Here is an 88155-nt window from a genome sequence, read left to right as displayed (position 1 = left end):
ATAATGAAACTCCTTTTTTAGGAGTTTTCTTATAAAATTTTTGCAACTCTGAAATTTAAAAAATTTTTCAAAAAAATGTTTTTTAAATTAAAATGTTTATGCTATAATAATTTAGCAACATTTGCGAATTAAAAAGTTCTTTGAAAACTAGATATATACAATGTACATGACAGTCAATTTTTTCGAGAGTTTGATCCTGGCTCAGGATGAACGCTGGCTGTGTGCCTAATACATGCATGTCGAGCGGAGTTCTTCGGAACTTAGCGGCGAATGGGTGAGTAACACGTACTTAACGTGCCCCCTTGATTGGGATAACGCTGAGAAATTAGCGCTAATACCGGATACTTAAATATCTCGCATGAGGTATTTATAAAAGGAGCCTTTAAAGCTTCACAAGGGGATCGGGGTGCGTAACATTAGCTAGTTGGTGAGGTAATGGCTCACCAAGGCGATGATGTTTAGCGGGGTTGAGAGACTGATCCGCCACACTGGGACTGAGATACGGCCCAGACTCCTACGGGAGGCAGCAGTAGGGAATTTTCCACAATGGGCGAAAGCCTGATGGAGCGACACAGCGTGCAGGATGAAGGCCTTCGGGTTGTAAACTGCTGTTATAAGGGAAGAAAAAGTCGAGGAGGAAATGCCTTGACCTTGACGGTACCTTATCAGAAAGCAACGGCTAACTATGTGCCAGCAGCCGCGGTAATACATAGGTTGCAAGCGTTATCCGGAATTATTGGGCGTAAAGCGTCTGTAGGTTGTTTGTTAAGTCTGGTGTGAAAACTTGGGGCTCAACCCCAAATTGCATTGGATACTGGCAAACTAGAATTGTGTAGAGGTTAGCGGAATTCCTTGTGAAGCGGTGGAATGCGTAGATATAAGGAAGAACATCAACATGGCGAAGGCAGCTAACTGGACACATATTGACACTGAGAGACGAAAGCGTGGGGAGCAAACAGGATTAGATACCCTGGTAGTCCACGCCGTAAACGATGATGATTAGCTGATGGGGAACTCATCGGCGCAGCTAACGCATTAAATCATCCGCCTGAGTAGTATGCTCGCAAGAGTGAAACTTAAAGGAATTGACGGGGATCCGCACAAGCGGTGGAGCATGTGGTTTAATTTGAAGATACGCGTAGAACCTTACCCACTCTTGACATCTTCTGCAAAGCTATAGAGATATAGTGGAGGTTAACAGAATGACAGATGGTGCATGGTTGTCGTCAGCTCGTGTCGTGAGATGTTCGGTTAAGTCCTGCAACGAGCGCAACCCTTGTCCTTAGTTAAACGTTCTAGGGAGACTGCCCGGGTAACCGGGAGGAAGGTGGGGACGACGTCAAATCATCATGCCTCTTACGAGTGGGGCAACACACGTGCTACAATGGATGGTACAAAGAGACGCAATACGGCGACGTGGAGCAAATCTCAAAAAACCATTCTCAGTTCGGATTGTAGTCTGCAACTCGACTACATGAAGTCGGAATCGCTAGTAATCGTAGATCAGCTACGCTATGGTGAATACGTTCTCGGGTCTTGTACACACCGCCCGTCACACCATGGGAGCTGGTAATGCCCGAAGTCGGTTTTGTTAACTACGGAGACAACTGCCTAAGGCAGGACTGGTGACTGGGGTGAAGTCGTAACAAGGTATCCCTACGAGAACGTGGGGATGGATTACCTCCTTTCTACGGAGTACACCTTTCAGTTTAGTGCTGAAAAATACAACAAAAATTATTAAATATTAACGACAAATAATAGGTCATGTCATATATCTAGTTTTGAGAGAACTTTCTCTCTTTGTTCTTTGAAAACTGAATAGTAAAGTAAAGATATTAAATTAATATAACAACGACATCAAAAAATAAATTAGTCAATTTGTTTTGTGATACCGAGTTAATTATTATTCTAAAAATAATAATTTATTGAAATGTCTTTGAATACATCAAACAAATAGGTAAATATTGTTACAACTTTTAAATAAGTAAGAGTTTGTGGTGGATGCCTTGGGTCTGGAAGTCGATGAAGGACGTGATTACCTGCGATAAACCTCGTGGAGCTGGATATGAGCTACGATACGGGGATTTCCGAATGGGGAAACCTAGCTAGAGTAATTTCTAGTTGCTGTATAATGAATAAAATAGTTATACAGACGAGACACGTTGTGAACTGAAACATCTTAGTAGCAACAGGAAGAGAAAATAAATAATGATTCCATTAGTAGCGGCGAGCGAACGTGGAAGAGCCCAAACCGACATTAGTCGGGGTTGTAGGACTATCTATATGAAGTTACAAATCTTTATCATAGCAGAATAGCGTGGGAAAGCTAAGCAAAGAGGGTGATACTCCCGTAAGCGAAATGGTAAAGACTTCTGATAGTATCCTGAGTAGGGCGGGGCACGTGAAACCCTGTCTGAATCTGCCGGGACCATCCGGTAAGGCTAAATACTAACCAGACACCGATAGTGAACTAGTACCGTGAGGGAAAGGTGAAAAGAACCCCGGGAGGGGAGTGAAATAGATTCTGAAACCACTTACTTACAATTAGTCAGAGCCCATTAAAGGGTGATGGCGTACATCTTGCAGTATGGACCGGCGAGTTATGATAACATGCGAGGTTAAGTGGATAAAAGCGGAGCCGCAGAGAAATCGAGTCTTAATAGGGCGTTTAGTATGTTGTCATATACCCGAAACCATGTGATCTATTCATGAGCAGGCTGAAGCTTGGCTAACCCCAAGTGGAGGGCCGAACCGTAGTACGCTGAAAAGTGCCCGGATGACTTGTGAATAGTGGAGAAATTCCAATCGAACTTGGAGATAGCTGGTTCTCCTCGAAATAGCTTTAGGGCTAGCGTGTGATGTTAAACTTTGGTGGTAGAGCACTGAATATGGAATGGCCGCGCCTAGCGGTACTGACTATAATCAAACTCCGAATACCATTGTGTATTGTCATGCAGTCGGAACCGGGGTGCTAACGTCCCGGCTCGCGAGGGCAACAACCCAGATCGTCGGCTAAGGTCCCAAAATTGTGTTAAGTCAGAAAGGTTGTGAGATTTCATAAACAACTAGGAGGTTGGCTTAGAAGCAGCCATCCTTTAAAGAGTGCGTAATAGCTCACTAGTCAAGAGATCTTGCGCCAATAATGTAACGGGAGTAAAACACAATACCGAAGCCACGGGTACGAAAGTACGTTAGAGGAGCGTTCTTAGGGCGGTGAAGTCAGACCGTAAGGACTGGTGGAGCGCTAAGAAGTGAGAATGCCGGTATGAGTAACGATTTGAGGTGAGAATCCTCAACGCCTATTGGGAAAGGTTTCCTGGGGAAGGTTCGTCCACCCAGGGTTAGTCAGGACCTAAGGAGAGGCCGAAAGGCGTATTCGATGGATAACAGGTTAATATTCCTGTACTGGCTGTTATTAGTGATGGAGTGACGGAGAAGGATAACATTACCCATTATTGGATTTGGGGGTAAATGCAAACTGGTGAGTGTAGTTAAATGCGCACTCTATAACCGGGATGTATGATGCATAGCTCATTTGAGCGAATTATGTGATTTCATGCTTCCAAGAAAAGCTTCTAAACGTTTAAAATAACGGTCACCTGTACCGAGAACGGACACACGTTCCCAAGATGAGTATTCTAAGGCGAGCGAGAAAACTAGTGTTAAGGAACTCTGCAAAATGACCCCGTAAGTTCGCGAGAAGGGGTGCCAACTTTGAGTTGGCCACAGTAAATTGTGAGGGGCAACTGTTTATCAAAAACACAGCTCTCTGCTAAACCGTAAGGTGATGTATAGGGGGCGAAGCCTGCCCAGTGCCCGAAGGTTAAGTGGATGCGTTAGCTTATGCGAAGCGTTGAAATGAAGCCCGGGTGAACGGCGGCCGTAACTATAACGGTCCTAAGGTAGCGAAATTCCTTGTCGGCTAAATACTGACCTGCACGAAAGGCGCAATGATCTCTCAACTGTCTCAACACTAGACTCGGTGAAATTATGGTCCCAGTGAAAACGCTGGGTACCCGCATCAAGACGAAAAGACCCCATGGAGCTTTACTACAACTTCGTATTGGAACTTGGCCTAACATGTGTAGGATAGGTGGGAGACGTTGATCTTAAGGCGCTAGCCTTAAGGGAGTCGCCGTTGAAATACCACCCTTGGTATGTTGAGTTTCTAACCTGCCGCCGTTATCCGGTGGGGGGACAGTGCGTGGTGGGTAGTTTGACTGGGGCGGTCGCCTCCTAAAAGGTAACGGAGGCGTTCAAAGGTACACTCAATATGGTCAGAAACCATATGTAGAGCGCAAAGGTAGAAGTGTGCTTGACTGCGAGACCTACAAGTCGAGCAGGTGCGAAAGCAGGACTTAGTGATCCGGCTGTACGTCATGGAACGGCAGTCGCTCAACGGATAAAAGTTACCCTGGGGATAACAGGCTTATCTTGCCCAAGAGATCACATCGACGGCAAGGTTTGGCACCTCGATGTCGGCTCATCGCATCCTGGAGCTGGAGTCGGTTCCAAGGGTTTGGCTGTTCGCCAATTAAAGCGGTACGCGAGCTGGGTTCAGAACGTCGTGAGACAGTTCGGTCCCTATCTGATGTGGGCGTTGGAATATTGATGAGAGCTGCTCTTAGTACGAGAGGACCGGAGTGGACGTACCGCTGGTGTTCCAGTTGTTCCGCCAGGAGCATAGCTGGGTAGCTAAGTACGGAAGGGATAACCGCTGAAAGCATCTAAGTGGGAAGCCTCTTCAGAGATGAGTATTCCCTTGAAATTCCTTGTAGACTACGAGGTTGATAGGATGGAAGTGTAAGTGTAGTAATACATTCAGCTGACCATTACTAATAAATTGATAGGTTTGAAAGTTAAGATGTTATTCAAGACATTTTAATGAATTATTATAAAGAATTTACTATTCAGTTTTCAGAGGACAAATCACTCCCTAGTGGAGTTTTTTTATTACCTTTCCCACTTAGTAACACAATTTTATACTAGTAAGCAGATAAGGTATTATAAGCAAACTAGTTTTTAATACTACTAACTGGGAAAGCACAAATTAAAGAACCTAGTGCAATAGGCTTTCCTAATTAGCAACATAAATTATGTATATTTACTAATTGATTTTCATGCTAACAAGTGGGAAACTTGTTTTTTATGAAATAAACCCATTGTGCGGTATTTTTATTCCATTTATTAAGTAAAATGCTTTAAATTTACCTGAAATTGTTAGAATTATTTATATGGATCTTAAAAAAGAAGCAAATTTTACTTCAGAATTTGTAAAAATAGAGAAAAACAAGGAAATTATTAAAGAATTTAATGTATTTAGGCATCATGATTTAATAAATCATGCTTATAGAGAGCAAAAAGAACTTTGACAAATGTTTTATAAACGTAAATATTTCAAATTAAGAGAGCTATCCCTAACTGATAATTTATCACAAGGCAAATATTTATTTGATGTTAAAGTTGATTCAAAGCTTATTAACAGAAAAGAGATAGTAATTGAATTAGTTTATTTAAATATCAATAATAAAATAAAAAAGCTACTAGATCAATTCATTTTAGATTTACAAAATCTCAAATATAAACCTAAATATAATAAATGTGATTGTAGCAAAACATTTCTTTTGGTAAGCAAATACTTTCTTAGACATGGAGTTTGAATTTGATCTCATAATTATTTAAGAGAAGTTTATCCTTCGCATGAAGATAACTTACTGGAAATTGATCTTTGAGATCTTTATAAAAATTACAATAAGTGCGTTAACTTCAGAAGAATGGGAACCAAGAAAGTGACTTTGATGTATTATCTTAGAGAAGAAATTCGAATTACAAATAGCGATTATTCTTTTTATAGTATTTGAATTTTAGTTGAAGAATTTGTGAGAAAACTTAATCTTGAAATCGATCAAAAAATTATTCAAAAGCAAGTATTTGATTATTTTGAAATAATTGCTTATAAGCACTTTCGTAGAATCATACTCAAAAGTATTGATGATTTAGAAAATCAAGAATTAATTGATGAATTAAATTACAAATATAAAGAAACTAATCTTAAAAAAGAAATGAAAAATGCAACAATAGAACTATTTTTAGAATTTATAGTTGATTATATCTTTTATTACTTTAATCTTAGCTTTGATAGCGTAGATAAGCTGTTTAAAAATCATATTGATGCAGATAGCAACTTCTTTTATTTTGTCAAACATTTATCTGGAGAGAGACAAATAAAAATTTTAAGAAAATTGAAAAAAATTCTTCTCGATTTTAAAAATGTGCTATAATAAATAAGCATCTTAAAAATGCACATAAAAAATAAAAAAAAGCAAAAAATATTAGTTATTAAAAATTTTTTGTGTATAATATAAAAGCAACATTTTTAGAAGATGGAGAAGTAGCTCAGCTTGGCAGAGCGCTACGTTTGGGACGTAGTGGTCGCAGGTTCAAATCCTGTCTTCTTCACCATTTAATGGGGGGTTAGCTCATTTGGCTAGAGCGCCTGCCTTGCACGCAGGAGGTGGTGGGTTCGAATCCCATACTCTCCACCATTATGGCACTGTAGCTCAGTTGGTTAGAGCATCCGGTTCATACCCGGAAGGTCGTGAGTTCGAATCTCACCGGTGCTACCAAATCTTATTGTTCTATAAAGCATAAGACCAAAATAGTGCTGGACCTATAGCTCAACGGTTAGAGCAACCGGCTCATAACCGGTCGGCTACAGGTTCGAATCCTGTTAGGTCCACCATTGTATGGGTGATTACCCAAGTCCGGCTGAAGGGACTAGTCTTGAAAACTAGCAGGGGCTTCACGGCCCGCGGGGGTTCGAATCCCTCATCACCCGCCATCTCTTTATAGAATTATATAGCGGAGTAGAGCAGTTGGCAGCTCGTCGGGCTCATAACCCGGAGGTCGTAGGTTCAAGTCCTGCCTCCGCAACCAAAATGGTCCAGTGGTAAAGTGGTTTAATACGCCTCCCTGTCACGGAGGAGAACGCGGGTTCGATCCCCGTCTGGACCGCCATTATGGCCCTGTAGCTCAGTTGGTAGAGCAACAGATTGAAGCTCTGTGTGTCGCTGGTTCGATTCCTGCCGGGGCCACCAAAAAATTACTCTTATTTGTTGGCTAAAAGTTAATAAATAAGAGTAATTTTTTTATATAATTTATTTAAAATTACTAGTAGAATAGGAATAGTTTATGAATAAAAAAGCCTTAGGAATTCTCGCTTCAACTAGTGTAATTACTGCATGTCCAATTCTTCTTGTTGCATGTGATAATTCGGTAACTAGAAGAGATTTAAAAAATGCAATTATTGAATGAGAAAATCAGTTAAAAAGCCAAGTGACAACCGGCAAACCAGATATTTTTATCAACGTTGGAATTATCAATATTGAATTCCCAAAAGATAAATCTCAAGAAATAAGTGATTATAACGCTGAAGCTTTGGATTGTTTCCACGCTATTAAAGGTCATGATCCATTTCAGTTAGATGTATTTATTTCTAGTCAAAATTCAACAAAATCATTTGATATTGAAACTGAAATATTGGCTGTGTCACAGTTGCCCGGTGATGTTCCTGTTGAAATAAGAGTTAAATATGCAATAAAAAATACTAATATTTATACTGAAAGAACTTATAAAGTAAATGGTTTTAAAGCTGTTCCGCAAAAACACAATCATTACATAAGAGAAGTAGCTCCTTTAGATTGTGAGAAATGTTTACAAATGTACAATGATTACAGCAATGAAAATTAAAATTTGAAAGGTAAATTATGTCTTTAGATTACAAAAAAACTTTAAATATGCCAAGTACTAAATTTGATATGAGAGCTAATTTAGTAATTAAAGAACCTCAATTCCAAAAGTTTTGATTAGATAATCAAATTTACAAAAAGGTTTTAGAGCAAAACTCACGTAATGATAAATTTATTCTTCATGATGGTCCTCCATACGCAAATGGTGATTTACACGTAGGACACGCACTTAATAAAATTTTAAAAGACATCATTGTTCGTTATAAGACAATGCAAGGTTTTTATTCACCATATGTGCCAGGTTGAGATACACATGGGCTTCCAATTGAACATAAAATGCTTGTTGAAATGAACATTAGTAAAGATGAAATTGATAAAGTTATCTTAAGAAAAAAAGCAGCTAAATATGCTATGAAACAAGTTGAAAAACAAAAAAGTCAATTTTTAAGTTTATCAATGTTTTCAGATTTTGAAAAATACTATGTAACTTTAGATAAAGAATATGAAGCAAAACAACTTGAAGTATTTAAGAAAATGGTATTTGATAAACTTGTTTATAAAGGATTAAAACCAGTTTATTGATCACCATCATCTCAAAGTGCTCTTGCTGAATCTGAAGTAGAATACCAAGATGTAGTTAGTCCTTCAATTTTTGTTTCTTTCAGTATTGTCTCTTCAGATATGGAAGCAATTAATCCTGGGGACAAATTAATCATTTGAACCACTACACCTTGAACACTTTTAGCTAATGCTGGAGTTGCTCTTGGAGAAAAAATTGAATATTCAGTAGTTAAAGTAAATAATCAAAAATTCATTGTAGCTTCAACTTTACTTGATAAATTAGCAGTTACTTTTAAATGAGAAAACTTCCAGGTAGTTAGAACTTTCTTAGGTAAAGAGCTTGGCAAAATTACTTACCAAACACCTATTTTAAAATTCGAAGCTCCAGTTGTGCTTGGGCACCACGTTACTGATGAAAATGGATCTGGATTAGTTCATATTGCTCCACTTTTTGGTGAAGATGACTTCCAAATTGGTATTGCTAACAAATTAGAAATGATTATGCACATCTCAGATAAAGGGTTTATTGAAAAAACAAACACCCAATTTGATGGTATTTTCTATGAAGATGCTAACAAATTAATTAGCGAGTACCTTGGTGAAAATATGATGCATTTTGAGCGTTTAAAACACTCATACCCACATGATTGAAGAACACATAAACCTATTATTTATAGAGGAACTACACAATGATTTGTTTCAATTGACAAAATTAGAGATCAAATCCTTGAGCAAATTGATTCTTCAGTACAAACACATCCAGAATGAGCTAAAAAAAGACTTTTCCAAATGATTGAAAACCGTCATGATTGAACAATTTCACGCCAAAGAGCTTGAGGTGTTCCAATTATCATTTTCTATGATCAAGATAAAAATCCTGTTTTCAAAGAAGAGCTTTTCGATTATGTAATTGATCTTGTAAGAAAACATGGTTCAGATATTTGATATGAAAAAACAACCGATGAACTTCTTCCTGAAAGTTACCGTAATTTAGGTTATACACGTGAAATGGACATTATGGACGTTTGATTTGATTCAGGGGTTTCGTCTATTGCTGTTGATATTGAAAAAGGAATTGAATCTCCATTTGATTTATATCTTGAAGGAGTTGATCAATACCGTGGATGATTCAACTCATCAATTATTAACTCAGTAGCTTACAAAGGCGTAACACCTTATAAACAACTTATTTCACATGGATTTACTCTTGATGGTAAGGGTGAAAAAATGTCAAAATCAAAAGGAAATACAATCTCTCCAATTGATGTTGTAAAACAAAGAGGTGCTGACATTTTAAGAACTTGAGTAGCTAATTCAGAATACTCAAATGATGTTAATATTTCAAATGAAATCTTAGATCAAAACACTGAACTTTATCGTAAGATAAGAAACACAATTAAGTTCTTACTTGGAAACATTAGCGACTTTAAATACGAACCAAACATCAAACGTGAAGGAATTCACGAATATGTTCAAAACAAATTAGCAGAGCTAAAAGTAAATATTATTAATGCTTATAACGAATATCGTTTTATCAATGTAATTAAACACTTAAATAATTACATTGTTGATCTTTCTGCTTTCTATCTTTCGATTACTAAAGACATTCTTTATGTAAGAACAGCTGATGATACTGAAAGAAGAATGGTTCAAGCTAACTTATATGAAATCTTAGATTTTGTAATTAAAGTTATTGCACCAATTATGCCTACTACAGCTGAAGAAGCATATTCACACTTTAATAAAGAAAATAAATTTGAATCAATAATGTTTGAACGTTTTGACAATTTAGATTCATTAAAAGTGGATCAAGATCTTGTTGCTAAATTTGATAAGTTCTTTGAACTTAGAGAAAAAGTTAATGTTTTAATTGAAAATGAAATCAAAAACGGAAATGTAAAACGTTCAAATGAATTAGAGCTTGTTCTTGATAATTCAGTAGATCAATTTACTAAAGATTTAAACCTTGCTACTCTTTTAATGGTAGGGAAAGTAAGTCCTGGAGATAAATTAGAAGTAGTGAAATTTACTTCTGAAAAATGTCTTCGTTGCTGAAACCACTTTGAAGCTAAAGATATGGCAGGTGAAATTTGTGTAAATTGTGATCAAGTTTTAAGAAAGTTGAACTTAAATCAAAATGAATAATGTAACAATAATCAAAAACTATTTAAAAAACTTAGTTAATAGATTCGTAAACCACCTAAAAAACAATAAGAAAAAAATCTTAATTAATTATTTAATTTTCTTAGGTGTATTTGCAGTTTTCCTTTTAATCGATCAATTAACTAAAACACTTATTTTCCATCATGGTGATATTAATACTTTAGATCTAAATGATACAGTTGTAATGCCTGATGGAACTAGAAAACCTGCTGAAAGTATTTATCCATATGTTTCATCAGAATGAACAAATTTTGGATTAATTACCATCAGAAGCATTTGACACCGTGGAGTAACACTTTGAGAGAATGTAAATATTGTTTTAATCCAAGTCTTAAGTGCAATTATCTTTCTAGTTACTCTAACTTCAATAATGTTTTTAACCGAAAAGAAAAAAAGAGTGTATTTTTACATTGTAGCACTAGCAATTCTTTCAGCTGGAGATATGGGAAACTTTTTAGATCGTTGCCTTTTCAAAGGCCACGTAAAAGATTGATTCTTTTTCAACTTTATTAAAGATAGAGGAACATTAAATTTAGCTGATTCATTTATCTTTATTGGAATTTGTTTATTCATCATAACATCTGCTATTTCGATAATTATGGAAATTGCTTCGAAAGAAAAACGTCAAAAAGAAAATCCAACCAAATAAGGTTGGATTTTTGTTCTATTTTTTCATTAAAAATTAGAAAATGATAAAATAGATTTTATGAAAAATAACATTGATAAAAATGAAGAAACAAAAGAACTTATAAACCTTCAAGATGATATATCTCACAAAATGAAAATCAACATTTTCCAAAAGCATAAATTTTGAAAATGTGTAAAAAATGGGAATAAAAAACAAATTATTCAAGATTTTTCATTGCAAAATAATTTTCAAGAATGAGATAGCAACCACATCAATATAGCAACTGAAGATGTTAATTTTTTAAAATACAAAATGGGACGGTACCTTTTTAATAACCGTAATCATAAATTAACAATTCCACAGCTTTGGCAAAGATATTGAAGAAGAATTTTAATGATTATTGTTAGTGCAATTATCTTTAACTTCGGAATTCAATTCTTTCTTTTAAGAGCTGATACCATCCCTTCAGGCTTAACTGGTATTCCAACACTTTTAACAATTCTTTTACCTATTTTAAAACCTTATTTTTCCCTAATTTACTTTGGGGTAAATTTACCATTATTTATTCTTTATTGAAGAAAAATTAAGAAGAGCTTTTTATATTTAACTCTTTTCTTTATGATTTCACAGATTTTAGTCAATCTTGTTTTCACCATTCCTGAAGTTCATGATTTTTTCATGTCAAAAATTAATTTTGTACCAGATGGATTTAAAGATTCATTCACAGTTGGTGATAGGGTGATTTCACAAAAAGAAGCTTGATATCAAGAAGGACAAACTTGACCAATTTTACTATATGGAACAATTGGTTCATTCTTCATTGGAATTGGAATTGCTATTTCATGAAAAGCTGGTGGTTCAACAGGTGGAACTGACATTGTAGCTTACTACTTTTCAACTAAATCTAAAAAAAGCATTGGTGGTGTTTTAACTATTATTTCCTTTGTAACTGCAAGTATTTTCTTGATTATTTATGGAGCTTTAAGTCCTAATTTAAAACATTATGTAGTTAATCCAGAAGAAATTACACTTAATCCTAATGGGACAATTGATTTAGTAAGATTCAATGAACTTCTTAAACAAGATACCAAAGTTCAAACGCAACAAATTTACTTTGGAATGAGAGAACTTTCAACTTTTACCTACATTATCACAACTAATTTAACTGTTAACCTTTTATATCCAAAATACAAAAAAACATCATTAGTAATTATTTCTAGCGATCCAAAACAAATTATGGCTTACTTTAAATTAATCAACTATTGACACTCATACAGAATTACTCGTTTCAAATCAGGATATACTGGAAAATACAGTTATAAAATTGAAACAGTTATTCTTTATTTAGAAGCTAAATCACTAATCCATGATTTAAAATTAATTGATCCAAATATTTGAATTTCAGTCAATGTTATTGATGGTATAGTTGGAAAATTCAATACTCAATATGTAGAACAATAATTCTTATTGTTCTTTTTTTCTCCTTTTTCCTCCTTTTTTTATATAAGAAATAGGAGGAAATATGAAATTAAATGAACTAGAAAAAATTGAATCTCAAAAAGAACTAAAAACAGAAGCTGGTTTTGCATTATCAACACTTATAACAAGTTTACCACTTATCATTAGTTCAATTGCTCCGCTTGTAGGTTTAATCAAAAGTGCAATTGCACCAGAAGGTGAAATTAAAGATAAATTAGTTCAATTTAAATGAAATAACAATGTCAAAAAAGCTTCAAACGCATTAGATTATTATTCAGTTTTTTAATAAAATTTAAGTGCATAATTTGCACTTTTTTCATTATGCTTTTTCATAATTTCTTTTATAATACTAATGTTACTTTTTTGTAACCGTTCTAAAAAGGTTTTAAAGATTGCTAAGCAACACCTTAAAGACGAGCCACAAAATGGAGGTAATGCATGTTCGCAATTATCGAAACAGGTGGAAAACAAATTTTAGTTAAAAAAGATCAAACAATCTTCGTTGAAAAATTAGAAGGCGAAGAAGGATCAGTTGTTACTTTTGATAAAGTATTAGTAGTAAATGATCAAGTTGGTAGACCTTATTTAACAAATGCAAAAGTATCAGGTGTAATCGAAAAACAAGGTAAAGCTAAAAAAATCGTTGTTTACCGTCACAATGCAAAATCTACTCACAAAAGAAAACTTGGACACCGTCAACCATATACAAGAATTAAAATTACAGAAATTTTAGGATAGTAGGTACTTAGAAAATGGCAAAAACAAAAGCCGGTGGTTCTACCCGTAATGGTCGTGATAGTCACAGTAAGAGATTAGGTGCTAAGTTAGGTGATGGACAATTTGCAACAGCTGGATCAATTATTTACCGTCAAAGAGGTACAAAAATTTTTCCAGGTAACAATGTAAAAAGAGGTGGAGACGATACACTTTACACAGTAATTGATGGTTACGTAAAATACGAATGCAGAAGAAATAGAAAATTTGTTTCTGTTTACCCTGAAAAACAAAACTAATATATTAAATAAATAGCCCTTAGGGGTTATTTTTTATTGCTTCTTCAATTTTAGTAATTAAATTAGCTCCTGATTTAATTAATTCGTTATTTCCATCTTCTAAGTTTTGAGCAGGAAAGCAATAAATTTCCTTACCTAAATTCAGGAAGCAATTGATCAAATTATTAGCTTTACTTTCTTTTTCAGAAGAGATAAAAATTAGTGAGTTAGCAAAAGCTGCAGCAACAAAATTATTGATGTAAAAATATTCCTTTTTAGGGTGAGTTTTGATTGGAAATGCTGAAATAAAGAAATAATTTGGATTATCTTTTTCCAAGTGATTTATCTGATCTAAACCACTAGCACAAAAATAAATTATTTTACAATTATTTGCTTTTAATTTTTCTTCAAGCTTTCTTTCTTGCTTATATCCACAGAAAACAAATGCACAATTTTTCTTTTTTTTCAAAATAACGTCATTTAAAATTTCTTCAGTTTGGACATTTTGAATTTCATTAACCAGATAAACTTTTGAGTATTTTTCTAAAATTGACAGATCCCCTTTGTAAAAAAAGACCATTGGAACATTCTTGCAAAGAAGGAGTGACTTTGGATAAAAAACATCAAAAATTGTAAAAAACTCAATTTTTTGTATGAAATATTCACTTTCTACTTTTTTCAAACTTTCAATTTCAATTTGATTTGGCCTGAGTAAATTTTTGTAAATTTGTAAATAATTTGTTTTTAAATAATGCGTTAAATAAAGTAAAACTGTATTCATTTTTTCTCCCTACATTATTAATATAAAAAAATTATTTTATAGTGGAAAAATTCCACATTTTTTTTCTACAAGTTTACATATTTTGTATATTTAATAATAATTAAATATAATTAGCATAAAACAATTAATAACGCAATTAACTATTTTTAGGAGGGACGATAATATGAAAATAGCTTTTTTCGATGCTAAAGAATATGATAAAAAATATTTTGATAAATACAATAATGGTCGTCACGAAATTACATATTTTAAAGAAAATCTTAATTTAAATACTGTAAAAAAAGCTGAAGGTTTTGATGCAGTTTGTGGTTTTGTTAACACTTATGGTGACAAAGTTATCTTAGAAGTTTTGGCAAAAATGGGGATTAAAGTTTGACTTCAAAGATCAATGGGATACAACAAAGTTGACATTAGAAAAGCAAACGAACTAGGAATTGAAGTATTTAGAATTTTCAACTACTCAGCTGAATCAGTTGCTGAATTTGCAGCTTCATTAATGATGACACTTAACAGAAATATCATCATTGCAAATGATAGAGTTAGAGATTACAATTTCTCACTTGATGGTCTTGATGGTCTTTGCATTAACAACTCAACAATTGGTGTTGTTGGTGCTGGAAAAATTGGACAATGTTTTATTAAAATTGCTAAAGGGTTTGGAGCTAAAGTGTTAGTATTTGACTCATATGCAGCTGAAAAATTCCCTAACTTAGCAAATGAACTTGGTTTTGAATTTACATCAATTACAGAATTGCTTAAACAAAGTGATTTTGTGTCAATTCATGCTCCACTTCTTTCTTCAACAAGATACTTAATTGATGAAGAAGCAGTTAAAGTTATGAAAAAAGGAGCTGTGATTGTTAATACAGCTCGTGGAGAACTTTTAGACATTAAAGCTGTCTTAAAAGGGCTTAAAGATGGTAAACTTCGTGGACTTGCGACAGATGTTCTTGAAAGAGAAGAAGGAAGATTCTACGAAGATGTTTCAGATAGAAAAAATGATCTTATGAAACTTGACCCTGAATGAAAAGAACTTATCGAATTACCAAATGTAATCATTACATCTCATCAAGCATTCTTAACTGATCTTGCTTTAACACAAATTGCTAAAGCAACTCTTGATAATGCTGACAATGCGCAAAAAGGTAACTTTGAACACGCATTAAGAATTATGGATAACGGAAGAATAAAGAACGGATAATTATATGACAACAGTTGACAATAGCGAAAAGTTTGGTATTTTTGATTTTTTCAAATTAGCTAAAGAAAAAAGAGCTAATGCTCAAAAACCAAAAGATCTAAAAACTTGAATTATTCACGGTTTTTCAGAATATTTTGGAACTATTACAATTTCACTTTTACTTGCTGGATTAAGCATTTTTGTAACTGATGAAAAAGTTATTGAACACTTTTTTCTTCACCCAATTATTGTAGGATTTTATGCAGGTTTTATAGCTGTAGGAATTGTACTTTTCATCTTCCTTAGATGAAGTTGTGACTTAAACCCTTCAGTTACACTTACTCGTTTCCTTAACGGAACTAATACAGGTTGATACACACTTTATAAATTATTTATCCAAGTTTTAGGAGCAATTACAGCTGGATTAATTATTTATGGAGTTGGTCTTTTAACAACTAAGCATGCAAAGGGTCTTCCAAATGCACCAATTGATGCATACAATGCTTTTGAAAAGTCTTGATCTTTAATTAAAGATGCTAAAAATTTACCTTATGAAACTAAAGTTTCTATTGGTAGCGTATGAATTTTCTTTATCGAAATGGTAATGACAGCAATTTTACTTTTCCCAATCTTCTCACCAAATATTAATGATAAATACAGAGATTTAATGATTATGTTCATTATTTCATTAAGTGTTTGAATGGGAATTTTAGGTGGTACAGCAGCAATTAACCCAGCTAGAGGATTTGCTCAACAATTACCTATTTTAATTCACCAAAGCGGAAAAGAAGGTGCTTATATCTCACAATCAATAACAAATGTATTAGGTGAAGGTCAAACTGAAACAACTACAAAGACTCTTGTTTCATGAGCTCAATTTAGCACTTCAATTAAGAGTGCAACTATTGCCATGATTTTTGGTGATTTAATGGCACCAGTATTCTATTTATTTGTCCAAGGAATTACTCAAAAATATGTAAACCCATTTGTAGTTAAAGTTATTGCTTACAAAAACTTTAAAGCACAAAATATGGTTAGAAATAGCGAAGTAAACAAAAAAGATAAATAATAATTTAACAATAACGATTTAACACACTATAATTTGGATTAATTACTGAATTTATAGTGTGTTTTTCTTTATTTTTTTTATTAAATAATTAAAAACATCTCAAAAATAAAAAAATTCTTAAAAATACCTGCAAAAAGGATAAAAAGTATATGGTTTAATCAGCATATATGCACTTTTTAGTATAATATACGTAAGGACAGGGGTGCTTGTAATTTTACAAGCTGAGAAATACTCTTAGAAGCTGAACTAGGTAATGCTAGCGGAGCGAGTCGGTATTTTATTTTCCTCGCCTGTCCAGGAGAGGATTTTTTATGAAATTTTTTAAAAAACTTAGTTTAGGAGCTGTTGTTTTAGCTCCATTACCACTATTTGTGGCTTGTCAAAAAGAAGAGGTTAAAAACTCTCAAATTCTTTACGTTGCTTTAGAAAGTAGCGAAGTACCACAAGAAATATATGCAGAATTTAAAAAATACTTAAGTGAAGAATTAGACAAATCTTGATACAAAGTAGAGTTCAAAGCTAATTCAACATTAGATAAAACAAGCACAATTGCCGCTCTTAAAAAAGGTGGAGAAAATGCTGATGGAATAGATTTTGCATTCGTGGCAGCAGGTGCTTTAAAAAACAACCTTGACAATCTTGATGTTAAAGTGCAAACATTAACTAATACTTTCTTAGGCGATACTGAAGAAGGATACTATTCAGATGGTACATTAGAGAATGATTATTTAAGAAAAATAGCAAAAATTGAATCAGATAAATTTAATGAAAAACCATTTGCACAGTGAACAAACTTTGACGGCGTAATTCACACAGATCAATATCAAAACCCAACAGAAAGAGTTCGTTTCCAAAGAGGGATGATTTGAATTTCTGGAGATGATGCAACAAGAGCTGCGATTAAAAAAGCTTGAGACGATAAAGATTGAGCAAAATTTAGATCATTTGGTATTGTGCATGGAGACCCAGATTCAGGAAGTAAATATTTATTACCACAAAACTTACTAAAACTTCATTTTAATAAAGAAGGAAATGCATTTACAACTCTTGCAAAAGAACTTGCTGATCATTCAAGTGATTTTACAAATGGATCAATTAAAGATTGACAAACAAAACACAGTGATAAGAAAATTCTTTTTGATAACCAAGGAAGTTTTGGTTGAACATCTGTAAAAAAAGCAGATAGATACACTCCAAAAATTCAAGGTGAAAAATTAGAAATTTTAACATTAACTAACCCATTACCTTATAATCTAGGTGTATTTAACAAAAGAGTTCCAAAAGCACTTCAAGATGCTGTAGCAAGGGCTTTTGTTAAAATGATGGAAGAAAACAAAAACAATTGAGGAAATTACCAAGGATTTAACGGTTACTCAATTGTTGAAGATAATGCTAAGTCAGTGCTTGAAATGTACGAAAGATCTTCAAAATAAGATAAACTTTATATATGAAAAAACCTATAGTCGAATTTAAAAATGTTTCTTATGTAAAAGAGGGAATTACTCTTTTAGATGAGTTAAATTTAGAAGTATTTGAAGGTGAAATCATTGGATTTATTGGCCCTTCAGGTGCTGGAAAAACAACAACAATTAATGCAATTTTAGATCCTAGTTTAATTACAACAGGTGATGTTTTTGTATTTGGAAAAAACAACAAAAACATCACAAGAGAAGATAAAAAAGAAATTAGTTACATTACGCAAGATCCAAATTTAGTCGAAAGTGATGATGTTTTCTCTAATGTTCTTAGGTTATATCGAAAATACAAAAATCCTTTTGCAAATTTCTTTAATTACATTAATAAAGAAGATCGCGAAAGACTTTACGCCATTTTAAAATCTCTAAATATTCAAGAAAAAACTTTTGTCCCAGTTAAAAAATTAAGCGGTGGACAAAAACAAAGAATTAGTATTGCTGTTGCTCTTTTTGAAAATTCCAAAATCATTCTTGCTGATGAACCGGTTTCTAATTTAGATATTCACAATGCTGAAATTGTATTAGAAGACTTTAGGCTTTTTACTAATGAAAATAAAGCGGTAATTTTAGCACTGCACGATCTTGAGCTTGCTAAAAGATACTGCGATAAATTAATTGTGTTTGTAGATGGTCATATCGCTAAAGTAATTGAACAAAAAGACTTTAATAAAGAAAATTTCTATGAGTTTTTTAAATAGAATTTTTCACAAAGCTCACCACTTTACTACTTTAAGAGAAAAATACATTCTTTGAAAGTGGAAAAAGTATATTTTCTATTTTGTTTTACTTACTTCAATTGCTTTATTTATTTTTGGTATGGTTTATTTTGACACTTTCCAGTTTGCAAAAGGTGGAAATATCTATTTTAAGGGAAAGCTACATAAACTTTTTTCCTTTTTAAGTCATGATGAATTTAATTTCCCTGGAGAGAATTTATGAGTTAGGAACCTAAAATACCTATGAGTAACACTTAAATATGTTGCTTTAGGTAATTTTATAGGATTTTCAATGGCGTTTGTTAGTGCTTATCTTTCAACAAGCGAGCTGCACAGACGCAAATTATTTTCACTTCTAAATAAGTTCTTTTGCGGCTTTTTAAGATCCTTTCCAGTGCTTATTTTATTCTCATTTTTCCAAAGTGGTTTTAAAGGATCGCTAGCAGCTACTTTAATTATTGCTTGATTTACATGGTTATGATTAACTAGATATCTTAGTGAATTATTTTCTAATTTAGATTATTTTAAATATTGACAATCTATTCGTGGCGGAATGTCGAAGTTTCAATCATTTCGAATTAATGTCTTAGGACAATTAAAAAACAAAGTTCTTTTATTTTTTATTTATTCATTTGAATCTAACTTAAGATGAACCAGTATTTTAGGGAAATTAGGTATTATTGGGGTTGGGTGATTTTATAAAAATTACCTTCCAGATAAAATGCAATTTTTAGGTATTTCCCTTGCGATAATGCTACTTTCAATCCTTATTTTAGAGCTTATTATGCTATTTTTTAATAAGGTTTTATTTGAATCTTCATCAATTAATTTTGATACCAAAGTTCCTACTTCTTTTAAATATAACTGAAGAAGAATTATTAAGTATTTATTCCTTTTTTTGATGCTTATTTTATGTATATCTTGTCTATTTGATTTTCAAGCTAGTTCTTTTGATTATGATGCTTTTAAAATTTATTTAGCAGACTTTTTCAGTTTTGACTTTTCAAAATATCATGAGGATAAAACACCGTTTTATTACACTTTAATCGTTATTTTTCAGGGTTATACAGCAACTTTCTTAGGAACTATTTTTGCTATTTTATATGGTTATTTAATTAGTGAAAAAAACCAGAAGAGTTACGTTCATTTACCTTTAAAAGTTTTATTAATTGCCTTTAGAATTATCCCTATTGTTGTTTTGTATTATTTATTTATTGATTTAACCAATGCTTCTGGTCTTATGACATTCTTAATTGCTTTTAGTGTCTTTAGATCGCTTTCAAGAAAAATTGCTGAAAGTTTTAATGCAATTAACCAAAAAGAAATAACCACAATGAAACGAGTAGGACATTCAAATTTTTTCGTTTTTATGAAATTCAAGTTCCGTGCAATTAAACATGATTTAATTGCTTTGATGTTTTTTGAATTTGAAAGTGCTTGTCGCGATGCTGTTACTTTTGGAATTTTTATGCCAATAGGAATGGGTTCAATTTACGCTCATTACCAAAGCAAAGAACTTTATAGTCAAATTATTCCCTTATTTTTACCGCTAATTTGCTTTTTCATTTTCTTAGAAGTAGTTAGTTACAAAATTAGAAAAATTCATTAATCAAAAAGCACGTTTTATACGTGTTTTTTGATTGCTTTTAAAGGTGAAAAGTCTCAGGAATTTTTGAAAAAAATTTCCAAAAAAATCTAAAAAAGAAATCTTACAAAGAAATGAAAAACGAACTGCACAAATTTTTGTAAGAAATTTAAAAGTTATATTGTACCTTAAAATTACTATAATTTATGGCTTAAAAAGAATTAAGAAATCCGCCATAAATAAACTTAAAATTTTATAATCTATATTTATCTTTTTATGGTAAAATTTATTTACTTTATGGATGCGTAGCATCCTTTTAATCATTTTATAGAAAGGAATGTTTATGAAGGCAACTAATTATAAAGTTCGTAAATTCGGTCCTAAAACAGAAAGACGTGATTATTCAGTAACAAAACAATCACTTCCTGTTTTTGATATTCTTAAAACAAGTAAAGATAGTTTTGAACTTTTCATGACCAAAAGAATTCAAGAACTTTTAATGGAAGTGTATCCAATTGAAGCTGCAAACAAATCAGTAAAACTCGATTATGTTAAAAACTCACTTAAAATTGAATACCCTTTCAAAAAAATTACAAGTGAAGGTGAAGAGATTAAAAAATGTAAAGCTAAAGGAATTAACTTTAGTGCCAAAATTTTTGCAACTCTTAAAAAAGAGGTTTCAGCAACCGGAGAAACTAAAATTGATGATGTTTTAATTGGAGAAATTCCATATATGACTTCAGGTGGAAGTTTTATCATCAATGGTAGTGAAAAAGTTATTGTAAGTCAGCTTATTCGTTCACCAGGTGCTTACTTTGGACTTAGTGTACGTAACAAACAATCAGATGACCTTTTCAACAAGGTAGAAATTTTACCTAGAATTGGATCTTGAATTGAAGTGTCTCACAAAGTTACAACAGCTACACTTGATGCAGTTAAAGTAAAAATTGACAAAAACAAAAATGTTAACTTAGGTACATTCTTAGGAGCATTTGGGTTTGACGAAAAAGATATTTACTCAATTTTTGGTAAATACCCACTTTTAGAAGAGACTCTTAAGAAAGATAAAATTATCAACTCAAGTTCAAGTTTTACAAAAGAAGAACTTACAGATTTATGTCAAGAAGAATTATTCAGAGGACTTAGAAAAGGTGATCGTATTTCAGAAGAAGCTAAAAAATCACTTCTTCCAGGAATGCTTTTTGACAAAAAACGTTACAACTTATCTACAACCGGTAGATATATGCTTAACAAAAAACTTTCTCTTGTAGATCGTATTGCTAATACATACTTAGCTGAGAACATCAAAAACAAAAAAGGTGAACTTCTTTTTGAGAAAAACACTTTTATTACATATGAACTTGCTAAGAAAATTCAAGAAAGTTTTGAGTTAGGTTTAGTAGCCTCAGAAAAAATCGAAGGAGCTAATGCTGAACTTATTTACCACAAAGTTAGTTCACTTTACCCTGAATTATTAAGAAGAATCAGAATTATTAAAGTTAAAGTTTATCCAAACAAAAAATGAATGGCAAATCGTGAAAAAGAACCAGTTATTGTTATTGGTAATGATCCTAAGTCAGTTGAATCACACTTACTTATTTCAGATATTATTGCAGCAATTGGTTACTACTTTAACTTAACAGTTGGAATTGGACAAGATGATGATCCAGATTCACTTACAAATAAACGTATCGTTTCAGTTGGAGAACTTCTTGAAGGTCAATTAAGTGTTGCACTTGCAAAACTTGAAAAAACAACTCGTGAACGTATGGGAGCCAAAGAAACTGCTAAAGTAACAGCTAAAAATGTTACAAACAACAAGCTTGTTACAAACCAAATGAAAACTTTCTTCAACTCTTCAAAACTTTCACAATTCATGGACCAAATTAACCCACTTGCAGAGGTTTCAAACAAACGTAGAGTTACATCACTTGGACCTGGAGGTCTTAATCGTGATACAGCTCAATTCGAAGTTCGTGACGTTCACTCGACTCACTACGGAAGAATTTGTCCTATCGAAACACCTGAGGGGTTAAACATCGGACTTATCCTTAACTTTGCTACTTTTGCTAGCGTGGATGAACTTGGATTCTTACAAACTCCATACTTTAAAGTAAATGATGGGGTTGTAGATTACAATGAAATTAGATACTTAACAGCTGCTGATGAAATTGGATACTCATTTGCTCAATCATCAGTTAAAGTTGATGAAAACAACCGTATTGTTGATCCTACATTAACAATTAGACGTGATTACAACTATATCGTTGGAACACCTGCTGATGTTGATTTTATTGAGGTTTCATCAAAACAAATTGTTTCTGTAGCTGCTGCTGCTATTCCTTTCTTAGAAAATGACGATGCCAACCGTGCTCTTATGGGTTCAAACATGCAACGTCAAGCAGTTCCACTTTTAGAAGCTGAAGCACCTTTTGTTGCGACAGGAATTGAAGCGGATATTGCTAAATATTCTTCATATAATATTACAGCTAAAAATGCTGGAGAAGTTGTGCACGTAGATGGTGGAAGAATCCACATTAAAACTGATCGTGATACAACAGATAGATATACACTTAGAAACTTTGAAAGAAGTAACCAAGGTACAATTATCAACCAAAAACCAATTGTTAAAGTTGGTGATAAAGTTGAAAAAGGTGACTTACTTGTTGATGGTTCTTCATTTAAAGATGGAGAGCTTGCTCTTGGGAAAAACATTCTTGTTGGATTTACAACATGAAATGGATATAACTTTGAGGATGCCGTTATTATTAATGAACGTTTAGTTAAAGATGATGTATTTACCTCAATTCACATTGAAGAGCAAACAATTCAATTTAGAAGTAGCCGTGCTGGTGAAGATCAACTTACAAACGAAATTCCTAACGTATCTAAATTCTCACTTAGACATTTAGACCAATCAGGAATTGTTAAAGTTGGTTCAGAAGTGCTTCCTGGAGATGTGCTTGTTGGTCGTGTTTCACCTAAAGGAGAAGATAACCCAACTCAAGAAGAAAAACTTCTTATGTCTATTCTTCAACAACGTCCATCTAACGTTAAAGATACTTCACTTAAAGTTAAAAACGGTCACAATGGTACTGTAATTCACGTTGAAGTGCTTTCACGTGAAAAAGGTGATGTACTTGAAGATGGAATTGACAAAATTGTTAAAGTTTCAATTGCCCAAAAACGTAAAATCAAAGTTGGGGATAAAATGGCTGGTCGTCACGGAAACAAAGGGGTTATCTCAATTGTTTTACCAGAAGAAGATATGCCATATTTAGAAGATGGAACACCACTTGACATTATGCTTAACCCACAAGGGGTTCCTTCACGTATGAACATTGGTCAAGTTTTAGAGCTTCACTTAGGAATGGCTGCTAGAAAATTAAATGTTAAATTCGTAACTCCAAGTTTCGACGGGGTTAAAAAACCAGATATTGAAGCTGCCTTAGAAGAAGCTGGTCTTGATAAAAGTGGAAAACAAGTGATTATTGACCCAATTACAGGTAGAAAATTTGACAAACCTATTTCTGTTGGGGTTATGTACATGCTTAAACTTAACCACATGGTTGATGATAAGATGCATGCTCGTAGTGTTGGGCCATACTCACTTATTACACAACAACCTCTTGGAGGAAAAAGCCAAAACGGGGGACAAAGATTCGGGGAAATGGAAACATGAGCGATCGAATCTTATGGAGCTACAAACGTGCTTCAAGAAATTCTTACATATAAATCTGATGATATTTCAGGAAGAAATGCACTTTATAGTGCGCTTGTTTCAGGAAGAGAACTTCCTACACCAGGAACTCCAGAATCATTTAACGTTCTTAGCTACGAACTTAAAGGTCTTGGAATGAAACTTGAAACAATTGAAACAGAAGTAGATGAAGCAGAAGAAGAAATCTACCAATACTTAGATGTAGATGGAGGAGGAGAAGTTAATGAGTAATTTTAATCAAGATAACGAAGCAAAAAAAGTAATTAACAAAATTACCCTTTCACTTGCTACAAACGATGATATTACACAATGATCTAATGGTGAAGTAACTAAAGCTGAAACCATTAACTATAAATCATATAAACCTGAAAAAGATGGTTTATTTGACGAATTAATTTTCGGACCTACAACTGACTATAAATGTCCTGTTTGTGGTCAAAAATACAAAAAATCAGATGAAAACTCAACTTGTTCAAAAACTCCTGCTTGTGAAAAACACAAACCAAAAATTCTTCCAAAAATCACACGTAGAAGTAGAATGGGACACATTAAACTTCACAACCCTGTTGTTCACTTTTGATTCTTCAAAATTGACCACTCAATCATTTCAAAATTACTTGGTTTAAGAGTTGGTGATTCAGATAATGTTTCTAAATCAGATTTAGAAAAATTAATCTACTACAAATCCCACATCGTTTTAGAAAGCGGTGAGCTTAAATCACTTCAAAAAAATAAAATTATTGATATTAATGACGCTGCTAATATTTACCGTAGCGCACTTGAAGAAATGCGTGGAAATTACGAAGTAGATTCAGATGAATATGAAGATATTAATGAAGCTCTTCAAAACCTTATTGAATACGCAGATTCAAAAACAGGTAAAGATTACGGGATTGATTTCCATGAATACAACGACATTATTCATGAATATTCAGATGCTAAAATTGGAACTGGATCTCAAGCTATTGAATACCTTCTTAAAAATGTAAACCTTGAAGAAGAAGCTAAAAAAGTTGAAGAAAAAATTAATTTAATTAATTCAGCAAATGAAACTTTATCAACTTCACAATTACAAGAAAGAGGGAAACTTTACAAACGTTTAACCATCATTAATTCATTTATTAAGTCAGGGCAAAAACCAACAAGTATGCTTATTTACAACTTACCTGTTATCCCTGCTGACCTTCGTCCACTTGTGCAACTTGATGGAGGAAGACACTCAACAAGTGATGTTAACGAACTTTACCGTCGTATCATTATCAGAAACAACCGTTTAGCAAAATGAAATGAATCAGATGCTCCGATGCTTATTAAGCAAAATGAGTACCGTATGATTCAAGAAGCAGTTGATGCTTTAATTGACAACATCAGAAAAAAACCAAGCCCAGTTTCATCTAAAGATGGACACCCACTTAAATCTATTTCTGATGCACTTACAGGGAAAAAAGGACGTTTCCGTCAAAACTTACTTGGAAAACGTGTTGACTACTCAGGACGTAGTGTTATTGTTGTTGGGCCTACATTAAAAATTCACGAAGTGGGTATTCCTCGTGATATGGCTGCTAAATTATTTGAGCCATGAATCATTCGTGAAATTCTTAAATCAGATGAAGGAATCAACTCAGTTAAAGCTGCTAAAAAATTAGTAGAAAACCTTAACCCAATGATTTGACCATATGTAGAAAGAGCTATCGAAGGAAGACCAGTTCTTCTTAACCGTGCTCCTACACTTCACCGTCTTTCAATTCAAGCGTTCCAACCTGTATTAATCCGTGGAAAAGCTATTAAACTTCACCCACTTGTAACTACAGCGTTCAACGCCGACTTTGACGGGGACCAAATGGCCGTGCACGTACCAGTTTCTGATGCTGCTGTTAGAGAAGCAAAAGAACTTATGCTTGCATCTAAAAACGTTCTTGGACCTAAAGATGGAGAACCTATCATCAACCCTTCACAGGATATGATTTTAGGACTTTACTACCTTACAATTGAAAAAGCAGGTGCTAAAGGAGAAGGAAACTTCTATCCAAATTATGATGAATTAATGCTTGCTTATGAAAATAACTACATCACATTACATACACGTGTAGTGATGCCAGTTGCTGCTCTTGGTAAATCATCTGTAGCTTCAAAAACAGATAAACCTTACTTATTTACAACAGTTGGTAAATTAATTCTTAATAGAGCTTTCCCAAGCGATTTTGAATTTATTTTCGGAAAACACGTTGATCAAAAAGCAGTAACAAATGCTGATGGAAGTGTTAAATTTGTTGAAAGTGAATCAATTCATACTTCAAAAGATAATTTAGATAATTATGTTTTAGACTATGGAACAAACTTTAAAGAATACTTAAAAAATGTTCCTGTAAATTACGGTCTTTCTAAAAAAGACATTGCTAAAATTGTTCGTAAAGTTTACGAAAAATACGTTGCAGTTGTAAATATCGAAGATGTTGCAAAAGTTATTAACGATACAGATGAATACAACTACGAAAACCGTCTTGAAGATTGTCTTTACCTTAAAGACTTCAATGGTGATACAATTCCTCGTTCACACGCTGAATTAATCGCTAAATTCATCAAAGAAAGCTTTGAAATTATTAGCTATGAAACTTCAAGACCACCATTATCACTTGAAAAATTAATGAACAAATGAGACATTAATCAATACACAAGAGCTCTTGAAGAAGTTTGATTTAAATATACAAACTATGTGGCTTCAATCCTTGACGAAATTAAACAACTTGGATTTAGATACTCTACAATTTCGGGTACAACAATTTCAATGAACGATATTACTACTTTAGAAACAACTAAAGAGAAAATCGCTGAAGGGGACGCTTACATTAATGAGCTTAGAAAGTACTTCGAAAAAGGTTACCTTACAGACGATGAGCGTTATACTTTAACAATTCAAAAATGATCAAAAGTTAAAGACTCAATCGAAAAAGAACTTAAAGAAGTTACAAAATCAGATATTGATAACCCATTATTTATGATGTTCACCTCAGGAGCTCGTGGAAACTCATCAAACTTTACACAGCTTGCTGGTATGCGTGGACTTATGAACAACAACACCAAAATTCTTAAAGCCGATGCTGAAAACGACCGTGTGGTTCGTAGTACAGTTGAAATTCCTGTTAAATCATCATTCCTTGATGGACTTAGTGCATATGAATTTTATTCATCAACCCACGGGGCCAGAAAAGGACTTACAGATACTGCGCTTAACACCGCTAAATCTGGATACTTAACACGTAGATTAGTTGACGTTGCTCAAGGAATCGTTGTACGTGAAGAAGATTGTGGAAGTGACTTTGGATTTGTTGTTAAAGACATTAAAGATACCAAAACTGACACAGTTATTGAATCTCTTGCAGAAAGAATCGAAGGAAGATTCACAAACAAAGATATTTACGATGAAAACGGAAATGTTGTTGTTAAATCAAATACATTCATTACACCTGAAATTGCAACTTTAATTACCAAAAAATACGGAAAAGAAGAAGTTGAAATTCGTTCAGTACTTTCATGTCATACACGTAATGGGGTATGTAAAAAATGTTACGGAAAAGACCTTGCGTCAAACAGAATCGTTAACATCGGTGAAGCAGTTGGTATTGTAGCTGCTCAAAGTATCGGAGAACCTGGAACACAGCTTACCATGCGTACATTCCATACCGGAGGGGTTGCCGGGGTTGAAGATATTACTGGTGGATTCGGTAGACTTATTGAGCTTATCGATGCCTTCGATGCTCCTTGAGGTAGACCAGCTGTTATTTCTAAAGTAACTGGTGAAGTTACAGCAATTTACAATAGCAAAAACAAAGAAGGAAAAGATACAGATACAATCCTTATCGAAGTTACATACAAAAACAAAGATGGAAACTTAGAAAAAGAAGTTCACAACGGAAAAGTTTCACAAAAACTTAGAGTTAAAGTTGGAGATCACGTATTTAGTGGACAAAAACTTCTTGAAGGACCAATTATTCTTAACCAACTTCTTCAATATGCAGATACACGTGCTGTACAAAACTACCTTTTAAAAGAAATTCAAAGACTTTACCGTCTTCAAGGGATTACAATTTCAGATAAATACATCGAAATTATCATTCGTCAAATGCTTTCAAAAATTATGATTACCGATTCAGGAGATTCATCATTCTTTACAGGAAGCTTAGTAGATATGTTCGTATATCAAAGAGAAAATGGTCGTTTACTTGCTCAAGGAAAACGTCCAGCCTTTGGTGAAGTTAAAATTCGTGGAGCTAAACAAACTCCTTTACTTAGTGACTCATTCCTTTCAGCTGCTTCATACCAAGAAACAGCTAAAGTGCTTGTTAACTCAGCTATTAGCAACAGAGTTGACCACCTTCACGGACTTAAAGAAAACATTATTTTAGGACGTAAAATTCCTGCTGGAACAAACTCAAATTATGAACTTAAAGGAAAATACGACATTCGTGATCCACGTTCATACTTCCAAGATAAATTTGATCCACAAAACATCGTTCCTCAATTATCACTTGAAAATGTTGACTTTGATCTTTCAGATTTAGAAATCGAAGATTTCCAAGGTCAAGAAACATTTGGTAGCGACGATTTCGAATTTGATAATTTTGAAGAATAATTCCAATCCTGATAATTCTTAAACAAGTAGCAAGTGCTGCTTGTTTTTTAATTTTTAATGCCCCCTTAATAGCGGCTCCTAGTTTCCGGGTTGGATATAGCACGCGACCTTATAGGTGCAAATTTAAGGGGTATTAGGGTTTTAGAGCGCTTTAATTACACACATAAACTTTAAGTTTCTTAAACTTAAAAATATCCTAATAATCAAGTTTATTTTGCGAATTTTAGCTTGAGGGTGTTATAATTTTTACTATGAATTTAAGTAAAATTTTTGAAATGCAAAAAGATTTAGATAAAGAATTTAGCATTAAAACAAAACAAATGCATCCTAATTTAACCGAGCAAGATATTCATATTCAAAGAACTCTAGCTTTAATTGTAGAAGCTGGTGAATTTATTAATGAAGTGCAGTCTTTTAAGTATTGAAAAGTCAACAAAAACGTTAATCGTGAATTAGTGCTTGAAGAATTTGCTGATTTAGTGCATTTCTTTGTCAATTTTGCTAACACATACAACATTGAACCTATTATCGAACCGCTTGTTTTAAGCGATGATATCAATGTGCAGTTCCAGAAACTTTTTCTATCCATATCTAAAATAATGTATAATAAAAACACCCTATTAGTGAAAAGAAGAATCAAAAGATCATTCAGAATTGCTTTGGGTGCATTTGTAAAACTTGGATTTACTTATGATGATCTTTTTGAATTTTATAAATTCAAAAACGAGAAAAATTATCAAAGAATCAAAAATAATTATTAATTATTTTTGCCTTAGTGGTGGAATGGTAGACGCTGCGGACTCAAAATCCGCTGGATTTATCCGTGCAGGTTCAAGTCCTGTCTAAGGCACCAATAAACCTTACTCATCGAGTAAGTTTTTTTATACAAAAACACCATTACCTATTTTGGTAACGGTGTTTTTATTTGCCTAAAATTAGCAAGTTTTATCATATTTTGAAAATGAATTTAAGAGCTAAGAAGATCGCTCCAATTGGGGCTATAAGGGCTGAAATAGTGATTAAAAACACTTTTCATCTAGCCATTGAATAACCTTTATTATCAAGCTCATTTTTGTCTTGTAAAACAACATCAATCACTTGGTCATTTTCAACATTTTCAATAACTGTGATGTTTTTTGGAGCTACAAGGTTTCCAGTTTCTTTAAAAGTAGGAACTTGGTAGCTTTCATGATAAAGAACCTGAACATCATTTTCTTGGATAATTTTATTATTGAAAATAAAGCGATATTTTAGGGTAAATTGTTTTTTAGAAACTTCTAATACATATTCTTCGCTAGGAGCAAAAGTAGTAGGAGTTTCTTGATTAAGAACATATCCATTAGGAATGTTAATGTCTTGAATTGAGATTTCTCCGTTAAAAGGAATAAGAACTACTTGAGTAGCAACATCTTGATTTTTATCTCTAAAAACAAAGGTTGTTTTAATTTTTTGAGGAACTAAAACTAAATTATTTTCAGTTCCTGTTTGAAGCATTACATTTTCATTTTCAAGCTCAAAATAAATTGGAATTAATAAGTCATTTTTATTAATTGGATATCCTGAATATGAAATAAAGTTTTGGCTACTAATTTTTTGACCTTCATAGAAGTAATTAATTTTTGTAGTTACTTGATCTTTAACTAAATTAATTACAACTTCTTGATCATCTTCTACGCTGTTAACACTTGGTCAGCTACCTTGAAGTTTATATTTAAAAGAGTTAGTTCCTGAATCAGGAATTTCAACACTTGGAACTGACTCTAAGTAAGGAACAGAAACAATTTCTTTAGCAACAACATTGTTTTCAAAAACGAATTTATACACTACTTCGAAAGTCTTTTTCTCAACTTCAACTTTGTAAGTGCTTCCTGGAGTAAATTCGCGTTTAGAAGCGCTGCTAGATACTCTATAACCTTTTGGTAAAGTAATTTCACCTAATTCAATTACTGAATTATCAGATTGCGAAATTGTAATTGAATCAATTTCTTGATTGTTATTTATAAAAATGAACTTGGTTTGAATAACATTATCGGTTAATTGTAAATCATTGACATCACCTTTTTGAATAACAGCTTTTTTATTTACAAGAGCGTATCCACTAGGAACAGTTAAATCAGAGATAGTAATTTCATGTGAAGGAGCTTTTGTGAATGTTTGAGTGCTAATTAAGGTGTTATTAAAGTAATAATTTACAGTTGTGTTAATTACCGCTCTTACTAATTGAACATCAAAGTGTAGATTTTCAGTGACATGTTTAACAGCTTTATAATCACTATGAAGTACATAGTCATAATCTGGGTTTTTTGAAGTCGGAATTGGTGGTAAAGCATAGCTTTCATCATAAAGTACATTAATAGTTTCGATTCCAACTTTTTCTTCTTGATCGTAGAATGAATAAGTAACTGTAAATGATTGTCTTTCAAGTTCAATTGTATGTTCAACCCCATTTTTAAGGGATAAATGGTTTTTGTTTGCTAAAACATAACCAGTTGGCAAGATTAAATCAGATTCATGAATAAAGGCATCAAAATCTTTAACAACTAATTGGTTAGCAAGCTCAAAACCTTTATAGAAGTACTTAATTAAACTTCTAAGTTTTTCTTTATTTAAGGTAATTTCATTTACTTGACCAGTTGTGATATTAACCTGAGAATTCAAAATGTAATTTTTAGGTAGAACTAAATCATTTTGAGTTACTACATAAAGTGGAGATTTTGTAATAGTTTGAGTTTTGATTAAAAGATGGTTTGTATCATAGTATTTAATTACTGTATTTGTTTGTTTTTTAACAAGATCAACATTGATTGTTTCATCTCTTTCAACAAGTGCAATTTTTTCTAAATTGCTTGAATTTTGGGCTTCAAAGACAAAATCATCACTATTTGAATTAGGAATAGTAGGCACAACATAATCTTTATGATAAGGCACAGTTATTGTTTCTGTTTTAATAACTTGATTTTGATAAATGAAATTGTATGTTAAAGTATATTTATTTCTAATTAAGCTTAGATCGTAATTTTCACCAGGGGTAAAATCTTGGTTTGTATTTTCTAAGACAAATCCATTTGGAATATCAATTTCACTAGCAGAAATTTTTCGATCAAAACGCTTTGTTACCTTAGTAGTAGAAATAACTTCATCACCTTCTTTTAATGTGAATGTGCTTGTTCTATTGATTAAGTTAACTTCAATATTATTTTCACTTCCAGTTGTAATATTTGTTTGACCTGGATTTTCAAGCATATACCCTTGTGGTAAATGTACATCGCTCATTGTAACTGTGTAGCTAGGAGCTTTTACAATTTGTGCTGTTTCGATTGTTTCATTTTTGTAAACAAAATTAATTACGGTAGTTACTGTATCTTTTTGTAATTGTACAGTTATTGTTTGGCTTCGATCCACATTTCGCACTTTTTCTAACGCGTTTACAAGGCTATATTCAAAGTCATTAGAATTAGAAGTAGGAACTGAAGGAAGAGTGTATTCTTCGTTATAAGGGACTACAATATCTACACTTTTAACTAAAGAATCACCAAACATAAATTTATATGTTAATGTGTATTGTTCTTTTGAAAGTTCAATAGTGTAGGTGTTATTTGCTTCATAATTAGCTTCTAAAGAGTTAGCAAGGTAGTGAGTTGGAATAACTAATCTATCTTTTGTAATTAAAACATCACTTCAATCATTAATAACTTGGGTTGAAATAATTTCAGAATTGTATGTAAAGTTAAATGTTGTATTAACTTTTGGAAGTTCAAATTCTTCAAGAACAACATCTCAACTTTGTGCTTCTTCTGTTTGGTTTGTAATTGTGTTTGAAGTAATTCGATATCCTTTATGTAAATTAGGATTTTTTGGTAATTCTGGAGTAGTTAATGCTTGCGATTTTAAAGAAGCATGTGTTTTTCTATCAACAACTTTTCCATTTAAAAAGTAGTTAAAGTTTTGAATGAAATTTATAGGAGTTACTTCAATATTATTTACTTGTCCTACAGTAATTGTAGTGTTTGGATTTGTTAATTTATAATCACCATTTAATCACTGAGAATCAAAAGTAATGTTTTCATCTAAATAAGTATTTTTTGTGATGGTAGTTTCAAGTTTTTGCCCCGTTGCACTATCAATAAAGTTTATTGTTGTATCTGCTTTGTTATCTACTTCTTCTAAGTCAATGTTAAAAGTTGCTGATTTTGTAAAATCAGTTACTACTGGAATTGATTCAAGGTTTTTAAGAACATATTTTTTCCGAATATTGCTATTTGTAGGGATTGTAGGTACAGGAGCTTCTACATTTTCAACATTTATTCCAAATTGTTGGGTGTTAATAATCTTTCCATTTAACTTGAAATTGTAAATAAGATTGTGATAATCTAAATTAATTTCAACATCATGAGAATCTAAGCTAAGATTGTTTATTCGATCTGGATAAACAAAGCTATATCCAGCTGGTAAACCTTTTTTTATTTTATCTGCAAACCTTTTTTGGTTAGTAAATACATTCGCAAATTCAGCAACAACATTGCCACTAAATCTTTTGATGTATCTAACATTTAGAATTTTGTTAGTAGAAGCAAGGTTTAAAAGTTGTGGTTGCGGATTTTCTACAACTTCAGCAGCTTTTCTAATTCCATTTGTAAATTTCTTAGCAACTATGTCTTTTTTGAAAAACTCAGCATTGCTGTGTCCACCAGGTCCTACAACTTCCACATTTTTGAATCATCCAACTCAAGTACCCATTGAGTCACCTTCAGTTCGATAATTGTGGGACATTTTTGCATCAATTCACTCATTTATCGCTTTTTCAAATTCTGAATCTTTGTTTTTTGGAGCATTAAAAGTTCATGATCCTAAAAAGTTTGTACTTTTAGCACCATCTTTTTTGTTTATTTTTAAATATCCAGCTAAACCGTTAGCTAAATATCCCCCAAGAGAGTGCCCGGTTACAGCGAATTTCACAACATTTTGTGTATTTAATCAATCAAGTTGTTTTGTATTAAAGTTTTCAGGTTTAAAATTCTTAACATTTTTAGGGTTTCTTAAATTTCATGATTGTCAATATCAAGAAGCTTGATTTACATTTTCATATAATTGTGCAGGGCGCGTACCGAAGAAAATTTTTCCATCAGCACCTAAATCACCTCCACCTTTTGTACCTCTAATAGCAAGAACATTTAAGGTTTGGTTTTTTAATCAAGGGAAATCACTTTGGTTTGTAAATCAAATTGCATTATACCCGTTTGGCCCATCATAAATATAAACAGGTTTTCAAAAACGAGCAAGCTCATATTGCATATTTACATATGAATTTAGCATATATTTTTCATTAGAATACTTGCCAGGCTCTGCTAAATTTAAAGTAGCTTGAACATCATTTTTAAAATCAAGAAAATTATCATCATTAAACATACTAAAGATGGTTTTTGTTTCACGGTAAGCTAATTCTTGGAAAAAGAGCATATCACGAGGAGAAAGATCTCATTCAAGTTTATTTTGGTCTTGAGAATCGATAATTCCATCTCCGTCTGTATCTTGCATACGGGGGTGCGAATTTAAGCCGTAATACTCAGTTCCATCTCTAAAATATGTAAAGATTTCATCTTTGTTTTTAATACCGTCTCCATCATCATCTGCTTCTGGATCTAAAATTGGTTGATTTAAAAGAAGTGAATCATAAAATCCACCTTCCAATTTAATAGTTCCGTTTGCAATTTTCTGAGCTGTCTCTGAAGTTAACTTTTGTGTATTTGTGCTAGGAAAATTAATTGTTTTAGCTGCTGAAATTAATGCAAAAAGTGGCAAGGCTAATGCTAAAGCAAAAAATCCTTTTTTAATTTTTTTGACCATAAATCCCCTTTAAAATTTGATTATTTTTTATTCCCTTATTTTAATTTAAATTATACCAAATATTGAAGGTTATTTTGTACCTAATAAGTATGGGAAAAGCACAATTTATTAGCTTTAAAAACCAAAATAATTTAAAATTTTAATAACAATGAATTTAATTTAAGGAGCAAGAAAAATGAGTAAATTTCCAAAGAATTTCCTTTGAGGTGGAGCTACTGCTGCTAATCAACTTGAAGGTTTTTATAACCAAGGAGGAAAAGGTTTATCAGTAACAGATGCTCTTACTGGTGGTGATGTGGATAGACCAAGAAGAGTAACTTATATCCGCGATGAAAATGCTTTTTATCCAAATGCAGATGCAGTTAAGCATTATCAGTTTTATAAAGAAGATATTGCGCTTTTTGCAAAAATGGGTTTTAAATGTTATCGTTTCTCAATTGCATGAAGTAGAATCTTCCCAAATGGTGATGATAAAGTGCCAAACGAAGAAGGTTTAAAGTTCTACGATTCTTTACTTGATGAGTTAATTAAGTACAATATTGAACCTATTGTAACTATTTCACACTATGAACTTCCACTTAATTTAGCGCTTAAATATGATGGATTCAAAAGCAGAGAAACAATTAAGTTTTTTGAAAACTATGTGAGAGTAATCTTTGAAAGATACAAAGATAAAGTTAAATATTGAATTACATTTAACGAAATTAATATGCCACTTCTTCACCCACTTGGAGCATTTTTATCACTAGGAATCATTGATAAAAATGCTAACGGAATTTCAATGAATGAGTGAAATGTGGATCTGGAAACTAAATTACAAGCACTTCACCATCAATTTGTTGCTAGTGCCATTGCTACAAAAATTGCTCATGAGGAATATCCAAATTTTAAAATTGGTTGCATGCTTTTAATGTCTACTAAATACCCTTATAATTGCAACCCAGCAAATGTGCTTGCTGCTCAAGAAAAAATGAATCATCGAATTTATTATGCAGCTGATGTGCTTGTAAGAGGTGAATATCCATATTTTGCTAAAAAATACTGAAAAGATAATGGAATTAGCCTTGATATTACTGAGCAAGACCTTGAGCTTTTAAAACACGGAACAGTTGATTATTTCACTTTTAGTTACTATTCAACTAGTGTGGAAGATGTAGCTGGAAGTGCTGAAAAATCTAAAGGTGGAAACTTTGAATTTGGACTTAAAAACCCTTATTTAAAATCAAGTGATTGAGGTTGACAAATTGATCCAGATGGACTTAGATACACATTAAATGAGCTTTATACTAGATACCAAATTCCGCTTTTTGTCTCAGAAAATGGACTTGGAGCTATTGATGTTAAAAACGAAGATAACACAATTGAAGACGATTACCGGATTGCTTACCTTGCAGAGCATGTTAAAGCGATGGAAGCAGCAATTAATGATGGAGTTGATCTTTTTGGGTACACAATGTGAGGGTGCATTGACTTAGTTTCAGCTACAACTGGTCAATTTGCAAAAAGATATGGGTTTATCTATGTCGATCGTCATGATGATGGAACTGGTGATTTTGCGCGTTACCCTAAAAAGTCATTCTATTGATACAAAGATTTAATTGAAAATAGTTAATTTTCTAAATATTTCTATAAAATTGAATTAATTAAAAACAATATTTATTAAAGAGGTTTATTTATGGATAAAAAATACTCAAAATTAGCAGAAAGACTTAATGTTTACATGAACATTGAAGCTATTTCTCGTTTTGAAGAACCAATTGTGAATGAGCTTAAAAAATCAATCAAAAGTGGTTTTGAAATTTCAAGAGATGCTCTTGGCTCAGTTATTTTCTTCAAAAAATCAAAAAGAGAAAATGCTCCAAAAGTTATGTTAGCAGCTCACATGGATGAAGTTGGATACATGGTTAGAAGCATCCAAAAAAATGGGAACATTATGGTAACTACAGTTGGTGGAGTATGACCAAATGTTGTAATTGGTACTAAAGCAACTGTGGTAACTCAATCTGAAGGAAAAAGATTTGTTGGAGTTTTTGGACACACTTCAATTCACATTTTAGAAAGAGAAAAATTCACTAAAGCAATTGAAGCTAAAGAACTTTTTGTTGACTTAGGATTTACAAGTGATGAAGAAGTTACAAAAGCTGGAATTGCAATTGGAGATCCAATTTACATTGCTGGTGAAACAATTGAATTTGCAAATAACATCATTGGTGGTAAATCGATGGATAACCGTGCTGGAGTTACAGCGCTTGAAGCTATTGCAAATAACATTGCTGATTTAGAACTTGATTGTGATGTTTATTTAGTTGGAACAGTTCAAGAAGAAGTTGGGACTAGAGGTGCTAAAACATCTGTAAGCATCATTAATCCTGATGTTGCTTTTGCAGTTGATACAGGAGCTGCTCATGATACAACAGGATGTATTCCTGGAACACCAGTGCTTGGAAAAGGTGTAAGCATCCTTGTTAAAGATGGTGGAACATTACCTGATCCGAAATTAATTAATTATGTAATGAATGTAGCTAAAGCTAAAGACATTCCTGCTTACAAATATGTAGCTGAAGGTGGTGGTACAGATGCTGCTGAACTTCAATACGGATGCGGTGGAGCAGCCGTTATGACTATCTCAATTCCACAAAGATATCTTCACAGTCCAATCGGACTTGCATCACTTGTAGATATTCAAGCTACAGTTGATTTAATGACAGAATTTATTAAATCATATAGTCCAGAAGAGCACGATAAATTAAGTTATAAATAATAAATATAGGGATAAAAGAATAAAATTCTTTTTATAAATTAGAAAAGTCACACGCAAATTTAATGCGTGTGACTTTTTTGTGTCCATTGTGTAAAATAATAATGCTAAATAGAAAGGACACATTTTTATTATATGAAAAAATTAATAGATTTATCTAAACAAAATATTATTTGTGTAAAAAATAATGCTGAAAACTTCCGTCACTTCATCATCAAAGAATCTGATGATGAGATAAAACGTCTTCACTCAAATGTTTCGTCTAAAAGGTTGCTTAGAGATAAACAAATATCTATACTCTTAATGTGGGAAATTATTTTGAAAGTTCTATTGTTGAATTCAGTATCAAAAGCGGCGAAATATTTTGGTTATCAATCTAGAACGGTTAAGCAAAAAATGGAAATAATGATTGAAAAAAATGACTATCATAAAAGCCTAAAAAATAAAGTTATTTGCAAAATTTGCGGATCTAAAATTTTTATAACTAAATTTCTCTCGTTCAGAAAACTATCAAATCATTTGCTTAGTTATAAAACCAAAAGGTTAATGATAGTGTCAGAATCACAAAAAAATAAGTGAAGTCACTTTAAGAAATATTGAAACGATGTAACTAAAGAATTAAGAAAAAAAGCAAGCAAAAACTCTAAAAACATTAAATGTAAAATGTCTGTTAAGTTTATGATTAACTCGTTTAAACAAACAAATCAAAATGCTTTTTGTCCTACATTTAGCACAGTTTACAAAGCTCTAAAGCAACAAAGAATAAAACTTTCTTTTGACCCGCTTTTATATTTATCAAGAGGTGGTTATACAAAAACTACATTAAAGCAAGGTAAAAGGTCATTGATACACGCTAGAGACGTAAAATATAGACCTAAAGAAGCAAATTTAAGATTAGAAAAAGGTCATTTTGAAGCTGATACAGTAGTTGGTAAAAGAGAAGATAAGTTTGTTCTTTTCACACTTTTAGATCGTAAAACTAGAGAGTTATACATTGCTTTAACAAAAAGAGATGCAAAATCAATTAACAAAGCATTAAGGATGTTAATAAGAAAATACAATCTCGAAATAAAAACCTTAACAGTAGATAACGGTAGTGAAAACACACTTCTTCATAAAGTGGTAGGTAAGAAAAAGTTATTTAAATGTAAACCTTATGCTTCGTATCAAAAAGGTTCAATTGAAAATGCTCATAGATACATTAGAAGATTTATTCCGAAGGGTAAAAGTTTCAATTCACTCACACAAGAATACGTGTTTTGAATCAAAGAACAAATCGATGAATACAAAAGAATATTAGCAATAGAAAATTAAAATTAATATCAATAAATGCTAAGTTCAAGAATGATGACCTAAACCAAATTTATGTGAAGAAAAACTATTTTTTGTGTAAATATCAGTTTAAATAAGAATAGTCTTGTAATGACAGTCTTTTGTTACAAATACATTAATTGCGTTGGCACGCGGCCTTCTCTTCTTTTCTTTCGGAGAAAAGAAGCAAAAGAACTTCAAAATTCAAATTAATAGCAATAAAAGAAAGCTTGGTATTTAAGCGCTAAACTAGATTTTTGTGGTTGAAGCCCATTTGATGTGTAATGTCAGTTTATCGCTGTATTGTTCTATGTCTATCTTTTGTTACAGATTCAAAGATTGCGCTGCCGCACAGGCCTTCTTTTCTTTCGGAGAAAAGAAGCAAAAGAACTTCAAAATTTATAAGAAAACAAGCCACAAGGGCTTGCAATTTTGATTTTACCTTTGTCAGTATTTATTCATTTTTAGCTCTAATTTTTTTATAATTTAAACATTAAAAAAGCATTGTTATTTTTTTGACACTTAACTTGCGCGTCACTTTTCCAATTTTTAAATAAAATTCTTTTATCTTTTTTTATTTTGCTAAAGCGCAAGATTTGATAAAATAAATAAGCATAAATAACAGCAGTTTATTATGGTTGGTAAGTAAATTTAATATGTTAAATTTTGTAAGTAAATTTGCTGCTAAATTGAAAGCATTAAATTAAATTTATCTAGCTAGAAATAAACCCTCTCTTTATGCAGAAAAGAGGAAAAACATGTCAAGATATACAGGTCCTGTATTTAAAAAATCACGTCGTTTAGGTTTTTCAATTCTTGAAACAGGAAAAGAATTTGCAAAAGGTAGAAAAAGAACTTATGCACCTGGACAACACGGAAACAAAAGAGTAAAACTTTCAGATTACGGATTACACTTATACGAAAAACAAAAAGTTAAACACCTTTACGGAGTTAGTGAAAAACAACTTGTTAAAACTTTCCAAAAAGCTATTAAAATCAAAGGTGTTACAGGTACAAACTTACTTCAATTATTAGAAGTTCGTTTAGACAACTTAGTATACCGTGCTGGATTTGCTTCTACAAGAAGACAAGCTCGTCAATTAGTAAACCACGGTCACTTTACATTAAACGGTAAAAAAGCTAACATTCCTTCAATGGTTGTTAGTGTAAATGATGTAGTAGAATTAAAAGAAAAATCACAAAAAAATCAACAAATTCTTGATTCAATGGAAGCTAAAGCTGCTTCAGCATGACTTACAAGAAAAGACTTCAAAGTAACATTAGATCGTTTACCAGAAAGAAACGAATTGCATCCAGAAATTAAAGATGCATTAGTTGTTGAGTTCTACTCAAAATAGTTAAAAAGGAGATATATTTATGAAAAAAGATATCCACCCAAAATACGTTGAAGTTAGTGTAAAATGCTCTACATGTGATAAAGCTTTTAACTTTAAATCTACAAAATCATCATTCGCAGTTGACGTATGTTCAGGTTGCCACCCAGTTTACACAGGAAACAGAACACAAGTTAAAGCAACAGGAAGAATTGATGCATTTAACAAACGTCTTGCTAAAAAAGCTCAATAATTTAAAATTTATTTAAATTTTTAACCTTAGAGGCTTCTCTCTAAGGTTTTTTTGTTTAAAATTATTGGTATATGCTTATCAGTGAGAAAGGAAGGGAAAATGGTTTTAATACTTGCAGTATGCATAATGGTTGTCATTTGCTTGATTTTAGCATTAATGATACTCTTTTCTCGCATTAAGAAATAAATAAAGGTAAAAATCCAAGCTTAGATTCTAAGCTTGGTTTTTGTTTGTCACCTTGCAAATTTAATGTTACTAAGTGGGAAAGGTTATATAACTGCTTTTTAGGCCTTGCACACAGGGTAAAGCGCCTTAGCGGCCTAAAAAGCAAAACAAAAACCATTCCTTATGATACAAGGAATGGTAATTAATTATTATTTATGATATGTATTATAAGCATCAATTCTACCTAAAGCTTTTTTAAGTTTAAGCTCAAGTTTGGCAGTGCTCATATCTTTTTGTTTGCTTTCTTCGATTTGTTTAATGTATTTATCTCTATCTGCTTCTGCACGTGATAAATCAATGTCATTAACATTAATAATATCATCTGTGATGATGTTGATTTTGGTCGAATCGGCATACACTAATCCGCCACCAATGATACATTTAATTGAGTCTTTATCATTTTCGTGACCGATAATAAGGTTTCCAATTTCCACATTACTAAAGAAAGGGCTTCGGTGTGACTGAAGACCAATATAACCTTCAGCAGTTTTTAAAGTTACAATATCCACTTTTCCTACATAGAAAATTCCAGTAGGTGTTGTGATGTTAAGATAAACTTTAGACATTTTCTAATTTTTTAGCTCTTTCTTTAACTTCGTCAATGCTTCCTGCATATCTGAAGATATCTTCAGGTAAATGGTCGTATTCACCACTTAAAATTTCTTTGAAACTTCTAATAGTATCACTTAATTTAACATATGAACCTTTAATTCCTGAGAATTTTTCAGCAACTGTAAATGGTTGTGAAAGAAAGTTTCTAATTCTACGTGCCCGAGCAACGATTTTCTTATCTTCTTCTGATAATTCACCCATCCCTAAAATAGCAATAATATCTTGAAGCTCTTTAAATCTTTGTAAGATTCCAACTACTTCTTGAGCAACATTATAGTGCTCTTGCCCAACTACAAGTGGATCAAGTAATCTTGATGAAGATTCAAGTGGGTCAATGGCAGGATAAATCCCAAGCGCAGCAATTCCACGGTCTAAAACAGTTTTAGCATCAAGGTGAGTGAAAGTTGTAGCAGGTGCTGGGTCAGTTAAATCGTCAGCAGGCACATAAACAGCTTGCACTGAAGTAATTGAACCTCTCTTAGTTGAAGTGATTCTTTCTTGAAGCGCACCCATTTCGGTAGCAAGTGTTGGTTGGTAACCAACAGCTGAAGGCATTCTACCTAAAAGAGCAGAAACCTCACTACCAGCTTGGGTAAATCTGAAGATGTTATCGATGAAAAGAAGCACATCTTGGTTTTGTTTATCTCTGAAGTATTCAGCCATTGTTAAACCAGTTAAAGCAACTCTCATACGTGCCCCGGGAGGTTCGTTCATTTGACCAAACACAAGCGCTGTTTTATCTAAAACACCAGCTGCTTTCATTTCGTAGTATAAATCGTTTCCTTCACGAGTTCTTTCACCAACTCCGGCAAAAACTGAAAGTCCATTATGTTGTGTTGCAATGTTGTTAATTAACTCTTGAACTAAAACAGTTTTACCAACTCCAGCTCCACCAAAAAGACCAATTTTTCCACCTTTTGCATAAGGAATTAAAAGATCAATAACTTTGATTCCAGTTTCTAAAATTTCAGATGATGTTTTTTGTTCTTCATATGAAGGGCTAGGTGCGTGAATTGAAGCTTTTTGCACGTTTGGATCCATAGGCATTTCATCAATTGGGTTACCTAAAACGTCAAACATACGTCCTAAAATTTCATTCCCTACTGGTACTGAAATTGGAGCTCCTGTATCATAAGCATTAAGGCCACGATATAAACCATTAGTTGAAACCATTGAGATTGTTCTAACTGTATCATCTCCAATGTGTTGAGCAACTTCAAATGTAAATTTTTCACCATCTTTTTCACAAATAATGGCATTAAGCAATTTTGGAAGTTTGCCATCGGTAAAACGAACATCGACAACAGGACCTAAAATTTGAACTATTGTTCCAACATTTTTATGCATTTTTACCTCCTATTTTATGTTGCATCTGCTCCAGATACAATTTCGTTAATTTCTTGTGTAATAATGCTTTGTCTACTTCTGTTAAATTCAAGTGAAAGAGCTTGAATTAGATCTTCAGCATTATCTGTAGCATTTTCCATAGCATTTCTACGAGCTGCAAGTTCAGAAACTTTTGAAGCTGTTCCTAAGGTATAAATCATACTTGCAATATAAAGCGGAATTGAGTTTTTTAAAATGGTTTCAGGATTAGGTTCAAATTCCACATAACTTACATATCTTGAATCATTGCTAATATCGAAAGGAAAAATCTTTTTCACTTCCGCTTCTTGCGAGATATTGTTAATAAATTTTGTATAAACAAGATTTATGTTTCTAATTTGTTTTTCGTGATAAAGCTTTAAAGCAAGCTTGGTAATTTTGTCACCAATTTTGTATGGAACTGTATCTCCATAGTTGGTGTAATGATCCACGATGTTGTTTTTGAATTTCTCAGATAACATCCCTAAACCTTTGGTTCCTAAAACAATTAATTTATCATTTGGTTTAATTTTGTTTTCAATTAAGTGCACAATGTTTGAGTTATATGAACCACAAAGCCCTAAATCACTAGTAATTACAATATAAAGTGAATTTTCTACTTCATCATTTGAAGGGAAGACACTTTTAAAATCATTAGGAGAAATGTTTGTAATTAAATCGTGAAAGGTAAGTTCAAGAATATCTTGGTATGATTTAACTTTTTCAGCTTGTTCTCTAGCTCTTCTAAGTTTTGAAGCAGCCACTAATTGCATTGCATTAGTGATTTTTTTAGTGTTAGTTACTACTGCAATTCTATTTTTTAAAGCATTTAAATTTGACATTAATTAGCCTTATTTTTTAAGTATTTTGATGGAAAAGCTTTATACATTTTTGGATCGTAATTTGGAATAGTTGCAATAATTTCGGTGACAATATCAACCAATGTTGCTTCCATTAATTTGTAATTTGCTTCACTAATTACTCCAGTATCTGTAATTTCTGATTCAATAAGTTTACCTTCAGGAGTTGAATTAATAAATGACATTACACGGTAACGATATTCATGCATGTATTCTTTTGGTAAAGGGTTAATAATTCTTTCTTTAACCCCTAAAAGAAGCATAATTTGCACAACTTGTGAAATTGGGAAATATTGTTCTTGTTTAAGAAGTTCATAAACTTTTGCCCCGTGATTTAAGATAGTTTTAGTTGAATCATCTAAATCCGAACCGAATTGAGCAAAAGCAAGCATTTCATTATATTGAGCAAGTTCTAATTTTAATGAACCAACTACACTTTTCATAGCTTTAGTTTGAGCTGCTGACCCTACCCGACTAACTGAGAAACCAACATCAACTGCAGGTCTTTGTCCTGAGTTGAATAAATTTTCACGGGTGAAAATTTGACCATCAGTAATCGAGATAACGTTTGTAGGGATATAAGCTGAAATATCACCTTGAAGAGTTTCAATAATTGGAAGGGCAGTGATTGACCCACCTCCATATTTTTGGTTTAAACGAGCTGCACGCTCAAGTAATTGTGAGTGAAGATAGAAAACATCTCCTGGGTAAGCTTCACGACCTGGTGGACGTCTAAGAAGAAGTGAAAGTGTACGGTAAGCAATAGCATGCTTAGAAAGATCATCATACACAATAAGCACGTCTTTTCCTTGTTTCATTCAAAACTCAGCAATAGTAACTCCGGTATAAGGAGCGATGTATTGTTGAGGAGCAAGTTCACTAGCGCCTGAAACAACAACTGTAGTATATTCTAAAGCTCCTGTATCAGCAAGTTTTTGCACAATTTGAGCAACTGTAGAGTTTTTTTGTCCAATTGCAACGTAGACACAATTTACACCCTTACCTTTTTGGTTAATAATTGTATCAATTGCAATAGCTGTTTTACCTGTTTGACGGTCACCAATAATAAGTTCCCTTTGTCCTTTTCCAATCGGAATCATTGAGTCAATGGCAATAATTCCTGTTTCAAGTGGTTGATTAACTTCCTTACGGCTCATTACACCAGAAGCAACCTTGAAGATTTGACTTTTTTCAGACGCTTTAATTACACCTTTACCATCAATTGGATTTCCAAGCGAATCAACAACTCTACCAAGAAGGGCATCACCTACTTCAACCGAAATAACTTCACCACTTCTTTTAACTGTATCACCTTCAGAAACATCATTAGCATTACCAAAAAGAGCAATCCCAACTGCTTCTTCTTCAAGGTTAATAGCAAGTCCGTAGATATCATTATCGAAAATAACAATTTCACCATTTTGGACTTTTTCAAGCCCACTTACAAGCGCAATTCCATCACCAATTGAAATAACTTTTCCAATTTCGGTATGATGCACTCTTTCATCTAAGTGACGAATACGTTCTTTAATAATTGCTGAAATATCATCTAAACGATTGGCCATATTTTATCTCCCCCTTTCATCATTGATAATTTGATTTTTTAAGTTTAATAAGTCATTTTTGTAGTTTCTTTGATACAACTCAGTATCAAAAACAATTTGAAACCCTGAAATTAAATCTGGATTAATTTCAGTGAGAATTTCAATTTTTTTATTAGTTTGATTTTCTAGTTTATTTTTAATTTTTTCAATTGTTGCTTCATCAAGTTCAAAAGCTGTGATAACTTTAGCAAAGAGAATGTTAAGCACCTCATTTGAAAGTTTCAAGTAGTGAGTAACAATTTTTTTCATCATAAATGAAGCTCTACGTTCAATAATAACCTTGCAAGTATTAATAATGAGTTTGTCAAATCCTTGCAAAATTTCATCAACTAAACTTCATTTATCTTTAAGTGAGATATTTGCATTTTTTCAATACAAAATAAGTTCAGGATTTTTATCAATAATTTCACGAAGTGTTTTCATTTGTTGATGAATTTCTTCAAAGTTTTTTTGCTCTTTAACAAGTTCAAAAAGAGCTAGTGCATACCCATTAGGGTTAGCTTTAACGTACATTAAATATCCTCAATTGGACTGTTATCTTTTAAGAATTCATCAATAATTTCTTTTTGTGTAGATTTTGAAATTTCACGTTTAAGAATTTTGTTAGCAAGCTCTACAGCCACTTCGGTAATGTATTTTTTAGAATTTTTGTCAAATTCTCTTTGTTGAGCCTGAATGTCTAAATTGGTTTCTTCAATTAATCTACGTGCATCATCTTTTGCTTTTTTAGTATAGCGATCGATAACTTTTTCCGCTTTAATTTTAGCATTATTAATGATCATATCTGATTGCTTGTGTGAGTTTTTCAAATTGTCATTAGCTAAATTAAGTTTATCCAAACTTTCTTGCTTATAACTAATTGCATCATCAATATTTTTTTGAATAAATTGTTGACGTTTGGCAATCATTTTTCTTACTGGACGATATAAAAAGAAAAAGAGAAAACCAAAACAAATTGCAAAAGCAATAATTGTAGCAAGCATTAATGGAATACTTGGGAATAAAGTGCTGAATTTTTCTTGAAGCCCCTCAGTTGCTGATTTAGGGGTATCAACAGCAAATAATTTTGTAACTAATGTTGTCATTATTATTTAAGCACGAAAAGAATTAAAATAGCGATAACAAAAGCATAGATTGCGGCTGTTTCAGCAATACCATCACCAAGAATAAGCATTGTACGGATTTTACTTACAGCTTCTGGGTTTCTCCCAACAGCTTCAGCTGCTTTACCAGCAGCAAAACCTTGTCCAATACCTGTTCCTAAACAACCAATTGCTGCAAGTCCAGCACCAATAGCAACAAGACCAACTTTTAATGATGAATCTGAGCTAGTAGCAGCTTGTTGTACTGCATTTGGTGCATCTTCAAATAATTTTGTAACTGTTTCAATCATAATTAACCTCCAAAATGTAAATGATTAATAAATAGCATTTGTTTTTCTTTTTAGTTTGAGTTTACTTAAAAAGTTTTTTACACCTTTTGTTTCTGATCCTTTTTCTTCTTCACCCTCGCTTACTTCGCTAAGTCAATAAATCGAAGTTAAAAGGGTAAAAATATAACATTGTAACAACGTATCGAATAAGTCAAAATAAATATGAAAAATAGGTGTAAAAATAACTGAGAAAAAGTATCATTGGTGATTTGGTGAAATTGAAGTTCATGCATAACCAAAAATGGTGTAAATAAGGAACATAATTACTCCACCACCAACAATATTTCCATATAAACGAAGTGAAAGAGAAATAAGCGGTGAGAAAGCACCTGGAATTTCAAGCGGATTAAGATATTTCTTTAAATATCTAATTTTTTGGTAAATTCCACCGATAACAAAAATTCCTAATCAACTAGAAATTGCAAGGATAAATGGAATTGAATATGAAGAAGCAATTGGTTCAAGACCAAAAACAACAAGCATATTTCCAATCACTAAAAAGGTTGCTAAAACAAATAAATAAGGTTTACTTTTACTTAATTTTCCTTCAAAAACATCATTTAAGTTATTGTCAATTCCAGAAACGTAAGCTTCAGCAACAAAAGCAATTCCTTTAGGTGCTTCATGTGGTTTAACTTTTGACACTTTATAATAAGCCACAAGCGAAATTATTATGATAATAATCACGGTCACAAACAGTGAAAAAAGTTGCGGCTGATTTCATTGTCAAATCTTATCCATCATTTCGTTCATGATACCTCCTTCCTATTTTTTCATTTTCTTAATTTTGATTGCTTCAAAAATATGAGCAACCATAATAGAGATAAATATCATACTAGCACCAAAAACATAAGTAAAAATGTTAATTGGAGCTAGTGTATATCAAAGTGAATTATCAGCTTCTCTTTTTAAATAAGCGTGAAAATCTAGGTCTATTTGAACAATAGCAATCGTAATAATAGCTCATCATAATAGCACTAGAAGGAATTTTAAAAATCCAAAAAAGAATGCGCTTTTTTTAGGTCTAATAAAAATAAAAAAAGAAACCATAAAGTTTACTTTATATGTTAAGAAAACTGATAATGCTCCTATCGCATAACCAAGGAAATATGAATAGCCATCTTTAATAAAAAAAGATATAAAAATAAAAAGTAATAATATTGCTGTAAACAGAATAAAAAAAGTTCTTTCTACTCGCTTATAAATATTACTTTTTACCATATCATTTTTCCTTTGTTTTGCTTTTCTTATTTTATTACTTTTAGTTGGAAAACATAAAAAAATTATTGTTTTTTACAATAGTTAAAAAAGTAATTATTTCCCTATTTTACTTAGCGATTTGGATTTTAATTAAAGTTAGTAAAATTTTCTATTCAAGGCAGCTTATAAATAAATTTGCTTAAAATTAAAATAATAACCCTTCTAGTTTTGAAAAAAAGGATCAATTTGTGAAAATGTGGAAAAACTTCTTTTGACAAAATGCCTTTTATTGCTGTTTTTAAGGAGTCAAAATATTTTTTACAATATCTTCGTAATTTTGAAAAAAAATATTTTAAACTATAATAAATAAACAATAATTAAATTTAAATTTTTATATAAAAATAAGGAGTTTTTTAATGGCATTAAAATATTTAGAACTTAATACTAAACCTGCATTAAAAAATGGATTAAGTGATGTTGCTTATCTTCAAGATAAAGTTACAAAAATTCATAATGATGTATTAAGCAAAAATGTTGCTGAAAAAGATTGACTTGGATGATATGATTTACCAAATTCATACGATAGAGCTGAACTTGAAGCAATGAAAGCAAAAGCTGACCAATGAGAAGAACAAGGTGTAGAAGTTGTTGTGGTAATTGGAATTGGTGGTTCATATTTAGGAGCTAAAACTGGATATGACTACATTTACGGACCATATTCACTTAAAAAACCAAGAATGGAACTTGTTTTTGCTGGAAATAGCATCTCTTCAGAAGAGCTTGTTGCTAAATTAAACTATGTAAAAGATAAAAAATTTGCTATTAACGTAATTTCTAAATCAGGTACAACTTTAGAACCTTCAATTGCTTTTAGAGAGTTTAGAAACTTACTTGAAAAAAATGAAAAAGGTGATGCAAATGATTTAATTGCAGCTACAACTGATAAATCAAAAGGTGTGCTTTTTGAACTAGCAACTAAAAAAGGTTACACAAAATTCGTAGTTCCTGATGATGTTGGTGGGCGTTTTTCAGTACTTACAGCTGTTGGACTTTTCCCATTTATTTGTGCCGGAATTAACGTTGATAAAGTTTTAGAAGGAGCTAGAATTACAAACGAAGAATTATCTAGTCCACTTTTAAATAATAACCCAGCTTATGAATATGCAGCTGTAAGAAACCATCTTTATGATAAAGAAGGTTTCAAAATCGAAATGCTTGTTAGCTATGAATCAAAACTGCAATACTTTGCTGAATGATGAAAACAACTTTTTGCTGAATCTGAAGGTAAAGATGGAAAAGGAATTTGACCAACAAGCGCAATTTTCTCAACTGATTTACATTCACTTGGACAAATGGTGCAAGATGGTTCAAAAATTCTTTTTGAAACTGTTTTAACACTTAAAAACCCAACTGTAAATATTGAATTCCAAGCTGATGAATTTGACTATGACAAACTTGGTTATTTAGACGAAAATAACTTACATACAGTTAATAATGTTGCTTTTGAAGCTACAATGAAAGCTCATACAGAAGTTGGAAAAGTTCCAAACATTCACATTCTTTTTGATAGCTTTAATGAAGAAACACTTGGAGCATTATTTATCTTCTTCGAAAGAGCATTAACAATGAGTGCTTACCTTCTTGGAGTTAATCCATTTAACCAACCAGGGGTTGAAGTTTATAAGAAAAATATGTTCTCACTTTTAGGTAAAAAATAAAAAAATTAGGCTCTAAACATCGTTTTAGAGCTTTTTTACACAAGTGTAAAATGTTTCAACTTTTGAGAGAAACATTTATAATAAATATAGTATGTTACAAGTTAAAGTTTTTGATTTTTTAAAAGACGATGATAGAAAAAATTTAGGGGATATTGACAACTATATTCTTAACTACATCGAATCTAACCCAGACGAATTTGTAAGACTTACTCAAAATGAAATTTGTGAAAGAATTTTTATCACTCAAACTTCTCTTAGTAGATTTACTAAAAAGGTAGGCTTTAATAGTTTTAAAATGCTTCAAATTCATGTTGCTAAGCATTTGGAAAAATATTTAATTACACCCGAACTTAATCTTCATACTGTTGTAGAACTTGAAGATGTTAAGCGCAATGTTTTCGAACAGTACATAAACTTAGTTAAAATAGTTTTTTCTTCAATTGATGATAGTCACCTTAATTCTTTAATTAATTTAATTAATTCGCACAAAAAACTTGTGGTTTTCGGAATTGGCTCTTCTTTTGAAACTGGTAAATATTTTGCGCGTCAATTATCAAAAAGTGGAATTGAAGCTATTGCTTTTAACTCACTTCATGACTTTGTTGATTTTTACCCAACTGCAGTGCGTAATGGTTATCACTTTTTAATTATTTCCCAAAAATTCACTAATTTAGATTGTGTTAAGGTGGCTAAAATCCTTGATGAAAACAAAATTAAGTTTTCTTTAATTAGCAAAAACCAAAACTACAATTTCAAAAGCAACGATCGAATTAATCCGGTTATTTACAACACTTTTAAAAATAGAGTAGTGGATTTTGAAATCACTGACAAAATCGCACAATTTATGATTCTTGACATTGTGCTTTTCTATCTTTTAAACAAAAATGACCATCAATATGAAAACATTAACATTTCTAAAAATTTATGAAAAATCATTTCTTAAAATGCTTAGAATAAAATATTCATACAATCATTTAAAAAAGCTAAACACAGAATATTTTTTCTGTGTTTTTTATTATTTTAATGAATAAATTATTATAAAAATTCCCCTAAGAGCAATAAAAAAATAAAATTATTTACAGGAGGTTAGAATGACACCAGAAAAAATTAAAAAATATTTAAATATGGTTATTTTTATTTTTCTTTCAATAGTGTTAATTGGTATCTTCTTTGGATACACAGGACAATTTGGTGATAAAAATAACGATGGTAAAAATATCGGAAGCATTTTAGATATTTTAGTTCCAGATTTAACAAGATCAATCGAATGACTTGCAGTAGCAACACTTGCTATTGGATGAATCGGATGAGAATTTGCTAGATCTAAAACAGGTAAAAGACTTTATGCATACATTTCTTTACCACTTATCTTAACAGCTTCGGTATCATCAATGACATTACTTGGATTCATCGGTGGAGGATTAGCAATTGTTTTAATTCTTGTTTATACATTCCAATTTATTGAGCCAAGTAAAAAAGAAACATTAGTTAATACTATCAATGATGCTGCAAAAGCAAATCAAAAAAATAACAAAAAATTTCTAAAAATCTTTTCAAGAGGTAAATAATAGATGAAAACTTTTTACGCAAGATCTCAAGAAGAAGTTAAAGGATTTGATACTTCAAAATTAAGAGAAAACTTTTTAATTGAGGATTTATTTGTAAGTGATGAACTTAAAGTGAACTACTTACATTACGATCGTGTAGTTGTTTTTGGTGCTAAACCAGTAAACAAAACACTTGATGTAAAAATTGATAGCCAAATCGGTGCTGCATTCTTCTTACAAAGAAGAGAATGTGGAATTATCAATATTGGTGGAGAAGGAATTATTGAATATGATGGTAATTCTGAAACACTTAAAAACAAAGATGGATTATACCTTCCAGTAGGAACTGAAAAAATTTCAGTTAAATCAGTTGATCCTTCAAATCCAGCTCTTTTTTACGGTTTTTCAACACAAGGGCTTATTAAATATCCAGTTACAAAAGTTGATATTGCAAATGCTAGAGCAATTAATTTAGGTAGCGATGCAGAAAGCAACAAACGGGTAATTTACCAATTCTTCCACCCAAATGTATGTCAAACAAATTCACTTTTAATGGGAATGACACTTCTTGAACCAAATAATATGTGAAACACAATGCCTTGCCATACACACGAAAGAAGAACAGAATGTTATCTTTACTTTGATTTAGAAGAAGAACAAAGAGTATTCCACATGATGGGGCAACCACAAGAAACTCGTCATTTAGTTGTTAAAAATAATGATTTCGTAATTTCAGCTCCATGGTCAATTCACTCAGGTGTTGGAACAAGAAACTACAGCTTTATTTGAGCTATGGGTGGCGAAAACCTTGATTATACAGATATGCAAGGTGTTGCAACAAAGGATTTAAAATAATGTCTGAGCAAAAGATTGTAAACAACCTTGTAAATAACAACGAGAAAATCTTAAATCCAGAATACTTAGCTAAAGATGCATCAAAAGTTGATAAAGCTTTCTTAGAAAACGCAATCGAAAAAGCTTTAAAACAAATTGATCTTAATATGGAATATTTTGGAGATAGCTTCCAAAGTCCAAATACATTTGATAATATCTACAAAAAAATGGATAACATCGAATGAACAGATGGCTTTTGAACAGGAATGGTTGCTCTTGCTTACGAGTATTCACAAAATCCAAAATATTTAGAATTAGTAAAAAAACACATTGATTCATACTACGATAGAATTGTTAACAAAATCGAAGTAGATCACCATGATATGGGATTCCTTTACTCACTTTCATGTGTAGCTTACTACAAATTAACAGGAGATTTAAAAGCTAAAGAAGCTGCTCTTCTTGCTGCAAGACACCTTGCTTCTCGTTATATTGAAGAAGCTAAGTTCATTAAAGCTTGAGGTGCAATGGGAGTTAAAGAAAACTACCGTTTAATTATTGACTGTCTTTTAAATATTCCTCTTTTACATTGAGCTGCTCAAAATGGTGAAGAAGAAGATAAAAAACTTTATGAAATGGCTATTAATCACTTTAATACATCACTTCATACAGTAATTAGAGAAGATGGAACTACTTTCCACACTTTCTACTATGATCCAGATACAAATAAACCACTTTATGGTAAAACACGTCAAGGATACTCAGATGATTCTTGTTGAGCAAGAGGTCAAGCATGAGGTGTATATGGAATTCCACTTACAGTTAAATATGCTAAAAATGATCCAAGACTTGATAAAGATACATTCAAAATTCACCAAAAAGTTGTTAACCAATTCTTAAACAACCAAGGTAAAGATAATGTTGCTTATTGAGATTTAATCTTCAATAATGACGATACTCACTCAAGAGATTCATCAGCAAGTGCAATTGCTGCTTGTGGTCTTTTAGAGATGGCAAAACACATTGATGATGAAGCTACTAAAAAACTTTACGTAGATATTGCAAAATCAATTGTTTATTCATTAGCTACAAATTATGCTAATTTAGAAACAAAACCAGGTAGTCCAGTTCTTTTCCACGGAGTTTATTCATGACATTCAGGTAAAGGTGTTGATGAAGGAAACATCTGAGGAGATTACTACTACTTAGAAGCGTTAATGCGTTTATACAAAGAATGAGATCCATACTGATAGGAGTTAAAAATGGCAGAAATTATTCACGCAAGAGTTGATGAAAGACTTATGCATGGGCAAGCATCATTATGAATGCAAGTTAATGGTGCAAACTCAGTTATCATTGCTAATGATGAAGCATCAACAAACCAATTACAACAAGATTTAATGAAAACTACAGTTCCTCAAGGAGTTAGAATTAGTTTCTACGCTCTTGATAAATTAGTAGAAATTTGACCAAAAGCATCTGAATGACAAAAATTCTATTTAGTTGCTAAAGATATCGAAAGTATGTACAAACTTGTTAAAGCAGGTTTACCAATTAAAGAAATTAACATTGGAAACACACATACACGTGAAGATCGTAAAAAAATTACTTCATCTGTTAACTTAAGTGCCGATGAAAGAAGAATGATTAAAGAAATGGTAGAAATGGGTGTTTTATTTAACACACAAAGTCTTCCAGGAGTTACAAAAGGTTTAGTTGAAACCGCAAAATTAATTGAAGATTAATTTTAATTCCATAATTTATTATTTATTAACTTTATAGAAAGGATTGCCAATATGCAAAATTTAATCGAAATAACTCCAGCTCAGGCTTTATTTATTGGTTTATGAGCGGCAATTGCTGTTACTGGTACTCTTTTAGGTAACTATACAGCAACACCTATTATTTATGCAACTGGTATTGGTGTTATTTTAAGTGGTACACCTGGTGCATTAGCAAACGCTATTGTTGTTGGTGCTGCAGGTCAAACAGTTTGACTTGGGTTCGGAATTTCTCAAGGAGGGGTTAGACCACCAGATCCAATTGCTCCCGGAATTTTCGCACCAGTTGTTGCTCTTTCAGCTCAACCAATTATTGATGGAAGAATGCAACTTATGACTATTACAGATGCAGGGGTTTTCATTGGATATAGTGTTCCAGTTGGAATCTTAATGCAACTTTTAATTACACTTCTTTTCACAGCTATGTCACCAATGAGTCAATTAGCTACAAAAGCTGTTGAAAAAGGAAAATTCAGATTATTTAGCTTATACTCAAACTTAACACTTATCGTGTTAATGGTTGTAACATTCTCCTTTGGTACAGTTGTTGGATTTAGTGCCAACTTCTTATCTGGTGTTGCAAACAACTTACCAGATTGATTAAGAACAGGATTTAGAGTAGCCGGAGGAATGCTTCCAGCCCTTGGATTTGCTCTTATTCTTAAAGTTATGCTTAAAAAAGAATACCTTGGATTTGCTTTACTTGGGTACTTCTTAACACTTGTTTTTGAAGCTATTGCAGTTGCTACAAAAACACAATTCTCAATCTTAGGACTTGCTATTGCAGTTTCAGCATTTGTTCTTATTATCATGTCACTTACAAAGATTTTAGACTTAGATAAATTAAAAGCGCAAGCAGCAGCTCCTGTGCAAGTACATTCAAATAAACAAAACGCGGAAGGAGAGTATGAAGATGGAATCTAATAACAAAGAATTTGTTCAAATTCAAGCTGATAACACACTTGATTCAAGCAAAAAATTATCTATTTGATTATTTATTTGAATTTCACTTCGTTCATATTTACTTCAAAACGGATTTAACTATGCAAACTTCCAAGGTATTGGATATGCAAACGTTATTTACCCAGCCCTTAAAAGAATTTATGGAAAAGGTGAAAACCTTAAAAAAGCAGTTATTGCTAACTTAGAGTTCTTTAACTCAAACTCACAAACAATTACTCTTATTACATCAGTTCACTTATCACTTCTTGCATCAGGACAATCACTTGATGATGCTAGAACCATCAAAATGTCTCTTATGGGGCCTCTTGCTGGTATTGGTGATTCACTTACACAATTTGCTATTTTCCCACTTATTTCTATTATTGCAATTGGATTTGCTCAAACTGGAGAAATTCTTGGACCTATTGTTTTTCTTTTAGGGATGAACGCAATTTTAATTACAGTTAGACTTTCACTTGGTATTTTAGGGTACAAACTTGGGGAAAAAGTTATTTCAAAACTTGCTACACAAATGCAAACAATTATCCGTATTTCTTCAATGATCGGGGTTGCTATTATTGTTGCCCTTGCAGTAAGACTTACAAAAGTTAACCCAGCTCTTGAATTTGCTCAAAGACTTGATGCTGGATCACAGGGATTTGAAATTAAAACAGTTTCAGTTAGAGAAATTTTCAACAACATTATGCCTTACCTTGCTTCAGGAGCATGAGTTATCTTCATTTACATGGCAGTAACAAAATACAAATGAACACCATATAAAGTTATTATCGTTACAATTTTAGTTGGATTGACATGTGGTGTATTCGGAATTTTAGGAGCATAATCACATGACATACAATATTTTAATTTTAGGACATTCAAAATATCCAGAAGGAACTAAGTCATTCTTAGAATTTGTTGGTGGATTTGAAGAAGGAATTGAAACATTCCACATCAGCAATGAAAACCCAATTGAAAAAGTTCGTACAGAACTTGAAGCATACTTTGCAAAAGGAGAACCTACAATTGTTTTCTGTGATCTTCCGGGTGGAAGCCCACACGTAACAATTGTGGATCTTCTTGCTAAAAAATCAGGAAACAACGTTCTTGTTTATGCAGGTCTTTCACCAGCATTGATGTTAGATATTACATTTAAAGCAAGAATTATTGGTGCTGCAGACCACAACGAAATGGTTTCATACTGCAAAGAAAAATTTGAAAATTTAAACCGTTTCTCAATGCAAAACATCTTCAATTAGTCAATAAACATATAGGAGTAAATTAGCATGACACACGCATTTTTTGAACAAGCAACTCAAGCTGCTAGCGCAGCAACTAATACAGGAGGAACTTATTCACCTTTATTAATTGCCTTTTTTGTGCTTGGTGGAATTTTTGCCTTCTTATTTCTTGCATTTGTAATTTGTCAATTATTCGTCTTTCCGATTCTTAGAAAGAAAAAAATGGAAAAAGATGAAGAAACCAAATTAGCTTTACTTAAAAAAATCAAACCTGGAGACGAAGTTTTACTTGCATCAGGTATTTTTGGGGAAGTTACAGAAAAACAAGGACAAATTTATTTCATTAAAATCGCAGATAAAACAGTTGTGAAAGTAAACCGTAATTACATCATTGGTTACTTTAATGAAAAAATTGCACAAGAAGTTCATGCTAATAAGAAAGGTAAATAAAAATGTTTAATTTAGATTATTTTTCTATTAAAGACAAAGTTATCATCGTAACTGGTGGTAACACAGGACTTGGACTTGCTTATGCTAAAGCTTTAGGTAATGCAGGTGCTAAACTTGTAGTTAGCCACTTTGATGCTAACGTAACAGAAATTCAAGAATTCTGTAATTCAAATAATGTTGAACTTTTACTTGTTCAAGGAAACTTAACTCTTAAAGAAGATGTTGATGCACTTGTTGAAAAAACATTAGAAAAATTCGGAAGAATCGATGTTTTAATTAACAACGCAGGAACAATTATTCGTGAACCACTTCTTGAATATTCAGAAACATCATGACACAGAGTTATTGACATTAACTTAAACGCTGTTTGATTCTTAAGTCAAAAAGTTGCTAATGTTATGAAAAAACAAGGTGGAGGAAAAATTATTAACGTTGCCTCTATGCTTGCTTTCCAAGGTGGAAAATTTGTACCAGCATATACAGCAAGTAAACACGCTGTAGCTGGACTTACAAAAGCTTTTGCTAACGAACTTGCAAGTGAAAACATTCAAGTTAACGCAATTGCTCCAGGATACATCGAAACAGCAAACACAGCACCTATTAGAGCTGATGAAAAAAGAAATGCTGAAATTTTATCAAGAATCCCAGCAGGACACTGAGGAAAAACTGAAGAACTTATGGGAACAATCGTATTTTTAGCATCTAAAGCTAGTGACTATATTAATGGAGCAATTATTCCAGTTGATGGAGGTTGATTATCACGTTAGATAATCTTATTACTAAATTATCACAAGATAAATTAGTAGCAGTAATTCGTGAAAATAGCTATCAAAAAGCTTATGACAATATAGTTGCTGCCATTAGTGGTGGTGTTAAACAAATCGAAATTACACTCACTTGTCCAGAATATGTTCGTATTTATCGTGAAATCAAGGACATCTATCCAGAAGTTTCGCTTGGTTTTGGAACTGTAATTACAACGGAAAACCTTGAAAGCGTTAAAAACGAAAAACCAGATTTTATTGTTTCTCCAATTTTTAATGAAGAAGTTCTTGCTTGATGTAACGCAAACGAAGTTTTATATATACCAGGAGTATTTACTCCTAATGAAGCTTTAAATGCTTATTTTAAGGGTGCAAAAGTTTTAAAGGTATTCCCTTCAAACACTCTTGGTCCAAATTACATTTCAGCTTTAACTAAAGTGTGCCCATATCTTAAATTTATGCCATCAGGTGGTGTTAATTTAGAAAACTGTTTAGATTGACTCAAAGCAGGCAGCATAGCTGTCTCTGTTGGTGGGAATTTAATTTCCGGAAGCACCCTAGAAGAAAAAGTTCAAAGCGCCAAAGCATATGTTACCAAAATTACAGGGTAAACTTCTTTCAATTGGTGAAGTCTTAGTTAGACTTTCTACATCAAAAAATAGTTCATTAGAAAGCAACCAACTTAATTTTTATGTTGGTGGAGATTCTTTAAATGTAGCTTCTAACGTTGGAAATTGAACAGGAAGCTCAAAATATTTAACTGTGTATGATTTTAATAGCTTTTTTGCTAAAGCTATTAATGCACATTTAAAAATTAATAATGTTGAAAATGTATCAATTCACTCTGAAGGTAGAGTTGGAACTTATTACACAATCGACAAAACTGATTTTAATAACTTAAAAGTATTTTATGACCGTAAATACAGCTCATATGCACTTATTAAGGATCTAGAACCTAAGTTTGAAAACGTCTTAAAAGATGTAGCTATTATTTATGTTTCTGGAATTACAATCGCAATTAACGATGCTTTTAATGCTTATTTACTTAAGTTATTAGAGCAAGCTAAAAGCAAAAATATCACAATTGTATTTGATTTAAATTACCGTAGCAAACTTTGAGATAGCTTTGAGCAATTTAAAGAGGTTGCGGAGCCATTTGTAGCTCTTAGCGACGTAGTTATTGGTTGAATTGAAGATACTTACACACCAGTAGTTGGTGAACTTTCAAAAGAGTATTTTGCAAATGCAGTATCACAAATGATTCAAAACTATCCAAATATTAAAGTAGTAATTACACCATTTAAATTCAAAAAAGATGATAAAGCTCACGTTAAAGGTCTTTTATACAAAGATGGTCAATTTTATGAAACCGATTATGTTACATATAATGACAAATATCCAATTGGTTCAGGTGATTCATTTGCGGGAGCATTTTTAAGCTCACTTCTTAAAAACTTGGATAATGAATCAATTATCAAAAACGCTCGTAATGCTTATGCAATCAAAAATATCTTTGAAGGTGATAACAATAACGCTTCATGAGATGAAATCACTTCAGTTGCAAACAAATCAAGCAAAATAGAAAGGTAAGATTATGAAAAGAAAAACTAAATTATTTTTAAGTCTTTCTGCAATTTCTCCAGTTGCTATTGCTGCTACTACTATTTCATGTACTGATAATACAGGTGTTACATATAAATGAAATAAAGCCAATGTCTATGGAGTTCCTATTCCAAAATATGCTAAAGACCTTCAAAAATACATGACTTATACAAAAAACGAAGAAGCTGTTGCTTCAGTTAATGCTATAGTTGCTGCAAATGTAATCAACGGTGTTGATGCTAATGAGAAAATGAAAATGCTTTATTCATACTTATACTGAGATAATGAAGAAGTGCCTTCAGATTTCCAATACATTCTTGATGCAAGCACTCTTTCAAAACAAGAGTCTCAATTAGATGTAATGCAACTTTTAGAAGAAAAAACAATTAAACAAGCAAATGATGAGCAAAATCCAGCTAAATTTATCTCATTACAAATGCATGATGAGCTTTTAGCTAAATATAATGCAGCTGCGAATAAAGAAAAAGAAGCAGTAAAAGCTGAAATTCTTGAAACAATTAAAAAATACTCAAGAACTTTATATGTGTATATTGAAGCTAGAGATAAATCAGGACTTAGCGGTGAAATGACCGTTAAAATTGATGGGTTTAAAAAATACGAAATTCTTACACTTGAACAATACAACAAAATTGTTAATAACATTTTAGTTTCACAAGGAACAGCTTATTTAAGTGACCAATACACAAGTGGTGATACACCACTTTCTAACCTTGATGAAAAATCAATTAAAGACCTTAATAACGCAATTAGCTGATCAGATAAAATCATCAAAAAATACAATGTAGGTGTTTTTGCTAAAAACCCACTTGCAAACTTCTACTATGCATCAACTTTTGATAATGGTGTAACAATTGCTGAAACTGATACAGCCCAAGAAATTGCGCTTAAAAGAAAAAACCGTGAAGATTTAGCGATTCAACAAGCTAATGAGCTTATTTATAGAAAAGAAAAACAACAACTTAAAGACCTTGAAAAAGGAACAATTAAAGAACCTGGTTATTCAGATGCTCAGTATGTAAGAACAGCAGTTCAAAAATTACTTATTTTAGCTCAAAGTTACTTACTTGAAAGAAACTCTTCAGGTAAAGAGAACCCTTGATACCATTCAGAAGAGCTTAAAAACATCATTACAGCAATTATGGATGACCTTGCTAAAAACTACTTCTTTGAAGGACAACAACAATTTGTTAACTGATGATTCTATGAAATTGGAATTCCTCGTGATTTAACTAAACTTATGGTTGTGCTTTTCAAAGTATATAATGATGAACTTACTTCTGGTGATAAAACTCTTGCTTCTAGATATGAAGCTAAATTAAAATCATGAACTGGTGGAATTAACTACTTTTTACCTAACGCTCGTTATGGTGGAGCTGCAAAAACAGCTATTTTAAACTTTGTGCCAGTTACTAAAAAACGTCTTCAAACTGGTGCTAATGTTATCGATAATGCCAAACCAATTCTTCTTGCAAACATTTTAGGTCAAAACCAAGACAAAATTAATGATGCAATCGAAGCTTTATATGACAACTTATTTAGAGAATTTGTAAATCATTTAGATGGATTCTACTACGATGGTTCATTTATCCAACACGATAACCTTCCATATACAGGAAGCTATGGTGAAGTTCTTTTTACAGGTATGGCTGACATTGTTTCATACTTTAAAGGAACTGTTTTAGACCTTTCAGAAGATAGACGTTTCCAAAAACTTTACCAATTTATCGAACTTTCACTTATGCCATATATGTATAAAGCTTCTATTTCAGATGGTTTAAATGGACGTTCAATTGCTCGTGATAATTACTCAGATAAGCAAAAAGGACTTAACATTTTAGGTGCTTTAACATTCTTTGATGATGAATATGCTCCAATTGCTTACAGAGGAAAATTACGTAAGTTCATTAAAGAACAAGTTGGACACTTTAGCGCTGCAGATATTGACAAAATTGGTGGAAAATATAAAGTTAGATCAGTGTTTATCACAAGATTAAAAAGATATACTGATGATTACAAAAACAACAAGCCAAATGAATATTTAGCTGATTGAACTGATAATCAAGCTGAAGTTGATGCAGCTAGAGCTGCAATTGATTGAAGATACTACGAAACAATTTATAACTCAGAATACAAGCAACCATCAGCAAGTGCATTTAACGATAAAACTAAGCCAAATGTTAGTGGTGGAGCTGATTTAGCTATTCAAAACAATGGAATGGTATTTTCAAAAGCACAAGATCGTTATGTTTGAAAACACACAAATGAAAATGGTGTTAATGACTTTATGATTAACATCGCATTCCATGGAAACAAAATTGGATTTACTGAAGCTACTTTAGGTGAAAACGTAGATTCATATTACTACACAGATGGTGCTGTGCTTCTTCATACTGAAGCAAATAATGAACCATATGCTGATAATTTCTACTTAACTGTAGATCGTGATAGAATTCCTGGAACTAGTGTGTTTCATGCAACACAATTTGATGACATTGATAGATTCGAATTTAACAAAGACATCATTTCTAAATATGGAGTTAATCCACAAAGATGAAAAAGTGATGTCCCTGCTGAACAAGCAGCTATTGAGCAAGCTAAAAATGCTTACAACGCAATGCTTAAAAACCTTGAAAATAAACGTAAATTTATTGAAGAATCTATCTCACTTAGAACCAACCATTCATACAACAATGGTATTTTAAAAGATGGGCTTGGATTTGTTAAAGCTCGTGTATCTAACTGAAATAATTCACTTGCTACCTATAAAGCATACTTCATGATTGATGGTCAATTAATCGTTGTTGGAAATGTTGATCAAAATGATAAAGATGCTAAACGTCCAACTTCGGATGGAAAAGGTATTTTCACAAACATTGAAGTTAGAAAATTAACTAAAGATGGTTCACGTACAGATGGTGAGATTTCACTTGAAAAAGTAAAATTAAACGATAATAAATACCTTCAAAATTACATTATTAGAGATAACGTTTCTAACGAAACTAATGCATACATGATCTTAACTGGTAAAGAGGAAAATATTGAAGCTAGAAAAGCAACAAATTCTAAATATGCAGTGATTGCAAATGATACATTAACATTACAGAAAAAGCCTGATAAATTATCAAATGAGTTTGTATACCTTGCAATGAAACATGTCGATGCAGCTAGTGAAAAGTTTGCTTACTCACAAATTCCAAACTATGATGCAAGTAAATTAGATAAGTACAAAAAAGTTCTTAACAATTTTGAAATCCTTACAAACAACCGTGATTACATCGTGGCAAGATACACCAAAGGAAGTGAAAAATACTACTTTGTTTCTTCATTTGTGGAACAAATTGAAGCCAGAGTGAGATTTGGTGTAGATCAAGAATACAAAGAGAAAACCGAAAAAGGAATTGATATTGACGGAATTGGAAAAATTCACTTCTTTGAACCTACAACAATGGTAATTAAAGTTAAAGATGATAATTCTTGAGAAGTAGTTAGCTCATCAGATTACTCAAGCAAAAACTCATATGTAATCTTTGGTGCTGATATTGAAGTTCAATACGGATCAAAACCAGATTACTCAGATGCTGGAGTAAGAAAAGTAACTAACCCAAAAATTAAATACGCAAATATTAAAGATAGTGCTGAAGTATTTGCTTCACCAGAACTTAAAGGTATGAGAGTTGACATGTACAACTCAATTGCTGATTACAATGGTGAAAAACACAACGTGTGATTTAATGTAAAAGTAAGACAAAAAGGGGAATAATATTATGTCAAAGTCAAAGAAACTTGTTAAATTAACATTAGCAACATCTTCATCAATTTTAGCAACTAGTTTATTTTTTGCTTCATGTGATTTTAAATCAGTTAACCAAAATAGTGGTGGAGATACTTGATCATTACCTTCAAATAAACCAGGTCTTGATGCAAAAGCTGAAAATGAGTACGAAAAACAATCAAGAGCAATTGCTATTGATTCTATTTTCAAAAACATCAAACTTAATTTAACAAAAGCAAATAAAACACCGATTATTGATTTTGTTAAAGAATACAACAAAACCTTTAAGTCTTCAACAAACAAATTACCATTTAATCGTGATAATGAAACTGATGCAATTGATAAATCATACATCAGCAATTCAGCACTTTTAATGCAAAACACATTACCAAGCTTTGTAACTAACGAGAACAAATTATTTATTTCTTTTTACGGATACTACACAACTGCTGAAATTGTTAACTCAAAATTAAAATTAAACTTTTATGTAGTTGATCTTTCTAAAAAACTGGAAGTAAACGAAAAATACGATATTAAATCAACTTCTGTGACTTTAGATTACCCAAATATGGAAGGATTTAAAGAGTCAGACGCTAAACTTGAATTTGTTAAAGTGGGCCTTAAATCTGAATTTGATAAAGCTACAAAATCAGCTGATTTTGTAAAAAAAGAAGATCTTACTTTTACGTATAACGGAGCTGATATTTCAAGCGAAGTTGACAATTTAGCTCTTACAGTAGTAAATAACACAACCTTAAAAGTGTCATTCAAAATTAAAGATGGTGAAGGTGCTACTGAAAATACAAAAGAAGTTGAAATTGGTGGATTTGCTGAATTAGATGAAGCAGGTAAACTTGCTGCTGCTCCTGAAAAAATTAAACAAGCACTTGCAAATATTGCGCTTAGAATGTCAGATAATAGCGATATTGCACAAGCTAAATCAATCCGTGAAAACATTACAAAATTCACTTTAACTACACAGACTGAAGGTGTAAATGTTTTAGAACCTTCATATATAATTTCACCATTTACAGGTAAAGTAAAAGCACAATTTATTTTAGAAAACGAAGGAATCAAGCTTTTATTCCATAAAGAATTCCAAATCCAAAAACAAAGTGATGGAGATGCTTTATACAATAAATACCTTAATATTTACTCAAAAATTCACGATGCTAAAGCTAAAGATGCAAAAATTATTAGCTTAAAAGACAAACTTTTAGCTTTTATCAACAAAACAGATAAAACAGCTGAAGAAGCTGAAATTGCTAAAGATAAAGTTGCAACATACTTCTATGTTTTAGGTAAATACGAAGAATTTAAACAATTAGCTGCATACAATACACCAATGTATAAAGATGAAGCTAAAAAAGTTCGTGACTTTAACAATGAAAAAACAGTTCTTAGCTTAATTTTCCCTGAACTTAAAGGAAACCTTTTAATCCTTAACTGACTTAATCAAAGTGAAACAAGTGATGAAAGTTTTAAAGTTGAAGCTTTAAAAACTTTCCTTGAAGGATTCTTTGAAGATCTTTTAACCAAATACTACTACGGAAATGCAGTAGAAGGTAAAGTTCAAGAAGAATTTGGACCATATGGACTTTGATATATTTCAATGCCTTCATATTTAGCTAGAAACTTAGCAAATAGAAGCGGAAGCTTTTCGAATGAACTTTTAGCTAAAGGAGCAAAAGTAATTAACTACTTTGTAAGTGACTTTACTAAATATTCACCACTTCCCCAAAGTAAAATGACTTATGGACTTAAAAATGTTGATAATCCAAGCCACATTGCTGAATTAATTATTGCTAAAATGTTCGCTCTTATGCATGATCAGCCAACTGAAGAAACATTTGTCTTTGATAAAGAAATTGTTACAGCATACCACAACTTAATTGATGCAGGTAAATTTGCTCAAGATCAATTTGACAAAAACTTCACAAACAACATCAGAAACATTTACAAATTAATTCAATTTAACCAAGAATATTACACTAACTACAATGATCTTGCATTTGCAGTTAGTGAGCTTGGTGATAAATATGTAACCTACGGAAATGCGCTTTATGAAACCTATCTTGGTTCGAATGATGTGTATACTGCAGTTAAATTCCTTAAAGCTGCTGAAACTTTAGCTAGCTTAAATACTTTTTCAAGTTACTTCGATGAACAAATTCTTCACAGACAAGCTAGAGTTAATAATCTTAGCCTTAATCCAGAAGAATTTGGAACTGATATTGACGCTTATGTTGCTAAATTCAATAAAACATTTAATGAAAAATCATTCTATAATGAAGCTAAATTTACAGAATACTATGTAACTAAAAAATTAGTTACTAACGGTGAAACATTTGTAAATAAATATGAAGACTATCAAATTTCAGTAGCAAAAGGTGAAGGAAACAACTTAGTTGTTACTTTAAAAATTAAAGATAGAACTAATGATCTATCACCAGTAATTGAATTTACAAAAACTCAAGCATGAGTTAAACAACAAGCTTCAGAATTCCCAGCACACGAAGTGCAACATGGATATGAAAACGCAGAGTCAAAAGCTAATGTTCTTCCTTCAAGTGTTACAACAGAATCACTTAAATTAAGTGCTACAAATGGTGTGACTGTTGCTGATGTAGTGTTAGCTCCAAATGATTTAGAAGGAAAACTTGTAGTAAATTACAAAGAAAGATATGAACAATTAGAAGAAGCTAAATCGCTTACAATTGAAGCTTTCTTAACAACTCAAGCTAAATTATCTGCTATCGTTAATAACGAAGCAACCACACTTACATTAAAAGATAGCTATGATAAAGCTACTCACCTTCCAAGCCAAGTAGCTAAAGATAACTTACAATTAACTCTTAGCGAAAATGATTTTGGAACATCAGAATTAACATTAGTTGCAAATGATGCTCAAGGTAAATTAACTGTTACAGTTAAACTTTCAAAAGATGGTGTAAGTGCTTCTAAAGATGTTGTGCTTGAAGGATTCTTAACAACACAAGCTAAATTAAATGCTATTCTTAATGACCAAGCAACAACAGTTACATTACAAGAAGGGTACGTAAAATCAGAACACCTTTCAAGTGAAGTTCAAAAAGATAACTTAACATTAAATCTCAGTGATACTACTTATGGTAATTCAGATTTAACTTTAACTCCAAACGTAGATGAAGCTAAATTAACTGTCACAATTAAACTTTCAAAAGATGGTGTAGAAGCTACTAAAGATGTTGAATTTGTTGGGTTTAAAACACCAAGTCAAGAAGATGCATCTAAATTACAAGCGGCTCTTGATAGTGCTAGCGTAACATTAAATAATGAAGATTCAAAATCAACTAAATTAGCTTCAAGTGTAACTCAATCCGATTTAACAGTTACATATACAGATTCAGAAAATGGAATTGCAAAAGAATTATCACTTGTTGCTGACGATAAAGCTGGAACATTAACAGTTACTTTAAAACTTACATACAAAGGTCAAGAAAAATCAAAAGACTTTTCATTTAATGGTTTCTTAACAACTCAAGCTAAATTAGATGCTATTGTTAATAGCACTGAAACAAAAGTTGAATTAGTTTCAACATATCAAAAAGCTGAGCACTTTGCAAATGAAGTGCAACAAACAGATTTAGTTGTAACTCCTAGTGAAAGTGGATTTGGAAGTACATCATTAGAATTAACTCCAAATCAACAAGAAGGAAAATTAAGTGTTAAACTTACACTTACAAAAGATGATTTAAGTGCAAGTAAAACAATTGAAATTTCAGGATTCAAAACTGAAGATTTTGCTAAAAAATTAAAAGAAGCTATTGATAGTGCTTCTGTAACATTAACAAGTGAAGAAGGTAAATCAGCTAAATTAGCTTCAGAAGTCACTGAAGGTGAATTAACAGTTACATATACACATTCAGATGATAATAACATTACTAAAACATTGACACTTGAACCAAATGACGTTGCAGGTTCATTAAAAGTTACTTTAAAACTTGCACTTAATGGACAAGAACAATCTAAAGAAGTTACAATTACTGGATTCCAAACAACAGAAGCGAGAATGGATGCAGATTCTAACAAAGTAGCTTTAGCTTCAAGTGATTCAGCTACACCAATTGAAAATATTGAATTAATTAAATCAGATGAAGTTGCAAAATTAACATTAACTGCTCCACAAGGATATAGTCTTAGTGATCAAACTATTACAGTTAAATCTATTTACTCTTCAACAGTTGATTATTCATTTAAATTAACAAAAGGTACAGTTGAAAAATCTTACTCATTTACAAATGTAAAAGTCAATAATTTAGGTCTTGATACAATGAGAGAAAAACTTGTTGAACAAATCCTTGTTAATACAGCTAAAAAAGCTCTTGCACATAAATTTGGTGCTGCAAATGAAACTGATAAAAAAGTTGTTGAAAAATTATTTGCATTAAAAGAAAAAACAGATGCAAGTGAAGAAGAAGCTAAAGTTATTGCAAACCCAGTTGCCTTAATGCTTTATGCAGTTGCTGAAGCTAAATCTGAAAATACAGGATTAACAGAAGCTAAGAAACTTCTAGACATCACAAGAAATGAAAGTTCAGCAAGAAACAAAGATGCTTTAGAAATTATAAGAAAAGTTGCTAGCCAATATAATAAACTTGCAAACCTTCTTATAAATGGTGATCAAAACATTCAAACTGAAAAACTAAAAGATTTTATGAACAACTTTATGGATAAATTCTTCACAGATTATTACTATGCTCCTAATGGAGATGATATTCAAAATGATGCAACAAGCGCTAATGGAGAGTATGCGGTATGAATGACTCAAATACCAAATGACTTTAGTGAAAGTTTTGTATATGGATTAACATTATATAACCCAACTGTAGTAGATAAATTTGCTAAAGCAATTAATTACTACATCCCAAATATTGCTTTATATAATAAAACACCTAAAAATCAATATGCATATGTTAGTGGTAAATTCATTAACAACCCAGCACATATGAAAAACATTGTACTTCCTAAATTAATTGCACTTACATTCACAAAAGATTCAGACAAAATTAAAGAATCATTTGATAATTTAGGATTATTAATTGAAGAATTAATTAAATCAGATAAATGATTCACAGATAGTACAATTGAAAATCAAAACAACACTTATAACCCAGTTGACTTCATTCGTTTACTTACAAACTTTATCCATGTAGATTCAAAAGTTGAAGATAAATACATTGAAGGGCTTAATAAGTTATTACAACATGTTGCTACTTTAGTTGCTGATGGACAATTATTCTCAAAAGAAAACCTTAAAGCAAATGATGAAGTTGCTAAAAAATCAATTGAAGTTCTTTCATTATTACTTCTTGCTGAAAACCAAACAAAAGATAAAACTCTTGGTAATAAAATGAAAGAATACCTTGCAGGAATGAATGCATCAGAATTTGCTAAATTATCAAGCGTTTCAGGTTGATTGCAAAATAAATTCAAAACCATTCTTACAAATAATGGAAACTAATTAAAGATAAAAACGAGAGCATAAATGCTCCCGTTTTTTAATTTTGATAATTTTTGGCATATTTAGCTTTAGCTTTCTCTAAGGATAATTTATCCAAAATCATATAAAGAGAAATTACAACATTGCGAGTAAGATTGAAAGATTTTTGAGCTTCTTCATACGAAATTTTAGCCATATCCGCAATCATATTGATGCATCTTTGTTCAAGCTTTAAATTATTTGGAACTACATTAACCATGTAGTTTTCTCTAACATAACCAAGCTTTGTCATAAGCGAAGTTGTCAGGATGTTACATACCATTTTTTGAGATGTAGCAGCTTTCATTCTGGTTGATCCTGTTATAACTTCTGGACCTGTGTTAATGAAAATTATATGATCTACTTTAAAGTCGCTAATTTTGGTATTAGAATTGCAAATTAAAGCATTTTTGCACCCAAGTTCTTTTGCATATTTAAGGCCCGAAATAACATAAGGAGTTCTTCCTGAAGCGCTTAAGCCTACAATCACATCTTTATTTGTAACGTTAAGCTCTTTTAAATGCTCAATGATTTGTTCAGGGCTATCTTCAAAACCTTCTAGTGGTTTATATAAAGCTTCTGTTCCACCAGCAATTAGAGCGAAAACTTTATCTTTAGCCCCAAATGTAGAATGAATTTCGGTTGCATCTAAAGAACCAATTTTACCGCTAGTTCCAGCTCCAATGTAAATTAATCTCCCACCAGCTTTAACTTGCTTATAAAGGGTATTTATAAGCTTTGCAATTGCCTTTTTCTGTTTTTGGATTTCGTTAGCAATAAGTGAATCTTCTAAAGCAATAGTTTCAACCATTTGTTCGGTTGAAAAAGAAGAAAAGTTTTTGCTACGAACATTTCTTTGTTCAGTAGCTAATGCAGCTATTTTATTTTTAATCATATCTATTGACCTCTTGAAAATTTATATACATATAAATTTTAAGTTTTATTCAAAAAATCTTTTATTTTTGAATAAAAAATTATCATTTTTTATCATTTAATAACTTTTACTTTCAGTTAGTGATATCATTTTTATTATTTATTGATTTATATTTAACAAAGGAACCTTAAAATGACAATTGCAATTAGCGGAATGACCAGTAGCGGAAAGAGCAGTTTAACGTCAAATTTACACAATCATTTTCAAAATTCATTAAGATTAAATGAATTTGAAGAAGATGATGAAATGTTTTATACAATGTTAAAGTGACATTTAGATCATAAATCACATGCAACTTTAACGTTTGAAACTTACATTATGGCTTCACATGTAAGAAACTTAAGACAGCTCAAGGATGAATTTGAAAATAAAAAAATGAATCCTGAAAAAGATTTTATTTTCTTAGACCGTTTTTCAGTTGAGCATTTAATTTTTGGAGAAGTAGCTTTTAATGATATTGACCCTGAAGCTTTTGAAGTATATCAAGCTGCAACTAGTAAATTGATTAGTAAAGATGCATTGCCAGATTATGCAATCTTCCTAGATTTAAGCTTTGAAAGTTTCAAAGAAAGAATTTTTGAACGAAACCGTAAAAGCGAAATTGAAAGTTGAGATAGTAATGAAGAATACTGAAAAAGACTGCATGGGCTTTATAAAGTCACTTTCGAAAGACTTTGCAAAGAATACAATGTTAAATACTTTATTGTTAATACAGACGGACTAAAAAAAGAACAAACATTTGAAAAAGTATTAAACCTTATCAAGGCAGAAATTATCAACAAATAGTAAAGTAGGGAAAAAGCCCTGCTTTTTTCATAATTTGATTTTTTATACCTTTTAATAAAGAAAAATTTATATTGATAATGGGTGAATATGCGAAAGTTATTAAGAATAGTATTTTTGATATTGTGCAGTTTTGGTTCTTTTCTGCTTTGCGCTTGTGATTTTATTATTCACCAAAAGGTGCAAAGCACTAAGTTAGAAAAGGTAAAGCTGCTTAAAGTTTTAGACGGAGATACTGTAAAAATAGATTTAAAAGACAAAACTATAACAGTCAGATTATTTGCAATTGATACTCCTGAGACATTAAAACTTGGAATTAACGACGAAGAAAGTTTTGCTCTGTATGAAAACGCATGAGGTGAAGTAGCTAAAAAAGAGTTCATGAAATTGCTCAAAAAACATAACAATAAAGATCTTTTTTATCTGAAAATATCGGCAGACAAGTATCATCGAGAGGTTGGTATTTTGTTTTTTAAAGAAAACTTGGATATAAAAGATTCAATTAATTACTATTTAGTAGCTAATGGTTTAGCTAGAGTAGCTTATTTTTCTTTTGATAAGTGAAAATCACCTTTTTATTTAAAAAATGAGGAACAAAGAACATTTGTAAAAGAACTTTTAAATGGACAAAGTCAAGCTGTAAATAATAAAATGGGATTTTGAAAAGCAGGTTTACAGAATGTCTTTGCCAAGGAGTGAAAATAAAAATTCGCCTTAGCGACGAATTTAAAATTTTTCTTCTGGTAAGTATACATGTCCATCAATACTTGTAACGTCTGACACTGAAATAAAGGCATTTTTGTCCACTTTTCTAACATCAGAAATTAATCTAAGAACGTGTCTGAAAAGAGCAATTGAAGTTACGACATTAATATCTGATCCTTTAAATCCACCTTTAGCTCTGAAAATTGTAATTCCAGTAACAATTTTTCTATCATTAATAATTACCTTTTGAACTTCTTGTCATTTTTGTGAATAAATTTCCAATCTAACAAGTTTGAATTTAGGATAAAGTTTGTTAAGTGTAAGGATATACACAACATTAGTAAGAATTGTAGCTATAAAATTAGGTGATAAATATAATTCAAAGTTTCATGCTCTTGCATTATTTGCGTCTTTTAGCACAATTGAACCAGGAAGATATGAACCTATTCCGACACAAATTAAGACAATAATAATGTTCATATATCCAGAAATTGAACCAAAAGATTTTTGTTTTGTATTTGCGTATCATTCACCAATAACACCTGTAACTCCTGCTGTACCACCGATAATTTGGATGATTGCAAAAATTCAAGCAAGTAAATAACCATATAAAATTGAATAAAGCATTAATGAAATAATGTTACCACTATCTTTATAACTTCATGAAAGAGGGATTAAATCACTTAATGGTTTTTGTCATTCAGTAAGATTATCTTTAACATCTTTATTGCTAAAATCCCCAATTAAATACACATCATTTGCCCCTGGAATAAGCCCAATTGAAAATGAGACAACAGATGATACAACCAAAAAGATAACTGTTAAATTAGTAAATAAAGAACCAATTTTTTTATAACCAAAAATAAAAATAGGAATACTTAAGATAATGTATGCAATTCAGAAAATGAATTGGTCAATTAAGTTTCTTACTTGAGAAGACATTGAACCTTCTTTGATAAGAACTTTTGTTAATCTAGCAAATGATTGCCCAAAAGCAGCTAGACCAAAATTGTAAATACCAACGTTTTTAACCAAAAATACGCTAATTACACCAAAAAAGATGGCAACAGCAATAGTTATTAAAACAATTTTGTATAAAGGCATGTTGGTATAAAGTGAACTAAGTTTAAGACCAAAATTAGACATTTTTGTTCTTTTGTAAATAGTATTTTTCTTAACTATATGATTCGAAATTTTAGAATCATTGCAGTTTTGTTCTTCTATATTTTGTTCCATAATTACCCCTTAATTTTTTAAATATAAAAAAAGCCATGAAAGGGCTTCAAAAAAAGTGATTGCAGCAAAGCATCACACTAATATTTATTATAAAACTTTTTGCAAGTTTTTTTAATTCAAAATTAAAAAACATTATAATATTATTACTTTTTATGGAAATATGAAAAAGAGGTTTTTTATGAAGAAAATAAGAACACGTTACGCACCTAGTCCAACTGGTTATTTACACATCGGAGGAGCTAGAACCGCACTTTTTTGTTATCTTTTTGCTAAACATTTTGGTGGTGATTTCATTTTTAGATTAGAAGATACAGATGTTAAAAGAAATGTTGAAAAAGGAGAAGAAAGTCAATTAAACAACTTAGCTTGATTAGGAATTATTCCTGATGAATCTCCTTATAAACCAAATCCAAAACATGGAAATTATCGTCAAAGTGAAAAATTAGATATTTATAGAAAAATTGCTAATGAATTAATTCAAAAAGGTTTTGCTTACAAAGCTTATGACAATTCAGAAGAACTTGAAGCTCAAAAAAGCGAAAGTGATGCTAAGGGTATCCCAAGTTTTAGATATGATAGAAACTGATTAAAAATTAGCGAAGAAGAAAAACAAAGAAGAGACGCTAATGGTGAATACTCAATTAGATTTTCAATGCCTGATAATGAAATTTATAAATGAGATGATATTGTTAGAGGTGAAATTTCATTCAACTCAAGTGATTTAGGTGATTGAGTTATTTACAAATCTGATGGATACCCAACATACAACTTTGCTGTTGTTGTAGATGATCACGATATGGAAATTTCACATGTACTTCGTGGTGAAGAACATATTGGAAATACACCAAAACAATTAGCTATTTACAAAGCTTTAAATTGAGAAGCTCCACAATTTGGACACTTAACAATCATTACTAATATGGAAGGTAAAAAACTTTCAAAACGTGATTTAACATTAAAACAATTTATTGAAGATTACAAAAATGAAGGTTATGTCCCTGAAGCTATTTTTAACTTCTTAGCTCTTTTAGGATGAACATCTAGTGATGCACAAGAAGTTATGGATCACCAAACTTTAATCAATAAATTTGATCCTGAAAGATTAAGCAAATCACCATCTAAATTTGATATCGGTAAAATGAATTGATTCTCAAAACAATACATGAAAAACCAAAACAATAGCATTATTGCAAGCAATTTAAAAGTGGAAGAGTTAAATTTAGATTCAGAGTGATTAAACTTATTTATCGATACTTTTAAACAAAGCGCTGTAACTTATAGCGAAATTAGATCTCATTTAAATCAATATTTAAATCCTGTTGTTGCTAAAGTTCAATTCGAAGAAAAAGACTTAAATGTAATTACAACTTTTAAAGCTCTTCTTGAAGAAGTAATTGCTAATAATGAATTTGAAGTTGAAAAAATACAAGCAATGATTAATTTAACACAAGAAAAAACAGGTGCAAAAGGTAAAAACTTATTTATGCCAATTAGATTAATGGCAACAAATGCTGAACATGGTCCTGAACTTGCAAAAGCAATTTACCTTTTTGGTGATAAAGTAGTTGCGGAAAGGTTAAAGCAATATGACAATTAAATTTCGTTCAAAAAGACAAGGTCCTAATGAATTAGAGCCTCAATTTATTGAATTTAAATCTAAAGTGGAAATTGCTAAAGATGGAGATAGAACTGTTTATGATTTTATTGAACCATCTAACTCAATCCGTAATGTAATTGAACTTGAAAGTGATTCTGTTTCAATTTTTGCAGGTCCTACAACTGTTTTTCTTGAATATCAAAAAGAAAAAGCAAATTGATTTGTGCTTCAAACACCGGATGGACAAAAAGGTGAATTTGAGTTCTTTACTTTCTTAGAAGAATATTTTAGAAGCGAAAATAAAAGCGTTATTCAATACAGATTATATTCAAAAGAAAATAACGAAGAAGCTCTTATTGGAAATTTTGAATTAACTCTTGAAATCGAAAAATAGATAATTGAAAATCCGAAGCTTAAATAGCTCGGAGCTTGAGTGTAATCTCCAGTGCAACAAAAACACCATCCCAATGCAACATATGGGATGGTGTTTTTGTTGTGGTGTTTCTTTAAATTTTATGAATTATTTTTTATATCATTTGAAGAATTTGTTTCTTTCAGTATTGGACTTTATTTTTCTAAAAGCACGATCATATAATTGGATTTCTTGTATTTTCGAATCTCAAGGTTTTTTATAATAATTCAAATCGAAAAACAACTCATCAGCTGAAAAATAATCAAGAATTTCTCTTGGCATATTGTTTATTTGTTTTTCTGTTTCCATAATTTCTTCATCGGATATTTTGTTAAAATTTGTTTTCTTTGGATATTTTCTTCTTATTAAACCATTAAAGTTTTCAATTGATCCTTTTTAGAAAGAAGCATATGAATCAGCTTTATAAATTTTAATTTGCAACCTATAACCAATCATGAAAAACGACTTAAATTCAAGTCCATTATCAATAGTTATAGATTTAACATTTAATCTTTTTTCTTTAATTAATTCAAACAACACTTTTGCCACATTTCACGGATTTTTGTCAGGTACTTTCCTTATCAATCCATAACGAGTTTGTCTTTCTTCAAAGGTTAATAAATGTGCAGTGGTTTTTCCTTTTTTACCAACAATTAAATCAGCTTCTCAGTGTCCAAATTCAGATCTATCATTAACATTTTTAGGTCTAAAAGTTATTGGTATAACATATCTATTACCTGCAAGTCTTGTTATTGTGTCACCAATTCTTTTTCCACCTTTTCTATAACGTGGACGTAGCTTGTTTTTTATTGTCAAAGCTCATAAACCACTATTCATTCAATTGTAAATTGTTTTTATTGTAGGTATTGGAAAATCATAATGATTCTTTATTTTGAATCAGGTAATTTTTACCCCTGAATAAGTATTGTCAAAGTTTTCTAAAAATACTTTTGTGAAGTCTTTATAATAATAAAAATCAGATTCCAATTTAAATTGATATTTTCATTTTTCTCTTATTTTAGATTTGTTTTCAGCTTCTTCAGCTATATACCCATTTTCGGTCGAATTATTTTTTATTTCTCTTCATATTGTAGATTTTGAAAAACCAAGAATTTTTGCAATTTTTTCTAAAGAAATCGAATAATCTTTTAAAAAAAGTTCTAGTTGTGCCCTATTTTTGAAACAAATTCTTTTATAATTCATTTATGTGGATCCTTTGCAAAAACACCACAAAAAAATTTTAATAAATTTAAAAGAAACAAAAACACAAGAAAAAAAGCGCGGCGTTTAGCCATGCCTTTTTTCTTGTGTTTTTGACCCCTCGCGTTGCAATGCAAATTACAATCGAGCTCCGAAGCTTAAATAGCTCGGATTTTTCTTTTATTTTGCAAATTTACCTAAAATAGAATCAATTGTAGCTTTAGTAGGATTTTTAACTAAAAATGTTCCAGCTACACAAGCATCAGCACCTGCTGCAAAGCAAAGCGGACCAGTGGTATCATTAATTCCACCATCAACTTGGATTAAAAATTCATATCCATGTTTATTTCTTTTTTCTCTTAAACTTTTAATTTTGTCAATTGAAGTTTCGATGAATTTTTGTCCACCTTTACCTGGTTCTACTGACATAACTAAAACAAGTGTTAATTTAGGTAAGAAAGATTCAATAGCTTCTACTGGGGTATTAGGTTTAATTGCAAGTCCAATTTTGAATTCGTGTTGATTTTCGTCTAAAAATTCTTCAAATCTTTCTAAATCGTCTTCAATTGCTTCATAGTGAAATGTTACTATATCCACGTGATTCTTAACACTTTCAAAATATTCATAAGGTTCAAGAACCATTAAATGTGCATCTTTAATGTGAGCAAGTCCATGCTGATTAATATTTTCTATTTCTTTGATTTTGATGGCTGTATTTGGGACAAATTCACCATCCATAATATCGTAGTGAATTCATCTAATTCCTTCATTAACAAGTGTATTAGCCATCTTTAAACGATTTTCAGGTTCAACATTTAATAAGCTTGGAGTAACATATTTTGTCATTATTTTACCTTCTCTTTCAATTCATTTTGCATCTTAAGATAATTTTCATATCTTAACATAGTAATTATACTCTCTTCTACTTTTTGTTTAATTGCACAATCCTGTAATTTCTCATTGATGTGCAGACATGATCTATATTTACACATAGGCGCATATTTTTTGAAAATATCAAAGCTACGGCTAAGCGTAAAAGCATCCATGTCTAAATTTAGAGAGCTAAAACCAGGAGTATCAACTAAATATCCTTCATTAAAAGGAATAATTTGAACTACCCTTGTAGTATGTTTTCCTCTTCCTAAGGCTTTAGAAATGCTTTGAGTTTGGTAATTACTATTGCTTAAATTATTTAAAGTTGTTGTTTTACCAACTCCTGATTGCCCCATAAACACAGAGTATTTATCTTTAAAAAGCCCTTTTAGTTTTTTAACTTCATTGTTATTATTGTTGATTAAATAAACATCATAATTCATGTTTTTGTAATATGTAAATCATTTGTGACTTTCAAGTTGATCTAAGTCAGATTTAGTAAAAAACAAAATTGGTTTAATGTTTTTTTCTTCAATAATTGCTAAATATTTATCAATTAAATAAGGTTGAAAATTAGGTTCTTTAATTGACATGCATACTATCATTTGATCAATATTAGCTACTTTAGGTCTAACAAATTCGTTTTCACGTGGATAAACTTCTTGAAGCATCCCATTTTCAAATTCTACATTATCACCAACAAGTGGCACAACTTGCATATGTCTTAATTTACCAGCAGCAGGGAGTGTAATTAAGTTGTTATTTTCGTCATTAATTAAATATTGTCCTGCTACAATTGAAAATATTTTTCCTTTCATTTTTCTCCTTAATTTAGATTAATTATAAAGTGCTAATACCACAAAAGATAGGATGATTAAAACAATAATAACAGCTATAGCACTAATTAAAAAAGCTTTTGAATTAATGATGTCTACTCAAGTTTTTTTTGGTTTTGTTGTTTTTGCATTAATTGGTTTTTCAAGCATTCTTTTTGAAGAAAGGCAAGTTTTTAAATCTATTTGCATCTCTCATGCGCTTTGATACCTTTTACTTGGATCTTTTGCAGTAGCTTTTAACATAATATTGACTACTGATTGGGGAACTTCCCTTTGCTGGCGCACTTCTAAAATATTTGGAAACTTATCGTTTTTATGCATCAAAATAGTATCGGATTCACTTTTGCCTTCAAAAGGATATTTACCAGCAAGGGTTTCGTAAAGAATAATTCCAATCGAATAAATATCAACTGTTTTGTTAATGGGTTTGTTTTTATCTAAATATTCAGGTGCTGCATAATATGAGCTACATACAATTGAATTTGCCTTAGTAATTCTTTGTGAATTGTTTGTAATCGAAATTCCTAAGTCAATGATCTTAATTTTTTGTTCATCATTAACTAAAATGTTATGACTTTTAATATCGCGGTGAATGATTCCAAGAGCATGAAGCTCACCAATTCCTTCTAAAATTTGTCGAATATAATTAACTGCAAGTCTAGAAGTGAGATATCCATTTTCGTGGATAATGTCATATAAAGTTTTTCCCTTAACATATTCCATTATGTAATATTGCTCGTATTCATCTTGATAATCTTCAACATAATAAGGGATGTGTTTTGATTTAATTTGCTTGATGATGTTAATTTCTTCGTTAAAACGCTTTTGGTTATCCTGATTATGATCTAAATGTCTATACTTAAGTGCAAAAAGTTCTTTTTCATTTTCAAGTTTGCTTACTAAAAAAACAGTCCCCATTCCGCCATTACCTAAGATACGAATGATTTTGTATTTTTTAAATACTTTTGAATTTGGAATTAATGCAATTTTAGTTTTGTTCATTATTGACTCCAAAATCAGCAACAATGCAGCTTATGTTATCGTTAGAATTATTGTTTTTTGCTTCATTAATCAATTGAGAAACGTTTTCTTTAGGTGTTTTTTTGACAATAAGAATATTTTTAATTTGCTCATTATCTAAAACACCATGAATTCCATCACTTGATAAAAGTAGCTTGGAAATTTTTTGGTAATTGTTGCTATTAAGCTCGATAATATCAAGAGTAGTTTTCATATTTGGACCAATACAGCTAGTTAAGTGCATACTATTTGAATTTAAAAATGCATCTTCAGGTTTAGTCCCAAGTTCAATTAGCAAATTAGCATAATTTTGATCATTTGTAATTTGTTTAAGAACATTATTATCAAAAAGAATGTAAGCACGGCTATCACCAACGTTAAAAATGGTAATACGCTTAATTGTAGGCATAATAATAGCACCAGTGAGTGTTGTACCCATTTTGGTATATTCAAAATTATCTTTAGCCATTTGTTTAAATTTTTCTTTAAGACTTTCAATAGCATTTGAAATTCATATGTTTATATCTAAAACTGAGTTAATTCTAAATTCAGTTTCAAAGTAGCTTCCAAAATGTTCAACCGCAGTTTCAGCTGCTACATTTCCATGTTTTTCGCCACCAATACCATCGCATAATAAAAGTAAAAAGGCATTTTCACTTTTGAAAACACCTATTCTATCATCGTTTTTTGCTCTTTTTCCAGTTATTGAAAGTTTGGCAAATTTAATCATTTATTCCAAGCTCCTTATGAAGAATTTCTCTAATTTTATTAGCAGCATTTTCAGGAATATCATTAACAATAATGTATTTAAAAATGTTAGATTCTGAAATTTCTTCTTCAGCTTTGGCTAAACGAATTTTTAAGTTTTCTTTATTTTCAGTACCTCTGCCAATAATTCTGCTTCTTAAATCTTCAATTGAAGGAGGTGCTAAAAAGATTGTAATTAAATTATATTTATCAGGGTGATCTTGTCCTAATTTTTGAATAACTTGTCTTGCACCATGTGTTTCAATTTCAAGCATTGGTACTTTATTTTTTTTGTGAATTTTGTCAAGTTCTGAATAAAGAGTTCCGTAATAATTACCTAAATGATAAGAAAATTCTAAAAATTTGCGTGACTTAATTTTGTCTCTAAAGACATCTTTATCAATGAAGTAATAATGAATTCCATTTAACTCACCATCTCTAGGTTTTCTTGTTGTCGCAGAACAAGAAAGCGATAAGTTTAACTCATCGAATTCAAACAGTAAACGCTCTACTGTACCCTTACCAACTCCTGAAGGACCAGTAAAAATAATAATAGGTTCTTTTCTTTCTTTATTCATAGTTAAATATTATTATAGCATTTTTTGTTTTATTTAAAAAACTCTTATTTTTCATTGCATATTTTTGCAAAATAATCACTTTTTTAAGTTGTACATTTTTTAGCTTCTTATTATTTTAAGTAAATTAATGTATGACTTTAACCGCTCAAAAATAAACATTAATTTGCAAATCTGATTTTTTACAAAAAAATATTTTTGGATTTTGTAAAAATGGTGTTATAATATTTTTACCTAAATTGCCCGAGTGGTGAAATTGGCAGACACGCTAGACTAAGGATCTAGTGGAGCAATCCGTGCAGGTTCAAATCCTGTCTTGGGCACCAGAGTTGAGCTTAAGCTCATTTTTTTTATACCCTTTTTTAAAAAATGATAAAATAAAAACCTGCGTTTCCCAGTTGTAATCAAAAAAACGAATACGCCTTATTTGTAGGTATATTCGTTTTTTTGATTACAACTGGGAAACGCAGGAAATTAGATTGAAAAACGGCCCAACAACATTTAGATGTTATTATGTCTAATTAACCTTCTGTCCACTTTTGGTGTCCCACTTTATTTCTTTTTGTTTAGAATTTTCACAAGAAGCAACAAATGCCACAGGAATTAATGTCAAACATGAAGTTGATGCAATTTTCAAAAAAAGTTTTAATTTTTTCATAATTTCATAATAATTAATATACAATGTTTACTTAATATATATAGAATAGGAGATATGTATGAAAAGTAAAGCATTAAAAAGGAGTCTTTTAATTGTACCTGCATCAGTACCATTAATAGGACTTGTTTTGCCTCTTTCAATGAATACAAGTTCAAACAATGTATCAATTAAAACAATTTCAGGCAATAGTTGAACTTTTGATCAAGTTAATATTAATGTGCAAGATAATATTTGAAAGAACTATAATTCACTTCCAACTTCAAATCATAATGCCAGATATGCGCCATATATATATATATATATATAAATATTTTTAATTCAAACGGTAATTTGAATTTTAATGACGAAAATTCTAATTGACAATATAGAGCAGTTGGAGATTCATGATTTAGATTATTTGATGCCTCAAATCCAGGTTTTCCAAACAATGTAAATGTTTCCGATTGAACAGGCAGTAATTATGCAACAGAAAGCGGAACACTTTATTCTTGACAAGTAGATGGTTTTAGTAATAAAAATGTAGATTATGGACCATGATGAAATGGAAATGGATATAACGCAGGTACCGATACCAAAAGATTTAAAATAGGTTATAACTTAATTAATAAACCATTACATGGTTCTGCGACTCAAGGTGCACAATCAACATTCTATACAGGAGCATTTTATTTTTCAAATGATATGAAATTAGCAAGTGATATTAAAATTCACTTGTATATTAAAGTTGATGATAGAAATAATTCAACCGTTTTACAACAAAAAACTTATACTATCAAATTAAAAGAAGAAAGAAATGCTACTTTATCTGATTATGATATTTCACCTTGAATTGGAAAAGTACAAAGAGTAAATAAAGATTCTCTTCAAGCTTCTAAAAATGGAGATAGTTTAGAAGCATGATTAACTAATTACGCATACTTACCTTATTACCAAAATACTCCAACATCATATACAAGTGGTTTAAGTTCAGATTTACTTAGCAAAAAAAGAACTTGAGATGATTATAAAGCTTCAAATAAACATGTTCGAATGCATGATATTTTAGTAACTACTCCAACTAATATGTCAGATATTAGAGATAGAGGATTTCAATTATCACTTAAAAATAAAGCAGAAGTAAATTTTGGTTTATTTCAAAAAAATCTTATTAGTGGAGCAAGACCAGAAGACATTATACATAACAATCAAGGTGGTTTATTTGTTTTCAATATTGAAATGAATAGAAAGCTTGATTATTTAGTTGCCGGAGCAGTAGCAGAAGTAGAATTTGAGCCATATAATGATGTGGCTAATCCAAGTAATACAACGTTTTTTGGAAACACTGGATCATCAACAGCTAGAAAATCTTTCTTTGGATCAGCAGAATATCGTGAAAAAAATGATGATAGTGATCAAAGAATTGTTTCTGGATTTTGAAAAATAGCTGACAGATCTGAATCTCAACTTAAAAAATTCTATACTTTAGAAACTATTGATTCATCACTTGGTTCTGATATTTATAACCCAAATAGTGATGCATTTCCAGGCACAACTTTAAGAATTACTGAAAATGAAAATTCAAATATTAATTATCTCATTGATAAAAATAGAATTAATAGAAACAAAAAAACAATTAGTACAAAAAGCATTTATCAAGATACAAAAGCAGTAAATAATACAAATTCTTTACGTTTAACAAGTACAATTTCTAGTACAGATGTCAAAAAATGAAAAGTTAAAAGCGGTAGCTCATTAACATCAACTCCATTATCATCAAGTAGATTTGATAGTAATGGTATTGAATTTAGTCCAATTGTTTATACATATACTGATCTTGAATTAGCTAAAAGATATGTTGATACTAAACAATGATTAAATAAAGGGCAAAAAGATTATTTAAAAATATTATTAGATAATGAATCAGGATTTACTGCAAGTAATCAATATTCAGATAGCGTTCTCTTAACTGAATGAAAAGCTAAAATTGATACTCTTGATAATCAACAACAAGCAATTGAAGCAAAATATAAAGAGATTCGTGATTTCCCTCTTAGTAATGATGTTTATGATTCAAGCTATAATGCAAATATAACTAATAAAATTATTTATGCTTTAGCTTCACAATCATCAAAAGATGCTTTGGATACAGCAATAGAAAGAAATATTAACAAAATTAATTTCCGTTCAAGTCAATATAATACTCAATCTGGTGCAATTGATAGAACTACTTCTACAGAATATTCAATTTCTAGTCCAAGCGGTGCATCATATAATAATTTAAAATCTTCAATCGATGCAGTTTACAATGCACTTAATAATTCTTTCAATGCTGTAATAAATAGTGGTAAAACTGAAATTGAAAAATATTTTGCAAAATTAGCAGAATATCCAATTACTGAACAAAATTCTTCAACTTATAGTGGCAATTACAATAAAGCTAAAAACCTTATTATTAACACAATTAAAGCTCAAGTTAAAAATCTTAATTCAAAAAGCCAACTAAATCCGTTTGTTAATTTGAATGCTACAAATGAGCAAATTAATACAATTATTGATTTAATAAGTAAAGTTAATAAATTAAATAATGACAAAAATTCAGTTAAGTCACAAATTGAAACTTACAAACAATCACAAAATGACTTTAATAATTTAGGTTCTTTTGAATTTGCAAGTTCTACAAATCAAATTGATTTAACAGCTCTTGATGCATTTGACAAAAATTTAACAAATGCTTCTGATAAAACTATTCAAAATATTTTTGCATCAACTGATATTCTTACTAGTTTTTACAACACCAATAATGATATTTTTACTCAACAATGAATAGAAAAAGCGAAAGCTCTTAATGGTGCAATTAACGAATTTAATACCGAAATAGATAAATTTAATTATTTAGACGCAAGTCAAAAATCAAGTGCCAAAAATGCTTTACAAAGTGCTTTAAGTTCAAACAAGATTTTCACTTATAATGAAAATACAGTTACACTTAGTTTAAATAATGAATTTATTAAAAAAATAAACGATCAAATGGCTAGCGCTTTTGCAACTGCAAAAACAACAGCTAAAAATAAAATTTCAGCATTAAACGAATTAACAGAAGCAGAAAAAACTCAAGTTAAACAAGAAATAGATAGTGCTACTATTTACAAAGATAGTTATGATGCGAACCAACCATTTACTGACAAAATTTTAATTGGTTCGGATAAAAATATTAAAGCAATTGTTGACAAATGAACTGATATTAATAATGAAAGAGCAAGAATTAAAGACTATACTGCTACTTTTGATTATCCAGATAAAAATATTGATCCTACAGCTGCTCAACAAAATTTAGTTTCTCAACAAAGCATTTCACCTGATGCAAATGGTTTAGAAACTAAAATTATTTCTATTAGCGGTAATAATGACACTGGAACTTTAACTGTTACTTATAGAGTAGTAAAATCAAGTGATAAAACTAATGTTTATACTCAAAATAAAACTTATGATATTACTGGCTTTGCTAATGAACAAAATAGAGTTAATAATTTAAATGCTACTCCAGATTATAAAGATGCCAGTCAAAAACCAAATATTCAAGCTTCAGCTGTTGTAAAAAGAGATAATAATACTGAAGATATTACTTGAGTATTACCAGAAAGAACACAAATTTATCCAGGTAGTGTTAGATATCTTGGTTATAACGATATAACCGGCAAAATTAAAATTGCATATAAATTACAATCAACTGTTGATGAAAGTGTAATTTCTAATGAAAAAACTGCAGAAATTACTGGTTTTCAAACAGAAGAACAAAGATTAAATAATTTAATTGACAACAAACAAAAAGAATTTAACTTTAGTGGCACAAAAGCTAAAGATAAAACTACTGTTGATGAAGCTACTAAAGAAAATCTTTCAGGTTATTTAGTAGAACAATTAAATGATCAATTAACTAATATTAACAATCAAAATAATGCTATTGTTGTAATTGATGAAATTACTAATAAAAATCCGGATGGAACTATTACTTTTAATTATCACTTAAAATCAACAAGAAGTGATATTCAAAACAACACTGTAGTTTCTAAGACTTTAAGTGCTACAATGTCTGGATTCCAAAGTAATTTAGATCGTGAAAAAGCTGATTTAGATGCCAAAACTAATGATGATCTTAATGTAGTTATCGATAAAAATAAAATGGCTTCAAGCTTCAACCCAGATCAAATTCAATTAAATCCTAAAGATGACACTATTAGTGTTGTTGATAAAACAATTGCAGGTTACAATGATGTAATTGGAGCAATTAAACTTACTTATAAATTAAAAAGTAATAAAAATGGTCAAGATGTTTATTCTGAACCAAAAGAAATTATTATTACTGGACTTAAAACTGAAGCACAAAGATTAAATGAAATTTTAAATAACCTAGTTGAAGGCGACATTACTTTCAACGGAACTAAAAATAATCAATTACCTTCAATTAGTCCGGCTAATGATAAAGCTAACTATTCATATGATGCAACTAAACAAAATACAAATAAAGCTAGTGCATTTATTAATTCAATTAAACCAGATGATTCAACTGGTCAAAATACTTTAAACTTAAAATTAGTAACAACTAAAACTCAAAATGAATTAATTTCAAATTGAAATGTAACTAATTATGAAGCACCAGAAAGTCAAAACAAAGACTTAGTAATTACTGGTTTTAGAACACAAGCTGAACAAAACAAAATTGATCAAGATGCTGAAAAAGCAAGATTAACTAAGTTAGTTGCTAATGCACAAATTACTTATCCAGATAGCGATCAAATTTTAGCTTCAAGTTCACAAATTTCAGGAATTAATGCTGTAATCAATTCAACAGATAATAATGCTGAAATCATTATTCAAAATATTACAGATAAAAATGATATAAATGGAACTATCACAGTTGCTTATGTAATTCATAGTACTAAAGGTGGCATTTATGAAGATGTTAATACCGATGTACAAAATGTTGTTTTAAACAACTTTAAAACTGAACAACAAAGATTAGATGAATTATTTAAAAATAAAGTTGCAACAGCTTCATTAACTGGTATTGATAGTACAAATTACAGACAATATTTACCTGAAGAAGCATTAGATCATTTAATTTTAGCTGTTGCTGATTTAGAAAATGCTAAAGTTGAAATTGTTTCAAAAACTTCAAATAATCAAACTAATAGCATTGATTATACATATCGTTTAGTTTCAACTAGAGGAGTGGTTAGTGGCCATGATCTAAATACTGTTACATCAACAGAAACTAAATCAGGATCATTGCCTGGTTTTAAAACTGTGGCAGAAGCTGAAAAAGAAAGATTAGACAATCTTAATCCAAATGCGACTGATGATGGTTATACTCATACAATTGATTACTCAGATAGAAATCAAATTCTTGCTTCAAAAGTTAAAATTAGCGATCAAAATTGAACTTGAAGTGTAGAGCCAAATACTGATCATACTTTTAGTGACCAAGAAATTATTGCTTATGATGATATTACTGGCAAATTAAGAGTAAAATACAAATTGAAATCAACTAAACCAGGTTTATCTGATGTTAAATCAGAATATAAATATGCAACCTTAACAGGTTATAAAACTGAATTAGAAAGATTAAATGATTTAGCAAAACAAGCTAATCAACCAGTTACTATAACTGCTAAGGATGAAGCTAAAAAAGGTGGAACAGATCAGAAAAAAGCTTCACAATTAACTTCTGATGACTTTAATGCAACCTTAACAGAATACGGGCAAAATGAAAATGTTAAAATTGAAACAATTTTAGATACTCAAAATGCTAATAATGAAACTGGAACAATTCAATTAGGTTATAAATTAATTTCTACAAGACCATTAACTGGTACAGATGGTTTAATTTCAGGAACTTGAGATGATGCACCTGAACAAGCACCTACAATTAAATCTGACACTTCAAATCCATTATTAAGTTTTGATGGTTATGTAACTAATGATGATGAAGAAGAAAATAGAATTGAAAGATTAATTGCTGATTTAGTAATTGATTATCCAGGTAAAGAACAATGATTACCTCTTTACAATGAAACAAATGTTATTCCTTCTGGGGTACAAGTCAAATTAAGCGATAATCGTGAATTAAGTGCCGAAGACATTTCAATCAAAGAAAATTCAATGACAATTGTTAGTCGAGATGATAGAAAAGGTGAAATTACTGTTAGTTATACTTTAGTTTCAAATTCAAGACAAGCAGTTGAGGTTGAAATTAATCAAACTAGAAGTAAAAATGCCAATACTATTAAAGGTTTCAAAACTGAATTACAAAGATTGGATGAATTAACTTATAGTTGAGAAAATGCAATTCAAAATAAATCAACTATCAGTCCATCTGATGTTATTTTAAGTAATATTACTCCAGTTTCAACTAATGACGATCAAGCTAAAGATGTTGTGATTACAAGTTTTGATGATAGAACAGGTACTTTAAACGTTCAATACAACATTTATTCAAAACGTACTGATTTAACTGATATTCATGTAGTTAATAAAACTGCACAAATTACTGGTTTACAAACCGAATTACAAAGATTAAATGCTTTAATTGTTAATGATCAAGTATCTAAAACAATTAATTATGTACCAAATGATAAAGCACAAATCAAAGCAAGTTCATTAGTTAATAAAAAAGCTGAAGTACTTGCAAATAATGATAATTCATACTTTACAACCTTAATTCAAGATCCAAATACTTCAAAAGCAAAAATTATTATTAGAGATATTACTGCTGATGATGAAACAGGTCAATTAACTGTTAAATATGTATTGCAGTCAACCAAAGATAATTTAACTGATATTAATTCAGATACTGAAAATAGAGTTGTAATTTCTGGTTTCTTAACCAATTTACAAGAAGCTAAAAATAATTTAAAAGCTAAAATTGATGAATTAGTGCAAAATAATAAATTAACTAGCGAACAAGCACAAGCACTTAAAGAAAAAATTGATAGCAATGAAACTGATTCTATCGATAAAGTTAATAAAATCGAATTAGAAGTAGATAAGCAAGTTTTAGTTAATGAAGTAGAAAAAGATTTTGTTCACTTAAATAAAGCTCAATTAGCTGATGTGATTAACAAAATTAATGAAGCTGCAACTCTTGAAGATGCAAAAATACAAAAAGCTGCAGGTCAAACCTTAGATGATAAAATGGCTAAATTAGATGAAATAGTTAAAAACTATGAAGCTAAAAAACCATTAGATAAATATACTTATGCTTCCGAAACTCCTAAAAATGCTTTTGATAAAGTGATTGAAGATGCTAAAAAATTATTAGATAAAACTAATACTACCGATTTAGGTACAGATAATTTAGATAATTGAATTGGTGATGAAGAAACTAATACTAAAGGTGAAATTCAAAGCAAATATGAAGCTTTAGATGGTGATATTCAAAAAACAATTCAAGAAGTAACTAATAATGAATACTTATCTCCAAAACAAAAAGAAGATTTAATTAATAAACTTAATTCATTAGATCCTAATACTTTAGAAAAAGCTAATGATGATGGTACTAAATTAACTTTAAACGATATTAAAGACGAAATTGCTCAAATTGAAGCAGTTAAAAAAGCTGCAATTAATCTTATTAAAGCATATGAAAACTTAAATCAACAACAAAAAGATGCATATATTAATCAAATTAAATCAAGCGATAACGATCAATTAGAAACCATTGAAAATAATGCAACTACTTTAGATAACAAAATGCTTGAGTTAAAACAAGCAATTGAAAATGTTAAAGATGTACCTAATTCAAGTGCATATCAAAATGCAGATCAAAATAATAAAGATGCTTTTGATAATGCATTAAATGTTGCAAACAAAATTAAAAATGGTAAAGAAAACACTGATTCAAATGATACATTTAATTACAATGCAAATTTAGATGCAGTGCAAAAAGCAATTGATGATCTTAAATTAGCTAATACCAATATTAATCGTGATGAAGCTCTTAAATATGTTGATAATGCACCATATTTAAGCACAGATGAAAAAGCAAAATTTAAAGAACAACTTAACCAAAATCCAATTACAGATGAAACTATTGCAAAATTAAAAGAACAAGCGCAAATTATTAATGATGCTAAAAAAGTTTATGTAGATCAAATTAAAGCAATTGACAATAATGATTTAGATCAAAATAACAAAGATAAATATATTAATCAGATCATTAATAAAGAAATGACATTGGATGAAAATAATGTAATTACTAATCCAGAAGACTTTAGCAAAATTGTTTTTGATGCTCAAAAAGAAGCTTTACTTAATAAATTAGAAAACAATGTAAATCAACCTGATTTACCGAATATTCTTAATCCAAAACAATTAACTGAAGCTAAAGAAGCAATTAATAATGCAACTGATTTAGCAGAAGCACAAAAAGCTTATGAAGATGCAATTAATTTAAGTAAAAAAATGGCAGCTTTAGACAAATTAATCAAAAACTATGAAAAATCAATTGCTGATCCAAATAACACAAAATACAATAAAGCTGATAATAAAGAACAATTTGATGATAAATTAGATGAAGCTAAAAAATTATTAACATCAGATTCAGATAATGGTGTTGATAATGAATTATTAGAAGATTTATTATCAAATAATGACAAATCATTACAGCACTTATATGAAGAGTTAAATGGTTTAGAAAATGATTTAATTGAACAAATTAATAATTCAGAAGTTTTATCACCAAATGAAAAAGCTAATTTAATAGCCCAAGTAAATAACATTGATAAACATAATGATGAAGCTGGCCAAGTAGCTACATTGCAAGATAAACTTAATAAATTAATTGCTGATAAAAACAATCATATTAAAGCTATTGAAAACCTCG

Annotated in this window: 60 protein-coding genes, 10 tRNA genes, 2 rRNA genes, 1 pseudogene and 1 riboswitch (1 of these 74 cut by a window edge); of the genes and pseudogenes, 54 read left to right on the top strand and 19 right to left on the bottom strand. The window is 31.0% G+C overall.

Annotated elements, in window-relative coordinates; all coding sequences use genetic code 4:
• Nucleotides 1-178 precede the first annotated feature (178 nt).
• From GOQ20_RS04580 to rpmA, 18 genes are all read left to right on the top strand, one after another.
• Nucleotides 179-1688, top strand: a 16S ribosomal RNA gene (locus tag GOQ20_RS04580).
• A gap of 286 nt (nucleotides 1689-1974) precedes the next feature.
• A 23S ribosomal RNA gene (locus GOQ20_RS04575) occupies nucleotides 1975-4860 on the top strand.
• The 16S and 23S rRNA genes sit together here, the layout of an rRNA operon.
• Before the next feature lie 374 nt (nucleotides 4861-5234).
• A complete protein-coding gene (locus GOQ20_RS04570) occupies nucleotides 5235-6281 on the top strand; it encodes a hypothetical protein (protein WP_167845583.1) in 1047 nt (348 codons plus the stop codon).
• Between the two features lie 104 nt (nucleotides 6282-6385).
• Nucleotides 6386-6462 (top strand) — tRNA-Pro (locus tag GOQ20_RS04565).
• 6 nt (nucleotides 6463-6468) lie between these two features.
• A tRNA-Ala gene (locus GOQ20_RS04560) sits at nucleotides 6469-6545 on the top strand.
• A gap of 4 nt (nucleotides 6546-6549) precedes the next feature.
• Nucleotides 6550-6626: transfer RNA gene (locus GOQ20_RS04555), tRNA-Met, on the top strand.
• Between the two features lie 40 nt (nucleotides 6627-6666).
• A tRNA-Ile gene (locus GOQ20_RS04550) sits at nucleotides 6667-6742 on the top strand.
• Between the two features lie 6 nt (nucleotides 6743-6748).
• A tRNA-Ser gene (locus GOQ20_RS04545) sits at nucleotides 6749-6841 on the top strand.
• A 19-nt stretch (nucleotides 6842-6860) separates the two neighbouring features.
• Nucleotides 6861-6936 (top strand) — tRNA-Met (locus GOQ20_RS04540).
• Between the two features lie 4 nt (nucleotides 6937-6940).
• Nucleotides 6941-7017 (top strand) — tRNA-Asp (locus GOQ20_RS04535).
• 4 nt (nucleotides 7018-7021) lie between these two features.
• Nucleotides 7022-7097 (top strand) — tRNA-Phe (locus GOQ20_RS04530).
• Nucleotides 7098-7191: 94 nt separating this feature from the next.
• Nucleotides 7192-7749, top strand: a complete 558-nt coding sequence (locus tag GOQ20_RS04525) for a hypothetical protein (protein ID WP_167845582.1) — start codon at nucleotides 7192-7194, stop codon at nucleotides 7747-7749.
• A gap of 17 nt (nucleotides 7750-7766) precedes the next feature.
• A complete protein-coding gene (ileS, locus tag GOQ20_RS04520; protein WP_167845581.1) occupies nucleotides 7767-10454 on the top strand; it encodes an isoleucine--tRNA ligase in 2688 nt (895 codons plus the stop codon).
• Nucleotides 10447-11121, top strand: coding sequence for a signal peptidase II (locus GOQ20_RS04515; protein ID WP_167845580.1), 675 nt, complete (start codon nucleotides 10447-10449; stop codon nucleotides 11119-11121). Before ileS ends, GOQ20_RS04515 begins: the two co-directional genes overlap by 8 nt.
• 57 nt (nucleotides 11122-11178) lie before the next feature.
• Nucleotides 11179-12561: a YitT family protein gene (locus GOQ20_RS04510; protein ID WP_233091221.1), complete on the top strand. Its 1383-nt coding sequence runs from the start codon at nucleotides 11179-11181 to the stop codon at nucleotides 12559-12561.
• Between the two features lie 61 nt (nucleotides 12562-12622).
• Nucleotides 12623-12865, top strand: a complete 243-nt coding sequence (locus tag GOQ20_RS04505) for a hypothetical protein (protein WP_167845579.1) — start codon at nucleotides 12623-12625, stop codon at nucleotides 12863-12865.
• 152 nt (nucleotides 12866-13017) lie between these two features.
• Complete coding sequence (rplU, locus tag GOQ20_RS04500) at nucleotides 13018-13317, top strand: 50S ribosomal protein L21 (protein ID WP_129620148.1); 300 nt, start codon at nucleotides 13018-13020, stop codon at nucleotides 13315-13317.
• Nucleotides 13318-13331: 14 nt separating this feature from the next.
• Nucleotides 13332-13592, top strand: coding sequence for a 50S ribosomal protein L27 (rpmA, locus tag GOQ20_RS04495; protein WP_167845578.1), 261 nt, complete (start codon nucleotides 13332-13334; stop codon nucleotides 13590-13592).
• A gap of 19 nt (nucleotides 13593-13611) precedes the next feature.
• On the opposite strand, the gene GOQ20_RS04490 is transcribed toward rpmA, so the two are convergent.
• Entirely contained in the window at nucleotides 13612-14352 is a 741-nt protein-coding gene (locus tag GOQ20_RS04490; RefSeq protein WP_167845577.1) for a DNA-processing protein DprA, read from the bottom strand.
• Nucleotides 14353-14515: 163 nt separating this feature from the next.
• On the opposite strand from GOQ20_RS04490, the gene GOQ20_RS04485 reads away from it, so the two are divergent.
• The 9 genes from GOQ20_RS04485 to GOQ20_RS04445 all read left to right on the top strand — a co-directional run bounded on the left by GOQ20_RS04485 (nucleotide 14516) and on the right by GOQ20_RS04445 (nucleotide 29581).
• The gene (locus tag GOQ20_RS04485) at nucleotides 14516-15553 is read left to right on the top strand and encodes a 2-hydroxyacid dehydrogenase (protein ID WP_167845576.1); all 1038 of its coding nucleotides are present in this window, start codon (nucleotides 14516-14518) and stop codon (nucleotides 15551-15553) included.
• A gap of 4 nt (nucleotides 15554-15557) precedes the next feature.
• The gene (locus GOQ20_RS04480) at nucleotides 15558-16601 is read left to right on the top strand and encodes an aquaporin (protein ID WP_187468891.1); all 1044 of its coding nucleotides are present in this window, start codon (nucleotides 15558-15560) and stop codon (nucleotides 16599-16601) included.
• A gap of 188 nt (nucleotides 16602-16789) precedes the next feature.
• A riboswitch (TPP riboswitch) is annotated at nucleotides 16790-16886 on the top strand.
• Nucleotides 16887-16912: 26 nt separating this feature from the next.
• The gene (gene cypl, locus GOQ20_RS04475) at nucleotides 16913-18034 is read left to right on the top strand and encodes an ABC transporter thiamine pyrophosphate-binding lipoprotein p37/Cypl (protein ID WP_167845575.1); all 1122 of its coding nucleotides are present in this window, start codon (nucleotides 16913-16915) and stop codon (nucleotides 18032-18034) included.
• 14 nt (nucleotides 18035-18048) lie between these two features.
• Complete coding sequence (locus GOQ20_RS04470; protein ID WP_167845574.1) at nucleotides 18049-18774, top strand: ATP-binding cassette domain-containing protein; 726 nt, start codon at nucleotides 18049-18051, stop codon at nucleotides 18772-18774.
• Nucleotides 18758-20401, top strand: a complete 1644-nt coding sequence (locus tag GOQ20_RS04465) for a hypothetical protein (protein WP_167845573.1) — start codon at nucleotides 18758-18760, stop codon at nucleotides 20399-20401. The genes GOQ20_RS04470 and GOQ20_RS04465 overlap by 17 nt, the downstream gene beginning before the upstream one ends.
• 319 nt (nucleotides 20402-20720) lie before the next feature.
• Entirely contained in the window at nucleotides 20721-24329 is a 3609-nt protein-coding gene (gene rpoB, locus GOQ20_RS04460) for a DNA-directed RNA polymerase subunit beta (protein WP_167845572.1), read from the top strand.
• On the top strand, nucleotides 24322-28728 hold the full coding sequence (rpoC, locus tag GOQ20_RS04455; protein WP_167845571.1) for a DNA-directed RNA polymerase subunit beta': 4407 nt from the start codon (nucleotides 24322-24324) through the stop codon (nucleotides 28726-28728). The genes rpoB and rpoC overlap by 8 nt, the downstream gene beginning before the upstream one ends.
• A gap of 251 nt (nucleotides 28729-28979) precedes the next feature.
• The gene (locus GOQ20_RS04450; RefSeq protein WP_167845570.1) at nucleotides 28980-29489 is read left to right on the top strand and encodes a dUTP diphosphatase; all 510 of its coding nucleotides are present in this window, start codon (nucleotides 28980-28982) and stop codon (nucleotides 29487-29489) included.
• An 8-nt stretch (nucleotides 29490-29497) separates the two neighbouring features.
• Nucleotides 29498-29581: transfer RNA gene (locus tag GOQ20_RS04445), tRNA-Leu, on the top strand.
• Nucleotides 29582-29673: 92 nt separating this feature from the next.
• Here GOQ20_RS04445 and GOQ20_RS04440 read toward each other — a convergent pair.
• Entirely contained in the window at nucleotides 29674-34572 is a 4899-nt protein-coding gene (locus GOQ20_RS04440) for a lipase family protein (RefSeq protein ID WP_167845569.1), read from the bottom strand.
• 175 nt (nucleotides 34573-34747) lie between these two features.
• On the opposite strand from GOQ20_RS04440, the gene GOQ20_RS04435 reads away from it, so the two are divergent.
• The 5 genes from GOQ20_RS04435 (at nucleotide 34748) to rpmE (ending at nucleotide 40228) form a co-directional block, all read left to right on the top strand.
• On the top strand, nucleotides 34748-36184 hold the full coding sequence (locus tag GOQ20_RS04435; RefSeq protein ID WP_167845568.1) for a glycoside hydrolase family 1 protein: 1437 nt from the start codon (nucleotides 34748-34750) through the stop codon (nucleotides 36182-36184).
• A gap of 63 nt (nucleotides 36185-36247) precedes the next feature.
• On the top strand, nucleotides 36248-37333 hold the full coding sequence (locus tag GOQ20_RS04430; protein ID WP_167845567.1) for a M42 family metallopeptidase: 1086 nt from the start codon (nucleotides 36248-36250) through the stop codon (nucleotides 37331-37333).
• A 132-nt stretch (nucleotides 37334-37465) separates the two neighbouring features.
• Nucleotides 37466-38644, top strand: a complete 1179-nt coding sequence (locus GOQ20_RS04425) for an IS30 family transposase (protein WP_167845067.1) — start codon at nucleotides 37466-37468, stop codon at nucleotides 38642-38644.
• A gap of 755 nt (nucleotides 38645-39399) precedes the next feature.
• Nucleotides 39400-39999, top strand: a complete 600-nt coding sequence (rpsD, locus tag GOQ20_RS04420) for a 30S ribosomal protein S4 (RefSeq protein ID WP_129620133.1) — start codon at nucleotides 39400-39402, stop codon at nucleotides 39997-39999.
• Between the two features lie 19 nt (nucleotides 40000-40018).
• A complete protein-coding gene (gene rpmE / locus GOQ20_RS04415) occupies nucleotides 40019-40228 on the top strand; it encodes a 50S ribosomal protein L31 (protein ID WP_129620132.1) in 210 nt (69 codons plus the stop codon).
• Nucleotides 40229-40602: 374 nt separating this feature from the next.
• Here rpmE and atpC read toward each other — a convergent pair whose 3' ends face one another.
• From atpC to GOQ20_RS04370, 9 genes are read right to left on the bottom strand one after another with little or no spacing between them, the layout of a single operon-like run.
• Nucleotides 40603-41019: an ATP synthase F1 subunit epsilon gene (gene atpC / locus GOQ20_RS04410; RefSeq protein ID WP_167845566.1), complete on the bottom strand. Its 417-nt coding sequence runs from the start codon at nucleotides 41017-41019 to the stop codon at nucleotides 40603-40605.
• Entirely contained in the window at nucleotides 41012-42412 is a 1401-nt protein-coding gene (atpD, locus tag GOQ20_RS04405) for a F0F1 ATP synthase subunit beta (protein ID WP_167845565.1), read from the bottom strand. The genes atpC and atpD overlap by 8 nt, the downstream gene beginning before the upstream one ends.
• 14 nt (nucleotides 42413-42426) lie before the next feature.
• Complete coding sequence (gene atpG, locus GOQ20_RS04400) at nucleotides 42427-43272, bottom strand: ATP synthase F1 subunit gamma (protein ID WP_167845564.1); 846 nt, start codon at nucleotides 43270-43272, stop codon at nucleotides 42427-42429.
• On the bottom strand, nucleotides 43272-44855 hold the full coding sequence (gene atpA, locus GOQ20_RS04395; RefSeq protein ID WP_167845563.1) for a F0F1 ATP synthase subunit alpha: 1584 nt from the start codon (nucleotides 44853-44855) through the stop codon (nucleotides 43272-43274). The genes atpG and atpA overlap by 1 nt, the downstream gene beginning before the upstream one ends.
• A gap of 3 nt (nucleotides 44856-44858) precedes the next feature.
• On the bottom strand, nucleotides 44859-45407 hold the full coding sequence (gene atpH, locus GOQ20_RS04390) for an ATP synthase F1 subunit delta (protein ID WP_167845562.1): 549 nt from the start codon (nucleotides 45405-45407) through the stop codon (nucleotides 44859-44861).
• Nucleotides 45407-45979, bottom strand: a complete 573-nt coding sequence (atpF, locus tag GOQ20_RS04385; protein WP_167845561.1) for a F0F1 ATP synthase subunit B — start codon at nucleotides 45977-45979, stop codon at nucleotides 45407-45409. Before atpF ends, atpH begins: the two co-directional genes overlap by 1 nt.
• Nucleotides 45980-45981: 2 nt before the next feature.
• Entirely contained in the window at nucleotides 45982-46287 is a 306-nt protein-coding gene (atpE, locus tag GOQ20_RS04380; RefSeq protein ID WP_187468890.1) for an ATP synthase F0 subunit C, read from the bottom strand.
• Nucleotides 46288-46311: 24 nt separating this feature from the next.
• Nucleotides 46312-47079, bottom strand: a complete 768-nt coding sequence (locus GOQ20_RS04375; RefSeq protein WP_167845560.1) for a F0F1 ATP synthase subunit A — start codon at nucleotides 47077-47079, stop codon at nucleotides 46312-46314.
• 12 nt (nucleotides 47080-47091) lie between these two features.
• The gene (locus tag GOQ20_RS04370; RefSeq protein WP_129620124.1) at nucleotides 47092-47547 is read right to left on the bottom strand and encodes a hypothetical protein; all 456 of its coding nucleotides are present in this window, start codon (nucleotides 47545-47547) and stop codon (nucleotides 47092-47094) included.
• A 395-nt stretch (nucleotides 47548-47942) separates the two neighbouring features.
• On the opposite strand from GOQ20_RS04370, the gene GOQ20_RS04365 reads away from it, so the two are divergent.
• The 15 genes from GOQ20_RS04365 to GOQ20_RS04295 all read left to right on the top strand — a co-directional run bounded on the left by GOQ20_RS04365 (nucleotide 47943) and on the right by GOQ20_RS04295 (nucleotide 67701).
• Complete coding sequence (locus GOQ20_RS04365; RefSeq protein WP_167845559.1) at nucleotides 47943-49244, top strand: glucose-6-phosphate isomerase; 1302 nt, start codon at nucleotides 47943-47945, stop codon at nucleotides 49242-49244.
• A gap of 91 nt (nucleotides 49245-49335) precedes the next feature.
• The gene (locus GOQ20_RS04360) at nucleotides 49336-50187 is read left to right on the top strand and encodes a MurR/RpiR family transcriptional regulator (RefSeq protein WP_167845558.1); all 852 of its coding nucleotides are present in this window, start codon (nucleotides 49336-49338) and stop codon (nucleotides 50185-50187) included.
• Nucleotides 50188-50335: 148 nt separating this feature from the next.
• Complete coding sequence (locus GOQ20_RS04355) at nucleotides 50336-50812, top strand: hypothetical protein (protein WP_167845557.1); 477 nt, start codon at nucleotides 50336-50338, stop codon at nucleotides 50810-50812.
• A gap of 3 nt (nucleotides 50813-50815) precedes the next feature.
• Nucleotides 50816-51646, top strand: a complete 831-nt coding sequence (kduI, locus tag GOQ20_RS04350; RefSeq protein WP_167845556.1) for a 5-dehydro-4-deoxy-D-glucuronate isomerase — start codon at nucleotides 50816-50818, stop codon at nucleotides 51644-51646.
• Nucleotides 51646-52878, top strand: coding sequence for a glycoside hydrolase family 88 protein (locus tag GOQ20_RS04345; RefSeq protein ID WP_167845555.1), 1233 nt, complete (start codon nucleotides 51646-51648; stop codon nucleotides 52876-52878). The genes kduI and GOQ20_RS04345 overlap by 1 nt, the downstream gene beginning before the upstream one ends.
• Nucleotides 52879-52887: 9 nt before the next feature.
• Nucleotides 52888-53370, top strand: coding sequence for a PTS sugar transporter subunit IIB (locus GOQ20_RS04340; protein WP_167845554.1), 483 nt, complete (start codon nucleotides 52888-52890; stop codon nucleotides 53368-53370).
• Nucleotides 53371-53421: 51 nt separating this feature from the next.
• Nucleotides 53422-54330 carry a PTS sugar transporter subunit IIC gene (locus tag GOQ20_RS04335; protein ID WP_233091220.1) on the top strand — a complete coding sequence of 303 codons (909 nt, stop codon included), beginning with the start codon at nucleotides 53422-53424 and terminating at the stop codon, nucleotides 54328-54330.
• Nucleotides 54320-55192 (top strand): PTS system mannose/fructose/sorbose family transporter subunit IID, encoded by an 873-nt coding sequence (locus tag GOQ20_RS04330; protein WP_129620116.1) that lies wholly within the window; start codon nucleotides 54320-54322, stop codon nucleotides 55190-55192. The genes GOQ20_RS04335 and GOQ20_RS04330 overlap by 11 nt, the downstream gene beginning before the upstream one ends.
• Before the next feature lie 4 nt (nucleotides 55193-55196).
• Nucleotides 55197-55607 (top strand): hypothetical protein, encoded by a 411-nt coding sequence (locus GOQ20_RS04325; RefSeq protein WP_167845553.1) that lies wholly within the window; start codon nucleotides 55197-55199, stop codon nucleotides 55605-55607.
• Between the two features lie 27 nt (nucleotides 55608-55634).
• The gene (locus GOQ20_RS04320; RefSeq protein ID WP_167845552.1) at nucleotides 55635-56039 is read left to right on the top strand and encodes a preprotein translocase subunit YajC; all 405 of its coding nucleotides are present in this window, start codon (nucleotides 55635-55637) and stop codon (nucleotides 56037-56039) included.
• 2 nt (nucleotides 56040-56041) lie between these two features.
• Nucleotides 56042-56806 carry a 2-dehydro-3-deoxy-D-gluconate 5-dehydrogenase KduD gene (kduD, locus tag GOQ20_RS04315; RefSeq protein ID WP_129620113.1) on the top strand — a complete coding sequence of 255 codons (765 nt, stop codon included), beginning with the start codon at nucleotides 56042-56044 and terminating at the stop codon, nucleotides 56804-56806.
• Nucleotides 56791-57414, top strand: a complete 624-nt coding sequence (locus tag GOQ20_RS04310) for a bifunctional 4-hydroxy-2-oxoglutarate aldolase/2-dehydro-3-deoxy-phosphogluconate aldolase (protein ID WP_167845551.1) — start codon at nucleotides 56791-56793, stop codon at nucleotides 57412-57414. Before kduD ends, GOQ20_RS04310 begins: the two co-directional genes overlap by 16 nt.
• Nucleotides 57392-58393: a PfkB family carbohydrate kinase gene (locus GOQ20_RS04305; protein ID WP_167845550.1), complete on the top strand. Its 1002-nt coding sequence runs from the start codon at nucleotides 57392-57394 to the stop codon at nucleotides 58391-58393. Before GOQ20_RS04310 ends, GOQ20_RS04305 begins: the two co-directional genes overlap by 23 nt.
• Nucleotides 58394-58397: 4 nt before the next feature.
• The gene (locus GOQ20_RS04300) at nucleotides 58398-62186 is read left to right on the top strand and encodes a sugar isomerase (RefSeq protein WP_167845549.1); all 3789 of its coding nucleotides are present in this window, start codon (nucleotides 58398-58400) and stop codon (nucleotides 62184-62186) included.
• A gap of 4 nt (nucleotides 62187-62190) precedes the next feature.
• Nucleotides 62191-67701, top strand: coding sequence for a lipoprotein 17-related variable surface protein (locus GOQ20_RS04295; protein WP_167845548.1), 5511 nt, complete (start codon nucleotides 62191-62193; stop codon nucleotides 67699-67701).
• 37 nt (nucleotides 67702-67738) lie between these two features.
• On the opposite strand, the gene GOQ20_RS04290 is transcribed toward GOQ20_RS04295, so the two are convergent.
• Entirely contained in the window at nucleotides 67739-68614 is an 876-nt protein-coding gene (locus tag GOQ20_RS04290) for an N-acetylmuramic acid 6-phosphate etherase (protein ID WP_167845547.1), read from the bottom strand.
• Between the two features lie 171 nt (nucleotides 68615-68785).
• Between GOQ20_RS04290 and GOQ20_RS04285 the strand changes: the two genes are divergently transcribed.
• Nucleotides 68786-69439: a deoxynucleoside kinase gene (locus GOQ20_RS04285; protein WP_167845546.1), complete on the top strand. Its 654-nt coding sequence runs from the start codon at nucleotides 68786-68788 to the stop codon at nucleotides 69437-69439.
• Nucleotides 69440-69616: 177 nt separating this feature from the next.
• A complete protein-coding gene (locus tag GOQ20_RS04280; protein ID WP_167845545.1) occupies nucleotides 69617-70141 on the top strand; it encodes a thermonuclease family protein in 525 nt (174 codons plus the stop codon).
• A 21-nt stretch (nucleotides 70142-70162) separates the two neighbouring features.
• Here the strand turns inward: GOQ20_RS04280 and GOQ20_RS04275 are convergent, their stop codons facing one another.
• The gene (locus GOQ20_RS04275) at nucleotides 70163-71377 is read right to left on the bottom strand and encodes a DUF2179 domain-containing protein (protein WP_167845544.1); all 1215 of its coding nucleotides are present in this window, start codon (nucleotides 71375-71377) and stop codon (nucleotides 70163-70165) included.
• 178 nt (nucleotides 71378-71555) lie between these two features.
• Here GOQ20_RS04275 and gltX point away from each other — a divergent pair, with 178 nt between their 5' ends.
• Together gltX and GOQ20_RS04265 are read left to right on the top strand one after the other, a co-directional pair.
• Nucleotides 71556-72974, top strand: coding sequence for a glutamate--tRNA ligase (gene gltX / locus GOQ20_RS04270; protein ID WP_167845543.1), 1419 nt, complete (start codon nucleotides 71556-71558; stop codon nucleotides 72972-72974).
• A complete protein-coding gene (locus tag GOQ20_RS04265) occupies nucleotides 72964-73368 on the top strand; it encodes a hypothetical protein (protein ID WP_167845542.1) in 405 nt (134 codons plus the stop codon). The genes gltX and GOQ20_RS04265 overlap by 11 nt, the downstream gene beginning before the upstream one ends.
• A gap of 126 nt (nucleotides 73369-73494) precedes the next feature.
• Here the strand turns inward: GOQ20_RS04265 and GOQ20_RS04260 are convergent.
• The 6 genes and pseudogenes from GOQ20_RS04260 to gmk form a co-directional block, all read right to left on the bottom strand.
• A pseudogene (locus GOQ20_RS04260) lies at nucleotides 73495-74589 on the bottom strand (IS30 family transposase).
• Between the two features lie 177 nt (nucleotides 74590-74766).
• Nucleotides 74767-75432 (bottom strand): ribulose-phosphate 3-epimerase, encoded by a 666-nt coding sequence (locus tag GOQ20_RS04255; RefSeq protein ID WP_167845541.1) that lies wholly within the window; start codon nucleotides 75430-75432, stop codon nucleotides 74767-74769.
• Nucleotides 75432-76277 (bottom strand): ribosome small subunit-dependent GTPase A, encoded by an 846-nt coding sequence (rsgA, locus tag GOQ20_RS04250; RefSeq protein ID WP_167845540.1) that lies wholly within the window; start codon nucleotides 76275-76277, stop codon nucleotides 75432-75434. Before rsgA ends, GOQ20_RS04255 begins: the two co-directional genes overlap by 1 nt.
• 18 nt (nucleotides 76278-76295) lie before the next feature.
• Nucleotides 76296-77297: a serine/threonine-protein kinase gene (locus GOQ20_RS04245; protein ID WP_167845539.1), complete on the bottom strand. Its 1002-nt coding sequence runs from the start codon at nucleotides 77295-77297 to the stop codon at nucleotides 76296-76298.
• Nucleotides 77284-78045, bottom strand: a complete 762-nt coding sequence (locus GOQ20_RS04240) for a PP2C family protein-serine/threonine phosphatase (protein WP_167845538.1) — start codon at nucleotides 78043-78045, stop codon at nucleotides 77284-77286. The genes GOQ20_RS04245 and GOQ20_RS04240 overlap by 14 nt, the downstream gene beginning before the upstream one ends.
• Nucleotides 78038-78640: a guanylate kinase gene (gmk, locus tag GOQ20_RS04235; RefSeq protein ID WP_167845537.1), complete on the bottom strand. Its 603-nt coding sequence runs from the start codon at nucleotides 78638-78640 to the stop codon at nucleotides 78038-78040. The genes GOQ20_RS04240 and gmk overlap by 8 nt, the downstream gene beginning before the upstream one ends.
• Nucleotides 78641-78878: 238 nt before the next feature.
• Here gmk and GOQ20_RS04230 point away from each other — a divergent pair.
• The 3 genes from GOQ20_RS04230 to GOQ20_RS04220 form a co-directional block, all read left to right on the top strand.
• Nucleotides 78879-78963 (top strand) — tRNA-Leu (locus tag GOQ20_RS04230).
• Between the two features lie 390 nt (nucleotides 78964-79353).
• A complete protein-coding gene (locus GOQ20_RS04225) occupies nucleotides 79354-79602 on the top strand; it encodes a hypothetical protein (RefSeq protein WP_167845536.1) in 249 nt (82 codons plus the stop codon).
• Between the two features lie 23 nt (nucleotides 79603-79625).
• Nucleotides 79626-88155 carry the 5' portion of a lipoprotein 17-related variable surface protein gene (locus GOQ20_RS04220; RefSeq protein WP_167845535.1) on the top strand. It continues 1082 nt past the right edge of the window, so the window shows 8530 of its 9612 coding nt (coding positions 1-8530); the start codon lies at nucleotides 79626-79628; the stop codon falls past the right edge of the window.

Origin of the sequence: Mycoplasmopsis gallinacea, from assembly GCF_012220205.1 — a bacterium.
GTDB classification, from domain to species: Bacteria; Bacillota_I; Bacilli_A; order Mycoplasmatales; family Metamycoplasmataceae; genus Mycoplasmopsis; species Mycoplasmopsis gallinacea_A.
The sequence above is the reverse complement of the archived record's forward strand: the minus strand, read 5'-3'. Positions and strand labels throughout refer to the sequence as shown.